We start from the raw sequence: 115,343 nt of genomic DNA on the forward strand, positions 1-115,343 counted from the left end.
ACCTAAAGCCTATACATATTCTATGACCATTTTATTGATATCACTAATTTTATCAATGATCATCGCCGTTTTAGTTACATTTATCTATATTTATCTGCCAAGGAAAGCTAAAAGGATTGTAATGAAAATTATTACAATCACCGAAATATTACCTGATATATTTATTATTATTTCTATTCAATACTTAATAATCTATATTTATAAACATACTGGTATAAAAATTTTTCAATTATATGGATTTAGTTCTAATATTTATGTCATTCCTATTTTTTGTTTAATGATTATACCGCTGTTTATGTTGATAAGATTACTAATTGCCATTACTGAAGAGGAATATGAAAAGATGTATGTTGAATTTGCAGTAGCGACAGGTGTCTCTAGAAGTCAAATTTTCTTTAAACACGTATTTAGAAATTTATGTTATTCTTTATTGCAATATTTGACAGTAATTTATTGGGTTATGCTGTCTAGCTTGATAATTATTGAATATTTATTTCAAATGAAAGGATTTACCCTTTTAATGTACCGTTTTATGTCTGAAGATGTACTTGCTATAGGCATCATTCTAATTTTAATCCCATATGGAATAATATTTTTATTAATAAAATCAACCGTTATAAAAACGGGAGTGTGATTTGTTATGTTGAATTTTATTAAAAAAAAGCCACTGCTAACACTTTTAGTTATATTAATAACGATATGTATCATTAGTTTATTTTATAGTGTAATAGTTAAGGAACATATTAAGGCTGATAGAATACATATAACAGAAAATGGTGATACTGAATTTGCTCCATTTCCTCCATCCATTCATCATCCGTTAGGAACTGATAGAGGCGGAAATGATTTAGTTTTAAGAGTACTCGATGGTGCAAAATATACTATTTTTTTTATTACCATAGTATCTCTTGCCAGAATCATAATTAGCATTACATGTGCTTATCTTTTAGTATTTCCACTTAAGAAGGTCAGCAATAAAATACAGCTTTTTTTAATGCCCTTTCAGTATATTCCGGCTTTTGTTTTAGTAATTATTCTTTCTCAAGACCTTATATTCTTGAAGGCTCAAATGGGCTATACCAAAATGATTATAATTCAGCTTTTGATCATAATTTTTGTGGGATTTCCTATATTAATAAATACTGTTTCAAATGAAATGAAAGAAATAGTAAAAAGTTCATACATAGAGGCCTCCATGCATTTAGGTGCTTCTAATTGGCGTATCTTAACGAAACATATAGTGCCAGTTATGAAAAATCGCTTAATTAGTTTATTTTTACAGCAAATTTCAGCTAATTTATTACTATTAATTCATTTGGGGGTATTTAAATATTTCATTGGGGGAATAAAGCCAGGGAATATTGCAGCAGATCCCGAAAGAGATGAAAAATACTTATCCCAATCCGGAGAATGGGCTGGTATGATTGGACAGAGCATAAACGATATATTAACTGCTCCATGGATATTATTTAGCCCGCTTTTACTATCAGTAATATTTTTAATAATAGTTAACTTACTGTCAAAACGGGAAGTTAAAATAGGCGAAAATTAGAAATTAAATATATTTAAGAAAGGCTGTTTTCGTAAACTTTGCTGCTTGAGCGATAAATAGACCTTTTAACATGAATGTATATGGAATAAACGGCACCCGCCCTTTGGGGAAGAATAACAAAAAAAGCCATCCTCATTTTGAGATGGCTTTTTTTGTTATTCGAATTTCATTGCGTCGCCGTCAAATGGTTCATCGGCAACTTTGATTGAATCTGTCGGGCACCCTTCAAATGCATCCATCATATCATCAAGGAGAACATCTGGAATCTCGACGATGCCTTCATTGTCATCTAGCGTAACAAATGCGATTCCTTCGTCATCATAATCATAAATGTCTGGCGCAGCAGCACCGCAAGCGCCGCATGCGATACATGTTTCTTTATCAACGATTGTATATTTTGCCATTAATATCCCTCCCGGTAGGTTCAGCGCTATCGCTCCCAAGAGGTTGGAAGCTCTAACTCTTTACTATTGTAAAACTGAAATACAAACTTTTCAATAAAAATCTCTGATACAGCGAGCTGTAAAGAGGGTTCCTGTATTTTTTTAGTGTGCGATATGAACGTAAACCCTTCAGCTGAACGCTTGCTGGGTCCAAGATATGGCGAAGATCTTATCTTCCATTTGAGCTGTTCGGTGCGGCGGCCGGTAATAAATTATCCACGGTATTCCTGCAATTTGATACAATGGAACTAACTTTACTATAGGGTTGTGATGGACATTGATTCGCCACTATTTAGAGGCTGTTATTTTATATAGTATTAAAATGTTTAAAGGTGAACGCTCTGTTCATGGAATTTATCATATGCTAAAAGGAAAAAAATCGTCACAGACCATTCAGGATGCACACTTCTTCCGCCTGTCTCCCTTGTTTGGGACCGTTCCTTCCCTTTCCAGGGAAGAATTGATGAAAACAGCGGCAGGCCTTGAGAATAATGGGCTTATTGATCCCGGAACAAGGGAAGATCATTTTATCATCAGCCGGCAGGGAGAGGAACTGCTCACAGAGTATCTGGACAAACAGCCATTGCCGGCGGCGCTTAATGGATTGAAATTCCATAGCGAAGCTTTTGCTTTTTGGGGACGGCTTTCATTGGTTATCCAATCCCTTTCGCATATTATTCGCTCTCAAAAATCCTTTTATCCGATTCAGCGGAATCTTGGCATACAAAGCTTTGTGAAACAGTTTCTGTCTGGCGCAGGAAAAAACCGCGTTCTTTTGTCAGAACATCTTTATTCGGAACTGGTCAGTCTTTTAGAAACAAGGGAAGCACTGGAACAGAAAATCTTTGTACTGAAATTGTCCGGAAGCCACCGCATCGGCTATACATATAATCAGATTGCTGCAGAGCTTGCAGATGATGAATGGCATATTAAGTTTGTGTTTCTTGGTACCATCCATTTTATGATGGAGCAAATATCTATGGGAAAGGGGGATTACCCTTTGCTTGCATCCTTGCTGAAAAATAAGGGGAACAGCAATAATGGTTCCTTGACACAATCGTCCAAAGCCACATTGGAACTTCTCGCAAAAGGCTATTCCCTGCAGGACATAGCGGGAATAAGGAAACTTAAGTCAAATACCATAGAAGACCATATTGTCGAAATCGCACTGGCAGACAAAGAATTTCCGATACATGACTATGTATCGGAGAAAGAAAAAATGCTCATTTTACGGGCGGCTGGCGAAAGTAAAACTAAACAGTTAAAATCCATTAAAATGCTGGTAAAAAATGAAAGCATCAGCTTTTTTAAAATTCGTCTTGTGCTCGCTAAAGCAGGGGATAACTTATGAATCTACATGCAGCATTAAATAATTATTTTGGTTTTAAGGAATTCCGTCCCGGCCAGGAGGAAATCATTTCTTCTCTGCTGGATGGAGAAGATACGATTGGCATGCTGCCGACAGGGTCAGGTAAATCGTTATGCTACCAGCTTCCGGTATATCTGCTGAATAAGCCGGCAATTATTGTTTCGCCGCTTCTGTCTTTGATGCAGGATCAGGCGGAACAGCTTAAAGCAGGTGGGGAAAAGAGTGTTTTGACCCTGAATTCCTTTTTATCTCCTGCTGAAAAAAGAAAGGCAATTGCAAACCTGCACAATTTCCGTTTCATATTTATGTCACCGGAAATGCTCGTACTTGAACATGTCAAGGCAGCTTTGATGCGTCTCGAGATCGGATTGTTTGTCATTGATGAAGCTCACTGCATTTCTCAATGGGGCTATGATTTCAGGCCGGAATACCTCGAACTGGGCGTGATAAGAGAGACGTTATCCAATCCGCTTACGTTAGCACTTACAGCTACCGCAACAAGGGAAGTGAGGAGCGATATCAAAGATAAGCTGGGGCTTAGCTCGTGCCGCGAAGTCATCTCCTCCGTGGACCGTGCCAATATCTCACTTATTGTGGAAAAACATCATTCATTTGATGATAAATTAAACCGCTTAATCGAACTGGTCCAATCCTTACAGGGACCGGGCATTATATACTTTTCGAGTAAAAAGGCCGCGGAATCCTCAGCGCAAAAATTATTGGAAATGGGGATAAAAGGGGTCGGCTGCTATCATGGGGGAATGGAGCAGGAAAATCGGATTCTGATTCAGCAGCAATTTTTAAACGGCCAGCTGAATATCATCTGTTCAACATCCGCGTTTGGCATGGGTGTCAACAAGGAAAATGTCAGATTTGTCATCCATTTTCACACCCCTGCCAGCATGGAGTCATATGTCCAGGAAATCGGCAGGGCAGGACGGGACGGTTTAGAAAGCCTGGCTGTCCTCTTATATTCCGACGGTGATGAAGGCCTGCCTATTCGTCTTTTGGAGCAGCAATTTCCTCTTCCTGCCCAAATGGAGGCTGTTTTTTCCTATATAAAAAATAATGGCGGAAATCCTGATGTGATGCTGCAGGAAGAGGAAAGGCTGATGATGGCATACTCCCTGAATGAAACTCAGTGGGGTTTCATTAAACATTTTATCCAAAATAACCGATTGAGAAGTATAGGGGATATACAAAGAGATATGGAAGAGTATGCAGCGGACAGAACGCAATACAATATGAAAAAGTTTCATCGCTTTTTCGGATGGCTGCACAGTTCCTTGTGCAGGCGTACAGGAATTATGCAATATTTTGAAGAGGAGCCGGCAGGCAAGAAGGAAAAGGATTGCTGTGACCATTGCGGATTGAGGGCAGAGGACTTTTTTAAAAGCATGCCAGATCAAAGTATTTACGGGAACAGCTTTAACTTCAGCTGGAAAGAAGAATTAGCCCGCTTTTTGCTTCTGAAAGATGTTCACGATGAAAAATAAACAAGCGGAATTGATCAAACAGCTCTCGGATAAACAGCTTATCTATAACTTATTTATTACGCAGCTGATATTATTGGCGGCAGCCCTGCTTTTAGGTCTATTTTTATTCCCGGATATTGCCTCATTTACTGCCTTGTTCAGGATAAGAGACATCAATATTGCGGTGATTGGACTGCCGGCAGGGGCTGCTGTTGTGGCTTTTGATATAATCATGATGAAAACCATCCCTGCTTCCTGGCAGGATGATGGAGGCGTCAACGAAAGGATTTTTAAAAGCCTCAGCTATCCGCTGGTGCCTGCTGCTGCCCTGATTGTCGCTTTTTGCGAAGAAGTGCTGTTTCGCGGGGTAATCCAGACAAATATTGGGCTAGTTTGGACAAGCGTTATATTTGCGCTCGTTCATTACCGGTATTTATTTAAATGGTATCTGCTGGTGAACATTGCAGGCCTTAGCTTTTTTATCGGCTGGATTTATAGCATAACAGGAAATTTAATGGTAACCATCACTGCCCATTTTATTATTGATTTCATCCTGGGAATTATACTGAAAAATAAGCAGGGAAAAGCCTGAAGAAAGAGGATGTTTATGGACACGGAAAGAACTTCACAGCAAGATCAAGCCCATGAGCTGAGAACGAAAGCAGAGAGGCTGAAAACAAATCCGTCTCTGCCAAGCAGAAGTGAAATACATCGAAATAAAAAAAAGAAAACCAAATTGAAAATCAAATTTCCTTTGCTTAAGCTGCTGGCCTTATTTTTTATTCTTTTGCCGATTACCATTTACTTTTTGAATGCACATCTTAAAAGTCCCTTAAAGATACTTTCTCATTCTGAGCCATCCAATGTTGAGCATGTGGAAATTGTCGATGAACCTGTAAGCACGGCTGGGGAAATTGAGAAAGATGCATCAGCGGAAACGGAAAAGAAATCTGCTGCCCCTGTAAAAACGGAAACCCAAAGCTCGCCGCAGAGAACAGCTTCTCCGGCACTTGAGAGGAATGCAAAGACAGCTTCCGCAGCACCTGAGAAGAAAGCAGTGCCTGCTTTGCCGGCACCAAAGAAGAAAGCTGAAACATCCTCAGCTGCGCCCAAGAAAGCTGAAACAGCAAAGTCGCAGAAAAAGGCGGCTCCTGCATACAGCGGAAAAGCAAATAGTGCCCCGGCTGCTTCTGCCAGCCACTATAAAATCCTGCTGCACACCGTAAAACCGCAGGAAACCATGTACCATATTTCAATGACATATTACCATTCAAAGGACGGCATACCGCTTATAATGAAGTGGAATCACTTGTCTAGCTACGATTTAGCAGCGGGCCAGGTGCTGAAAATTCCGATTAAACAATAATAAAGAGTTGATATAATGGGGAGCTTCAAAGGGGCAGACAACGGCAGCGGGCAGCGATCGCTCGTGCATTAGTTGTGCAGCCTACTTTGCTTTTATTGGATGAACCATGGAGGAAAACTGGGATAAGTTTCAGTAGTAAGCGATGCAGGAATAGTAAGGTCATTGGTTCTATAAGCAAACTAAAGATGTTGCAAAGTTTCAAATGAGATGGAAGAGACTTAATCACATTCTCCTGAAAAATAGATCAGCACTTAGGAGTGCGTATGTCACTAAAATGAATAGATGAAATAAGGAATCGGCTAAATGGCCGGTTTTTTTTTTTGTCTTGATAGTCGAACCACGCAAAGCTGGGCTAATTAAATTTTCATTCGAGTATTTTGACTCAGCGAAATCGTAGACGACTGAAAATCTGACTCTCAAATTGATCGCGATAATCAAATAACGCATAAGTTCGTTCAGTAAATCTAGTCTTTTTATGCCTAGTAGCACTTAAGTGCGAAGTGCAGCCGTAATTAATTGTTTCGTTTCGGGCACGGAGATATGTTTTAAGATAGTAATATTCAGAAAATATTATATTTTTAAACGTCAACCGTTGACTGTCGACAAAAAATCTATTATCATACAATTAAGTAATTTGAAAGCGCTTCCCATTTATCCTTGAAAGGAGTGATTTATTGAAAACCGTAGTGAAGAGTGAGCCATTACATTCTCAGGTCTATCAATTAATAAAAAAGAAATTATTAGAAGGATACTTTCAACCTGGAGAAAGACTAATAGAAGTAAGGTTGGCAGAAGAATACAGAATCAGCAGGGCACCGGTACGGGAAGCATTGAGAATGTTAATCCAGGATGGATTAGTTATACAAAACGGCAATGCTCTGTATGTGTTTGAACCAACGTTACAGGATATGATTGATATTTATCAATGCAGGCAAAGGTTAGAATCGCTTGCAGCGAAGCTTGCTGCACTAAATATTACAGATAAACAGTTTGAGAGACTTAACGGAATACTTCTAGAAACAAATAGTGCCTGGTATAGAGGGGACATGGATCAGGTTGTGCAGCTGAATATATGTTTTCATGAAACTGTCCTTGAGGCTTCAGGGAACCGTCAATTAGTTTCCTTGACCAGCATGATTAGAGATAAAGTTACCTATCTGCGAAATTGCAGCTTTAAGGGAAACGTAAGGGATGAAAGCTTTTTAAAAGAACATGAACAGATTGTTAAAGCATTAGGGGAAAAAGATGATGTAAAAGCAGAAGTAACAATGCACGATCATATAGAAAATGATTTACAGGCACTCATATCATTATACAAAAACAGGGGGTAACAAAATGGGGATGCCTTTAAAAGCTGAATCAATTCCACAACCAGCCGTCTCGCAAAAAGGTGCTTATAACACGTTAATTGGTTCCTGGCTAGGCTGGCTTTTCGATGCTCTTGATGCAGGTATTTTTGGGTTTGTCATTCTCGCAATTTCTGTATCGTTCAAGGTGGAAATCAGTGCAGTTGTTTCAACGGTTGCATGGTTCCTTTTAGCAACTGGTATTGGCGGATACTTGTTGGGCAACATTTCTGACCGTATCGGCAGAAAGAAAACATTGGTGATTTCTGTCCTGGCTTACGGTATAGGCACGCTGCTTTGCGGTGTTGCGGAGAGTGTTGTTCAACTGAATATCTGCCGCTTTGTTGTCGGGGTTGCTGTAGGCGGGCTTTGGTCAGCTGCCGCTGCTCTTATTTCTGAAGTATGGGCTCCCCAAAAACGCGCGAAAGCCATTGCTTTAATGCAGACAGGCTGGGCGGGTGGCAACCTTTTAGCTGCTATCTTTGCGTGGTCTATCTTAAATCCTGCGGAACCTGAATCATGGAGAAACCTTTTTATGATCGCCAGTATTCCTGCTTTCGCAACAGTATTGTATATATTATTGTTTGTAAAAGAATCACCAGTTTGGCTTGCCAACCGTGATTACATAAAGAAGAATTCCAAAAAAGCCGGAATTGGGGCCATTTTCAAACGTGAACACATTAAAATTACAATTCTAGCATTGGCTGTTTCCATTCTTGGCATGATTGGTTACTGGATTATCTTTACTTTCGTTCCAACATACCTTCAAAAGGTACTTGGAATCCGTATCGACCAGGCTCCTGTATTCCTGATTTGGACAGGCGTTGGTGCCATGTTGGGATATATTGTATACGGTTACATGGCTGATAAAATTGGCCGGAGATTTTCTTTTATGGTCTTCTTTATTGGAATGACTATCATGGTCCCTGTTTTCACCTATGTTTCAAGCCATATGCCGCTTACTGATGGAAGGCTGCTGCTAAGTGGTCACAACGTAATGGTTCTGGGCATTATTTCTGCCCTTCTCGGTTTCTTTACCGGTTATTTCAGCGGTTTTGGCGCATGGTATTCAGAATTATTTCCAACAAGCATCCGTGCCACTGCTGCAGGCTTTTGCTTCAACTTTGGCCGTGTAGGTGCCATTGGAGGAATTATAGTTGTTCCCATGCTTCTTGCAGCAGGATTCACGTATCCGGTGGTTATCACTCTGGCTGCTGTTTCATACTTTATTGCTGCCTTCCTTGTTTTAGCTATCCCTGAAACAAAAGGTGTCGAACTGACAAGCGGCAACTAACTTTATTTACACTAGATTCAATACTTCTCTTCCCTTTTGAAAATAACGGAAGAGAAGTTTTATTCGTTTTTCATTACAACTATAGAATTCGGGAGATGATTGAGATGGGAAGAAAAGCACTCGAAGGGTTAAGGGTGTTGGAAATGGGCCAATTGATTGCGGGGCCGTTTGCTTCTCGTTTATTGGCAGAGTTTGGCGCAGAGGTTATTAAGGTTGAATCGCCAACTACAGGTGATCCAATACGCACATGGCGTGTAGTTGAGAATGGCACAAGTCTTTGGTGGTATGTGCAATCAAGAAATAAAAAATCAGTAACCATAGATCTTCGCCAGCAGGATGGACAAGACCTCATAAGGGGGCTAGTAAAAGAAATTGATATTTTAATAGAAAATTTCCGCCCGGGAACAATGGAAAAATGGGGCTTGTGCTATGAAGAATTAAAGAAAATCAATCCACGATTAATCATGATTCGGGTTTCGGGCTACGGACAGGATGGCCCTTATCGGGATAAACCGGGTTTTGGTTCAATTGGAGAGGCAATGGGCGGCCTTCGATATATCACCGGTTACCCGGATCGTCCGCCAACACGTGTCGGCATAAGTATTGGTGACTCACTATCTGCCTTATATTCCGTAATAGGTGCGTTAATGGCCGTTTATCACAGGGATGTAAATGGAACCGGTGAAGGGCAAGTAATTGACGTAGCACTTTACGAATCAGTATTTAGTCTGATGGAAAGCACACTTCCTGAGTATGACCGAGCAGGAGTCATTCGTGAAAGAACAGGCAGCACCTTGCCTGGCATTACTCCCTCCAACACATATGCTTGTGCAGACGGCAAGTATGTTGTCATTGGGGCAAACGGTGACGCCATTTTTAAAAGATTAATGAATGCAATAGGCCGGGAGGAGATTGCGGAGGATCCGCGCTTTGAAAATAATGCGAAACGTTCAGAACACGCCGAATACCTGGATGGATTGATTGGTGATTGGACAAAAAGTATGCCATTTATTGAGGTAATGGAGCATTTGGACAATGCAAAAGTTCCGGCGGGCTCCATTTATTCTGTGGAGGATATTGTAAATGATCCTCATTACCGGGCAAGGCAAATGATCCAGGAAGTTGCCGTGGAAGGGCTTGGAACGCTGAAGATGCCGGGTGTTGTACCAAAAATGAGTGCTACACCGGGCGGTATTGAATGGGCAGGGCCGAAGCTTGGGCAGCATACTGAAAATGTCCTAGAAGAGAACCTTGGCCTGACAAAAGAGCAAATACAAGGTTTGAAGGAAAATGGAATTATATAAGAAGGGGTTGTTTTGAATGGGAATGACCATGTCTGAAAAAATACTGGCAAAAGCCTCCGGGCAGCCCAGTGTAAAGGCAGGGGATATCATTTGGGCAAAGGTAGATATCGCACTTATGCATGATTTATTGGGACCCTGGCTCGTTGATGGCGGATTTAAACGCCTCGGCGGAAAACTCCATAATAAAGATAAGGTCGTTGTCGTTTCTGATCACTGTACACCGCCGGCTACAGTACAGCAGGCAGATATTTTAAAATTCACCCGTGACTGGGCGCGTGAGCAGGGCCTTTCTTTTTACTATGAATTTGAGGGGCCATGCCACCAGGTTATCGCCGAACACGGACATGTTCGTCCGGGAAGGCTGATTCTAGGAACGGATTCCCATACCTGTATGGCAGGAGGGCTTGGAGCTTTTGCAACCGGCATAGGCTCGACAGAAATGATTGGTGTCCTCCTTACCGGGGAAACGTGGTTAAAGGTTCCTGAAACAATAAAAATTGTATGGGATGGCGAGCTTCCGGAAGGCGTGTTTGCAAAGGATATGGTTTTAAAGACCATTAAAGACCTTGGTCATGCCGGCGCTACCTACCAGGCACTTGAATTTTCAGGTTCTGCCATTCAAAGCCTTTCTATAGATGAGCGCCTCGTACTGTCCAATATGGCAGTAGAAGCGGGAGCGAAAACAGGCTTGATTCAGCCGGATGAAAAAGTAATTGAATATTTAAGATCGAAGGGCGTAAACGATGATATCGAATTGTTTGCAAGCGATGAAGACGCGGAATACGTCCGTACCCTTTACTATAATGCTTCTGAACTGGAACCCCAGGTTGCCTGCCCGCATGAGGTTGACAATGTTCATCCGGTAAGTTCGGTAGAAGGTGCAAAGGTGGACCAGGTTTATCTTGGTTCCTGTACAAACGGAAGAATCAGTGACTTAAGGATTGCGGCGCAAATTTTAAAAGGAAATAAAATCGCCAAAGGTATTCGGTGCCTCGTTGTTCCGGCTTCCCAGCATATCTGGATGCAGGCAAATAAAGAGGGATTGCTGGAAATATTGACTGAAGCTGGCTGTATCGTAAACATGCCATCATGCGGGGCATGCGGAGGTTTTACGAGCGGTGTTATCGGAGCTGGTGAAGTCGTTATGTCGTCATCCAACCGGAATTTCAGAGGCAGAATGGGCAGCCCTAAAGGCGAAGTGTATCTTGGTTCACCGGCAACTGTCGCTGCAACAGCGCTTGAAGGAAAAATAACAGACCCTAGAAGGTATTTATTAGAGGGGGTAAGGTAATGTCTTTACAAATCCGCGGACGAGTTTGGAAATACGGGGACAATATTAATACAGATATCATATCACCGGGCCAATATATGAGCCTCCCTGTTGATAAACAGGCCGAGCATGCAATGGAAGCAATAGACCCAGCTTTTCATGAAAAAATCCAGCCGGGCGATATTCTAGTAGCCGGCAATAATTTTGGATCCGGCTCCAGCCGGGAAACAGCACAAATGGTGTTAAAGCATCATAAAATTGGTGCAATCGTTGCGAATTCCTTCGCCAGGATTTTCTACCGTAATTCCATCAATGTGGGACTTCCCGTGGTAGAAATGTCCGATACTTCTTTAATTGAAGAAGGCGATGAGATTGAAATTGACCTTTTGGCTGGAAAAGTCATCAATCATACAAAACAAGCCGAATACAAAGGCACCAAGCTGCCTGAGCATTTAATAGAAATGGTGAAGCTCGGTGGCCTTGAACCCTATTTAGCTAAGAAACTGGGAATTTCCTAATCTGGAGAAAAAGGAGGGTTCCTACATGAAACTTCCAGAAAAAGTAGAGATCATTGAAGTTGGGCCAAGGGATGGAATACAGAATGAAGCCAATTTTATTCCAACTGAAAAGAAAATTGAATTAATCAATGCTTTAAATAAGACAGGAATTAAAAGGATGGAAGCAACTTCTTTTGTGCATCCAAAATATGTACCTCAAATGAAGGATGCAAAGGAAGTACTGGAAGGAATCGAGCGTAATCTTTCTATCCAATATATGGCGCTGATTCCCAATGAAAAGGGATATGACCGTGCAGTTGAAAGTGGTATAAATGCTCTATCTCTTGTTGTAGGTGCAAGCGACAGTTTTAATCTGAAAAATGTAAAAATGACGAAAGATCAATCTGTCGAAAATTTAAGAGCTGTAATTAGAAAATCAAAAGAAAAGGATATTTTCATCCGATACAATATTGCCACCTCCTTTTGGTGCCCGTATAAGGGGGAGGTAAATCCGAACTTAGTATTAGAGATGGTGAAGCAGGCCGAGGAGCTTGGAGCGGATGAAATCGTGTTGTGTGATACTATTGGCAGAGCCAATCCTTACCAGGTTTCCGAATTATTTGAGAAAGCTTTATCTTTAAAAACAAATGCGGCTATTTCTGCCCATTTCCATGATACGTATGGGTTTGCACTGGCAAATGTGGCTGCTGCTCTAGAAGTGGGTATAACCCGTTTCGATGCTTCCATTGGGGGCTTGGGCGGATGTCCGTTTGCACCGGGTGCAGCAGGCAATGCAGCTACAGAGGATATTGTTTTTATGCTGCATGAAATGGGTGTTGATACAGGAATTGATCTTCAGCGGCTTCTGGCTTGCGTTGAAATCGTCAGGCCACTAACGAGCCGAAATTTAACCGGACATTTACACAAGGTACAGGAATGCCAAATTTAAATACATCTTTTAGGAGGAACAACAATGACTAAAAATTATCGAGTAGGATTAATTGTACCAAGTTCAAATACTACAATGGAAACTGAAATACCTGCAATGCTTAACTCAAGGCTACAGTTATTCCCTGAGGAAACGTTTACTTTCCATTCATCACGGATGCGGATGATGCACGTAAATCCTGAAGAGTTAAAAAAGATGGATGTGGAGAGCGACCGCTGTGCGGTAGAATTATCTGATGCGCGCTGTGACGTGCTTGCCTATGCATGCCTGATTGCCATTATGTGCCAGGGTCCCGGATACCACCAAATTTCAGAGGAAAGATTAGGAAAAGCAACAGCCGATAATGGGGCAGCCACTCCAATTGTCAGCAGTGCCGGCGCTCTTATTGAAGGAATTGAGACAATCGGTGCAAAAAAAGTTTCAATTATTACCCCTTATATGAAACCATTAACCAATATGGTGATTGAGTATCTCAATACGGCTGGAATTGAAGTGATTGATTCCATCAGCCTTGAAGTTGCAGATAATCTTGAAGTGGGAAGATTGGACCCAATGAACTTGATTCAACATGCCGAAAGGTTAAATGTTGAAGGCGCAGATGCGGTTGTACTTTCCGCGTGTGTACAGATGCCTTCTCTTCCTGCAATTCAAAAGGTTCAGGACAAGCTTGGGCTTCCAGTGCTATCTGCAGCAACTTCCACAGTATATAATATTCTTAAAGGCTTAAATTTAAAAGCAGAAGTTCCAAATGCGGGAGCGCTGCTATCCGGTAAATATTAAGATAAAATAAAAGGATGGCGGGATAATAGCCATCCTTTTTGCCATGATTTAATGAAATATGAATGTAAAATTATGCACCGTTGAGGAGAAATTTTATGAAAAAAATCTATAAAATAGCGGTAATAGCGGGAGACGGCATCGGTCCGGAAGTTTTAACAGAAGGTATTAAAGTGCTGGAAAAAGCAGCCGAACTGGATGGCAGTTTTGAATTTGAATTCTCGCATTTCCCATGGGGCTGTGAATATTATGCAAAGCATGGAAAAATGATGGACGATGACGGACTTGAACAGTTGAAAGCTTTTGATGCCATTTATCTTGGCGCTGTGGGCTACCCGGGGGTTCCGGATCATATCTCACTCTGGGATCTTTTGCTCAAAATCCGTAAAGGTTTCGACCAGTATGTAAATCTTCGTCCGATCCGATTGCTCGAGGGAGCGCCTTGCCCGCTTAAGGATGTAACCCTGGACCAGGTAGATATGCTGGTTATCCGCGAAAACAGCGAGGGTGAATATGCGGGTGCGGGGGATTGGCTCTATAAAGGCAAGCCGCATGAAGTAGTATTGCAGACCGGTATCTTCTCAAGGCATGGTGTCGAAAGGATTATCCGCTATGCATATGAAGAAGCACGCAAACAAGGAAAATCACTTACCAGTATCAGTAAAGGCAATGCGCTTAATTATTCTATGGTATTTTGGGATCAGGTTTTTGAGGAGGTTGGGAAGGAATATCCGGACGTAAAAACATATTCCTACCTGGTTGATGCTGCCGCGATGTTTTTTATAAAACAGCCATGGCGCTTTGAAATCGTAGTAACCTCCAATTTATTTGGTGATATCATTACCGATTTAGGAGCGGCCATTGCGGGAGGGCTGGGCCTGGCTGCAGGAGCCAATATTAATCCTGAGCGCCAATATCCTTCAATGTTTGAGCCAATCCATGGTTCAGCTCCGGATATTGCGGGAAAAGGAATAGCAAACCCTTTGGCATCAATCTGGTCTGCCAGCCAAATCCTGGATTTCTTTGGCCATGAGGGTTGGGGGAGAGAAGTTCTTCTGGCTATTGAAAAGGTGATGACAGAAGGGAAAGTATTGACACCTGATATGGGCGGTCAATCTTCTACTCAGGAAGTCGGGACTGCAGTAACGGAGACATTGTGGAGCCCTCAGGTATCAATATAAACGGATGCAAAAATCGGGGACATATTTTCTATCAAACGGCCACTGACCCCGACAAGTTTTTAAAAAAGGGCTGCTTTACCGTCTGGTAACAAATAGTTCAAGATACTTAGTAATTTAAGAGATAGATTTTGAGAGCAAAGAGAAATCTTTGGTCTCTTTGTTGTTCACAGGAGCCTTTAAGACGAGAAAATAGAGGAAATTCCAGATGTTGCATCATTTCATTCAACATATTAATAGAGAAACTAGATATCGCGAAAAGGTAATGATAAACCACGACCGCGATATAACTAATATGGTTCTTGAATTTGAAGACAGGCCGATAATTTCGTCTAACCGTATTGGCAGCAACTTACTAACCACTTTATCACTCCTTATTCATACCTTGCCTTTAATGTTATTTCGCAGTGAAATCAAAAATCCCTTTTAATAAACAACAAAGTCAACGAAAACAGTCGAAAAATCATCCTGTAAGCAGGCCTGCCAGCACTGTGCCTTTCTTTTGTGAATATATTTGGTACAAGCGCATATAGTTTTCCTGAGAGATTGTTATAAGGAGGCAGACCGTCATGGAATCTGCGATTATAATGCTTGATGAAAATACAGATCAGGCAACAAGGCAAATGCTTCAGAAAGTAATCGAGAAAAAAAGAAAATACGAACGCTTAAAAAACAAGCATATTTTCAGCATTTGGACCTCTATGATTATGGCTGTCCTATTGTTTGGGTATGTGTATTATTATATTGTTGTACCATATTCTTCTTCTTTTTTTACTATGTTTTCAATGTTTGTTGACCGCTTTTCACACTTTGTATTTTTATCAGCTTCAATAGGCATGTATGGGTATATGCTTATGGTAAAAAAGAAAATGGATAAAGCTGAAAAAGAATATCATGGCTTGCGCTGTGAAATTATTGATAAAAGCAAGGATCTCTGGAAAAAGGAACAGGAGTGGAAAAACCGCCATAAGGTATTTGAAATGATGAAAAGCAACTATGATATAAACCTATATCATGAAAGTAAATAAATACATGGATATTCTCTCTTTAATGAGGGGATTTTTTTTCATAGAGAGGATTTCGTGCAGTCTGAGGCGCAGGCAGCCATACAAAGCTTGCGCTGGCCGTCATTTATAGATAGTGTAGGAATATATAGGAATGTCAATAATCAATGTATCGAATAATGCTGTTTTGAAATCAGATCTTATTAGAGGGAAGGTTTGCTTTTGCAATGATTTTATTAATATGCCTTGCAGTTATTGCAGCTTTTTCTGCTGTGATGATAGTGATTATGTACAGAAATGCTTTTTTGGACCGTGTATTGTCGGAAGATCTTACATTCCCTCAATTTCCTGAATCCTTTGGGAAGGTTACGGTCTTTTTTATTTCTGATATACATAGAAGAAGGGTTACGGATAAGCTGATCAGGGAGGTCAAGGGAAAAGCCGACATGGTGATACTTGGGGGAGATATTAGAGAAGGCGGCGTTGCCTTAAAACAGGCAGAAGACAATATCATTAAGCTTAAAGAAGCGGGGCCACTCTATTTCGTATGGGGCAACAATGATTATGAAGGTGACTATCATTCACTTGATGCCATGCTTCTGGATCATGGAGTCAGGATTCTTGATAATACAGCGGTATCTTTTCAATCAGAACAGGGAGAGAAGATTTCGCTGATTGGCATTGATGATATCAGCGAAGAACGGGACCGGCTTGATTTAGCGCTTTCGGATGCCGAAAAAGGGACTTTCCGGATATTGGTCTCACATAATCCTATCGTGAAAAAACAAATTGAAGACGAACATAATATCAGCTTGGTATTATCCGGGCATACGCATGGGGGGCAGATCAGGGTATTCGGTTATGGCCCCTATGAAATCGGCAGCATTTACACTGAAGGAGATTGTGTATATCTAACAAGCAATGGGTACGGGACAAGTACGGTTCCTCTCAGGCTTGGGGCCAAACCGGAAACGCATATCATCACGATCCAAAAGGGTGAGAAGACCTCAGCAAGAAGAAATGAGCCGCAAATGTAGCGTGCAGCATATTGGAATTTTACATCGCTTATATAATGTTCTATACTTTTTTCAATAGAACGTTCTGGATGGAGGACATATGAAGGATGCAGGAAGGAAAATACAATATTAAAGCAGTTTCTAAAATGCTTGACATCATGCCGGGTACCTTGCGTGCCTGGGAACGGAGATACAAAGTAATTGCTCCTGTAAGGAATGAATCAGGACATCGTCTATATACAGATCAGCATGTGAAAACTCTGAAATGGCTGATTGCCAAAGTAAATCAGGGATTTACCATTTCCCAGGCTATTGCTCTTTTGGACAGGGATGACACCAAAGAGGAAAGTGATGATCATCCCGACGAGGGCCCTCAGGAAAAGAACCTGGGAGACGAGCTTCTTCAGGCTCTTTTAAGTTTTGATGAAACAAAGGCACATGGCATTATCAACCAGGCTTTTGGTATGTATACAATTGAACAGGCTGTCGTGAACATTTTAGGCTCGCTTCTGGTCCAGATAGGGGATATGTGGGAAAAAGGGGAAATTACATCCGCCCACGAGCATTTCGCATCATCTGTATTAAGAAGCAGGATCAGCTTTATCATGCACACCCTGCCGGTCAACAGCATGCTGCCTAAAGTGGTTACAGTCTGTGCTCCGGGAGAATGGCATGAATTTGGCTTGCTTATTTTTTCATTGTTTTTAAAAAGAAAAGGATATCAAACGGTCTACTTAGGGCCTAGCATTGCAGAAAAAGATCTTTTTGTTGTCCTTGATATCATCAAACCTAAAGGGCTGTTTTTTTCCTGCACCATGATAGATTGCCTAAACCCGGCACTCGAGCTGATCGGCGGACTGAAAAAGCAGTTTCCTGATCTTGCTGTGGGAATTGGCGGTGCGGCTGTTGATGCCTCTTCACCTGCTGTTTTAAAAAAGTACAAAGATTGTCTTGTCGGAAATTCCCGCACTGAATGGGAAAACTGGCTGGATGCGTCTATTCAAACCTCTTAGGATGTATGCACCCCGGGTAGCCGCCTTCATATGATATATGAAGATGGTATCCAGGGGGCATTTTTTTATGAAGCTTGAGCGATTGACCAACAATAAAATAAAAATATTTTTAACCTTAGATGATCTTATCGACAGAGGCATAACGAAAGAAGATATAAAAGGGAATTCGCTGAAGGTCCACAAGCTTTTTCAGGATATGGTAGAAGAAGCATGTGATGAATTAAGTTTTAAAATGACAGGATCCATTGCGATTGAGATCTTCACCCTCCAGGCTCAGGGGCTGGTTATTATCGTCACAAAGGACGAAGAAGAGCTTTTGTCAGAAGAAGATGAGTTTTTGGACCTTCAGGTTAAGGTAGGGGAGCATCCTCACATTTTATACAGATTCGAAGATTTTGAGGATGTCATACAATTGTCGCATTCACTTAAGTTCAATGGAATAGCCAAAAGCTCGCTGTTTAGCCTTGAAGGCCATTACTATATGTGGATAGAAGATGTCGGAGAAGGTTTATTCAATTTGGCCATCTCCCTGGCAGCTGAATATGGCTCAGTTTCTACGCTGACACTTTATAGGCTCCAGGAGTATGGGACTTGCATTATTTCAGGTAATGCAATTTCCGTTATGACGGAGTATTTTAAAAAATGACTCTTTGAGTACCGCTGCTGAATTTAGGACAAATGCAGATTTGCTGTTGAGAATTTGTCTTCCGCTACCCGGAATAATTCTTGCGATATTCTAAAAGAACGGGCAAGGGTTACTGTGTATTATTTAATGGCTGTATGCAAGCCCTATAGGCGGTTAAATCAAGCCTTATTCAAAAGGAAACTCCATTTACTCTGGAGTTCCTTTTATTTATTCTAGGATATTTTTACAATCAGGCTGTTTAAAGCGTAAGGTGCAGGACTTCATCAGGTAAGGGGTGATAAGTGAGGATCACCGCCCAGGACGAGGAAAATTGCTGCCTTGTTCATGGTAATGTGTTCAAAAAAATCTTATGCACTGTTAAGATCCATTGCTATTTTTGGCGTGTGGCAGGCTGATCAGGTGGAATCAAATGTATAAATTATATTACTATAATTTTAGAGCTGGATTTGTACTCTTTTTTCTTTTAATTATGATTGAAAACGCCGGTAGTTGGCAGCGTTTACAAAATCAAATGAAAAAATTGGACAATTGCTTTTTTTATCCTTTGCAGAAGGTTGGTTAAGGTGTATACTATGTCATGGAAGGTGAGCCAAAGCCTGAAAATAGCCTATTAAACGAGACTTTAGGAGGTAAGCAGATGGTAGCCGAAAAAGGTACTGACCATACTAACGAAGAAGAAAAACATGATGTGCTGAAGTCTACTCAGACTGTAATACATAAAGCATTGGAGAAGCTCGGATATCCCGAGGAAGTGTATGAGCTTTTGAAAGAACCTTTACGTTTGCTCACCGTTAAAATTCCGGTAAGAATGGATGATGGATCTGTAAAGATCTTTACAGGTTACCGTGCACAGCATAATGATGCAGTGGGTCCTACAAAGGGAGGAATCCGGTTCCATCCGGATGTAACGGAACGTGAAGTAAAAGCGCTTTCTATCTGGATGAGCTTGAAATGCGGCATTGCTGATCTTCCTTATGGCGGCGGAAAAGGCGGCATCGTATGCGATCCGCGCAATATGTCCTTCCGCGAGCTTGAAAAGCTGAGCCGCGGCTATGTGCGGGCAATCAGCCAAATAGTCGGGCCGACTAAAGATATTCCAGCCCCTGATGTTTTTACCAACTCCCAGATCATGGCATGGATGATGGATGAATACAGCAGGATTGATGAATTTAACTCACCTGGCTTCATTACCGGAAAGCCTCTTGTGCTTGGCGGTTCACATGGCCGTGAGTCCGCTACAGCCAAAGGGGTGACAATTGTCATTAATGAAGCTGCGAAAAAGTGCGGCATAGATATTAAGGGCGCCCGTGTAGTTGTACAGGGATTCGGCAATGCAGGAAGCTTCCTTGCCAAATTCATGCACGATGCAGGCGCGAAGGTAGTCGGCATTTCTGATGCTTACGGCGCCTTATACGATCCTAATGGCCTTGATATTGATTATCTATTAGATCGCCGTGACAGCTTTGGTACGGTTACGAAGCTATTTAAAAATACCATTTCCAACAAGGAATTGCTGGAATTGGATTGTGAGATCCTGGTGCCTGCGGCCATTGAAAATCAGATCACTGAAGAAAATGCCCACAATATACAGGCCAAAATCGTTGTCGAGGCTGCAAACGGCCCTACAACCATAGAAGCCACCCAAATCCTGACTGAGCGGGGAGTTCTGCTTGTGCCGGATGTGCTTGCTTCTTCAGGCGGTGTTATCGTTTCTTACTTTGAATGGGTCCAGAATAATCAAGGCTACTACTGGTCAGAAGAAGAAGTGGAAGAAAGACTGGAAAAAATACTTCTGAAATCGTTTAATAATATTTATGAAACAGCCCAGACCCGGCGTGTGGATATGAGGCTTGCAGCTTACATGGTCGGCGCAAGAAAAATGGCAGAAGCATCCCGTTTCCGCGGGTGGATTTGATAAAATAAGCCTTCTGCATTGAAACTGATTAAAAAATCTCCTATCATTATCTTGATGGGGGATTTTTTTTACGTTTAAAAAGATCTCTGGATGAGCAGGAAGAGCAATTGAAATATAGTTTTTCTGCAATAAAAACCGGCTATAAAATCCGGCTGGAGGAGTATAGAACATGAACATAGAAGATGTAATTATAATTGGCGGCGGGCCCTGCGGACTTGCAGCGGCAATCGCTCTTGAAGATGCCGGGATAAAGGCACTTGTCATAGAGAAAGGCAATATTGTCAATGCCATATATAACTATCCGACACATCAGACTTTTTTTAGCTCAAGCGAAAAACTTGAAATTGGAGATATCGCTTTCATTACAGAAAACCGCAAGCCTGTAAGAAACCAGGCCCTGGCTTATTACAGGGAGGTTGTAAAAAGAAAAAATCTCCGCATCCATTCTTTTGAACATGCACAAAACATTAAAAAACAAAATAACGGAACTTTCCTTGTGCAAACCTCGAAGCAGCAGTACCAGGCAAATAAAATTGTTGTGGCAACAGGCTACTACGATAACCCTAATTATATGTGCATCCCCGGTGAGGATTTACCGAAGGTCCATCATTACTTCAAAGAAGGGCACCCGTTTTTTAATCAAGATGTATTGGTGATTGGCGGAAAAAATTCAAGCATCGATGCTGCCTTGGAATTGGTTAAAGCAGGTGCACGGGTAACGGTTGTATACAGGGGATTGGAATATTCCCCAAGCATCAAGCCGTGGATACTGCCGGAATTCGAAGCGCTCGTCCGAAACGGAACAATTAACATGGAATTTGGGTCGGCAGTAGATGAAATCACCGAAAATACAGTGAGTTATCATACTGGCCACGTTAAAAAAACACTAAAGAATGACGCCGTTTTTGCAATGACAGGCTATCATCCTGATCATTCTTTTTTAATGAGCATGGGAATCGGCATTGATGAAGAAACAGGCAAGCCAGTCCATAACCCTGAAACGATGGAAACGGATGCGGAAGGCATATATATTGCAGGAGTTATAGCTGCAGGAAACAATGCCAATGAAATTTTCATCGAAAATGGACGCTTTCATGGCGGGCTCATTGCGAAAGATATTTCAATGAAATCTGAACGACTATAATGAAAAAGGCTCATCCTGCATATGCATAGGATGAGCCTTTTCTTTCTGTCAGCTATAAGGAAAAAATGTCACTGATCGCATCCTGGGAGCTTTCAGAATGGAGGGCAATCAGCAATTTTATCCGCGCTTTTTGGCCGTTAAGTCCATTAGAGAAGATTACACCCATTTCTTTCAGGTGTTTTCCGCCTCCCTGGTAGCCGTAGATATCCTGTGCAATGCCATTAAAGCATCTGGAAACAGCGACAATGGGGATATCTGATTCGATAAGGGACTTTATGCCTTCGATTGTTCCAGGCGGCATATTGCCCTGTCCAAGGGCTTCTATCACAAGACCGTCTATCTTCATTTCTTTCAGTGCATAAAAAAGGAGCGAATCCATGCCGGAATGGGCCTTGACCAATGCAACCCGCTTATGGATTGAATCAATGGGATAATGCTCCTTGCCGGTAGGCTGGTGGTGGAAAGAAACACCCCGCTTTGTAACGATTCCGATTGGGCCGAATTGCGGGCTTTGAAACGTTGAAATATTGCTTGTGTGAGTTTTTGTCACGTTTTTCGCGGAATGAATTTCATCATTCAATACCACAAGCACACCCTTGCTTGCAGCCTCTTCACAGATAGCTACTTTTATGGATGAGATAAAATTATACAATCCATCAGACCCTATTTCGTTGCTTGAGCGCATAGCGCCTGTCACAACAACGGGGATGCTGGCATTTAATGTCAGATCAAGAAAATAAGCGGTCTCTTCAAGTGTGTCCGTGCCATGTGTAATGACAATGCCATCTATGTGTTGCGTGCTTAGAGCATGATCGATTCTCATTTTTATGTTCAGCATTTCTTTTGCCGTGATATGAGGTGATGGCAGATTAAAAGGTTCATCAATAATTAAATGGGCCATTTCCGATAAAGCCCCGGAATGCAATTTCATCGGGTTTTCTTCAGAGGGATTTACCGCTCCTGTTCTAGCATCCTCCGTCATGGAAATGGTTCCGCCTGTATGTATCACTAAAATGTTTTTTTTCAACGCAGTTACCTCCGTTTTTTGTAGATCTCTGAAGGGATGAACCCTTTCGTTTTCTTTTTCCTTAATACATGATACGATTAAATAAAAAGAATGAAAAGAGGTCAGCCTATGCTGGTCATATTATCAGCGGGCATTGCACCTGGTTTGGCTCTGCTCAGCTACTTTTACTTAAAGGACCATTATGATACCGAACCATTGTCTGTTGTGATAAAGGCTTTTATATTTGGCGCTTGTATAGTGTTCCCGATTATGTTTCTTCAATATGTCCTGCAGGCGGAGAATATTGCCGGCACTGATTTTGGACATGCCTTTTTGTCTGCTTCTCTTTTGGAAGAAACCTTTAAATGGCTCATACTAATTTATGCGATCTACCCGCTTGTTGCTTTTGACGAACCGTATGATGGTATTGTTTACGGTGCATCTGTCTCCTTGGGTTTTGCTACGATGGAAAATATTCTGTATTTAGTAGGAAACGGTGTGGAACACGCATTTACAAGGGCCATATTGCCAGTTTCCAGCCATGCTCTTTTTGGCGTGATCATGGGCTATTATATCGGCAAAGGGAAATTTGCCAAATCGAAAAAGAGGGCATACGTACTGCTTGCACTGGCTATTCCGTTTTTATTGCACGGCATCTACGATTATATACTTTTGGCCCAAAAATCCTGGGGATATTGGATTCTTCCATTTATGGCATTCCTGTGGTGGCTCGGCCTGAAAAAAGTCAAGATGGCAAGACTTCTTTCAGATTTCCATGCAAGCGGATCACTATAAAAAAGACAAACTTACAGGGGTTTGTCTTTTTTTTTGCTCTTTTCTTAAAGGTTGTTGTTTATTTAATTCTTATGTGAGGCGTTCCCATTGTCAAATCAACCACCTTGTTTAATAGCAACAAAGTTTACGAAAACAGCTTTGTTATACAGAGAATAAAATCTTTCATTAAGAGGAAAATAGGTTTACATCCATAGAAAAGAGGGAGTGTATTTGATGAAAGGGGTTTCGTCAATATGGAGGGTCTTGTTCCTGTCCTGCTGTATAGTTTGCATGCTTGCAGCACATCAAACAAAGACAAGTGCCTTTTCCGGCCAGGTCATTCAAAAAGGTGCGGTTGGTGATGATGTTATAGAGCTCCAGGCGCGCCTTCAGAATATCGGTTATTTTAAAGGGAAGATTGATGGTGTATACGGGTGGGGCACATATTGGGCGCTCAGGAATTTCCAGAAGGATTTCGGTTTGCCGATTGACGGGCTTGCTGGTACAACCACAAAAAATAAGCTGGCAAAGGCCTCGAATTTTAATCGTGCGTTTGTCCATGGGCAGATAGCAAAAGGAAATGATTTTACTTACTATGGCGGAGTAGATATCAATAAACAAATTAAGTCTAATAAAGGCGCTGCCAAGCCTGCAAATCCGCCAGCGGAAAATAGTCCGGCAAAAACAAGTACGGCTTCGGCTGCAAATTTGCCTGCAGGATATTCGCAAAATGATATAAAGCTTCTAGCCAATGCAGTATACGGTGAATCCAGGGGTGAACCGTACATCGGGCAGGTTGCAGTAGCAGCAGTTATTTTAAACAGAGTGGAAAGCGCGTCGTTCCCTAACTCCATTTCAGGGGTCATATTTGAACCTGGGGCATTTACAGCCGTCTCGGACGGGCAAATTTGGCTTACACCAAATGACCGTGCAAGGGAAGCTGTAATAGATGCCATAAACGGCTGGGACCCTACAGGGAATGCACAATACTATTTTAATCCAGAAACAGCAACGAGCAAATGGATATGGTCCAGGCCCCAAATTAAAAAAATCGGAAAGCATATTTTCTGCAAATAACAAAGCTTTCCCGGCAAGTATCTTAATTACAGCTAAGCAATGAGGTGAAAGTGATGATCAAAAATATAGGGATTGCGGTCCTCGCTGCAGCATTGATCGTGGTGTCTGTGTGGGGATATAAGGAACATAAAGAAAAAACCGCTGTTTTAATACATGCAGAAAATACATACCAGCGGGCATTCCATGATTTGGCCTATCAGGTAGATACCCTGCATGATAAAATCGGAAACACACTTGCGATGAATTCCAGAAAGTCTTTAAGCCCGGCGCTTACCGATGTATGGAGGCTCACTTCAGAGGCGCAAAATGATGTTGGGCAGCTGCCCCTTTCTTTGATGGCATTTAATAAAACTGAAGAATTCCTTTCTAAAATAGGAGATTTCACCTATCGGACCTCTGTGAGGGACCTTGAAAAAGAGCCTCTTAATGACAAGGAATACGCAAATCTTAAAACACTATATACGCAGGCTGGGGAAATACAGGATGAATTGAGAAAAACACAATATCTGGTTCTGAAAAATCATTTGAAATGGATGGATGTTGAAACTGCGCTGGCTTCAGGAGAGGCAAAGTCCGATAATACCATTCTTGACGGCTTAAAAATTGTCGAAAAAAAAGTATCAGGCTATAGCGAGTCTGACACACAAAACCCTACCAATGTCAGCATGGAAAAGCAAAACGAAAATTACAGCAACTTAAAGGGGAAGGAAATAACAAAAAAAGAGGCTGTTTCGGAGGCAAGGAAATATGCGAATTTCTCAAAGTCTGCAAAAGTTTCAGCAGAAAGTAACGGAAAGGGCGCAAACTACGGGTTTTACAGCATCACCCTGACGGATCCCGCAACAAAAGATGAAGCGAATATGGATATTGCCAAAAAAGGCGGTTATCCAATCTGGATGATTAATACCCGAAAGGTAAATGAGGAAAAATTGGGTCTAAATCAGGCGGAGATGAAGGCTAAACAATTTTTAAAGAGTCATCAATTTAATTCGCTGGATTTATATGAAAGCTCACAATACGACCATATAGGTTTATTTAATTTTGTCGGATCGGTCGGAGGGGTAAGGATATACCCTGATTCCGTTAAGGTAAAAATAGCACTTGATGACGGAAGTGTCATCGGATTCTCGGCAGAAGAATTTCTAAAATCCAATAAAATGAGAAAAATTGGAACTGCAAAGCTATCCCTTGAGCAGGCCAGGACGAAAATCAATCCTAAGGTGAAGGTTATGGAAGAGCGGAAAGCATTGATCATTAACGATGTTGACCAAGAAGTGCTCTGCTATGAATTTCTTGGCACAATTGGTGAAGATACATACAGGATTTTCATCAATGGCAACACAGGGCAGGAAGAAAAAGTGGAAAAATTAAAGAATGCAGAACGCATGTATGACAAATTTTTATAGCTTGCAAAGCTGATTGCCCCGAAATATACTGAATCATTAAATTTCATGGAAAGGAAAGGTACAAATGTACTTTTCCTTTTTTTCATTTCATGCAATAATTGACAAGTGAATGATATTTTGGATAATTATATCAATTTGAAGGTACAAAAGTAATGGGAAATTACATCTAGGAAGTGTGTGGAAAGATGATTACTATTGGCGATATTTTAATTTTAGAACCTAAATTTTCACCTCAGCGCGAGAAATATAAATGCATGATTGTAGAAATGAATGAAGACAGCTTATACATTGATTATCCGGTCAATACCCAGACAGGAAAGGTCGTATTTCTGACAGACGGATCTCAAATGAAAATGACCTTTACATCCCCTGATGGAACTGCCTATCTTTTTGACTCGGAAGTGCTTGGCAGGGTGAAGGGAAATATACCGGCTATTCAAATGTCCCGTCCAGATGAAAGCACCTTTATTAAAATTCAGCGCAGGCAGTTTGTAAGGGTCGAAACACCCATAGATGCAGCTATCCATCCCTTGAATCAGGAATTTCAGCCTTTTCGCGCCATTACAGAGGATATCAGTGCAGGAGGAGCTGCATTAAGGTTTGCAGAATGGCAGCATATTGAGCCTTCTTCCATGATTCTCCTGTGGCTCGTGCTGCCTCTGAAGTCCGGAGAAATTCAGTATCTGCATATGAATAGCAAGGTCATCAGGATGAGTGAAAGCAGCAGCGGTTTTCAGCTTTTGTCGGTGCAGTTTGCCGATCCCTCTGAAGCTGACACGCAAACCCTCCTGCGCTTCATTTTCGAAAAGCAGCTTGAGTTTAAGAAAAAAGGAATCATGGGTTAAGATAGCTGTAAATATTTTTGCTGAACTGTATAAAATCATCCTTTTTCTCCATACTGTGGATACAGTGATGCAAAGGGTGGATAATAATATGAAAACAGTAGAAAGACTTATGGTGAAACTAATACTGATCCAGCTTATTTTCCTGATACTCACACAGATCTGGTTTAATCAGGCCGCACCCAGGGAGTTGAATAAACTGGTCCGTTATGAGGGTGTAAACAGCAATAATTATTCGAAAGTCATAGAAACCTTTCGTGGGTTGGATGATTAAAGCGGGTATGCCGCTTTTTTTTTGTTATAAAATGAATTGCTATTCAGTTTATCTCTGAAGGATATTTGGGGTAAGTGCAGAAAATGGGCCTTTTTCCCTGTAACACTTCTAAGTAACGGGATTGGCATTGCAATCAGATTGCATCCTTCCAGAAAAAGTGAAGCCTGCAAAAGAACACTTTTTTCATAGAAAACAGGTGTTTTGTGATAAAATAAAAAGAGAAATAAAACGATCAGCAAGATTGGGTATTACAGGAGGAATTATGGAAAAGAAGATATCGATTGCAATTGACGGGCCTGCTGCTGCAGGAAAAAGCACGGTGGCTAAAATTGTTGCAGAAAAATACAGCTACATATACGTGGATACAGGAGCTATGTATCGCGCCTTGACATATAAATCCCTGCAGGAAGGCATTGATCTGTCGGATGAAAATGGCCTATCTTCCCTTTTGATGGAAACAGAAATTGAGCTAATGCCAAGTGAGTTAGGGCAGCTTGTTTACCTCGATGGAAAAAACGTTACATCCGAAATCAGAAATCCTGAGGTGACAGCTTCTGTTTCAGAAGCTTCAAAGCACCGTTCTGTCCGTGAAGAAATGGTAAAAAGACAGCAGAAAATAGGCGAGCGCGGCGGAGTTGTCATGGATGGAAGGGATATTGGAACATTCGTGCTTCCGAATGCAGAAGTTAAGGTATTCCTGATAGCATCAGTTGAGGAACGTGCAGAAAGAAGGCATTTGGAGAATCAGCAAAAAGGTTTTTCTTCTGACATAGAGAAATTAAAGGAAGAAATCGCATTAAGGGACAAGCTTGATTCAGAAAGGGAAGTTGCCCCTTTGCGGAAAGCAGAAGATGCAATCGAAATAGATACAACATCATTGTCCATACAGCAGGTGGCTGAGAAAATAATGTCATTGATCGAAGAAAGGACAAGATAGGTTTGAATCTTTATAAATTCGGTAAAAACGTTGTTAAAGCATCTTTAACACCCATCTACAGAGTCAGGATCATCGGCAAAGAAAATATACCAAAAGAAGGAGGGGTCTTAATCTGTTCAAACCATATCGACAACCTGGATCCCCCTGTAGTCGGAATGACGGCAACCAGAGATATCCACTTTATGGCTAAAGAGGAGCTGTTCCGACTTCCGCTTTTAAAGGAAATTTTGCCGAGGGTCAATGCTTTTCCTGTCAAAAGAGGGATGAGCGACAGGGAAGCCCTTCGAAAGGGTCTGTCGCTTCTTAAGGAAGGAAGGGTTCTTGGACTGTTTCCCGAAGGAACCAGAAGCAAAAACGGCGAGCTTGGTGAAGGGCTTGCCGGTGCCGGTTTTTTTGCATTGCGTTCAAAGGCAGCAATCGTTCCATGCGCCATCATTGGCCCCTACAAGCTTTTTGGCAGGCTGAAGGTTGTTTATGGAAAACCAATTGATTTCAATAAATATCGCGAACAAAAAACGTCTGCGGATGAAGCCACTGTCATTATTATGGAAGAAATCCGAAAGCTGATTGCTGAGCATAAATAAGTCTTCTTGCTTGACAATTTGGCGATTTTATTGGAATTTATTAATTAGGGGAATTATTCCGAATTATGAATTTATATGAAGCTTTATGTATTTCACTCTTATAAAGGCTGGCTTTTCCCTGCTGAAGCTTTCAGTCCAGAGCATATAGCCTAATCAAGAGAAATTCTGCAGAGCAGTCATGGGTTAAGGAGGAGTTCGTAATGACAGAAGACATGAACCAAGTGGAAGTAAACAGCTATGAGGTTGGGGATAAGGTAAAAGCAAGGGTATCTAAAGTTGAAGAAAAGCAAGTGATTGTTGATGTCGAAAACAGCAAGACAGACGGCATCATCCCGATCAGCGAGCTTTCAAGCCTTCATATCGAGAAAGCAAGTGATGCAGTTTCTGAAGGCGATGAGCTTGAGCTTGAAGTAATAAAAGTCGAAGACGAAGCTATTATTCTATCAAAACGCAAAATCGAGGCGATTAAAGCCTGGGATGAGCTTGAAAGAAAGTTCGAAACCCAGGAGGTATTCGAAGCTGAAGTCAAGGATGTCGTTAAAGGCGGGCTGGTGGTCGATCTTGGAGTGAGGGGTTTCGTGCCTGCTTCTTTGGTTGAAGACTATTTCGTAGAAGACTTCTCTGATTACAAAGATAAAACCCTCGCCTTTAAAATTGTCGAGCTGGAGAAAGACAAAAACCGGCTGATCCTTTCTCACCGTGCGGTCGTTCAGGATGAAAAGGAAAAGAAAAAATCCAGGGTCCTCGACTCCATCCAATCTGGGGATGTTCTTGAAGGGACTGTACAAAGGCTTACGGATTTTGGCGCATTCATTGATATCGGCGGAGTGGACGGACTCGTTCACATCTCCCAGCTTTCCCATAAACATGTGGATAAAGCCTCTGACGTCGTAACAGAAGGCGATAAGGTCCAAGTCAAGGTGCTTTCCGTAGACAGAGATAATGAAAGAATCTCGCTGTCCATTAAGGATACTCTGCCAGGGCCTTGGCAGGGAATTTCTGAAAAAGCCCCAAGAGGAGCTGTTCTGGAAGGCACGGTTAAACGAATAGTCACTTTCGGAGCTTTTGTTGAAATTCTGCCGGGAGTAGAAGGACTTGTTCATATCTCGCAAATTTCCCATAAGCATATCGGCACTCCTCAGGAGGTGCTGAGAGAGGGACAAGGCGTGAAGGTTAAAGTCCTGGATGTCAATGAAGATGAGCAGCGTTTGTCACTTAGCATCAAGGATCTTGAAGAACAGCCATCCTCGTATAATTCTGACTATGAACTTCCGGAAGAATCAAAAGGTTTCCAGCTGGGTGAAATGATTGGCGACCAGCTGAAGAAGTTAAAATAAAGTCAATTTTCCCTCGCGGACTGGCCTATAAACGTCATATGCTGACTGCCAGACAAGCCGGAGAACCTTATAAAAGCCGCCTGTGCTAAAAGCGCTTTTTTGCGCTTCTTGCCCACAGGCGGCTTTTTTTGCGGCTCTGCACTTAATCCAGTAACAGATTAGTGTTCATTTCTTTTTCTTGCTTCTTCCGGGCTTTCCATTTTCGTTGCTCCTGGAAGGCTCAGTGATTGATCACGGTCGGATTCTACACGCTTGCTCTCCCTTAACTTTTTCTCCTGGCGGTCTTTTCCCATATTTGCACACCCCCTTCTACTGTAAGATGACTAAAAAATGGCTGTATTATGTATTAGGTTCATCAGAGGTTTAATCCTGAATTAAAGCAGACATAATGTTTCCTATAGGAGGCGTGTGTATGGAGGGTTTGCTTTTTTATTGGATGGCATGGATGTCTTGGGTAGTTGTCATGTTTTTTATACCAAAAAAGATAAAATTCCGTTTCGTTTTGCTGTTTCACATACTGTCAGTAATATCCTTGGCAGGTTATCAGCTGGACGTGCAGAGATACAGCATAAATACGGCAGCCATTTATCTTTTCGCGGTTATATGCGCATCCATTCGAAATAAACCGCTGAGAAATCAGATTAATTTTATATGTACATGTGTCATTCTGGCACTTGCTTATTCAAGTTTAGAGATGTATGCCCTATTAGACCCGGTATGGGTTATATTCAGTAAAACAGCCATACTGGCCATTTTAATCAATTATACGGCTATCCTTTTAATTAAAGACTGGAAAATGAGGATTTTGTCCATTATTCTGGGGCTGGTGCTTGGAGACTGTTTATTTGCCGCTGTCCTCTATCACATTGGCATGCCTTATCCTGCAGCTTCTTTTGAGTGGCTGGATAAAGCAGCGGTTATCATGGGAGCGGGCTTAAGCTGGGTACTGATGGAGGCTGTCATCGGGCTTCTTCAAAGCTATATGAAATATGGTCAAAGGGAGAAACAGGGCTAAATGAATGATCCCTTTTAAGTTTGTGTACTGATCTTGGGGGGGCAAGCTGTTTTCATACAATCATTGTTGATTAGCTGAAAATTTGATACTATATGATAGTTAGCGGAACTGAGGAATGAAAAACCATGCTGCTGCAAAGCCATGGGGCATGACGGCCAGGGCTGATGGAATCCTTTCCAATTAAGCCATTTTTGCAGGTTCGCATGCCAGGATGCAAAATTTTGCGATCTTCTAACATCTTTTGCGGGACAGGACTGAAATCAAGAAGCGGTCTTGTTTAAGACTGCGTGTGACATAAACGTCGTACACCCGCAATGAAAGATGGAAATCAACAATGCAGACTTTACACTAAAATAATGAATGCATTCATGAATTTCATGATAACAGATACAGCTTATGAGAGGGTGAAAAGCAATGCCAAAACCGGTAGTTGCAATCGTCGGACGTCCAAACGTTGGAAAATCGACCATTTTTAATAGAATTGTGGGCGAGAGGGTTTCCATTGTTGAAGATGTGCCAGGCGTAACAAGAGACAGGATTTACAGTTCAGGAGAATGGCTGAACCATGATTTTAACATTATTGATACGGGCGGAATTGATATCGGTGATGAACCGTTTCTTGAGCAGATTCGCCAGCAGGCGGAAATTGCCATTGATGAAGCGGATGTTATCATTTTTATGACTAATGGCCGTGAAGGCGTAACAGGCGCCGATGAAGAAGTAGCGAAAATCCTTTATAAATCGAAGAAGCCTGTAGTGCTGGCTGTCAATAAAGTGGACAATCCTGAAATGAGAGAACAGATTTATGATTTCTATTCTCTGGGATTCGGCGAGCCATTCCCGATTTCGGGATCACATGGATTGGGTCTTGGAGATTTGCTTGATGAAGCTTCAAAGCATTTTCCGCAATTTAATGGCCAGGATTACGATGAGGATGTTATCAAGTTCAGTTTAATCGGAAGGCCTAATGTCGGGAAATCCTCACTCGTTAATGCGCTTCTTGGCGAAGACCGCGTTATTGTCAGTGAAATCGAAGGAACCACTAGAGATGCGATTGATTCCCCTTATACATATAATGGCAGGGAATATGTCATTATCGATACGGCTGGAATGAGGAAAAAAGGAAAGGTTTACGAAAGTACAGAGAAGTATAGTGTACTTAGAGCCTTGCGGGCAATTGAACGCTCAGACGTTGTGCTTGTTGTCCTGAATGCAGAAGAAGGCATCAGGGAACAAGACAAAAAGATTGCCGGCTATGCACATGAGGCAGGGCGCGGTGTCATTATCGTCGTAAATAAATGGGATGCCATTGAAAAAGACGAAAAGACGATGAAGGAATTTGAAGAAAATATCCGTGCGCATTTTCTGTTTTTGGATTATGCTCCAATCGTTTATTTATCTGCTAAAACAAGGAAACGGACACATACATTGCTGCCGATCATAGATAAAGTCAGCGAGAGCCATGCCCTGCGCGTGCAGACGAACGTTCTGAACGAAGTCGTGATGGACGCTGTTGCCATGAACCCGACTCCGACGCATAATGGAAGCCGTTTGAAGATTTACTACACCACACAGGTAGCGATAAAGCCTCCAACCTTTATCGTGTTTGTAAATGATCCTGAGCTTCTGCATTTTTCATATGAAAGATTTCTTGAGAACCGGATTCGTGATGCCTTTGAATTCGAAGGTACACCAATCAGGATCTTTGGCCGGCAAAGAAAATAAAAAGGACGGTGCTAATAATGGCAGAAACAAAACAAACAGTGGCCGTCATTGGTGCTGGAAGCTGGGGAACTGCACTTGCCATGGTGCTTGCCGACAACCAGCATGAAGTGAGGCTGTGGGCCCATAATGAGGATCAGATTTCGGAAATCAATGAACATCATACAAACCATAAATACTTGCCTGATATCACATTGCCTGAAGGAATTAGAGGGTATCATTCCCTCTCACAGGCTTTGGATGGGGTAACTGTTGCGGTTTTGGCTGTTCCGACAAAAGCGATACGTGAAGTGCTTGCAAAAGCGTCAGCAGAAGCATCACAGCCTCTTATCATCGTTCATGTCAGCAAGGGAATCGAGCCGGATACACTTCTTCGCATTTCAGAAATGATCGAAGAAGCCGTTCCGGGTGAATTACTGGAAGAAATTGTGGTGCTATCCGGTCCAAGCCATGCGGAGGAAGTAAGCCTCCGCCATCCTACAACAGTAACCGTATCTGCACGTAATATGAAAACGGCTGAAAAGATACAGGATCTGTTCATCAACCAGAATTTCCGGGTTTATACGAATCCAGATATCATTGGTGTAGAGATAGGCGGCGCCCTGAAGAATATCATTGCACTTGCTGCTGGAATCACAGATGGACTTGGATATGGCGATAATGCCAAGGCAGCGCTGATCACCCGCGGCCTGGCGGAAATTTCGCGTCTGGGAACGGCAATGGGGGCAAATCCCCTTACCTTCTCTGGCTTGACAGGAATCGGGGATCTGATTGTGACCTGTACAAGCGTCCATTCTAGGAACTGGAGAGCGGGAAATATGCTTGGCAAAGGTAAAAACCTTGATGAAGTGCTTGAAAGTATGGGCATGGTTGTCGAAGGAGTAAGAACCACAAAGGCTGCCTATCAGCTGGCTGAAAAATATCAGGTGGACATGCCGATTACAAAGGCATTATACAATGTGCTGTTTAATGGACAGGATGTTAAGGATTCTGTTGATGCCTTGATGAATCGCATGAAAACAGGCGAAATGGAAGACTTGTTTAATATATTGGATGAAAGAAAGAATGATTGACCGTTAAGGCCTTATCAGGGAAAGGAAAGGAAATTTGCATGAATTGGGCATTTAGTGATGCAAATTTCCTTTTTCCTGCATACAATGCAACGAAAGTAAGCTGGTATTGCAGCCTGGCAAGGGTAATTTAGTCGATGACAGAAGATGTTATTCATGATATCTTCTGTTTTTTTTGCTCTTCACGCAACGTCATCTTGTTATTTTATTCTATATAAGGAAATGAATATGTTATAATATGACCTGGATAGAGGAGTGATATTTATGACACCAGCGCTTCAGAAAATGTGGATTTCATTTGCAGCCATGTTTTTTATGGGAATATCAATTATAGCCATATACATAAGCCGTAATAAATTAAGGGGATTCCTTAAGCTGATTACTGCTGTTTTTGCATACATACTTATGATCTTAGCCGGCCTGATAATATTTATCATCGTTTTCAGCGGGCCGACCGATTAGGCGGGGCGAAACTATGAAAAACTTAAAAATGATTTCTATTTCACTATGTATTTTACTGTTGCTTGCCGGATGTGCGTATCCACATGAAAAGATGTCAAAAAATCTCGTACCATATCGTGAACAAATTCAGTCCGTTCAAACGGCTGTGAACCAGTTTCAAAAGGATGAAGACGGAATCCTCCCGATAAAAACGAAGCCGGGAGATACCCCGATTTATCAAAAATATATTATCGATTTTACAAGGATTTCCCCTAAGTACATGGCAGAGCCTCCTGGCAACTCTTTTGAATCAGGCGGGGTATTTCAATATGTGCTCGTTGATCCCGAGCATCATCCGACAGTAAAATTATTTGATGTCCGGCTGGCCGATGCTATCCAGAGCCTATCAATGCGTCTGAACAGCTACAGGCAGGACCATGGGTACCCTCCATTTAAAGAAAGGCTGTCTGCTGATGTTTTCACCCTGGATTATAAAAAGCTTGGATTAAAGGAAGCCCCAGCTGTCATGAGCCCTTACTCTAAAAAAGAGCTGCCGCTGGTCATCAATTCCGATGGTGACATTTTTGCGGACTATACACCAGATCTGTACGATTTTCTTCAAAAATACAAAAAAACCTTTAAAAAAGGAGAGGATATCAGAAGGATCCTTGTGGAACATTCTGATTTCGTGCCAGCCTATTCATTGCCGTATACAATTGACCCAAAAACAAATAAGCCGATATTCCTTACAAAATAGTCATAACCCTTCTTCTGCAAAATATATTGTAGTAGAAGGGTTATTTTTTATCTTCTTCTAAAATTTCCATAATGGCCAGCAGCACTGCTGGGAATTCGTTATGGAGACTATTTATTGATTTATTTAAATAATAGCTGCCCTTATATAAAAACATTCGCGCAAAAACAGCCAGATAGGGCGCCTGTTTATGCAGTACCTGCTACCCTGGCTTATTTCAGAAGCAATTTTGGCAATTAAATTTTGTATGGAGGAATGCACATAACTCTGAAAACAGAAGAATAAATTTTTAGGACAACATCATATGCTTGTAATGTCCGAATGAAATAAGCTGATTGATTGATCCCAAGACTTTAAATGCGGGAGGGGTTCCCTTGGAAAAGGTAGATATTTTTAAAGATATAGCGGAACGTACAGGCGGTGATATTTATTTAGGTGTAGTCGGTGCAGTAAGGACCGGTAAATCTACATTCATTAAAAAGTTCATGGAGCTGGTTGTCATCCCTAACATTGGCACAGAAGCTGACAGGGCACGCGCCCAGGATGAACTGCCGCAAAGTGCTGCAGGCAAGACGATCATGACAACCGAACCTAAGTTTGTTCCTAACCAGGCAGCCTCTATCCATGTTTCTGAGGGGCTTGATGTAAACATCAGGCTCGTCGACTGTGTTGGATATACAGTGCCTGGAGCGAAGGGCTATGAAGATGAAAATGGCCCCCGGATGATTCATACGCCATGGTATGAAGAGCCCATTCCCTTTCATGAAGCAGCTGAAATAGGTACAAGAAAAGTAATTCAAGATCATTCCACATTAGGTGTCCTGATTACAACAGACGGAACGATCGGTGAAATACCGCGTAAGGATTATCTCCAGGCTGAAGAACGTGTTGTCGAAGAATTGAAGGAGGTTGGGAAGCCTTTTATCATGATTGTAAACTCTGTTCAGCCGCACCATCCTGATACTGTTGCTCTGAAGGAAAATCTTCAGGATAAATACGATATTCCAGTCCTTGCGATGAGCGTGGAGGGAATGAGGGAAACGGATGTATACAGTGTGCTCAGGGAAGCACTGTATGAATTCCCTGTACTTGAGGTGAATGTTAATCTTCCAAGCTGGGTAATGGTGCTGAGGGAGAATCACTGGCTTCGTGAAAGCTACCAGGAAGCTGTTAAAGAAACAGTGAAAGATATTAAACGGTTAAGGGATGTGGACCGTGTTGTGGGCCACTTCAACGATTTTGAATTTATTGATCATGCAAGCCTTGCGGGAATTGAAATGGGGCAGGGTGTCGCGGAAATTGATTTATACGCGCCTGACGAATTGTATGATGATATTTTAAAAGAAATAGTCGGCGTTGAAATAAGGGGGAAAGATCATCTTTTGTCACTTATGCAGGATTTTGCTTATGCTAAAGCAGAATACGATCAGGTGGCAGATGCTCTAAAAATGGTGAAGCAGACAGGGTACGGGGTTGCAGCTCCTTCATTGAATGATATGAGCCTCGATGAACCGGAAATTATCCGGCAGGGCTCCCGTTTTGGAGTCAGGCTGAAGGCTGTCGCGCCGTCCATTCATATGATTAAGGTAGATGTTGAATCAGAGTTTGCACCGATTATCGGTACAGAAAAACAAAGTGAAGAGCTTGTCAGATACTTAATGCAGGACTTTGAAGATAACCCATTGTCTATCTGGAATTCCGATATTTTCGGCAGGAGCCTGAGCTCTATCGTGAGAGAAGGAATCCAGGCTAAGCTATCTCTAATGCCTGAAAATGCACGGTATAAATTGAAGGAAACACTTGAAAGAATCATCAACGAAGGTTCGGGCGGCCTGATAGCCATCATTTTATAGAACAGGCATGAGATCAATTCCATTGTGGATTGATCTTTTTTTGGATATAGGCTCTTTTTTTAAAGATTGTTGTTTTTTAATGCGTTCTGTGAAGCGATCCTGTTGTTAAACCGGGTTGATTGGAGTGTAAGCTGCGAGACTACTGTGGGATTAGCCAGAAGGTGAGACCCTGCAAGCATTGCTTGTGAGGCTCACCGCCCGACCACGGAAAGCGGGCATCCTGGAGCGGAAATCAGCGATACTGTCCCGTAAGCAGAAAAGTCTTACGTAAACTGCTCATAAAAAAAACACAAATGAAGTGGTAAACCCCTTGTTATATCTGTGTTTTAAACAATTTACAGTGTTTACACGACCTTATTTAGGGAAAGAATCAGGTGTGCAGAAGGAAAAAATTTTAATATATGCAAATTCTTATGAAAAGATTCCCATTATTTTTTGAATTTCCTTGCTAAGAGAATAACATTTATGATAATCTACATACAGAAAACGCGTAAAGACGCCATTTTAACCTGACTAATGCATGTTCCCGGTCCTTTTCCGGGTATGCCAATGCTAAACTGCCATCGTTTTTTTGTTAATGGACAGGGTTAGTGTTGCAGCTAAAAGTAACAAATCACTATTATACAGTGTTTGTAATAATGATTTTTTATAAAGTTCTTTGGGAGGAGGTGAATGGCATGAACAAAACAGAATTAATTAACGCAGTTGCAGAAGCAGGAGAGCTTTCTAAGAAAGACGCTACGAAAGCTGTTGATGCTGTTTTTGATACAATCTTAGACGCTTTGAAAAGTGGAGATAAAGTTCAATTAATTGGTTTTGGCAACTTTGAAGTCCGTGAGCGTGCGGCTCGTAAAGGGCGCAACCCTCAAACTGGCGATGAAATCGAAATCGCTGCAAGCAAAGTGCCGGCATTTAAACCAGGTAAAGCACTTAAAGACGCTGTTAAGTAATTACATACTGACTGTTAGCGTTAAAGGAGGACCACGTGAAACAAAGCGTGGTCCTTTTTGCTTCTTATTTTTAAAGTGTGATAAGATACATTACAGCTGGGTTATTTGCTAAAATAGATCATATGCCAAATTTTTCGGTAAATCGGAAATCCTATTTCTGCCCCGAGAGCCAGAAGGGCAATCATGGATACGATTGTGATATACATAATGAATAATTGATTTTAGGAGGATGAACCATGGCAAATGTAAACCATGAAAAAATAGAAGAAGCAATACGGATGATACTGGAAGCTGTCGGAGAAGATCCTGAGCGCGAAGGATTGCTGGATACACCGAAGCGGGTTGCAAGGATGTATGAAGAGATTTTTTCCGGCCTGAACCAGGATCCAAAGGAGTACTTTCAAACAATATTCGGCGAGGACCATGAAGAGCTGGTGCTCGTGAAGGATATCCCGTTTTATTCTGTTTGTGAACATCATCTTGTGCCTTTTTACGGTAATGCCCATGTTGCTTATATTCCTAAAAACGGCCGTGTTACTGGGTTAAGCAAGCTGGCGAGAGCAGTAGAGGCTGTGTCGAAAAGACCGCAGCTGCAGGAAAGAATCACTTCTACTGTAGCAGACTCCATAATGGAACAGCTGGAGCCGCATGGTGTAATGGTGGTTGTGGAAGCGGAGCACATGTGCATGACAATGCGCGGAGTCAAGAAACCTGGTGCAAAAACCGTTACTTCTGCAGTAAGGGGAGTATTTGCTGAAGACCATCGCACCAGATCTGAAGTGCTGTCATTCATCAAAAATTAACCGGTAATCCAAGTGAAAGGCGGCGGGTAATAGTGGAAGAGAAAATCATGAATGATTTTGTAGTAATAAAAGCGATAGAAGACAGCGTCAACGTCATTGGGCTTACACGGGGTACGGATACAAAATTTCATCACTCTGAAAAGCTGGACTCCGGGGAAGTGATGATTGCCCAATTCACTGAGCATACGTCTGCGATTAAAATAAGAGGACATGCTAAAATTTATACTCCGTATGGAGAAATTGAAAGCGAGTCAAAAAAGAGTTCTTCTGACAAATAAGGATGACCGGATATTATTCTATTTTTGAAAAATATCCTGGCGCCTATCACATGGGAACTTGCTATATTGCCGTAATGCATACCGTTCAGTTGCTTTATTGCAAAAATAATGTGTTCAAAGTACCAACCTAATATTTTTATGTTATAATGATGTGGGTTTTTTAAACGGCAAGAACACTAAACTGAACAATAATCAAAATTATCTTACGGGGATGCAAGGTGATCTCAATTGTTAAATATAAACAATCTTTTAACAAAATTAAAAGGAATGATTGAATCAAAGGCAAATCATCCATATCTGGCCGAGTTCCTGGATAAGCCTATAATCGATGAAGATAAACTGCTGCTCTTATGGGGCCTATTCAATGAATTGGATATGCCTGAAGAAGACAAAAACAGCAGCATCTTATCTGCCATGCTGATGCAGGTCGCTCTTGATACGCATGAGAACGTCACGAATTCTGTGGAAAGCGGCGAAAGCGGTAAAGTGCTCAGAACCCGGCAGCTGACTGTCCTGGCTGGTGACTTTTATAGCGGTTTATATTATCAGATCCTGGCAGATGTAGAAAACCTGCCTTTAATCCGCATATTGGCCAGTGCGACAAAGGATATGAACGAGCATAAAATCTCCTTATATCAAAAGACGATAGATGAAACTTCCGGCCTGCTGCATAGCCTGGGCGTAATTGAATCCTCTTTGATATATAAAACAGCCGATCTTTATAAATTGCCTCATTGGATGGAATTATCACGAAGCCTGCTATTATTGAACCGGCTTCAATCGGAAAAAGACAGGTTTTTAACTGGCGGTAAGTCACTTGCCATGGAAATTCTTGCGAAGATTTCCTTTTCCAATAAAGACAAATACAGCGAATTGTCAAAAGAACAAAGAAACTTCCTGCTGAATAAAATGGACCACTGCATCATATATGCACAAAAGTCAGCCAAACAGGCGGCGGACAAGCTTTCTCCAGCTAGCCTGCTAAAAAAGAGAGTAAGTGCAATCCTTGAACAGACAGCCGTTGCAGCAAGTTCATTCGTGGAAGAGGGGTAAGCGATTTGGAATCAAAAGAAGAAAGAGTCCATCATGTATTTGAGAAAATATATGGAAATTATGATGCGATGAATTCTGTCATCAGCTTTAAACAGCATATAAAATGGCGGAAAGCCACGATGCAGGTAATGGATGTTAAACCTGGATCGAAAGCTCTGGATGTCTGCTGCGGAACAGCTGATTGGACCATTGCGCTTGCTGAAAAAACAGGTCCGAAAGGCAAGGTCACGGGTCTTGACTTCAGCAAAAACATGCTGAAAATCGGCGAACAAAAGGTGAAGGACCTTAAATCGGACAACATTACTCTTATACATGGCAATGCAATGGAACTGCCGTTTGAGGATAATAGTTTCGATTATGTGACAATTGGCTTCGGGCTTAGAAACGTTCCCGATTACATGACAGTGCTTGAGGAAATGTACCGTGTCCTTAAACCCGGCGGAATGGCTGTATGCCTTGAAACCTCCCAGCCGACAATGGCCGGTTTCAAACAAATGTATTATTTCTATTTCCGTTTCATTATGCCGCTTTTTGGGAAATTATTTGCTAAAAGTTTCAGCGAATATTCATGGCTTCAGGAGTCTGCCCGTGATTTTCCCGGCATGAAAGAATTGGAAGCAATGTTTAAAAAAGCAGGCTTTGCCAATGTAAGTTATAAAGCCCATACCGGAGGAGTAGCTGCCTCGCATTTTGGATATAAAACTGATAAATAGTAGCAAAAGCATTTGCAAAGCTGGGTGGAGTTTATGAAATTTAAAATGTTGTATTCTTTCTTGAATACGGATCTGCAATTAATTGAAAAAGAACTAGAGGCTGCCATACAGGCTGAATCTCCTGTTTTAACAGAAGCGTCTTTGCATTTGCTGCAATCAGGCGGAAAAAGGATTCGCCCAGTTTTTGTATTGCTGGCTGCACAGTTTGGGAACTATGATATTCATGTTGTAAAACATGTTGCTGTATCGCTTGAACTCATTCATACTGCATCACTTGTGCATGATGATGTTGTGGATGATTCCGATTTGCGCAGAGGAACTGCTACCATTAAATCGAAATGGGATAACCGAGTCGCTATGTATACAGGCGACTACATATTTGCCCGCTCGCTTGAAATGATGACGCAGATATCTGACCCCCTTGCTCATCAAATCCTTTCTCATACCATGGTGGAGCTGTGTGTCGGAGAAATCGAGCAGATCCAGCATAAATTTTACTTTGAACAAAATCTGCGGACTTATCTGAGAAGAATCCGCCGCAAGACAGCTCTTCTGATTGCTTCAAGCTGCCAGCTTGGGGCCTTGGCTGCGGGGGCAGATGAAGAAATACATAAAAAATTATTCCGTTTCGGGTATTATGTCGGCATGTCCTATCAAATCACAGATGATATTCTTGACTTTACATCATCAGAGAAAGATCTCGGAAAGCCTGCAGGAAGTGACCTGATCCAGGGGAACATCACTCTGCCTGTTTTGATAGCCATGAAATCACATGGTTTAAAGCCTTTGATAGAAACAGTCCATGAAGGAATGGATGCTGATAAAATGCCTGAAATCATCGATGCCATTAAGAAATCGGGAGCCATTGATGAAGCATCAAAAATAAGCAGTTCCTATCTGGATAAAGCTTTTAGGGAGTTAGACGGATTACCCTCCATCAGGGCAAAAAGAGCACTATCCGAAATTGCCAAAAATATTGGCAAAAGAAAGTTTTAGGGGTATATATTGCGTATTCCAGCAAACCATGATAATATTTCAACGACTGCCTGAAAAAGGCAAATCACTTAATACATAGTGGGAGTGGACAATTATGGAAAAGACGTTTTTAATGGTCAAGCCTGATGGCGTACAACGTAACTTAATCGGTGAAATCGTATCAAGATTTGAGAAAAAAGGTTTCCACCTTGCAGGAGCAAAGCTTATGCGCATTTCTCAGGAGCTTGCAGAAAAGCATTATGGTGAACATAAAGAACGTCCATTCTTCGGTGAACTAGTTAATTTCATCACTTCCGGCCCTGTATTCGCGATGGTATGGGAAGGTGAAAATGTCATTAGCACTGCTCGCCAAATGATGGGCGCTACAAATCCTAAGGATTCAGCTCCTGCCACAATCCGCGGCGATTTCGCAGTAACTGTAGGCAAGAATATTATTCACGGATCTGATTCTGCTGAAAGCGCTGTTCGCGAAATTGGCCTTTTCTTTAAAGAAGAAGAACTAGTAGAATATTCAAAGCTGATTAACGAGTGGGTATACTGAAAATAGGTTTATCAAGGCCAGAACTTTTAAAGTTCTGGCCTTATTTTTTTTAAGACTCTTTTCTTGAATATTCCTGTTTTTTAATATGTTCTGTGAAGTGATCCCGTTGTTAAACCGGGCTGATTGGAGTGCAAGGTGCGAGAGTGCGGGATTAGCGGGAAGGTAAGACCCCGCAAGCATTGCTTGTAAGGCTCACCGCCCGCCCCGCGGAAAGCGAGCATCCTGGAGCGGAAATTAACCCTTGTTCCATAGCAGCAAAGTTTCGAACAGCCCTTTAAAATGAACAAAAATCTCCAGAAACATAAATTATGCGCCATTTGATCCGATATACCTATTTAGATGGAAAAATTAACAGGGAGTCGTTGGAGTATGCCACGGGATTATGAACAATTTATCATCAGCATTAAAAATCTGACCGGAATTGATTTGTCACTTTATAAAGAAGCACAAATGAAACGCCGGTTAACATCATTTTATGAAAAAAAAGGCTTCAAATCCTTTGGGGAATATTTTCGCGATATTCAAGGAAATCCTGCCCTTCTTCACGAATTCCTGGACAGGATTACTATCAACGTTTCTGAGTTCTACCGCAATGCAAAACGCTGGGAAGTGCTTGAGAAAAAAATCTTGCCCCGTTTGATCGGATCTTCAAAAAAACTGAAAATCTGGAGCGCTGCTTGTTCAACAGGGGAAGAGCCTTATACAATTGCCATGGTGCTTTCCCGCTGGCTCCCGCTTTCACAGATAGAGATATTTGCCACAGATCTTGATGAGAATGTATTGGCCAGGGCCAAAACAGGTGTTTATCCTGAGCGGTCATTAAATGAAGTGCCGCCTGAAATGAAGAACAAACATTTTTCAAAAGAAGGAGAATATTATCTGGTATCAGATGAGATAAAAAAAACCGTCACTTTCCAGAAACACAATCTGCTTGCAGACAGGTTTCAATCTCAGTATGATTTGATTGTATGCAGGAACGTCCTGATTTATTTTACGGAAGAAGCCAAAAACTCTTTATACAAAAAATTCAGTGAATCATTAAAAAGCGGAGGAGTTTTCTTTGTAGGAAGCACGGAGCAGATTTTCAACCCCTCACAATTTGAATTTGAAACTGAAGATACTTTTTTCTATAAAAAGATTTAGATTACTGTCTTTCAGAGATGGAAAAGTTTTTTTCGGCATTTTAATGATTTATAATGAGGTTGTGTATCCTATTTGTGGATACTCAGCCTTTTTTTTATAGGGCTCTTTTCTTAAAGATTGTTGTTTTTAATTGTTCTGTGAAGCGAACCTGTTGTTAAACCCTACTTGATTGGAGTGTAAGGTGTGACAGTGTGGGATTAGCGGGAAGGTGAGATCCCCCGCAAGCTTTGCTTGTTAGGCTCACCGCCCCCCCGGAAAGCGAGCATCCTGGAGCGGAGCAACCCCTTGTTCAGGTAGCAGCAAAGTTTACGAAAACAGCCTTTTATAGACAGCTGCTGCATGGCGCCCAAAATTAGAATAGAGCATGAATAGGTTATTTTTAGATGACCGGAAGAATTTTTTAATGTATCGCAGGCCGTTTCATGATAAAATGTGTTATATTAGTACATACACGCTTTACAGCACAAAAGGAGTGAAGGAAATTGAGATATTTAACAGCTGGAGAATCACATGGTCCGCAGCTTACTGCGATAATCGAAGGTTTGCCTGCAGGCATGCCGATTACAGAAGGAGATATTACAGAAGAACTGGTCAGGAGGCAAAAAGGACATGGCCGCGGACGCAGGATGCAAATTGAAAAAGACCAGGCCTTCATTGCCTCAGGCATACGGCATGGTTATACACTGGGCTCGCCGGTTGCCTTGGTTGTAGAGAACAAAGATTGGAAACACTGGACCAAAATTATGGGCAGTGAACCTATCAGTGAAGAAGAAGCAGAAGAAGTTAAACGAAAAATAACCAGGCCCCGTCCAGGGCATGCGGATTTAAACGGCGGAATTAAATACGGACACAGAGATCTGCGCAATGTACTTGAACGATCTTCAGCACGTGAAACAACGGTAAGGGTTGCTGCAGGAGCAGTGGCGAAAAAGATGTTATCTTTGCTTGGTATTGAAATAGCTTCACAGGTTCTTGAAATTGGCGGCATTAAGGCGGAATCACTTCCATACAGCTCTCTGAAAGAACTGAAGGAAGCAACGGAAGCATCGCCTGTCCGCTGCTTTGATAAAAGTGCAGAACAGAATATGATGGATGCGATTGATGATGCCAAGAAAAATGGCGATTCCATTGGAGGAATTGTGGAAGTGATTGTGGAGGGAATGCCAGCTGGAGTCGGCAGTTATGTGCATTATGACCGCAAGCTCGATGCCAGGCTTGCAGCTGCAATCATGAGTATTAATGCTTTCAAAGGCACAGAAATTGGCATCGGGTTTGAAGCTGCCCATCGCTTTGGCAGTGAGGTGCATGATGAAATTGCGTGGGATCCAGAAAGAGGCTATTACAGGACTAGCAATCGCCTTGGTGGTTTTGAAGGCGGTATGACTACAGGCATGCCTATTGTCGTGCGCGGTGTAATGAAGCCGATCCCCACTTTATATAAGCCTTTAAAAAGCGTGGATATTGATTCCAAGGAAACATTCCAGGCAAGTGTTGAGAGAAGTGACAGCTGTGCTGTTCCTGCAGCAGCTGTTGTGGCTGAAGCAGTGGTGGCCTGGGAGCTTGCGGCAGCAATTGCCGAACAATTCCCCTCTGATCAATTCGGCCAGCTTGCAAGCTATCTGAAGGCATACAGAGAAGAAATTAAGGGGTTTTAATACATGGACAGGATCGATATCAAAACTTCGTCAAAAAATTATCCTGTTTTTATCGGTGAAGGTGTTATTGCAAACCTGCCGGCATTTATTGAAGAACATGCGGCTTGGGCTAATAAGATTTTAATCATCACTGACGAAAAAGTGGCCGGGCTTCATTTGGATAAGGTAAAAAGCACCCTGTCCAGTACAGGGAAAGACGTGCTGTCGATACTTGTACCGGAAGGGGAGTTTGCCAAAACGTTTGAAGTCTTTCTTGAGTGCCATACATTCGCACTGGCAAATAATCTGAACAGAAAATCTCTCATCCTTGCTTTAGGCGGAGGTGCTGTTGGAGATTTGGCAGGGTTTGTGGCTTCAACCTTTATGAGGGGCATTCCATTCATACAGCTTCCCACGACATTGCTTGCACATGATAGTGCAGTTGGAGGGAAGACTGCCATCAACCATCCAGAGGGGAAAAATATGATAGGGACTTTTTATCAGCCTGAAGCTGTATTTTATGACCTTGATTTTTTAACCACACTCCCTCTAGGGGAGGTTAGGTCAGGTTTTGCAGAAGTGATCAAGCATGCATTGATAGCGGATGGCAATTTTTATCACTGGCTGAAAGAGAATATCACGGATTTACGGTCCATAAGCAGCGGGCAATATCAGACTGTCATTAAAAAAGGAATAAATATCAAAGCGTCAATTGTTGGCCTTGATGAAAAGGAAACAGGGGTCCGGGCATATTTGAACTTTGGGCATACACTTGGCCATGGGGTTGAAAAGCTGATGGGGTATGGAAACTTCACACACGGTGAATCAGTTTTGATCGGTATGGTTTTTGCCCTGTACCTCAGCAAAAAATATAAAAACCTGCAATTTGATGAATTGGAATTCCTGAGCTGGGTGAAGAAGCTTGGCTATCAGACTGAAGTACCGAAGCAGCTTGGTAAAAAGCCTCTTGTGGAGTTAATGAAAAAAGATAAAAAAACCGTTTCGGAAAATCTGACATTTGTTCTTTTAAACGAAATAGGTTCACCGCTGCTCGCTGATATGCCGGCCTCACTTATTTTGGCTGATTTAGATTCCATGTACACCGGCAAGTAAACAAGGGAGGGCGAGAAATGATTAGAGGAGTCAGAGGGGCAACAACAGTAAATAGAGACACAGAAAAAGACGTGATCGATGCATCAGAGAAATTACTGTCTGAAATGATTTCAGCAAATGGAATTGAACCAGACTTGGTAGCTTCTGTTTTCATTTCTGTCACAGAAGACATTTCATCCGCTTTTCCGGCAAAGGCTCTGCGGCAGGTAAAAGGATGGAAATACGTTCCTGTCATGTGCATGACAGAGATTCCTGTGGCGGGATCCCTGCCTGGCTGTATAAGGATGATGGTGCACTGGAATACAGAAAAAAGTCAGCAGGATATTTTGCATGTTTATCAGGAGAAAGCTGTGGCCTTGCGTCCGGACTTAAAGGAAGCATGATGTAATACATCTAAACGTCTGACTGCAAAAAAATGAAATTTCCCGCTTGCTGTGGGAGGTAAAAGGGTGGCCTGCCAAGAACTGTTTTTATAGATACAAGCTAAACAGGCAGCATACTGTGATATAATTTAATTATCTTTATCGCTTTAATGTGATGAAAAAAAGGAGTGGTCATGATGAAATGGAAAGAAGCCGTTCTTACCTTAAAGCCTTATCAGCCTGGTAAATCAATTGAGGAAGTTAAGAGGCAATATAGCCTTGACAAGATTACAAAGCTTGCATCAAATGAAAACCCTTTTGGAAGTTCCGGCAAAGTTAAGCAATATTTAGCTGAGTTCAATGAATCACTTGCGCTTTATCCAGACGGCTATGCCACACTGTTAAGAACAGCTGTTGCCCGGCATGCAGGGGTGAAGGAAACAGAATTGATTTTCGGGAATGGATCAGATGAGATCATTCAGATGATTTCACGCAGCCTGCTTGCACCTGGTCTGAACACAGTCATGGCTGCGCCGACATTTCCCCAGTACCGCCATAATGCCGTCCTTGAGGGGGCAGAAATCAGGGAAATTCCGCTGATCGGCGGGGCGCATGATTTAGAAAAAATGCTGTTATCCATTGATGAAAATACAGCAGTCCTATGGCTATGTTCACCAAACAATCCTACTGGCATTTACATAAACGAGACTGATCTGCGGAATGTTCTGGATGCTGTTCCAAGCGATGTGCTCGTTGTTTTGGATGAAGCATATTTTGAGTATGCAGTTGCTGATGACATTCCTGATCCGTCAAATTGGATCAATGAATATCAAAATATCATCGTGCTGCGGACTTTCTCCAAGATTTACGGCTTGGCAAGCCTAAGAGTAGGATATGGAATGGCGAATGAAGATATCATTAAAAAACTGGAGCCTGCAAGAGAACCTTTCAACGTCAATACCCTTGGCCAAAGGGCCGCTATGATTGCAGTGGAAGATCAGGAATTCGTTGAAACATGCAAGCGGGTGAACCGTGAAGGACTCGGACAGTACTATGCTTTCTGCGCAGAACAAAATCTTTTCTATTACCCTTCACAGGGGAATTTCATATTAATAGATTTTAATAGAGATGCTGATGAAGTATTCCAGTTTTTGCTCGAGCGCGGATTTATCACGCGTTCCGGAAAAAATCTTGGCTTCCCTACAAGTCTCCGCATTACAATCGGATCGCATGAGCAAAATGAAGAAATCATCCAAGTGATGAGAGAGTATGTAAAAACTGCAAACGAAAAAGATGCCGCTGACACAGTGTTATGAGTTAATGCCCTGCAGGTTAATCGTTAAGATCATATAGCCGGACTTAAACAATTGGCCTGCATTTTATGAATGGCAGTTTTCCTGCATTTTTTGCTTAAGCTGACACTGACCGGCAACATTAAAAAAAAGCGGGGGGAAAACATGGCCAAAAAAGTATTTGTCATCGGATTGGGTCTAATAGGCGGATCACTGGCAAAAAACATTAAAATGGGACATCCCGATGCTGAAATCACGGGATATGATATCAGTGAAAAGAATATCAAACTTTCGAAGCTGCTTGGAATTATAGATGAATCAGCCGATTCCCTGCAGGAAGGATCCCTTGAGGCAGATCTGATCATCATTGCCGTTCCCGTAACAGCGGCAGAAAAAGTCCTGGATGCACTGTCCAGTCTTCCTCTAAAGCCGGGGGTGCTGGTTACAGACGCAGCAAGCACCAAAAGCACCATTGTGAAAAGAGCTGAAAAACTTTCCGCAAACGGAATCACCTTCATAGGCGGCCATCCTATGGCAGGTTCGCATAAAAGCGGTGCTGGTGCTGCGAAAGATAACCTCTTTGAAAATGCCTTCTATCTTCTTACTCCCGGAATGGGGATTGAGGATAGGCATGTGGAAAAATTAAAGGGGTGGCTCATTGGCACTCGGGCCAATTTTCTTGTTGTTTCCCCTGAGACACATGATTTGCTGACAGGCGTCATCAGCCATTTTCCTCATATTGTAGCCGCTGGCCTTGTTCAACAGGCGGAAGGCTACAGCAAAGAAAATAATCTGGTTGCAAGGCTCGCTGCAGGAGGGTTCAGGGATATAACAAGGGTTGCTTCTAGCAGTCCTGACATGTGGCGCGATATCCTCTTGCATAACAAAGATGTCCTGCTTGCACTTATGGAAGATTGGCTTGACATGATGAACGAAGTTAAAGGATTTATGGAAGCAGAAGACAGCACGGAAATACACCGGTTTTTTAAAAATGCTAAATCATTTCGGGATGAATTGCCTCAAAGTGCAAAGGGAGCCATTCCTGCATTTTACGATTTATATATAAATATCCCGGACTTTGCAGGTGTCATTTCAGAAATAACCGGCTATTTGGCAAATGAAGAAATCAGCATAACAAACATCAGGATTCTCGAGACTAGAGAAGAAATCTACGGAGTGCTGGTCATCAGCTTCCAGACAGATGATGACAGGGAGAAAGCAGCAGCTTGCATAGGCAGGTTAACCGACTATGAAACAATCCTGGCTTAATATACAAATAGGGGGATGTCAGTGAATACGAGAAAGCTTCAAACTAAAATCTCCTCATTGCGGGGATCTATTAAAGTACCGGGTGATAAATCTATATCACATCGGTCCATCATGTTTGGGTCAATTGCTGAAGGCAAGACCACTGTTGAAAATTTCTTGCCGGGTGCAGATTGCCTGAGCACGATTTCATGCTTTAAGGCACTTGGCGTCCAAATTTCCGCTGATGGGGATTCTGTTTCTATTATCGGGAAAGGGCTGGAAGGGTTAATAGAGCCTACTGAGCAGCTTGATGTGGGCAATTCTGGAACAACGATTCGTCTCATGATGGGAATTTTAGCTGGAATTGACTTTCATGTCTCTATACAAGGTGACTCTTCTATTGCAAAAAGGCCAATGAACCGCGTCGTTCAGCCATTGCGCCAAATGGGTGCCAAAATTGACGGCAGGAAAGATGGGAACTTCACTCCATTATCACTTAGGGGGGGACAGCTTCGCGGAATCCATTATGAACTGCCTGTTGCAAGTGCACAGGTCAAATCATCCATCCTTCTCGCTGGACTGCAGGCCGAAGGGGAAACAGTGATTATTGAACCGGAGAAAACACGGGATCATACGGAAAGAATGATTGCGCTTTTCGGAGGGGAAATTGAAAAAGACGGCCATAAAATTACGATTAAAGGCGGCCAGAAATTAAAAGGTACACATATTTCTGTTCCCGGTGACATATCATCTGCTGCCTTTTTTATGGCCGCAGCGGCCATAACGGAAAATAGTGAAGTGGTCCTTGAAAATGTAGGCCTGAATCCTACCAGAACCGGCATCATTGATGTATTGAAGGAAATGGGAGCTGATATGACTATTGATCAAGCAGAAGAATCAGGTGAGCCATACGGCACAATAACCGTCAGATCTTCTCAATTGAGGGGGATAACCATAGGCGGCAGCCTGATTCCAAGATTGATTGATGAAATACCGATCATAGCCCTGCTTGCTGCACACGCAAGCGGAACGACGATCATTAAAGATGCCGCTGAATTAAAGGTAAAAGAAACAAACCGGATTGACACAGTTGCAGGAGAGTTATCCAAATTGGGAGCTGATATTCTGGCTGCTGATGACGGGTTAATTATCAAAGGCGGAAAACCCCTTGCCGGAAATACTGTTTCGAGCCACGGAGACCACCGCATAGGTATGATGCTGGCAATAGCAGGGCTCATTACAGAAGGAGAAATGAATCTTACTGACTCTGAGGCAATAGAAGTTTCCTATCCGCAGTTTTTCGATCATTTAAATACACTCATTCCATCGTAGCACCAGGTTTTTGCCTGGTGTTTTTTATCATTTTTTCAGATTTCTCCAGAAAAACGGCTTTTCTGGCATCAATCAGGCTTTGCTTGTCAGGGACTCAAGAACATCAGCGCCCCTTTTCCGTGAAAAAGGAAGAGAGGCGCTGGATTATTGGCCATAGATTGAAAGGAAAATCGTATTGTACTGAAGAAGCCATGAATTACGAATTGTGAAAATACAGGCAGGCAAGGAGTGTGAATGGAAATGCCGAACGTAATTATGATAAACTTATAAGCGCAGCATTAATAATGCGATAAGTCAGGCAGCGGAAATATTGCAGCTGAAGTAAAAAGTGCTAAGCACTAAGTGATGCCAGTCACGGCTTCCTGCTGCGATTTTTTAACTTCGCCGAAGACTGCAGGTGCAGACTGACTATCACAGGAAGGAAAATTTCATGAATATAGTGGATAAAGCCATTCAACATTTGAAAAAAGGTGAATTAAAAGATGCCTTTGTTCATATAAATCGAATTAAAACCTCTGAATCAGCTGAGGATATGCTGGTTTTATCAGATGAAATGCTTCAGCTGGGTTTTATTGAGGAAGCAAAAGATATATTTGAGCACTTGCTCAAGCTGCACCCTAATGAAGGGGAGCTTATTGTCTCCCTTGCTGAAATTCTTATTGATTTGGACCAGGAAGATGAAGCCATGCTGCTGCTTGAGAAAGTTAGTCCTGATGATGACCTTTATCCAAGTGCACTGCTGCTGGAAGCTGATTTATTCCAGCTTCAGGGAATGGACGAAGTCAGCGAAAGAAAATTGCTGAAAGCAAAGGAACTGCTGCCGGACGAAGTCCTCATTGATTTTGCATTGGGAGAGCTTTATTACCAGCAGGGAAGAGACCAGGATGCCGTGTCAAGCTACATAAAGGTGCTGGAGCAGCAGGAAGAGATAGGCGGCACTAATGTGAATCAAAGAGTTGCAGAGGCACTAAGCACCTCCGGGAAGTTTGAAGAAGCTCTTCCGTACTTTGAAAAGGCCCTGAAGGACAAACTGGAGATCAACACTTTATTTGAATATGCCTTTACAGCCTACCAGGCGGGCATGTATCAAACGGCGGCAGCAAAGTTCACTGAATTGAAGGAACTGGATAAAGAGTATCATTCACTTTATCTGCACCTTGCAAAAACATACGAACATCTTGAAGACCTGGATTCTGCACTTGAAACTGTAAAGGAAGGAATCCGGGAAGATGAATTTAATAAGGAGCTTTATTTTTTTGGCGGAAAAATCGCCCTGAAAAAAGGAGTTTCAGAAGATGCAGAGAAATTATTCAGAGAGGCGATTGCCATTGATCCAGGATACCTTGAAGCGGTGCTGACTCTTATCAAATTGCTGATGCATGAAGAAAGATATGATGAAGTGCTTGAATGCATCGGAAGTGTAAGGGAATATGGAGAAGACGATCCCCAGTTTGAATGGATGGCTGCAGTAAGCTATCAGAAAAATGAGCAATATCAAGAGGCATTAAAGAGCTATCATAAAGCATATAATTCATTTAACAGCAATGAAGATTTTCTAGAAGATTACGGATTCTTTTTAATTGAAGAAGGAGACCGCCATACCTCCAGAGAAATATTTACTAAGCTTGCGAAAATGAATCCTGCAAACGATGATTATGCAATGATGCTAGAACGGCTTGCAGAAGAACCTGATTCAATGTAGGTTAGCCAGGGTGGGAAAATCTAATACAGAGGAGGGAACTCATGGTGGCTGCCCCTGTATCTGTGAACGAAAAGAAAGATTTTATTCGGTGGTTTTTAAATCATTATCAGCTGAAAAGAAGGGAATGCGTCTGGATATTAAATTACCTGATGAGCCATGACCAGCTGATGAAAAAAGTTCATTTTGTGGAGCATGCACAGTATTGCCCGCGGGGCCTGATCATGTCAACCCACTGTGTTGATGAAGCTCCTTTCAGATTTTATAAGTCAAATATCATGACAACGGATGCTGAAAAGTCATTTCATGACATTCGCCTTAACCGGGAAGAAGATATATTTATCCAGCTGAATTTTAAATCTGCTTATTCTTCCTATCAATATGCTTCAGTGCTTGAGAATAATCCGTTTATGCCGAGAAGCACGGCAGGCAATGATAAGGATAAGATTCTTGCAGAGCAATTCCTGGAAAATACCATTCTGACTTTCCAGAAAGACAGGATATTAAAGGAAATTGATGTTGCGCTTGACAACAACGACGAAAAAATGTTTAAAACACTGACTGAAAAGCTTCTCAAGCTGCAAAAAGTCTGACAAGCACCCGGCATGGAAATAGCTTAGGGTTTAAAGTCTATGCTAGACAGGAAAATCACTAAAAAGTCTTAATACCTTTATAATAGCAATAGGCTGACTGGAACGAAGGGTGCGAGACTCCTGCGGGCTCACCGCCCGCCCCGCGGAAAGCGGAGCATCATCCCGCAGTGGAAATCAGCCGGCCATTTTAAGAAAGACTACCCTTGCCAGATCCCTTGTTTTTATAAGGGATCTGGTTTTTTTGTCCTGTAATAGAGATCACTATTCGAAATGAAGGCGAGAAGACGGTAGAAAGCAGGTATGCCAAATTAATGAAATAATGATAAAATATTGTATGACATCTAAAAAGAATGGAGAAGTGAATGAAATGAAATGGATACCTGCTGATATTGAAATGTATAACGGGGCCAAGGATTTTGTGGATACGGTCCTGATTCCGCTGGCTCCCATTTCACTTGACAGCCAAATGAAGCAATCTTCTTCCATGTATGAATTCCTTGCCATATTATCCGCTGAAATTGAAAGGCAATTTAAAGGCAGGATTCTTCTAATGCCTTCGCTGACCTATTTAATGGGGGAGGAAAGAAATTATAGCTATGCTAACTCATGGGCTGCAAAATTACGCGAGAATAATTTCAAGCATGTCTTTTTTCTTTCATGTGACAGTGAATGGAAAAGATGTGAAAGCGAGCTTGAAGGGGGCCTCATCTGGATTCCGTCCCTTCCTCTTGAGCATCTTGAACTTGCGCAGGCGCGTTCTCTTGTCAGTGAACAAGTGCGCCAGGTAATGGAAATATTCACCTTAAATTGGGAAAAAGCCATTTAGTTCGAATTTTGTGAAATTTGGCTCTGTAAGCGCTTAAATTATACTGAGAAATATTGACCTTGCCGAATTATTGATATATCATTGTAATGTCCTAGTTTAATAGTGTTCTTATTTCATTGGTCCTTTGGACTCAGTTAAGTGATAAAGGGGGGAAAAAGCATGAGTAAACATAATGTTTCACGACGTCAATTCCTTAATTACACACTCACTGGCGTTGGCGGGTTTATGGCAGCGAGCGCGTTGATGCCAATGGTGCGGTTTGCAGTAGATCCTGTTCTTAAAACGAGCGCTGGCGGCAATTTTGTCGCTACCAAAGAAAAGGTCAGCGATTTAACCGATGAACCTAAACGTGTTGACTTCTCTTTCAAGGAAGTTGACGGCTGGTATGAATCTGAGGTTACAAACACTGCGTGGGTATATAAGGGAAAAGACGGTAAAATCGTGGCCTTATCACCTATTTGCAAGCATTTGGGCTGCACGGTCGGATGGAACACAGACAAAGGCAACCCAAATCAGTTTTTCTGCCCTTGCCACTATGGCAGGTACACAAAAGCAGGAGTGAACGTACCGGGTACTCCACCGGCGAAACCGCTTGATATGTATGAAACCAAAGAAAAAGACGGAATTCTTTATTTAGGTCCAAAGAAGCCGCAATAAAGGGGGCGTAATCATTGTTAAACAAGATTTATGACTGGGTAGACGAACGTTTAGACATTACGCCATTATGGCGGGATATTGCTGACCACGAGGTTCCTGAACATGTAAACCCTGCACATCATTTTTCTGCATTTGTTTATTGTTTTGGCGGGCTGACGTTTTTCATAACAGCCATACAAATTCTTTCCGGCATGTTTTTAACCATGTATTATGTTCCGGATATTAAAAATGCATGGCAGTCTGTTTACTACCTGCAAAATGAAGTCGCTTTCGGGCAAATTGTCCGGGGCATGCACCACTGGGGAGCAAGCTTGGTTATTGTTATGATGTTTTTACATACTCTCCGCGTATTTTTCCAGGGCGCATACAAAAAACCGCGCGAGCTGAACTGGATGGTCGGTGTACTGATTTTCTTCGTAATGCTGGCTTTGGGCCTGACAGGCTATTTGCTTCCTTGGGATATGAAAGCGCTATTTGCTACAAAGGTTAGTCTGACAATTGCAGAATCAGTTCCGCTTATCGGACCAGCCATCAAAACATTAATAGCCGGTGACCCGACAATTGTCGGTGCCCAGACGCTGACACGCTTTTTTGCCATCCATGTATTCTTCCTTCCTGCAGCGCTGCTGGCATTAATGGCTGGCCACTTCCTGATGATCCGTAAACAAGGGATTTCCGGACCATTGTAAAATTTCTGATTTTTTAGTATTAATAACCTTTTCATAAAGGAGGGGGATTGTTCAATGCATAGAGGAAAAGGTATGAAATTTGTAGGCGATTCGCGTGTTCCTGCAGATCGTAAACCGAATATTCCAAAAGATTATTCGGAATACCCTGGCAAGACGGAAGCATTTTGGCCGAATTTCCTTCTAAAGGAATGGATGGTCGGGGCTGTTTTCCTTGTAGGCTATTTATGCGTAACCATTGCTGAGCCATCTCCGCTGGAACGGATTGCCGATCCGACAGATACTGGATATGTGCCGCTTCCTGACTGGTATTTCCTGTTTCTGTATCAGCTATTAAAATATTCTTATGCTTCAGGGCCTTATAATCTGATCGGGCTGATTATTCCGGGCATTGCATTTGGGGCATTGCTTTTGGCTCCATTCCTTGACCGCGGACCTGAAAGGCGTCCTGCTCGCAGGCCGCTGGCAACAGGTTTCATGCTTTTGGCCGTTGCTTCAATTGCGTTTCTAACCTGGCAGTCTGCGGCACATCATGACTGGAAAGCTGCTAAAAAGCAGGGTGCGATTGTAAAAGCCAGCGCAATTGATAAAAACAGTGAAGGATATAAACTGTTTCAATCGAACGGATGCATCAGCTGCCATGGAGCTGAGCTGACAGGCGGAGGCGCAGCACCAGCACTGATGGACAATGGACTTAAACCGGAAGAAATCGCCAAAATAGCGAAAAACGGCCGGGGAGCCATGCCAAAGGGAATGTTTAAAGGAACAGATGCCCAGCTAAAAGTACTTGCTGACTTTGTTTCTAAAGCAAAAAGCAAGTAAGACTAAAATTGACAGGTCGGGAACCGGTCCTTCTGTTAATAGCAGATTTTTCGGTTTCCTTACGACCTGCAGACAAAACCCCGTACCCGATCCATATATGGATCGGGTACGGGGTTTTTATGTGCTGCATTGTGCAAGGCTGCTTAAAGCGTAAGGTGAGAAACTGCTGCTAAAATTAGCGTGAGGCTCCGCAGGCACAGCTGAGGAAATGATTTCGGTATGTACCGCCGTTTTTTTGCTATTTTACCAGAAAGAGGATGAAGATTCATAAAAACCATACTTTTAATCTTCAAAAAGCGGAGGGAGCTATGAAATCATCTGCAAAAAGGATAAAATAATATATTGAAAGTAATGACTTAGCAGGAAGAGGTAGGAAAATGAATATGCTATACGGATTTTTTGCCAACAAACACACATTAAGACTGCTTCTGGCTGTAAATGTTCTTGGTACAATATATGGATATTACTGGTATGGCTATCAGTTGAAGGAGACACCGGCAATTTTCCTCCCATTTGTACCGGACAGCCCTACGGCAACCCTTTTCTTTGTCTTTGTCCTTGTAGGATTTATCTTGAAAAGAAATTGGGGACTCATGGAAGCGCTGGCCCTTCTCACTTTATTCAAATATGGGATATGGGCAGTGGTCATGAATCTGCTTACGCTTGCCACTACAGGCCATCTTCCATGGGAAGGGTATATGCTGATTTGTTCACATGGGGCAATGGCGATTCAGGGCATTTTGTACTCCCCGTTTTACAGAATTAAAGCCTGGCATCTTGCAGTAGCAGCTGTATGGACTGTTCATAACGATATCATTGATTATGTATTCGATATGATGCCCAGGTACAGTGATTTATGGATGTATATGAACGAAATCGGATATTTTACATTCTGGCTTAGTATACTCTCTATTTTTGCAGGATATTATTTTGGTTATAGAGAAAAACGTTTTACACTGAAGATCCAATAATTTTGGATACAAAGGGTCATACTCCCTATCCTGTTCTCATATTGTGTATAGAGAAATGAGGAGGGACAAGGGGTATGATAAAAAAAATTCTGTTGCTGGCTGCCGCATTCCTTACAATAACCATTTCCAGTGTTCACGCCAATTCCTCTTCTGTTTTAGGACAATTGGATGATATATCGGATGATTCCCTGCAGCTGGCGAAGGTTGGAAAATACAGCGATTCTGAAAAAATGCTTCTTTTTTTCTCTGATATGTTCATAAAAGGCAAAAAGCAGATATTCAACATGGACGAGTTAAGAGTCATTACAGCGGCCCATGATGAAGCGCTTACTGCGATCAGGGATAAACAGGCAAGCGCCAGTAAAAAGGTGGATGCAGTCACTAAATTCCGTCTTGTGATAGACGCTGTAAAATCCAACAGGCAGCCTCTGTGGACTTCTATGGAGGATCCTATGATGACTGCCTTCAGCCAGACAAAGGATGCTGTTAAAGAAAAGGATTCTAAACAGGTTCATAATCAAATTAGCATCCTGCTGAATCAATATAGCGTCATACATCCGAGTTTAAAGGTAGATCTTTCAAAGGACACCCTAGAGAAGCTGGATGCAAGGGTGAATTTTATAAAGCAGTATGAGCCTGGCCTTTTGTCAGAAGAATCTGGCCAAAAGGAATTGGATGGGCTGCAGCAGGATTTAAAATCCATTTTTGATGATATGTCCAAGGATGAAGCGGATCCTTCATTATGGTGGGTAATCATTACAACTGGAAGCATCATTATTTTGACTTTATCTTATGTAGGCTGGAGAAAATACAAAGGTGGAGGGGGAACCGAAAGTCCGAGGAAAGAACGCAATGATTGACAGGGAAGTAATCCCCTCCTAAAATAAGACTTATTACAGCGAGAACAGGAGGCTAACATGTATTTTATTTATCTTGCGATCATTATTTTGATCCCTCTTTTTGCGCAATCAAGAGTAAAAAGCGCGTATAGAAAATATTCACAGGTTCCTTCCTCGTCAAGAATGACAGGCGCCCAAACTGCCCGGACTATACTGGACCAGAATGGTCTTTATCATGTTACTGTTGAAGAAACGGCCGGAGTGCTGAGCGATCACTATGACCCCGGTGCAAAGGCAGTGCGGCTGTCTTCAGATAATTACCATGGCTACTCGCTTGCAGGTTCCGCCATTGCGGCCCATGAATGCGGCCATGCCATCCAGGACCAGAAGAGGTATGCATTCCTTAGGTTCCGGCATGCTTTAGTACCGGTGGCCAATCTGGGTTCGAATGTATCCTGGATCCTGATTCTTATAGGAATATTTGCCCACCTATCAGGACTCCTGCTGCTTGGAATCGTATTTATGGCAGCGGCCGTGCTGTTTCAGATCATTACACTTCCTGTTGAATTTAATGCCTCGTCCCGCGCCATGGATCAAGTCGTCTCACTTGGCATTATCAGGAATGATGAAGAGCGGGAAACGAAAAAGGTACTGAATGCTGCGGCTCTCACTTATGTTGCAGCAGCTACTGTCGCAGTCGCTGAATTAGCAAGATTAATCCTTGTTTATACAGGGATTTCAAGAAATGACGATTAAATCAAAAAAATCCCCCTGATTTATTCAGGGGGATTTTTTTTGAAATGTACTAGAGCTACCTTTGTATCGGATTTTTATTTTCATCAAGGGTGAATCCTTCTCCTAAAACATCATGCACTTCGCTGACCGAAACAAAGGCATGGGGATCAACAGAAGTAATGGCATTCTTCAGCCTCATTAATTCATTTTTTCCGACCACGCAATACAGTACATCACGGTCAGTTTTGGAAAAAGATCCATACCCGCGCAGAACTGTCACTCCCCGGTCCATTTCTTTCATGATCTTATCAGCGATTTCTGTGTTTTTATCGCTGATAATCATAGCGCCCCTTGCTGAATATGCGCCTTCCTGCATGAAATCCACGACTCTTGCGCCAATGAAAACAGCGACAAGGGTATACATTGCCTGGCGATAATCCAAGTAGATGATAATGGAGAGGGTGATGACAACTGCGTCAAACATAAACATGGTCCTGCCCATGCTGCGCCCCCAGAATTTATGGGCCAGCGTAGCGATGATATCGACGCCTCCCGTAGTACCGCCGAACCGGAAGATAATTCCCAGTCCAATACCTACAAAAACACCAGCAAATAAGGCAGCCAGCATTAAATCATGTCCAAGAGCAATTTTCAGCTGATATTTCTCAAAAACCCATAGCCATATCGATAACCCTACTGTCCCTACAATTGTATAAAGAAAGGAGGTCTTCCCAAGATATTTCCATCCGATGAAAAAGAGGGGAACATTCAGGAGTAAGTTAGAATAAGAAGGATTTAAACCAAATACCTGATAGATGATTAAGGTAATCCCGGTAAACCCGCCTTCTGCAAGATGGTTTTGCATATTAAAGTGTACGAGCCCAAATCCGAAAATGGCTGAACCAAAGAGGATAAACAAAATATTTTTAATGCGCATTCCGAATATCATGCGGAAAATACCTCCAATGTAAATAAATGAAAATGCCAAAAATCTCAATGTTCATTATTATATAGGAATAATCAAGTAACAGCAATATTCAGCTTGACAGCGAAAATCTTGTCATTATCGCAACTTTTAGCTAACATGAAGAAAGAATAGAAGAATCAGCAAATCTTTGCGGATAAATGGCAAGTGCATTGACTACATATGAGCAGGTGAATGATTTGGAAGAAAAGAAAACAATTCAAATGATGCAAAAAGAAGTCGACAGGTACATCAGTCAATTTAAAGAAGGGTACTTCAGCCCTCTGGCCATGCTTGCAAGGATGTCTGAAGAATTGGGGGAACTTGCAAGGGAAGTGAATCACTATTACGGGGAAAAGCCGAAAAAAGCGTCAGAGGCGGCAAATACAGTAGAAGAAGAACTGGGTGATATGCTGTTCGTGCTGATCTGTTTTGCAAACTCCCTTAATATTGACCTGCAGACTGCACATGATGCAGTTATGCATAAATTTTCGACGCGCGACAGCAACAGATGGACTAAAATTGAAGGCAGCGGGATAGAGGAAGGGGAAAAAGAAAATGGAGACAATTAAAGTAATAGTGGCAGGGCCTAGGGGAAGAATGGGAAGGGAAGCAGTAAAGCTGATCCATGAAACCGCCCATTTTGAATTAGCAGCCGTGTTAGACAGAAAGCAAGATTACAGCAACATAAAACATATGGAGGGTTTCCAAGACATGGATGCACCGGTATACACGGATGCAGAAGCATGTTTTTCTTCTGTTAAAGCAGATGTTCTTGTTGATCTGACAACACCTGAAACAGGCATGTTCCATACGGAAGCAGCCCTAAGGCATGGAATCCGCCCGGTAGTGGGCACAACCGGTTTTTCCGGAGAAGATTTGGAAAAACTGGATGAATTAACCAAAGACACAGGTCTTGGCTGCATCATCGCACCTAACTTTGCAACAGGAGCGGTTTTGATGATGAAATTTTCACAAATGGCTGCCAAGTATTTTCCTGATATTGAAATCATTGAAATGCATCATGACCAAAAGCTTGATGCCCCGTCTGGGACAGCTGTTAAAACAGCAGACTTAATTTCTAAAGTAAGGGAAACTAAAACCCAGGGCCACCAAAATGAAAAAGAAACCATACAAGGTGCCCGCGGAGCAGATGTGGATGGGATGCATATCCACAGTGTCAGATTGCCGGGGCTGGTTGCGCACCAGCAGGTCATGTTTGGAGCTGATGGGCAAATGCTGACAATCCGCCACGATTCCTTCAACCGGGCATCATTCATGTCAGGTGTTAGACTTGCAGTTGAAACGATTATGAAACTTGATGTTTTGGTATACGGCCTCGAAAACATCATGGAGTAGGAGGGGAAAAGGATGAATATTGCATTAATTGCCCACGATGAGAAGAAGGAAGATTTAATGAGGTTTGTTACTGCCTATAAAGCAGTGTTTGCAAAGCATCATCTATATGCCACAGGAACTACCGGCCAGAAAATTATTGATGAGGTCTCTCTTCCAGTTACAAGGTTTAACTCAGGCCCTTTGGGCGGGGACCAGGAAATCGGGGCAATGGTTGCCAGAAATGAAATGGATTTAATTATTTTTTTCCGTGATCCGCTGACTGCCCAGCCCCATGAGCCTGATGTAACGGCTCTTATGCGCCTGTCTGATGTTTACAATGTGCCGCTTGCAACCAATATGGGAACGGCCGAAGTGCTGATTCAAGGTTTGAGAAGCGGTTATATGGAATGGAGAAAAAAAGATAATGAATAATGTAGATATAATTGCCTTTGGCGCTCATGCCGATGATGCAGAAATTGGCATGGGCGGCACTTTGGCAAAATACGCAAAACAAGGCAAAAAAATAATGATTTGTGATTTGACAAAAGCAGAAATGTCCTCCAACGGAACAGTCGATCTGCGGGCGGAAGAATCAGAAAAAGCTGCCCGGATTCTTGGTGTTTCAAGAATGGCACTGGATCTGCCCGACAGGGGGCTGTATATGAAAGAAGAATACATAAAGAAAATCACTGCGGTTATAAGAAAGTATAAACCCCAAATTATCTTTGCCCCTTATTTCGAAGACCGCCACCCGGATCATGGAAACTGCGCGAAGCTGGTGGAGGAAGCCGCTTTTTCTGCTGGCGTCAGACGGTATATGGAAGAAACGGGATTACCTGCGCATAAGATAGATGCCATGTACCTTTATATGATTAATGGGTTTCATAAGCCGCATTTTGTTGTGGATGTGACTAATGAAATGGATGCAAAGCTTGAGAGCCTGCGTGCCTATCAAAGCCAATTCCAAAAAAGCGGGGATGGCGTGGACACACCTCTTGTGAATGGCTATATAGAAACTGTTGAAGCAAGAGAGCGGCTGTTTGGAAAAGAAGCAGGGGTTAAGTTTGCAGAGGGCTTTATTTCGAAGAAACCTTTGCTGCTTTCAGCCGATTTATTTAAGTAAGGATGAAGCAGCCTCATCCGTTTAATAGAACTACAGAAGTATCAGGGGAAAATGCCCCAAAAACAAAGCAGATGTAAGGGGAATTTCACTTTATATTTAAGCAATAGGAGAATATTATGAAACTAAAAATAGGAATTACTTGCTATCCCACAGTGGGAGGCTCAGGAGTCGTGGCAACTGAGCTAGGCAAGCTTTTGGCCGAAAAAGGGCATGAAATTCACTTTATTTCCTCAAGCCTGCCTTTTAGGCTAAATAAAATGTATCACAATGTGTATTACCACCAGGTAGAAGTGAATTCATATTCTGTTTTCCAATACCCGCCGTACGATTTGGCGCTGGCCAGCAAGATGGCTGAAGTCATCAACAGGGAAAAACTTGATATCCTTCATGTCCATTATGCAATCCCTCATGCTGTATGTGCCATATTGGCAAAGCAGATGGCAGGACATCCGGTGAAAATCGTTACAACGCTTCATGGAACAGATATCACGGTCCTTGGGTATGATCCGTCTTTGACTGAACTGATCAAATTTGGCATTGAAAAATCGGATGCTGTTACTGCTGTTTCCGATGCGCTTGTCACCCAAACATCAGAAGTCATTGCTCCTGATAAGGATATCAGGACGGTTTACAATTTTATTGATGAACGAGTATATCAAAAAAAAGAATCTCAATCTCTTAAGCAGGAATACGGAATAGACAGCAGCGAAAAAGTCATCATCCATGTGTCCAATTTCAGGGCTGTTAAAAGGGTGCAGGATGTTGTCAGAGCCTTTTACTCTATTAGCGAAAAGGTCCCTTCTAAATTGCTTCTGGTAGGAGACGGTCCAGAAATTACAGTCGTGTGCAATCTTGTCGAGGAGCTGGGTATAGAAGATAAAGTACTTTTCCTCGGAAAACAGGATAAGCTGGAAGAATTGTATTCCATGAGTGATTTGATTCTGCTTCTATCGCAAAAGGAAAGCTTCGGTTTGGTCCTTATCGAAGCGATGGCCTGCGGTGTCCCTGGAATTGGAACGGATATTGGAGGGATACCTGAAGTAATTGAGGACGGGGAAACTGGCTTTATCTGCAAGCTTGGAGACGTTCAGGATGTGGCGTCTAAGGCAATTACCCTGCTTTCTGATGAAGACATGCATCAGCGTTTTTCCGAAGCTTCAAAAAAGCTAGTTAAAACCAAATTCCGCTCTGATATCATTACGGCTCAATATGAATCCATATACCGCGAGCTGCTGCCTGAGGCTATACAAAAACAGGAGAACGGGAGAAATGAATGAAATATTTTTATCTGCCGTGCCGATTCTTGAAAAAATAGAAAAAGCCGGTTTCCAAGCTTATTTTGTTGGAGGATCGGTCCGCGATGAAATAGCAGGCAGGGAAATTAACGATGTGGATATTGCCACCTCTGCGACCCCTAATGAAATAAAGTCCATTTTCCCTGTCACAGCAGATATTGGTATAGAACATGGGACACTCTTAGTCATCCACGATCATGCACAATATGAAGTGACTACATTTCGGACGGAAAGCGGATATACAGACTTCAGAAGACCCGATAAAGTCGATTTTGTCAGATCGCTGCTGGAAGATCTGAAAAGGCGTGACTTTACGATGAATGCCATTGCCATGGATAAAATGGGCGTTTTGCAAGATCCTTTTGAGGGCAGAAAAGCCATCGAAGACAAAATAATCGTTACAGTGGGCGATCCTAAGGAACGATTCCATGAAGATGCATTAAGGATGCTGCGGGCAATCCGGTTTGCGGGCACCTTAGGCTTTAAGCTTGAGGAGCAAACCTTTCAATCGCTGAAAAAGCATGCACCTCTTCTTAGGAACATTGCCACAGAGAGGATTTTTTCAGAATTTGAAAAGCTGCTAAAAGGCAGCTTCAGCAAAAATGCAATTGAACTCCTGGTGAAAAGTGAAATGTTTCAATATCTTCCTGGCCTTGAGCCGTTCAGGACAGGATTAAAGAAATACTGCCAATTCGAGCTGCCATGCCTGCCATCCTTGGAGGAAAAATGGTCACTGCTGCTTTTTACAAGCGGGATAACAGCAGCAGAGCCATTTTTGCGCAATTGGAAGATGCCCGTTAAACAAATTCGTGAAATACAAAAAATTCTTTCCCTGATAAATCAGGAAGATGAAATCAGCACTTTTCAATTATTTCAGGCGGGTCTGGATATTAGCATAAAAGCGGGCAGAGTAAGAGCGGTTATGAAAAGTCAGGATGTACAAATTTCTGAGACGATGACTATAAAGAAATTCTCAAGTCTTCCGGTCAAAAAACCATCTGATTTAGCCATTACAGGCAACGATCTTCTCAAGTGGAGAAATCAAAAGCCAGGTCCATGGATGAAAGAATATCTGGATTCCATCCTATTGGCCGTGCTGGAAAAACAGACGGAAAATAACCGGGAAGCAATTAAGGAGTGGCTTTCTTCATGCAATCTGATTTAAGAGGGAAATTAATTGAAGCATTTACCAAAGCAGATGGCGAATTCATCTCCGGCCAGGAAATCGCAGAACATATGGGCTGCTCGCGCACTGCCGTCTGGAAGCACATTGAAAGCTTGAGAGGCGAGGGTTACGTGCTTGAGGCTGTCAGAAAAAAGGGCTATAAAATTGTCAGCACCCCTGAAAAGGTAACCGCTGATGAAATCCAGCTTGGCATGAAAACAAGCCGCTTTGGCAAGGTTATCCATTATGAAGAAACAGTGGATTCCACACAGAAGATTGCTCACCGCCTGTCAAATGAGGGAGCGGCAGAAGGAACTTTGATTGTTGCAGAAGAGCAAACAGGAGGAAAGGGAAGGCTTCTTAGAAGCTGGCATTCCCCTAAATATTCGGGTGTATGGATGAGCCTGATTCTGCGTCCAAACATACCTTTCCATGAAGCTCCCCAGCTAACGCTTCTTGCAGCGGTTGCCGTTGTCCAGGCGATCGAGGAAATGACAGAACTTAAACCGGAAATTAAATGGCCAAATGATGTACTCATAAACAAAAAGAAAGTGACTGGGATCCTGACAGAGCTGCAGGCTGAGGCCGACCGCATTCACTCGGTCATAATCGGGATTGGCATCAATGTCAATCAGAAGCTTGAAGACTTCCCGGAGGAGCTGCATGCGAAAGCTTCATCTCTCTCCATGGAAGAGGGGAAAAATATCTCGAGGGCCGGATTGATACAGCAGGTTTTGCTTAAACTGGAAAAGCTTTATGATTTATATTTAACAAAAGGCTTTGCTCCTGTGAAAATTATGTGGGAAAGCTATGCCATCAGCCTTGGCAAGGAAATCACTGCAACCACCTTGAATGAAACCATCAAGGGAAAGGCGCTTGGCATCACAGATGAGGGAGTGCTCCTTGTCAGGAGCCAAGACGGAGAAATCCGCCGCATTTATTCGGCAGATGTGGAAATCACCTGATATTTTTTCCTATTCTTCCAGGTAAAATTTTTTAAGATGGTTAAGATAATGATAATAATAGAAATTTTTGTTTGATATTGTTATAATGCATGTGGGCAGTATCAAATTAGAGCTGCACCCAAAAATGCTCGGCCAAACAAAAAAAATTTCTGCCTTGATCCATTGAAATGGACGGGGACGGAGGGATGAAAAGACTAATAGCAATAAAGAGGTATACTGAACAAATGAACTGCCGCACCCTGCAGGAAAGCGATGCTTTTTTTACAGGGTACAGCAGCAGAGCAGTATGCCTCTTTTTTTGGTTTAAAACACAGAACAGATTGTTGCTGATGTTTTCATCTCCTCTATGAAAAAGGAGGATAAAGGATGAAGCTTTCTGGAGACTTTTTGAAAATGAAGAACAATGGCGAAAAAATTGCGATGATTACAGCATATGATTTTCCTGCTGCCAAGCTTGCCGAAAAAGCGGAAGTGGACATGATCTTAGTGGGAGACTCACTTGGTATGGTGGTGCTTGGCTATGATTCAACGATTCCAGTCACAGTGGATGATATGATTCACCACACAAAGGCTGTCAAACGGGGAGCACCGGACACTTTTATCGTTACAGACATGCCTTTTATGAGCTACCATATATCGATGGAAGATACCCTCAAAAATGCTGCCAGAATCTTTCAGGAAGGGCAAGCCAATGCCTTAAAGCTTGAGGGAGCTGGAGATGTACTCCCTAAAATTAAAGCTTTGACAGAGGCTGGCATTCCGGTAGTTGCCCATCTGGGCTTAACGCCGCAATCGGTTGGAGTACTTGGAGGGTATAAAGTCCAGGGGAAAAATGCCGAAGCTGCGAAAAAGCTTATTGAAGATGCAAGGAAGTGTGAAGAGGCTGGAGCTATTGGGGTTGTGCTTGAGTGTGTGCCATATCAAGTGGCAGAGCTTGTGACAAATGAGCTCTCCATCCCGACAATCGGAATCGGGGCAGGAAGCGGGACAGACGGACAGGTTCTCGTATTTCATGATGTTGTAAACTTTGGAGTAGACAGAGTTCCAAAGTTCGTGAAGAGATATGGAGATGCCAATCAGCTTGTTGCCAAAGCGATTGAAGATTATGTGGCAGAAGTAAAAACGAAGGAATTTCCATCTATCGACCATTCATTTACTATGAAGGAAGACGAAATTTCATCCTTATACGGAGGGAAAGCATAAGCATGAAGATAATAACAACTGTGAAAGAAATGCAAAAGTACGTCCGTGAGGAAAAGTCTTCAGGTAAAACTGTTGGCTTTGTACCCACTATGGGTTTCTTGCATAATGGACATCGGTCTCTTATTGAAAATGCCAGAAGAGATAATGAAATTGTAGTGCTCAGCATTTTTGTCAACCCGCTGCAGTTCGGCCCGAATGAAGATCTTGAGACATATCCCCGTGATATCGACCGGGATGAAATAACGGCAAGGGAAGCTGGCGCTGATTATCTATTTTATCCTGCTGTAGAAGAGATGTATGGTTCAGACGTTTCGGTTACAGCAATTGTCAAGGAACGCACAGACGTGCTTTGCGGCAGACAAAGGCCAGGCCATTTTGACGGTGTCGCCACCGTACTGACAAAGCTGTTCAATATCGTAAGCCCCGACAGAGCGTATTTTGGAATGAAAGACGCCCAGCAGGTTGCAGTCGTGAGCAGCCTGATACAGGACTTTAATTTTGATATTGAGCTGGTTCCTGTCCCAACTGTACGCGAGGAAGACGGACTTGCAAAAAGCTCCCGCAATGTGTTTCTCTCTGATGAAGAGCGGAGTCAGGCGAGCCAATTATATAAAAGCCTGCAGCTTGCACAAAAAGCGGCTGAAGCAGGTGAAAGGGATCCTGCTGTACTTTCTGCAATGATCAGAAAACATATTGAAAGCAATACCAGCGGAATCATTGATTATGCAGAGGTTTATTCCTATCCAGCTTTAAAACCGCTTGATAAACTGTCCGGCAAGGTTTTGATTGCCATTGCAGTCAAGTTTGCACGTGCAAGGCTAATTGATAATATTACACTTACCATTTAAATAAACCGCACCTGAGGAGGATTTAGCATGTATCGCACAATGATGAACGGAAAGATCCATCGTGCCCGTGTAACAGAGGCTAACTTGAATTATGTAGGAAGCATTACAATTGACCAAGATATTTTGGATGCTGTAGACATCCTGCCAAACGAAAAGGTCGCCATCGTTAATAACAACAATGGAGCCAGACTTGAAACGTACGTGATTGCAGGTGAAAGAGGGAGCGGCGTAATCTGTTTGAATGGAGCAGCTGCAAGGCTTGTCCAGCCAGATGATATCGTGATTATCATCTCATATGTACAGGTGCCTGAAGAGAAAATCAGCAGCCATTCACCTAAAATTGCTATTATGAATGATAAAAATGAAATCGCTGAAATGATTTCACATGAACCGGAAGCAACCATGATTTTTTAAAAACCTGGGTCTGTTTTCTTCCTGCCAAATCTGCACTGTCTTCGATACAGCTATGCAGCTTCGGCAGGGAAAAACAGGCTTTTTCTTTTTGGTTAGGCTTTAAGCCTCTAGGGTGCTTCCGCTTTTTATTAATCCAGCTGCAGCGCCTAGCCTCTCGAGGTCATAAGCCACATCAGAATTGAAGGCAAAGAGCACCTTCTATTCTAATGCGTCTTATGCTGGTCGAGGCTGAACAAGGCGCTTCCGCTTTTTATGTAATCCAGCTGCAGCGCCTAGCCCGCTGTGCAAAAGACGTTTTGTCCTCAGAAGGCAAAGAACGCCTTCCAAGGACAAAACCCTATTTGCTTGGGCCCCCAGGATGGGGGTCACAAAGACGTTGCCGCAGGACGCGGCGTTCGTAGTCTTTGTTCCTATGAACAGGCGCTTCCGCTTTTTAATTAATCCAGCTGCAGCGCCTAGCCTCTCGAGGTCATAAGCCACATCAGAATTGAAGGCAAAGAGCGCCTTCTATTCTGATGCGTCTTATGCTGGTCGAGGCTGAACAAGGCGCTTCCGCTTTTTATGTAATCCAGCTGCAGCGCCTAGCCTTTCGAGGTCATAAGCCACATCAGAATTGAAGGCAAAGAGCGCCTTCTATTCTGATGCGTCTTATGCTGGTCAAGGCTGAACAAGGCGCTTCCGCTTTTTAGTTTGAAATTCTTTCATTTTATTTATTTTGTCTGGTATGGTATAAAAAGTGAGAGAGTACGAACAATTTTGGTATGAAGTGAATTTTGAGGTGTACATAATAATGACGCAGCGATATGCAGTTATAGATTTAGAAACTACAGGCAATTCGCCCAAAAAGGGAGATCGGATTATTCAGTTTGCGGCTGTTATCATTGAAGATGACCATATCGTTGATGAATATTCGACATATATCCGCCCGGAACAGAGCATTTCCCTGTTCATTGAAGAGCTGACTGGAATCGACAACGATATGGTGGAGGATGCTCCGGTATTTGAAGAAGTTGCCGGGAAGATTTTCAGTATTCTTGAAGACTCTGTGTTTGTAGCACATAATGTGTTATTTGATTTGTCTTTTCTTAAGGAAGAAATGGTGCGTTCGGGATATGAACCTTTTTACGGATCAGCCATTGACACCGTGGAGCTGGCGAAAATCCTGAAACCTACTTCAGATGGATATAAACTTAATCAGCTTGCAAAGGAAGAAAATCTTGAGCATGAAAGGCCGCATAGAGCTGACAGTGACGCTTATGTGACAGCTCTTTTGCTGCTGGAGTTCAAGAAAAAGCTGAAATCATTGCCAGTCATGACATTAAAACAGCTGTATAAACATTCATTCTCACTAAAAAGCGAGATTTCAGAAATGATAGATGAATGCCTGTCCTTTAAGCTCGCACAGCCTGAAAAGCATAATCCCGATCTTGAAACCTTTAGGGGATTGGCATTCCGAAAAATAGATGGTGAAAGCCATGCTGAAAGTGAAATACCGGATTATCCAATGAATGAAGAAGAAAAAATGAAACTGATTGCCCGTGCTTTTCCACTTTTTGAAAAAAGAAATGGGCAGCTGAATATGATGGATAATATTTATCAGTCTTTTCAATCCTCCCGGCATTGCATCATAGAAGCTGGAACAGGTATTGGAAAGTCTCTTGGCTATTTGCTTCCTGCGGCATTCTTTGCCAAGAGCCGCCGCAAAAATATCATCGTCTCCACCTACACTCTTCAGCTGCAGGAGCAGCTTCTGCATAAGGAGCTGCCGCAGCTGAAGAAAATCCTGCCTTTTCCCATTCATGCGGTTTTATTGAAAGGAAGGGGAAATTACTTGTCTCTGGCTAAATTTGAGAGGTCACTGAGGCAAAAGGATGATAACTATGAAACAGCGCTGACCAAAATGCAGATTTTAGTGTGGCTTACAGAAACTGAAACCGGCGACCGTGACGAGCTCCATTTAACCAGCGGCGGGCAGCTTTTTTGGGAAAGGCTGCAAAGCGATGAATTTACCTATCAGGGACTTCAGCTTCCCTGGCAAAAAAGGGACTTTTACACAAGAGCAAGGGCGATTGCAGAGAAAGCGGATATTATTATTACCAATCATTCGTTTTTAATGGCAGACCTTATCTCAAAAAACAGCGGTGTTGCCGGCGACGGTTATCTGATTCTGGACGAAGCGCATCATTTTGAAAAAGCTGCTTCCCGGCACCTCGGCAGGAGACTGGATTACATTACTGTTAAAACGATGCTCAATAGGCTCGGAACGTATGAACAAAAACAGCTTTTTTACAAAATAGAAAAAATGGCCAGCAAACGGAGAAAAACTGACATGCCGCTTATAAAAACCTTCAATGCGCACATCAGTGACTTTTTTTATGAATTTGAACAGCTTTTTTATTTTCTTGCCAGACAGGCAGAAAAACTGACGAAAAATGGAAGTCCTGACAGGCTGCCCATTGATTCCAATGAGAATTGGAAGCAGGCATCCTTCCTGACAGAACGCCTGATCCAACATTTGAATTCCGTCATGTTCGAGCTGGAAAATCGTATTAATCTTGTGAAAAACAGCGAAAATCCTGCAGGCAAGAACAGCCTGTTTTATTTGAATGACGCGGAGGTCCTTTTAAAAGGAATCGAGGACATCAAGCAAACGCTGCATGAATTTTTTATAAAAAGAAATGAAGACTCCATTTATTGGCTGGATTATACCAAAGCCGGTCCTCATCAGGGGATATCGCTTTCCTCGCAGCCTATCTCTGGGAGCAAGATCCTTTGGGATGACTATTTTTCACGGCAGCAAAGCGTCATCATGACATCTGCCACATTATCAGTCAAACAGTCATTTGCATTCTTTAAGGCGCAGCTCGGCATTGAGGATAAACCGATCCTTGCGCTGTCCTATCCTTCTCCGTTCAATTATAAGGAAAAAGTCAAAATCCTTGTGCCGTCTGCGATGCCAGATGTAGCATCATGCTCTAAGGATGAATTTGCCGAAGCAGCGGCACATTCAATTATTCACGCTGCTAAAGCGGCAAAGGGCAGGATGATGGTCTTATTTACTTCGCATGATATGCTAAGGAATGTTTATCAAAAGGTAAAAGACTCAGGAAGTCTTCAGGAATTCACTTTATTTGCCCAAGGTATCAGCGGCGGGAGCAAGATGAAGCTTATCAGGAACTTCCAAACCTTTGACAAAGCGCTCCTATTTGGGACAACAAGCCTTTGGGAAGGTGTGGATATACCCGGAGAAAGCCTGTCCTGCCTGGCTATCGTCAGGCTGCCTTTTTCGCCTCCTGATGAGCCTGTTACTGCAGCAAGGTGTTCGCTCTTGGAAAAAAGAGGAATCAATGCCTTTTCCGCCTATTCGCTTCCACAGGCCATACTGAGATTCCGGCAGGGGTTTGGCAGGCTGATCAGGACAAGCACAGACCGCGGCATTTTGCTGATTCTTGATAAAAGGGTCTTGACCTCCCGATATGGCAGGGAATTTCAGCAGTCACTTCCCCCTGCACAATGGCTGGAAGTCACCCAGGAAGAAATGATTGGGACAATAGAAAATTGGATTTGAAAACCTATGATATAAAATCGGTTTTTTAAAGAAATTTATTATCGAAATACAGCCTATCCTGATATAATGTGTTAATAAGGAAGGCAGCATTGCCTGCCCCCACAGCAATCAGCAAGCGGAAAACTGGGAGGAATTAATATGGAAAGCAAAATAGAAGTCTTATCTACATTAACGATTCAAAATTCACCGGACTTGTATAAAATTGTCGATTCACTGAACCGGACGTTAAAGGAAAAAGATTTAATGTTCGGACTTGCACTCGATGCTGAAAATCAAGAAAAAGCGATATTTACGATTTATCGTACATAGAAAGAGTGGCTGAAATTGAAAAAAGCAATGATACTGGCGGTCATATTAATCCTTTGTATTGCGGGTTTTACAGCAGGGGCTTACATTAAGGCGATGGGCCCAAAAAAAGAAGCCGAAACAGAAGCCTTTAAAAAAGCCCAAAAAGAAGGCGGATTTGTAACGATGGATGACTACTATCTATATCATGGGAATGACTCATATTCAGTTGTAGTCGGCAAGACAAAAAACGGCAAAAAGAAAGTAATCTGGCTTCCGGACAATAAAAAGGAGAAGCCAGTGATAGAAGACAGCAAATCAGGGAAAACCCGGGGAGAAATACTGGCCATTGTCAAGAAGCAGCTGAATCCTCAACAAATCATTTCAGTTAAGCTTGGAATGGAAAATAATGTACCTCTATGGGAGGTCACTTATTTAGATGGATCAAGCCGTTATAATTATGATTATTATGACTTCAAGACAGGTGAATGGCTGAAATATTACCGAAGCATATAAAATTGGGGGATAAATCCATGAAATTAGCGAATCGTGTAAAGGCACTGGCACCATCTACTACCTTGGCCATTACGGCTAAAGCCAAAGAGCTTAAATCTCAGGGGCTTGACATCATCGGACTCGGTGCAGGAGAACCGGATTTTAATACTCCGGAACATATCATCAAAGCTGCAGCCCGATCCATGGAAGAAGGCCATACAAAATATACTCCTTCTGCAGGGCTTCCGAAACTTAAACAGGCCATCATCAGCAAACTGAAAAAAGACCAGGGGCTTGAATATACAAGTTCTGAAATCATTGTCGGTTCCGGGGCTAAGCATGTTCTGTATACATTATTTCAGGCTATCCTTAATGAAGGCGATGAGGTTATCGTTCCCATCCCTTACTGGGTAAGCTATCCAGAGCAGATTAAGCTTGCTGGGGGAACCCCTGTATATGTGGAGGGACATGAGGATAACTCCTTTAAAATCACAAAAGAACAGCTTGAAGCCGCCATAACCGGAAAAACAAAAGCTATCATTATTAATTCACCAAGCAATCCGACTGGCATGATTTATACAGAGGAAGAGCTTAGGGAATTAGGTGAAGTCTGCCTTTTGCATGATATCATGATCGTTTCGGACGAAATTTATGAAAAGCTTGTTTATGATGGCAATGGCCATGTTTCCATTGCACAGGTATCACCGGAATTGAAAAAGCAAACCATCATCATCAATGGGGTCTCCAAGTCCCATTCAATGACAGGCTGGAGGATAGGGTATGCGGCAGGTGATGAGGAACTAATCAAGGCTATGACAAACCTGGCAAGCCATAGTACCTCTAACCCTACTACAACTGCCCAATATGGAGCCATCGCAGCGTATGAAGGCTCTCAGGATGCCGTCGAAGAGATGCGAAAGGCCTTTGAAAGCCGCCTTAATGCCATTTACGTCAAATTAACTTCCATTCCCGGATTTTATTGCTTAAAGCCGCAGGGAGCGTTTTACCTATTTCCGAACGTGAAGGAAGCCGCAAAGCGCACCGGTTTTGAAAATGTGGATGACTTTGCCCGGGGGCTGCTCGAAGAAGCTCTTGTAGCTGTTATACCTGGCTCTGGATTCGGTGCCCCGGATTATATCAGGCTATCGTATGCGACCTCCCTTGAAGCCCTTGAGAAAGCAGTTGAAAGGATCCATTCCTTTGTTGAATCTAAAATGATGAATGCTTGAGTAAAACAACAGCTTGTGCAGGCCAAACCCGTTTTGGGGGCAGCAGCCTGCACAGGCATTTTTATAGGCAAAATGCCCAGGATGGGGATATATTCAAATAATATTTGCCTGTACTATTTGTGAAATGTATAATGAAGTAGGTTAATTCCTTATCGGAAAGCAATTTGGAGGGAAATTGAACGTGAAAATTACTATAAAAGAAGCAAGCAAATATGTAGATCAGCAGGTAACAATTGGATGCTGGCTGGCCAATAAACGTTCGAGCGGGAAGATAGCATTTCTTCAGCTGCGTGACGGTTCTGGCTTCATTCAAGGAGTCGTAGTGAAAGAGGAAGTCGGGGAAGAAATTTTTGCAAAAGCAAAATCACTGACCCAGGAAACGTCCCTTTATGTTACAGGAACTGTTCAAAAAGACGAGCGCTCGCCATTCGGGTTTGAGCTGCAGGTAAATGATGTAGAAGTGATTCATGAGGCTGTCGATTATCCGATCACTCCTAAAGCCCATGGACCGGAATTTTTGCTGGATAACCGCCATTTATGGCTTCGTTCAAAACGCCAGCATGCTGTGATGAAGATCAGAAATGAAATTATCCGTGCTACATATGAGTTCTTCAATAACGAGGGATTCGTCAAGGTGGATCCGCCAATTCTTACAGGAAGTGCACCAGAAGGAACCACAGAGCTGTTTGCAACTAAATACTTCGAAGAAGATGCTTTCCTCTCACAGAGCGGACAGCTTTATATGGAAGCCACTGCTATGGCCCTTGGTAAAGTATTCTCCTTCGGCCCGACTTTCCGGGCAGAAAAATCCAAGACCCGCCGCCATTTAATCGAGTTTTGGATGATTGAACCAGAAATGGCTTTTTATGAATTTGAAGATAATCTTAAGGTTCAGGAAGAATATGTAGCTTACATCATTCAGTCTGTTCTGCAAAATTGCCAGCTGGAACTGAATACGCTTGGACGCGATGTTTCTAAGCTTGAAAAAATCAAAGCGCCGTTTCCGCGCATTACCTATGATGATGCTTTAAAGTTTCTTCATGAAAAAGGCTTTGAGGATATTCAGTGGGGAGATGATTTTGGTTCGCCGCATGAAACAGCCATCGCTGAAAGTTTTGACAGCCCTGTTTTCATTACCCATTATCCAACATCACTCAAGCCGTTTTATATGCAGCCTGACCCTAACCGGCCTGAAGTTGTGCTGTGTGCAGATATGATAGCTCCAGAAGGGTACGGGGAGATCATTGGAGGATCTGAGCGGATTCATGATTATGATTTGCTCGAACAGCGCATTGAAGAGCATAAATTAAGCAAGGATGCCTATAAATGGTATACAGAGCTTAGGAAGTTTGGCTCTGTGCCTCACTCCGGCTTTGGTTTAGGCCTTGAACGTACAGTTGCCTGGCTCAGCGGCGTTGAACATGTTCGTGAAACGATTCCATTCCCAAGGCTTTTAAACAGACTATATCCATAAACAGTAAGCGGTATTTGCCTCTTGGCAGATGCCGCTTTTTCCTTTCCTTGAATGTTTTTGGAGGGCTTAAAATTCCGGCAATGTAAAAAGTTTCCCATCCTTGATGGATACTCCAAACAGAGTTATTCATGTTATACTTATGAAGAGGTGTCTTAAATGATAATGGAAAAGTTATACGCTTGGTTTAAAGAAGGAACGGTTACATTTCCTTCATTTCTTTTTTCTCATTATAAAACCATGGGGCTAAATGAACAGGATGTTATGCTGCTAATGCAGCTTCAAAACTTTATAGAGAGCGGAAACGGCTTTCCTACTCCATCACAGCTTTCAGAAAGGATGACATTTCAGGAATCGGAATGTCTTTTCTTAATTCAGCGGCTGATGCAGAGGGGCTTCATAAAGATTGAAGAAGAAAATACTCAATCAGTCGGACATGAAAGCTATTCGTTAGAGCCATTTTACGAAAAAATGCTGGAGTGCTTCCTGATGACGATTAAACAAAAGGAGACGGGGCAGGAGCAGGAAAAAAGCGACAACCTATATACGGTGTTCGAGCAGGAATTCGGCCGTCCTCTGTCTCCATTTGAATGTGAAACGCTTGCTATGTGGATGGAGGATGAACATCATCCTGATATTATTAAAGCGGCTCTCAGGGAGTCAGTCATTTCCGGTAAACTCAACTTTCGGTACATAGACCGGATATTGTTTGAATGGAAGAAAAATGGTGTGAAGACACTGGATCAGGCCAAGTCACAGGGGCAGAAATTCAGGTCCTACCAAAAAAAGGACAAAAAAACAGAGCCATATGCTGCTGACAAAGATGTCCCTTTTTATAATTGGCTTGAACAGTGAAGGTATATTGATATTTTGATTTAAAGGAGTCTTTTATGCTGAACAAAGCTCAAATCCGTATTTGCCTTGACGCGATGGGGGAGATGTTTCCTGATGCACATTGCGAGCTTAATCATTCCAATCCGTTTGAATTAGTGATAGCTGTTGCCCTGTCGGCGCAATGTACAGATGTTCTTGTCAATAAGGTGACTAAAGATCTTTTTATGAAATATAAAACCCCAGAGGACTACTTGAATGTACCTGTGGAGGAGCTTGAAAATGACATACGTTCCATCGGACTTTACAGAAACAAAGCCAAGAATATTCAAAAGCTTTCTAGAATGCTCATTGAGCAGTACAACCGGGTGGTTCCAAGTGACAGGGATGAGCTGACTAATTTGCCGGGTGTGGGAAGGAAAACGGCAAATGTAGTGGTGTCGGTAGCATATAACGTCCCTGCCATTGCCGTTGATACACATGTTGAGAGAGTCAGTAAAAGACTTGGGATCTGCAGGTGGAAAGACAGTGTCCTGGAGGTTGAAAAAACCTTGATGAACAAAGTGCCAAAAGAAGAGTGGTCACTGACACATCACCGGATGATATTTTTCGGAAGGTACCATTGCAAAGCACAGTCTCCAAAATGTGAGACATGCCCTTTGCTTGACCTGTGCCGAGAGGGGAAGAAGAGGATGAAAGGGAAGGCCGATATATGAACGGCAAACAGCTTCTTTCTGTTCCGGAAGCTCTCTTTCATCCGCTGTATGATCATGATACAAAGAGTATAGAGGTGCAGGATTTTCAGATTTGGAGGTTTCCTGATGAAGCAGTTCCGTTTCCCTATGAAATTCTTTACGGAAACGGGGTAGAGGGATATCAGCCTTGGAGCTCGCCTGAGATTCCGATAAAAGATATGCTGAAAGAGTGGAAGAAATCAGAACAAAGCATCAGGTTACTATTTGCAGGCCGTTATGCCAAAGAAGCACTTGAACCAATGAAGCAGGCAATGTCCTGGCTGCTGAGCTCTCTATTTTGGCTGAATGGAATCCCTGTTAATCTTAAGGACTTGCAGAGGGAGGCCGGGGGATTTGCGGTGAAACCGGTAAATGCTTTAGAAAGGCTTCAATTCATCCTCAGCAGCCCTTCACACTTTTCTTCATTTATTCAGCTCAGTGAATTGATGCAGGAGCTGGAAAAGCAATTTTATAAAACTATGGCCCTTAGAAATATACGAAGCTGAACGGAGAAAAAGCACGGCAGACATGTAATTGTCTGCCGTGCTTTTTTAGAAATGAGCTGCTGGAGCACGTTTTAAATAGGAGAATTAAAGAAAAAGCATCGGCATGTTTTAAATGCCGATGCTTTTTCTTTTAGTTCATGAAGTCTCTTAGTTTCCTGCAGCAGCATCTGGCTGGCTGTCAGGTCCTTTTCCAGGTTTAGGTGGTTTAGGTTTAGTTTCTCCTGGTTTAGGTTTAGTTTCTCCAGGGTTAGGTTTAGTATCTCCAGGATTAGGTTTGGTATCTCCGGGTGGAGTCGTCCCGCCAGAACCGTCTCCGGATCCTTTGTCATTTCCAGATCCGCCTCCGGTTCCATTATCAGAACCATTGCCCGTTCCAGATCCATCGCCGGTCCCGTTATCAGAACCTGTGCCGGCTCCGGAACCATCACCGGTTCCACTGCCATTTCCAGTACCGCCGCCGGTTCCATTATCAGAACCATTGCCGGTTCCGGTTCCGTCACCCGTACCGCCGGTTCCATTGTCAGTGCCGGTTCCGTTTCCAGTGCCATTATTGTCTCCGCCCTGGTTATTATCTCCTCCAGGAGGAGTGGTGCCATTATCTGTCCCAGGATCCGTTTGGGCGGCATCCGGGATTGTAACAGAGGTTGAAGCAGGATCGCTTCTTTGACCGTCCGCAATGGCTGTTACAGTAAACGTATATTTGCTTCCAGGTGTCGGGTTAGGTATTTTCAATCCTTTGTCACTGGATTGTGATAATACCTGATCTGATCCGCCGTCTATAGATACCTTCACTTCAAAATCAGCGTTTTTGTCAGAATTATAGCCCCAATTCAGGCTAATTTCATTCGCTGTCTGGTCAAATGATGCACTTAAACCAGAAGGAGCAGAAATTTTGTCATACTGCTTGGTAACTTGTGTAGGCTGATGGCCTTTTACGAAATACTCATAGCTGATTTTATCGCTAGGTGTATAATCGCTAGCCAGCATTGGCGGATTTGTTCCTTTAACAACAGGAACCTTTACCACGCTGTTTGGCTGTTTGAAATCTTTTGTTTCCTTATTTTGTGAAACATGTTCCATCAGATTCTTAAAGATTTTCTTTGGAATCGTCTGTGATTGCTTTCCTACATAATCCTTTGTTTTGCTCGATGCGTCAGTATCGTAGCCTTCCCATACGGCAATCGTATAGTTGGTCGAATACCCGGCCATCCAGCTGTCAGGGACACCATCGGATGGAATATTATACTTTTGGCGGTCACTGGCTTCAAAGTTGGTTGAACCTGTTTTGCCTGCGACATCCATTCCAGGCACATTGGCGAGAACCCCAGTACCGTAGCTTTCTTTTAAGACGCTTTTCAGCATGTCTGAGATGATGAACGCAGTAGAATCCTTCATCACAGGTTTTGATGTGATTTTATTTTTAATTGTCGTATGATCCCTCAGTACAATTTTTGTTACAGTATGCGGTTTATTATAAATGCCGCCGTTTCCGAATGCGCTGTATGCACCTGCCAGCTGCATGGAAGAGATACCTTTATTCAATCCGCCGATAGCGTATGATTCATAAATTTCAGGAAGCTGTATTCCAAGCCCTGCTGCAAAGCTTTGCGCTTTTTTCAAGCCAACCTGCTGGATTGTTTTAACCGCAGGGATGTTTAATGAACGTGCCAGCGCTTCGCGGATGGTCATTGTGCCATGATACGTGCCTGAAGCATTTTTCAATGGAGTGCCATTAGAAAAATGGTAAGGCTCATCCGTTATTTGCTGATAGGTGGACCAGTTTAAATATTCCACAGCAGGCCCGTAATCCAGGATTGGCTTAATGGTGGATCCTGGCTGGCGCTGGGCATCTGTCGCGTAATTAAATCCGCGTGCCACTTTGGTGTTTCTTCCTCCGCCGATTGCCTGGATTTCTCCGGTTTTCGTGTCAAGGAGGGTGACACCTGCCTGCAGTTTTTCATTTGGAAATTGGATGATTTCATTGGTATTCAGCATTTTATATAAATACTTTTGGGCATCGCGGTCGAGTGACGTATGGATTTCCAGACCGTCTGTAGCGACATTATAATCTCCCATTTTTTCTACTTCTTTAATTACCTGATCGATGTAAGCATCATACGGTTTTGTGTTTTTTGATGTTTCACTCCTCTTCTTAAGTCCTTTTGCAACAGGAATAGCCTGTGCTTTCACCATTTGATCCTTGGTGATATAGCCATGCTTATTCATCAGGTACAGTACGACATTGCGCCGCTTCTCTGCACGATCTGGATGTTCATAAGGATTGAATCTGTTCGGGCTTTGCGGAAGTCCAACAAGAAGGGCGATTTCATTAAGCTTCAAATGCTTCAGATCTTTTCCGTAATAGGTTTTAGAAGCAGTTTCAATTCCGTATGCTTTTGCGGAATAATAGATTTTATTCACATACATTTCAAAAATTTCATGCTTGGTATATTTTTGCTCGAGCTGGAAGGATAGCCACATTTCCTGGACCTTCCTTTTGATGGTCTTATCTGCCGTCAGATAAGAACGTTTCACTACCTGCTGTGTCAGGGTACTCGCACCCTGTGAACCGAAGCCGTTGGTAAAGTTGGCGATGACCGCTTTGCCAAGGCGCAGAAAGTCAATGCCGTGATGCTTGTAAAAGCGTGCATCCTCTGTAGCCAAAACCGCATCCTCAACTTGCTTCGGTATCTGGTCGTAGGTTACATAGTCGCGTTTTTCAACCCCGACTTCTTTAATTAACTTATTGTCTTTGTCATAAATTTTGGACGAAATTGGATCTCTTAAAAGCTTTTCATCGAGCTTAGGAGCACCGCTGACGAAATAGGCGAATGTTGCACCGCCAGCTATCATTCCAATTATCCCCAGTGTGATAAGGATGAGAAAAATCCGTTTGAAAAGGCCTCCGGATTTTTTTTTGCCTTTTTTCTGCGACTGGGCCTGTTTACGGCGCTCTTGTCTCGAATTATATTGTTCAGCCATTACAGCTACCTGCCTTTCTTAGTACAACAAATCTAAATTTTTCCGTTAAGGAAAGAATCTATTACTTTAATATAGTCAATTCTCGGCTGAAAGCCAAGCGGAATCTTTATTGAGCTATTTTGTACCTCTTCTCTGGATATAGACTTTCTGCCTCCTGATTCCATGCGTTCCCAGAAAGTAACGAGCTGCGGTGCATCCATCATATAGATTTCATCGCTTGTGGAAAACCTGATTATGACAAAAGCAATGCCTCCTTGGTCTGTGACGCTTTTCATATGCCTGATTTGATGTTCGTGGAAATTTTTAAGCGGAAAGGAAGTGCGGCTTTGTGTTTCCTTAGCTTCAAAATCAATATATCTCCCTTTATACACACCGTTATAGTCTGTAGTTGATGCCTGTTTGAAATAGGCCTCTTTGATGACGGCTGCGCTTCTTTTAGGATAATGAACATCTACAATCTGTACAGGTGTGGGTTTTTTATGGACAACAGCTATTCCATTAGCGAGATAGAATTCATTTGTGTCATTTAAATCATCCTCCAATGTCATTCCCCTGTTGCTGTAATTCGCCTTCTTCATTGGGTTGACCGCTTTTTTATCTGGTCCTGGAGTGAACCTTCGCCCATTTGGATAATGAAATGCCATGAATGCCCCTCCTTTTTTCACTGTTCTATGATAGCAAAAAAATAGGGAGGATAGTGAATAATTCTACCCGCAACTTAAAAAGATAAGTATGAGAAATATTTGGAAAGCGGGTTTACTGCCTGCAATGTGCGTTTGTGAGGTGTTATACAATGAATGGCCGCAGCCTTCCCCCCGATCTCTTGGATGATGAAATGAAGATCCTTTATAGAATAAAAGAGAGAACAGAAAAAGGGAATAGTGATAATATCTCAAGGACCAAAGCCTATAGTGCATTTTTTTCCGTTCATCCTGAAATAAAATGGGCCTTTTTGGCTTCTATGGTTTCTAGAAATGCTGGATGGAATATGTGTGATCTTCAGGGATACTGGATGCCCAGAATACTGTCGCCAGAGTACAGGCATTCTTTATTTATGACCTACGAAGAAGCGAACTGGCTCATTTTCCGGGACGCATTTCCTCAATTGCTTCTTTATCATTATTCGACGAAACTCAGGGTGCCTTTGTTTCATTTAAGTAGATATTTTTGCATTTCAGGATTCATGGAAGAAGAATGGTTCCGATACTGGAGGGACAGAGACGGCACGCGTCTCATGTATTCCCAAATTATAAACGAACAAAACTTGATAGAAGAGCCTGTTATAAAAAATAAGAATTTTAAGATTCCGGTTTTTCGTTCGCTGTTGTTCAATATCCAGGATCATTTCCATTACAGCACCGTTCTTTTTCCTACTGTAAACGGAGAATTGTACGGAGCATCAGTTTCTAACTTCCGGAGGACTGATGCAAGAATTGAACTGGGAAAAAGGCTTGCAACTATTTTATTTTCAAAAGATTTATTCCAGGAATTTTATCTGTTTTCCCTGAAAACGGAACCGACTGGATCAAGATATGATTATGAACGTTTTTTCCCTTATTACAAGCTGAGGGAGACCCCTTTTTTAAGATTAGCCTATCCGCCTGTCAGCCACAAAAATAGAAGCTTCGGCCAATGGGACCAAAAAAGGAAAATAAAAAAAAGCTGGTTTTCTCCTCCTTCTTTAACAGAGGAGGTTCTATTAACCAGCTGGTACAAAGAAAAGCAAAAACAGCTTCAGGCCGCAATGGCTTTTGGCAATTATCTGCTTTAAGAAAAGCGGCCCGAAACTATAGTGAGACGCTGCTTAGGTTGAAGGACGGTCTGGCCCGTTCAGCTTTTTATCACCATAGCCTTTTTGGCTATTTTTTTCTGGCTGGTTCTTTTTCATTTCTTCTTGCTTGCTGTTTGTATTATTCATTTTACACACCTCCTATAAGGTAGTTTAAGTAAATCTGTCGACGTCCATTCTTCAGGTTTGTCGAAACAGCGAAAAATTTATGCGGATGTTACTTTCTTTGCCGATTGAATACTAGTTTTGTCACCTTGGAAGGGCTGAGGAGACCTGGCAAGAATAATACATGTAAAGACTAAGGGAGGCATGGGCATGAACAATAAAGCGTCCGCTGAAGAAATTTTGTGTCTGATCGCTGCCATTTCAGATAGCCTGGATGAGCTTGAGCAAAGCATTGACGAAACAATTAATACAGAACGCTGCAGGCTCTGGAGCAATCAGTATAAGATGGTTCATTCAGCTCAGCAGCAATTAGAAAGAATAGAGGAAAAATGGAATACTAAAGAAGATATCATCAGCCAGTCTTATTTGATGAAGAAGGAAAAATCAGGCAATCACCCATTGCTTGCTAATCCCAAATTAGGATTTTAAAACCACAGCCGCTGATGGAAATGAAAACCACTCCAAGGATACGAAGTTTTCCTTCATCCTAAAAAAATCATTGCACCTTTAAAACGGATTCAGCTATTGATATCCTTCCAGGGTGTTTTTTTTTGCGCGAAAAGTTTATACTTTAATAAAAAAAGGCTCTTTTCTTAAAGATTGCTGTTTTTTAAAATGTTCTGTGAAGCGATCCCGTTGTTAAACCAGGTTGATTGGAGTGTAGGGTGCGATAGAGTGGGATTAGCGGGAAGGAGAGACCCCGCAGGCAAAGCCGAGGAGCTCATTCATCGCCCCACGGAAAGCGAGCATCCTGGAGCGGAAATCAACCCCTTGTTCCAAAGCAGCAAAGTTTACGAAAACAGCCTAAAAACAGAGGAGCAAGTATGCAGAATAAAAGAGAAATCCAGGAATTGACACAGCAGTTAATAGGCTTTTGCCAGGCCGCTGACAAAATTTATGACTCTGTCCGGGAAGAAGGGGCAGAGAAAGATTTTTACGGGGAGGTTAAGCCCTTTGCTGATAAAGTACATCAGGCGGCAAAAGAATGGGTTATACAAATGAAGGAATGGATGAAATCAGAGGCCTTTACACATCTTTATCCCCAGCAGATTGAACAAACCGCAGACAATCTATCAGATATTGCTGTACAGGCATTTTTTCCGAAAACCAGCTATAAAAGATTTAAAAGCCATGTCCAATCAGTCTCGTTCATCCTTAATAACACATTATCCGAAATAAACACAAAGCTTTCCGGTTCTTGACCGGATTTTTTTGTTGCTCACCATTCCTCCTCTAATGTCATATAGTATATCAGCTAATGCCATAAGAAGGAGGATGGATCCATGAATATGATGGATCAAAGAAACAGCAGTGCATATATGCCCCATCCCGGCCACTGGAATGAACCGCAGCAGCAAGGTATGCCTTATTACCAGCCAGGTCATCATCAATATTATAGCCCTTATCAGCATATGCCGGGGCCGTATGGCATAGGAGAGCAATACGGAAGCTATCACCCCTTTATGCAGCAGGCCCAGCCGGCGATGCCTGTAAATGGCCATGCAGCCCCATATCAGCAGAACAATTTCCCGATGCATCATGCAGGACAGTCCTTCAGCCCATTTACAAATCCCCTGCAGCAGGGAGCAAAAAAAGCTCCATCAAGCCTTCAGCAGGCTTTCAATCCCAATCCTTATCCAAAACAGCCGCTTATGCAAAAACCGCAATCCTCTGGGATAGGTTCGGTGCTGAATCAGTTTAAAACACAGGATGGCTCCATTGATATTAATAAAATGATGAATACTGCCGGTCAGATGATGAGCACTATGAACCAGGTATCATCCATGGTTAAAGGAGTCGGCAGCATTTTTAAAGTTTAAATAACCAGCCAGCAGCATCCTGGGATTGATGGGCCGTCATCAGCGGGAAATACAGGCCGATAATTAATAAAGTGAAAGGGAAAGCAGAGTGAAATCCTGCTTTCCCTTTTTCTTTATCAATCTCTCAAAGATACTCCAGATTTTACACTTAATCGTTAATGCTGATGCGATTTCCCTTTATTTTTGGAACATTTATGATGAGAATTCCATCTCTATGGTTTGCACTTATTTTGGTTTCATCGAGGGGAAGAGGTAAATTTACGGTTTTAGACATTCTGTTAAAGCTTTGTCTTTTACGGAATAATCCCTGTGTTTCATTATGCTCTGTCAGGCTTTGCTGGTTTTTTACGGAAATCACGACTGCCTGTGAAAGTATTTCTATATCAATATCCTGTCTCCTAACCCCGGGAAGTGTGGCAGAAATTTTATATTCGGTATCTGTTTCCGCTACTTCTACTGGAAAAGAACGATCCGAGGCGAAAAATTCATCCATGGACTGTAAAAGTCCTTTAATTGGCCTTTCTGTAAAAAGCCGATCCATTGAATTCACAAAGCCTGTAACCATTTCCCTGTGCAGAGGCTCCTTAGGTTCTTTTTTTTCAGAAGATGACAAAACAAACGCCCCTTTCTAAAAATTTCTCTACAATAGCCTATGCACTGGTGCCGAAAAAGTGAATCAGTTCTTTAATTTTCTACATTTATCATGGCGATTTTGTGCGGCTGCCAGCTGCAGCGGTGCTGCCGGTCCAGCAGCCGCAAAAAAGGCGCTTCCATTTCATTGAGTTAGGCTCTTTGCTTAAAGCTTGTTGGGTTTTAATGAATTCTATGAGGCGAAGACATTGTTAAACACAGGGTAACTGGAGCGTAAGGTGCAATCTCTTGCTTAGATTAGCAGGAAGATGAGACTTTGCAGGTGCAGCTGGGGATGCTCACTGCCCTCCCTCAGAAAGCGAGCATGCTGCAGCGGAAATCAGCATAGCAGCAAAGTTTACGAAAACAGGGTTAAGTTAAAACAAACAGCTAGGCAGCCAAACAAATATTCGGTACACTATTTATAGAGGTGGCTCCAATATGATAAAAAAGAAATCACTTTCAGAGTTAATTGAAGAACTAAGACATAATGAAAATATTATAAATTGGCATGAAATCGAGCCGCAGGAAGCGAAAAGCCGGCCGATGCCAGAAAGGATAGACAGCAGAATCAAGAAGGCCCTGCAAAAGAGGGGAATCAGCGAATTATACAGCCACCAGCATACTGCATATGAAACATTGCAAAAGGGCGAAAATATTGTAGCTGTAACTCCAACGGCATCAGGAAAAACGCTTTGCTATAATCTTCCTGTCCTGCAGTCCATTGCGGACAATGATGCAAATAGGGCCCTATATATATTCCCGACTAAAGCACTGGCACAGGATCAGAAAAGCGAGCTGAATGAGATTATTGATGAAATGGGAATAGACATAAAAAGCTATACCTATGACGGCGACACTTCACCTGCTATCAGGCAGGCTGTCAGGAAGGCAGGACATATTGTCATTACTAATCCTGATATGCTTCATTCTGCTATCCTCCCGCATCACACAAAATGGGTAAGTCTTTTTGAAAACCTGAAGTACATTGTGATAGACGAGCTCCATACGTACCGTGGAGTTTTTGGCAGCCATGTGGCAAATGTGATACGCAGGCTGAAAAGAATATGCAGCTTTTATGGCAGCAGCCCCATTTTCATTTGCACATCCGCTACAATAGCAAACCCGAAGGAACTGGCCGAACAGCTGACAGGAAATCCTATGAGGCTGATAGATGATAATGGTGCTCCAAGAGGAAGAAAGCATTTCGTGTTTTATAATCCGCCTGTGGTCAATAAGCCTTTAAATATTCGGAGAAGTGCTACGGCAGAAGTTAACAATCTGGCAAAAACCTTTTTGAAAAATAAAATACAGACGATTGTTTTCGCCAGAAGCAGGGTGCGCGTCGAAATTATTTTAAGCCATATACAGGAGCTGGTTAAGGACCAGCTCGGCTCAAAATCCATTAGAGGATACCGCGGAGGCTATCTTCCGAAGCAGCGGCGAGAAATTGAACGTGGTTTAAGGGATGGAGAAATCCTTGGCGTCGTCAGCACAAATGCACTGGAATTAGGAGTCGACATCGGTCAGCTCCAGGTTTGTGTTATGACAGGGTATCCCGGGAGCGTCGCCAGCACATGGCAGCAGGCTGGCCGTGCAGGAAGGCGCCACGGTGAAGCTCTTATTTTGATGGTCGCGGGCTCATCGCCGATTGACCAGTATATTGTGCAAAATCCGGAATACTTTTTTGACCGGTCGCCAGAATCAGCAAGAATCAATCCGGAAAACCTGATTATTTTAGTAGATCATCTAAAATGCGCCGCATATGAACTTCCTTTTAAAGAAGGCGAGGAATTTGGGCCATTGGATGTAGCGGACATTCTGGAATACCTTGTTGAAGAGAGAGTTCTTCACCATAATGGCGAAGCCTTTTACTGGGCTAACCAGTCTTTCCCTGCATCAAATATCAGTCTGCGTTCAGCATCACAGGAAAATGTTGTTATCATAGACCGGTCGGTAACGAATGATGTAAAAATCATTGGTGAAATGGACCGCTTCAGTGCCATGACATTATTGCACGATGAAGCCATATATCTGCACGAGGGCATCCAATACCAGGTAGAAAAGCTGGACTGGGATTATAAAAAAGCCTATGTAACAGAAGTGGACGTAGAATACTATACAGATGCTAATCTTGCGGTTCAGCTAAAGGTCCTGGAAATTGACAAAACGGTTCAAAGGGAAAAAACGGCAGTCCATTATGGTGATGTAACGGTAAATGCCATGCCGACTATTTTTAAAAAAATCAAGCTTACCACCTTCGAGAATATTGGATCTGGCCCAATTTCCCTGCCGGAAGAGGAACTGCATACGAGCGCAGCATGGCTTGAGCTTGAGGAAATTGATCCTGGATTAGGCGAAAAAACAATGGAACAGCTCCTGCTGGGAATTTCAAATGTTCTCAGGCACGTTGTACCCATCCATGTCATGTGCGACCGGAATGATATTCATGTTGTCTCGCAGATTAAAGCTTCCCACAGCCAATTGCCGACCATTTTTTTGTATGATCACTATCCTGGAGGCATTGGACTTGCAGAAGACGTTTACAAGCGTTTTGACGAAATAAAAGCTGCTGCTAAGAATTTAATTGTAAATTGCCCATGTAATGACGGGTGTCCGTCATGCATCGGAACGGAAATTGAAGGGATCGCTGCAAAGAAAAAGAGCATTCAGCTTCTGGATGCTTTCTAGTGAGAGTACAGCCTTCCCGCTTAAGAGGTGATAAGCATGAACCTTAAAAATAAATTGAATATGATGAAGAGCCACTTGAACCTGGAGCAAAATCAAAATCAGGAAGTGCATAGCGAAAAAAGGATTCAGACGCAATTGCTCCCGGAAAATACAGATATTCCATTTATGGAAAAATGGAAGAATAACAGCACAGAGCTTTACACATTGGACGGAAATTACTGCTTTATCCGTGAAGTCAGGTATCCGCTAACCCATAAACATGGCAACTGGACCTTCATCGAACTGGAAAGCGTAATAAAAGAATGGAATTCCAGTGTTTTGGAACATCCGCTTTCAACAAAGGGTTTAAGTATGGAGGATTTGTTTTTCTTTGATACAGAAACAACAGGCCTTGGGGGAGGTGCCGGCAATACCATTTTCCTTCTGGGATATGCCTATATCAGGGACAACGAAGTGATTGTGCGCCAGCATATACTGCCTGAGCCCGGAAGCGAAATACCTCTGTATAACAGCTTCCTTGAAAACATCAATTATGAAACCCTTGTTACGTATAATGGCAAAGCTTTTGACTGGCCGCAGTTGAAAACCAGGCACACGCTGATCAGGGAGCACGTTCCAAAGCTTCCCGAATTTGGACATTTCGATTTGTACCATGCTTCCAGAAGGCTTTGGAAAAATAAACTGGAAAGAGTCAAGCTATCTGCAGTAGAAACAGAAATCCTTGGATTTGAGCGGGAAAACGACATACCAGGATACCTGGCTCCCATGATTTATTTTGATTTTGTTGAAAGAAAAGACCCTGATATCTTATTCGGGATTATGAAGCATAATGAACTGGACGTGCTTTCTCTTATTACGCTTTATATTCATTTGTCCCGCCAGATCCTGCAATTGGACGGGTATGGCGAGGAATCTCTTGAAATTGCCCGCTGGCTCGATCATCTTGGTGAAAAGAAAGACGCTCTCCAAACGTATCAGCAGGTGATTGAAAAAGGAAGCAATGAGGAACGGATTACAGCCCAGCATGCGATTGCCTATCAGGAAAAAAGAAAGAAAAGCTATGACTCGGCTTTTGAAAAGTGGTCTGAGGTTGCCATAAAGGGAAAAACGCGGCAAAAAATAGAAGCTGCCATTGAATGCTCGAAGCTTCTGGAACATCAGTTCAAAAATCCTGCCGAAGCAATAGGCTTTGCTGAATTGGCGCTGAAAGCTTTGAAGGAAGCAGCTGATATCAAAATGGAAGCTGTCCACCGTGCCAAAATTGAAAAAAGGCTGGACAGGCTGAATAAAAAACGTCAGCTATCTTCCTGAATTGCATGTCATAATCTCCATCTTTTTTATTTCAAAAGCGGATGCTGCCCCAAAGCTGATCCGCTCTTTTTTTATGTTCCCCGCCTATGAAAAATTTTCCTGAAATTTCGCCTGATATTTTTATTGAAGGCGCTTAATAATATGTGTAAAATGGAAAATTGTATGGTATATAAAATACTAAAATATAAGGACGGAAAAACATGTACAAAGCTATTTTGGTTTTATTTTTTGTTGTAATCTGCCTGACAGCAATCGTCTTTTCATCGATGAAAGACAGCTTTTATTCCTTTTTATAAATTATTAGGTTTTTGACCAGTTCAGATGTACCCCTTTTCTCATAGTCTGTTATTGTAAACGAATTAAGATGAAAGGGGAAAAAATATATGAGTTTTTTCAATCGAAATAGCGGCGCTAATAAACCGTTCAAGGGTGCACCGTACGGTCCAGGCCCAATGGGACCTCAAGCAGTAAGCCCGGCCGAATATGGCCCAGGCCCAATGATGCCCGGCCCGATGCCTGGAGGTATGGGACCGCAGGCAGTAAGCCCGGCAGCATATGGCCCAGGCCCAGGCCCAATGGGACCTCAAGCGGTGAGCCCGGCGAATATTGGACCAACTAATGTACAGCCGCCAATAGTCTCACCGACACAGAACTTTGTAAACACAAATGTTTATAAAACAATTGTGCCGCACATTCATCCAAGCCACACTACAACGGTTAACAAGCATGTTTTCCAGCATCAGCACTATTTCCCGCATACGGCTTCAGTAGTAAACGAATGCTATAACCAGCAAATGATCTGCGGCAATCCGTGCCCGCCGCCGCGTCCATTTGGCTGCTAATGCTGCAAGGGCTTAAATGCCCTTGTTTCTTTTGATAGGGGGAATTCCCGTGAAGGTATTATACATAACAGGCTATAAGCCGTTTGAATATGGAATTTTTAAAAATGATCATGAAGGTGTAAAATATATAAAGAAAGCAATTATGAATCGATTGCTTCCCCTCGCAGATGAAGGCCTGGAATGGGTGATTATTTCCGGAACACTCGGAACGGAGCTGTGGGCAGCAGAAGTTGTCTTTGAACTGAAGATGGAGTATGAAAATCTAAAACTGGGTGTTATTACACCTTTTTTAAAGCAAGAAGATAAGTGGAATGAAAAGAACCAGGAATATTACGGACAAATTTTATCGAAAGCTGATTTTGTTGACAGCATATACAGGACAGAATATGAAGGTCCGCAGCAGCTCAAGGCGAAAAATCTGTTTATGGTAAGAAAAAGCGAAGGCATGCTGATTATTTATGATGAAGAAAGAGACGGTTCCCCTAAGTACGCCTTTCAGGAAGCAAGGAAGCATCAGGATGCCAGCGGCTATGAAATTATCCAGCTCACGTTTGACGATCTGCAGCAGGCGGCAGAGGAATTAAACTGGAATGAGTGATTTTCTGCGAACATTTGGGAAGAATTAGAGAAGTATCGTTGACAAATCATAAGAGATTTGAAAAAATAATAAAAAGTCGATGTATGGCGAAAGTATTGAGGTGATTCTAATGCTGTCTGATAAGATAAAGCTGACTGCAAAGGATATATTGGAGAAAGATTTTAAAACAGCAATGAGGGGTTATAAGCCTGAAGATGTGGATCAATTCCTGGACATGATCATAAAAGACTATGAAATGTTCTATCAGGAAATTGAAGATTTAAAACAGGAAAATGCCAAACTGAAAAAACAGGCGGATGATGTTTCAAGGAGGCAGCCTCCGCCACAGACATCTCCAAGTGCTGCTCCGGGGACAACCAATTTCGATATCCTTAAACGGTTATCCAACCTGGAAAAACATGTATTTGGAAGCAAGCTTTACGAATAATTCTTTTTTTTGAGGATTTATTTTTTATTTACCATTGATGTTCGCATTTTTAATTGCTATAATGATTTCTGTTATGTGAAACGTTCGGGTAATTGCTGCAGCATTCAATGCTGTAGAGGAAAGTCCATGCTCGCACAGGCTGAGATGCCTGTAGTGTTCGTGCCTGGTGAAAAAATAAGCCAGGGCAGCAGGCAACTGCTGACGGCCGGGAAAATGCCTAAGTTCCTTGGAATATGGCATGAATACCTATAAAAGTGCCACAGTGACGTAGCCTTTCCAGAAATGGAAAGGGTGGAACGAGGTAAACCCCACGAGCGAGAAACCCAAATTATGGTAGGGGCGCTTTCTTTCTTGGAAATGAACGAGGAGAAGGACAGAAGCGCATGTTTCTGTAGATAGATGATTACCGCCGAAGTACGAGACGAAGGTCGCTTGCAGTACTGAGGAACAAAACATGGCTTACAGAACGTTTTCATATCAAAACAATGAATAATAACTCTCCTTGGTGCAAGGAGGGTTTTTGTTTTGCTGTCTGCTGCATATGGGAAATATAAAAGAAGTGCGATACATAGTAGCTCGCTTGAAACAGCATGGTTAAGACTCAAAAAAGGATATACTATGATATATGACAATATAGACTGGAAAATGGATAGGAATATTTATTGAAGAAAGAAGGTGCTGAAATGAAACAATACGATATTATCGCGACTTCAGCAATGGGCCTGGAATCAGTTGTGGCAAAAGAAGTCCGGGATCTTGGCTATGATTGCCAGGTGGAAAACGGGAAAATCATGTACAAGGGTGATGCTAAGACGATCGCACGCTCAAACATGTGGCTGCGAAGTGCAGACCGCGTCAAAATTAAGGTTGGAGAGTTTAAAGCCACATCTTTTGATGAATTATTTGAGAAAACAAAGGCATTAAGATGGGAAGACTTTCTGACTGCTGATGCCGAATTCCCGGTCAGCGGAAAATCGGTCAAATCGGCGCTGTACAGTGTTCCGGACTGCCAGGCAATCGTGAAAAAGGCCATTGTCGAAAGAATGAAGAAGCAATATAATCATGTTTCATGGTTTGAAGAAAATGGCCCATTATATAAAATTGAAGTTAGCATACATAAAGATATTGCGGTCATCACACTCGACACAAGCGGAGCTGGATTGCATAAACGAGGCTACAGGTCAGGACAGGGGGAGGCCCCTCTTAAAGAAACCCTTGCTGCTGCATTAATCATGCTGACCAACTGGAACCCTGATAAGCCTTTCATAGATCCATTCTGCGGTTCAGGAACGATCCCTATAGAAGCGGCCATGATCGGGCAAAATATCGCACCAGGCTTCAACAGGGAGTTTGTCTCTGAAGAGTGGCCGATTTTTGGGGCTGAGGTATGGGAAGAAGTAAGGCAGGAGGCGGAAGATCTTGCAAAGTATGATCAGCACCTTGATATTTCCGGATATGATATTGACCATAAAATGGTAGAAATAGCCAAGGCGAACAGCTTTGAAGCAGGATTTTCCGATTTGATTTCTTTCAAACAAATGCAGGTAAGAGACCTTACAACGAAAAAGGAATTTGGCGTAATTGTCGGAAATCCTCCATATGGTGAAAGGATCGGGGAACAGAGGGCTGTTGAACAAATGTACAAAGAAATGGGACAGGCTCTTTCTAAGCTTGATACTTGGTCCATTTATATGATTACTTCGCATCCTGATTTCGAAAAGTTTTATGGTAAGCAGGCAACAAAAAAACGCAAGCTTTTCAATGGATTCATCCGGACAGACTATTATCAGTATTGGGGAAAGCGCCCTTCTAGAAAATCCGCGTTTGATAAGGCTTAAGGATACAAAAAGTAGCCGGCTATTGGCAATATTTTGTTGACCACACTCTTTAATAGGGGTGTGGTTTTTTGTTGCTTAAATTGCTATAGAGCACTATGTGATAAAAAAAGAAATTCAGGAATCTATCAGAATACACTTAAGATATTTATTCAAGTAACTTAAGGATGTTTAAATTACTGTCTGCACTGGGCGGTCCGGGATGTGCAGAAAAATGGATGGGACATAATTCTCCCAGAATTTAAACAGATATCGGATATATTCAGTATATGGGGGAGGGAGTACCGGGAGTGTAGAGGCAAAAAAATGCAAGCTTTCCGGACAGATTATTATCAGTCTTGGGGAAAGCGCTCTTCTCTAGTATAATTTTTGCAAATTGAAGGGAAAACAGGAGAAAAGAACCAGGATATTCCTTTATGAAGGATCAAAAAAAGACATTCTCTCTTATCGGGAGGACAATGGTCCTTCTTTAAAAAAAGCTGTAAGTTACTATCACCTGAAAATCATGTTCGCGTTGCTTTTTTGTATGTGATTTTCCGCATAGGTGAAGGGCCGCGAACTTGCTTATCTTTTCCTTTTCTGTTATTCTTAAAAAGAATTATTTTTGTTCGGTATTAGGAAAACAAGTTATTATAACTTTCTTACCTTAATATCATTTAGAGCAAGGATAGTAATACAATGTGTGGCTAACACACTAGGAGGCAACAACAATGGAACAAGGTAAAGTAAAATGGTTTAACGCAGAAAAAGGTTTTGGTTTCATCGAACGCGAAGGCGGAGACGATGTATTCGTACATTTCTCAGCTATCCAAGGTGAAGGCTTCAAATCTCTTGACGAAGGTCAAGACGTTACATTTGATGTTGAGCAAGGCCAACGCGGACCTCAAGCATCTAACGTACGTAAAGCTTAATTAATAGTATTCCAAAACAGGCCCTTTCCAGGGTCTGTTTTTTTGGCTGCCAGTAAAACCAGGCTGCGTTCCATTTGTGCCTTCATCCGCTTCCCTCAGATTACTGCCGTATAAAATGGCGCATTCGTGCATATCATATATGTATGACTGGTTTTTAAGGGAGAGTGGGCGGACCATGTATAATATGGATAATATCAATAGTTTTGAAATGATTTCTAAGGCTTTGTCATCTTCGTATGAAAACATCAAGGTAGATCAAAAAAACTCTTTGGGTTTGACAAAGCTAATGGAAGCTGAAAAAAATATGTTTCTGGCTTTAACTTTTCATCTTCAAAATGATGGAAAAATAGAAGATTAGCTTAAAATTTTTGTTTAAGCTCGGTCCTGCTGCGGAAATCAAATGGACAGAGCCTCAAAATATGGGCTATTGGCTGCGCAGGCATATTGCTTCTGCATGCTGGTAGGCTTTTTTCTTTTGGGCAGAAATGTTGTGCCAAAAATCAATGATGGTGCCCGCAGTCCAGCAGGGGATGTTTCTAAATAGTTGACGGTGACACAAAAATAAAGGATAATTTACTTTTGTTTATATTTATCCGTACATTATTGGACAATGTTCCGATTGAAATAGAAGGGGAGAACGCAATGCTGCAAACACTGCCTTTTCAGGTAACAAAAGAAGATTCATTTTATGACAAGCTTTCAGAGTGGATCGGAGACGTATTTTACGATATTCTCCCTGAAAAAGGGTTTGAACTACGTGATGAACAGGTTTTTATGGCATTTCAGCTTGAAAAAGCTTTTAAAGAAAAAGGTGTCATATTCTCAGAAGCAGGAGTTGGCACAGGAAAAACGCTTGCCTATTTGCTTTATGCCATTTGTTATGCGCGCTACACCAATAAGCCTGCCATTATTTCCTGTGCAGATGAAACGCTGATTGAGCAATTGGTCAAAGAAGAAGGAGACATCCAAAAGCTGAAGGAAGCATTGAATCTTGAAGTGGATGTGCGGCTTGCCAAATACCATGATCAATATCTATGTCTTAAAAAGCTTGATCACGCTGTTACACATGAAGACTCCGAAGCAATTGACCAATTATATGATGAGCTGCCCAAATTCGTTCTAAATGGTTCTTCAATGGCTTCTTATACTCCTTATGGCGACCGTAAGCAGTATCCTTACATGAGTGATGAAGATTGGGAAAAAGTCGGCTGGGACCAGCTTCAGAATTGCTTTACGTGCGATAAACGCCATCGGTGCGGACAGACATTGTCGAGAGATCATTACCGCAAATCCGCTGATTTGATTATTTGTTCACATGACTTCTTTATGGAGCATGTCTGGACTAAGGAAAAACGCAAGCGTGAAGGACAGCTGCCGCTTCTTCCGGAACACAGCTGTGTGGTTTTTGATGAAGGTCATTTGCTGGAATTCTCAGCACAAAAAGCCTTGACCTATAAAATAGGGGAATCTACACTATCTACAGTTCTTCAATCGCTGATAGCTAATGAAGTACGTGAAGAGACGTTGTATGTAATAGAAGACCTGATTGACCTTAATGAAGAATTCTTTATCCTGCTTGAGTCGGCAGCCATTCATGTACCTGGCTCCAATCGTTATGAGCTTCCTGAATCACAAGCGATCACAGAATTTGCAGGAAGGCTGCATAAAAAGGTAGAAGAACTGGAAGAAAGCCTGGTCTTTGAAGCTGAATTATATACGATTAATGAATATGATTTAAAAGTGACAGAAGAATACCTGGAGCAGCTTGGCTATTCACTTTCTCTTTTCTTGAATAATAGACAGGCTGTAACATGGTTTGAAGATCATGACAGTACAAAAACGCTTGTTATTATGCCTAGGCTTGTACAGGAAATCCTGGCAGAAGAAGTTTTCTCAAAAAGCATGCCGTATATCTTTTCATCAGCAACACTTTCGGATAATAAATCATTTGATTATATTGCCGACAGTCTTGGCATAAAACAATATTCAAGTTTTTCTGTTGAATCTCCTTTTGATTACGATGACGTCATGAAAATTTCCATTTCTTCCCCGGATGCCGGGGACAATATGGCCAAAATGGAATATACCCTTGACAGCATTGAGGCAGCAGGAGGGAGGACGCTTGTTTTATTCAAATCAAAGGAAGATCTTCAATGGTTTAAAGAGCATAGTGAAGAAGGCGCCTATCCTTTTTATTTCGAGGGTGACTCGGAAATCAGCGAGCTTGTGAAAAGGTTCCAGGAAAACGAAGCATCTGTACTATTTTCTTACCATCTTTGGGAAGGTCTTGATATCCCGGGGGATTCACTGAAGAATGTTGTGATATATTCACTTCCTTTCCCTCCGCATGATCCTGTTTTCCAGGCAAAACGAAAAGCTGCCGGAAATCCTTTTGGAGAAGTGGACATGCCTTACATGCTGCTGCGACTAAGACAGGGTATAGGAAGATTAATCAGGACTTCGGATGATTCAGGAACCGTCCATATTTTAACTGAAAACACTCTGCCGGAAAGTGTACTTAACCAAGTCAAAGCTGTTTTGCCGATTTCGCTTTAACACCGGGATTTCCCGGTGTTTTTTTAGTTTGCTGGCACCTTCAATTTTTCTCTAATCTACTTTCCAAGATAAAGTCCGTTTTGAACCGTCATAAACTTTAAATACATTTTGCTAAATTGAAGTGAACACTTTACTGGTTGTCAAAGATTAGTATATAGTTCTCTTTTAAAGTGTCATTTACAGAAATATCCTTCGTGGTTTATTATGGAAATCAATGATATGTAGGGCGTGTCCTGAATTGAAGAGCATTATTCAATCATTAGTTATTTCCTTTGTAATTCATTTAGTCTATATATTTGGAACTATGGCAGTTGGTTATATAAAAACAATGAATTATAAGCCTGTTATGGAGAAAAAATGGGGAAATATAGAAACACTACAAAGTGAAGTGGCTTTCGGGGTGTTAGGTTCACCACTGTTTTTTGTATTTACCTTTATAGGGGTTGCATTATTTTGTGGATTAATAATCATTTCCTATGGGAAGATTGTTGGTTTAAAATAAATCAAATATATACAAGAAACAAGGTTGGGAAGCCTCAATTATTAGGGCTTCCCGTAATTCTGTTGATTTTCAACATCAATGATTTAACAAAGCCAAAAGACATTCAAAATTGCGTAGTGTCCTTTATTACCATAAAATTATCAATTATTATTCTTTATCAAGGCATTGACTATATCTTCTAATGCCATCCCTCTTGACCCTTTTACTAAAATAACATCATTTGGTTCTAAGACATCCCTAACCTGAGTAATTAAAGATTGTTTATCTAAAAATGTTTTAACCTTTTTTGAACCATGATTTCTTTGAGTTTCCTCTGCTATATATTTCGCCAATTTACCTAAAGTAAACAAAAAATCAATTTTACTCTGTGCAACTTGATATCCAATTTCTTTATGATATTCAACTTCATTTTGCCCAAGCTCCAACATATCGCCCAAGACCAATATTTTTCGGTTATATCCTGTAAGCTCATTAAAGGTTTCAATTGCTGCTTGTACGGAAGTAGGACTAGCATTCCAAGCATCATTTATAATTGTAAATCCTTCATCTGATTTGATTTCTTCCATTCTCATACCAGTTAACGAAAGTTTCTTTAGTCCAATTTTAATTTGTTTGTCACTCATCCCTAATTCCTTGGCAACTGAAATCGCGGCTAAAGCATTATTAATATTGTGCTTTCCTATCAAATTTATTGAGTAAACGTGGTTATCATCAGTATTGATTGTAAATTCAATATTTCGAGCATTGGATTTAACATTTGTTTGATAAATATCATTTTTATTTGTTATTCCAAAAGTAGTAATCCTTATTTCTTTGTTTTCGATATCTTTTAGAGTATCTATCAAGAGTTCTTCATCTCCATAGATAGAGAGAAGCCCATTCTGTCTAATACCAGCTATTATTTCTAGTTTGGCATTGGCTATTGCTTTTCTAGAACCTAACGTAGCAATATGGGAAGTACCTATCATAGTGATAACCCCAATATCAGGCTGAGCAATCTTTGATAATGTCTCTATTTCACCTCTGTTGCTCATCCCCAATTCTAAAACTACTATTTCATCATTTTCCGAAACTGATAATAACGATAAAGGTAACCCGTATTCACTATTTAAGTTTCCTTTGGTTTTATAAACTTTAAATTTTGTAGAGAGGATAGAGTGTATCATATCTTTTGTAGTTGTTTTTCCGTTGCTACCTGTAACACCAATTACTTTTGCCGTAAGTTGTTCTCTATAACTCCTGGCTAAGTTCTGCAAAGCATTCTTGGTATCTTCTACAAAAATAACTGGAATTTTTTTTGGTGGGTTTGGGCGACTCTTTTCCCATAAACAAGCAGAAGCTCCTTTTTCTATCGCATCATCAATAAAAGTATGACCATCCTTTATCCGTACTATTGGAACATATAAATTACCTTTAGTACAGGTCCTAGAGTCAATAGATACACCATTAATGAATGTATTATTGAAACTTGCTCCTAAACCATTACCCGATACCATTATCTGTATTTCATCTAATGCTTTTTTTATCAATATATCACCCCCGTTTCTTTTTCCAATAAAATTATCAGCTTAAAAAAATCACTTGGTTAAATATGACATTCAAAGTTTATTCATATGTTAAATCGCTTGCTTCTTATTCTGCAAGCTAACCCGTATTCAAAGAGGTTTCATAAAGAAAGCATACAGTTGGATTTAATTTCAGAGTCATTTAACATAGCTTTTGTTTTATATGGAGATAATTTATTAATCAATTTCACATGTTACCAATTATTAAAAACGATTCATTTTTTCGGACTTTGGTTTTGTCAAAAGTTCCCGTTAAGGTATGACTCCAGATTTGGAAGTCGTAGATTCGAACTCATTAACCAGGACGAGAATACAGCCACACCCTCGGTTTGATTGGGAGGGGATGAGTGAGTCATGATCTTACCGTAAAGCTTTTAAAAGAAGTCATAGAAAAATGGCGAATAGTCTGGAAGTATATCCTGAAAATCTTGTACGGCCTGCTGAGATCCCGAAACAAGGCCAGCATCAAAAAGCTCAACAGGAGTTTTATAGCCCAGCAAAATGGCTGTAAGCTCATTGATGGAGAGGGATATTCCCTCCATATCTCCACTTTGGGTTTCTATATGGTCTTTTTTTATAACAAAAGATTTTTGATTGCCCTCAAGAATGGGATCCTTTATATGAAGAGCGATTTCTTTTTGTCCGCTGCTCCACTGAAAAGGATATTGCTTTAAAAATGATTCTGCATGAATAATCCTTGCCATGAAATAAGGAGTCAGTTTTGCAGGAACCCTCGGTTCAGGAAGGATATGAAAAAGAGGTTCCCTTTCATGAGCTGTAATGGAGACCTCATCAACCATTGAGTCATGCTGGCAAATAAAATTCCATAACCCAACCCGTGCTTCTGGGGTTAAGGCGACAAATTCAGACACATTCATTTTATGTTCACCAATGCGGTACAAAAGATACCCAAGAGGTTCATTGTGATTATCATAAAAAACAGCGGCATGCTGCGTATCATATACAGAACGAAGCCACCAGGATGTAGTGCGGACCAGCATGCCAGGGTGCTGCTTTGCGTATTGATTGTAAATGTGCTCTATTTCCTGAGGGTGGCTATCTTTTGTAAACCGTTTAATTTCTCCTGCCGATTGCTTCTTCCGCACAAGGTCACCTTTGGATAAAGTGATTTTGAGCCGGTTTGAGAAAAGCTCCCAGCCATATTTTCTGTAAAAAGGAACAGAAAAGGGATGCAGCATGGAGAGGGCATATCCCTCGCTTTGCATTTTCTCTAAAATAAAGCGGAGAAGCTCATTGACATATCCCTGCCTTCTATATTCAGGGTATGTGGCCACACCTGCCAGGCCGCCCATTTTCAATGTTCTGTCCCCTAAAAATACTTCAAGAGGCAAAAAATGAAATTTTGCCGCAAGCCGGTCATTTTCGTTTATTCCATATACCAAATGATGTTTTTTCATTGTTTCAATTTGCCCGGCAATCTGATCTTTATTTACCGTATATTGAAAGGCATATTCTGAAAGCTGTATGGCCTCCATAAATTGATTTTCCTCTAAGCGTACGATTTTCATTTTTTCCCCCTTGATTGATTAAAGTTGCTCAACCCATTCAGGATAAGCTTGTTTCGTCTTCGTTCTCTTCCTCCAATTCGGCACAGGAGAAGCAAATCAGATTCTTATTAAACAATATGCCATCCAAAAAACCGTTTCTGCAAAATATCTTTTCTCCGCACCGGGTGCACAAACCAATAAACTCAATCATCGAAAGGCCCCTCTCTTATCTGATTTTTCTGAACAAAAACATAAATGGCAATTATTGTTCTATTATATGTTAAAATACAGGTTGAAAGCAAAAGGGGGAATAACAATGTCACTGGCAATAGAACATACGAAAAAAGAGTTTTTGGCATACATAAAGAAAATTTCTGCTTATAATGAAGCACTTGCCCTTATTTATTGGGACCTTCGTACAGGAGCACCTAAAAAAGGGGTGGAACAGCGTTCTGAGGTTATCGGCATGCTATCTTCTGAAGTATTCGGCATGACGACAAGCAAGGAGATGGCTCATTTTATCGCAAACCTTTCTTCTGAAGAGGCGAAGGGGCAGCTATCGGATATTGTCAATAAAATGGTTGAAGAATGCAAAAAGGATTATGAAAAAAACAAAAAAATTCCATCAGATGAATATAGGGAATTTGTTATCCTTCAATCAAAATCAGCCAGTGTTTGGGAAGAAGCAAGGGAAACCTCGGACTTTGCGATGTTCCAGCCGTATCTTGAAAAAATTGTTCAATATACACGCAGATTTGTTCAATACTGGGGATACGAAGGAAATCCTTATAATACTTTATTAGATATATATGAACCAGGAATGACTGTAGAAGTACTCGATAAAGTATTTGGAGAGCTTCGGGACCGGATTGTTCCGCTGGTCAGGAAAATCTCAGAAAGCGAAAATCAGCCGGAAACCGAATTCCTGTATAAGCATTTTCCTAAAGAAAAACAGGAAAAATTCAGCCTTGATATCCTAAAACAGCTTGGGTATGACTTTGAAGCCGGCCGTCTTGATGAAACCGTACATCCTTTTGCAACCGGCTTAAATACAGGTGATGTCCGTGTTACAACACGCTATGATGAAAATGACTTCAGGGGTGCCATATTTGGAACGATCCATGAGTGCGGGCATGCGATTTACGAACAGAATATTTCTGAGGAATTAACCGGGACACTGCTTGATTCGGGGACATCCATGGGCATTCATGAATCACAGTCCCTTTTCTTTGAAAACTTTATTGGACGGAACCTGCACTTCTGGAAAAAACAGTACCCCTTGCTTAAACAGTATGCAGGGGAACAATTCGATGCAATAGATCTTGATGTTTTCTATCGCGGGATAAATGAGTCAAAGCCTTCTTTCATCCGTATTGAAGCAGATGAACTGACATATCCTCTGCACATCATGATCCGATATGAAATTGAAAAAGCCTTATTCAATGGCGACCTGGAAGTAAAGGACCTGCCTGGTGTCTGGAATGAAAAATATAAAGAATACCTTGGAATTACACCAGAAAATGATGCCATGGGTGTCCTTCAGGATGTTCATTGGTCTGACGGAAGCTTTGGATATTTTCCGTCGTATGCACTGGGGTATATGTATGCAGCACAATTTAAACATGCAATGATGAAGGACATTCCAGATTTTGATGAGCTATTGGAACAAGGCAGCATTGCCCCAATAAAAGAATGGCTGAATGAAAAAGTACATCAATTTGGAAAAACAAAAAAACCTCTGGAAATTTTGCATTCTGTGACAGGAGAAGGACTGAATGTCCAATATCTGATTGATTATTTAGAGGAAAAGTACGGACAAGTTTACAAGCTGAATTAAGAGAGTGAAAAAGTGCAGAATTGAGTTCTGCACTTTTTTTGCATCCTAAAACGCTAGATGACAGGGTAATATTGCTCATATTTTGGATTGGTGAAGAAAGGCGGCCTCTTGCCGATTTTGGGTATTGTCCATGAATGGGCATTATCATTATATAAGATTATTTCTTTTTCTGATCATTGATTAATCAATAATAATTTCACCTCTCGGCTGAAATAGTGCTGCATACTGTTTCCTCCCCGGAAAGTAATTTTCCCCATTCATATTATTCTGCTCCTGAAGATAGGAGCCTGTTTGGTAACGTTTATCGAACTGCCCACAAAATCCTGTGAATCGCAAAAGATAAGAAACCGCTGGAAATCCGCGTTAGCTCTTGATAAAAATTAAATATAGTAAAGGCCGTCAGACACGCAAAACTCTCATTCTGCATATCGTATCCCAAATTGGGCGTTAACCTGGAGGGATAGGATGTCTAGAGAAAATAATAAGGAAAATCAGGGTTACCCCCTGTATCCTAATTACGGGAAAATAACCAGATATGAAGATGTTGCGCTTACAGTACCGGAGCAGAGGCAGATGAGGCAGCCTGGAACTGAGGGTCTTATGGTGCCTAGGCCGATTATTGAAAATCCTAATTACGTTTCAGCCGGTAAACTGAAGGGAAGGGCTGCCCTGATTACGGGCGGCGACAGTGGAATTGGAGCCGCTGCAGCCATTGCCTTTGCAAAGGAGGGCTGTGATGTAGCCATTTCATATTTGGATGAACAGAAAGATGCGGACCGGACGAAAAACAGGATCGAAGAGCTGGGTCAGAGGTGCTTGCTGCTGCCAGGGGACTTAAGAGAAAAAAAGCAATGCATCGGTATTGCGGAGAAAACCATGGAAGCATTCGGCAGGCTTGATGTCCTATGCAACCATGCGGGAATCCAGTTTCAGCAATTAAGCTTAACTGACATAACTGACGAGCAATTTGACGAAACATTCAAAGTAAATATTTATTCTCATTTTTATACAACAAGGGCAGCCCTGCCTTATATGAAGGCAGGAAGTTCCATCATAAATACTGCTTCAGTTGTCGCCTATTATGGCCATGAACAATTGATAGATTACACTGCGACTAAAGCAGCCATTGTCGGTTTTACCCGGTCATTGGCCAATAATTTAGTCAAAAAAGGCATCAGGGTAAATGCAGTTGCACCCGGCCGTATTTGGACGCCGCTGATTCCTTCCAGTTTTTCGGCAGACCAAGTCCCGCTTTCGGGAAATCCGATGGACCGCCAAGGCCAGCCGTTTGAACTTGCGCCTACCTATGTGTATCTGGCCAGTGATGATTCGAGATTCGTTACAGGCCAGACTCTCCATGTGAATGGAGGGCAAGTGACATCCTCTTAACCGGCAGTTTGAATTAGCTTGCCGCGGGCAAGAGTGATGAGTCAGCGTTTTTTATGGATGAATAAGAGGGTGTAAGCTATACATGTTCACTACAATGTCAGCTGACAGGCAATAGTAGGCCTCTGTATAATAACAGTTATCAGGCAGGGTAAATTATAGAAATTTCCGTGCCGGATAAGCCACATGGAAAGAATTTTCATCAAAAGTTCTTTTCAAAGCGAATATTTGCTGATATAATCAACTACATTGTTAATCTATACGTATAGTTTCACTCATATAATAGCAGGGATATGGCCTGCGAGTTTCTACCGGATTACCGTAAATAATCCGACTATGGGTGGGTAATATCTCTGCAGCTAAAGCAGCCCTGATGGGGCATGCTGTTTTTAGAGCTCAAGAAGTATTGCGCCACTCACGCAGTGGTGCAAGTGCTTCTTGAGCTTTTTTGCTATTTGAGAAACAGAATTCATCATGGGAGGTTTTTTGCATGGAAGCATTAAGAAAGAAAATCGAAAATGAAGGACAGGCACTTTCTGAGAATATACTGAAGGTTGATTCTTTTTTAAATCATCAAATGGATCCTGTGCTGATGAAGGAAATTGGACAGGAATTTGCCAGCAGGTTTCATGGACATGAGATCACAAAGGTGCTGACAATCGAATCTTCTGGAATTGGCCCTGGACTTATGGCCGCTTTGGAGCTTGGCGTCCCTATGATCTTTGCCAGGAAAAGAAAGTCCCTTACATTGACGGATGATCTGATTACAGCCAGTGTGCATTCTTATACCAAAAATGAAACCAATGATATTACCGTATCTTCAAAGTATATAAAGAGAAATGACAAGGTGCTCATCATTGATGACTTCCTGGCAAACGGACAAGCCGCGCTTGGTTTGATCGAGGTTTGTGAGAAAGCTGGCGCGATCGTTGCCGGTATTGGAATTGTAATTGAAAAATCCTTTCAAGATGGCGGCAAGCATCTTAGAGAAGGAGGCTATCAAGTAGAATCACTGGCAAGGATCGCCCAATTAAATGTTGGGGAAATTTTATTTGAATCAGAAAAGGAGATGCATAAAGCATGATGAATCAAAAAATGAAAATCGCATCCCTTGGTCTTCAGCATGTTTTAGCGATGTATGCAGGAGCCGTAATCGTTCCCTTGATAGTAGGTGCAGCGCTAAAGCTTACGCCTGAGCAGCTCACATATCTTGTGTCAGTTGATATTATGATGTGCGGGGCAGCCACACTTCTTCAAGTCATAAAAAACCGGTTCTTTGGAATAGGCCTGCCAGTTGTTCTCGGCTGTACATTTACTGCGGTGGGGCCGATCATTGCTATAGGAGGACAGTATGGAATTAGTTCCGTCTATGGAGCCATCCTTGTTTCAGGAGCGTTTGTTTTTATAATAAGCAAATTTTTTGGAAAGCTTGCCAGATTCTTTCCGCCGGTCGTCACAGGTTCAGTCGTGACAATCATCGGCATCACCTTGATTCCTGTTGCGATGAATAATGCGGCTGGCGGACAGGGTGCTCCTGATTTTGGTGCACTTGATAATATTACCCTTGCTTTTTGCACTTTGCTTTTTATCATTATTCTCTACAAATTCTTCACAGGATTCATTCGGTCGATTTCCATTTTGCTTGGTCTTGCAGCAGGTACTATTGCAGCCTTCTTTATGGGGAAAGTGGACTTCTCAGCTATAGGACAAGCATCTATCCTGCACTATCCTAAGCCATTTTACTTTGGAATGCCCACTTTTGATGCAACAGCTATTCTGACAATGATTTTAGTTGCGCTGGTTAGCCTAGTGGAATCCACAGGCGTATATTATGCAGTAGGCGATATATGCGGGAGTCAGGTCAAACAAGAAGATTTGGCAAAAGGATACCGGGCAGAAGGCCTAGCGATCATGCTTGGGGGATTGTTCAACGCATTTCCTTATACGGCATATTCCCAAAATGTCGGATTGCTTCAGCTATCCGGTGTCCGAAGCAAAAATGTGATTTATACAATGGGAACAATGCTGATACTTATTGGCTTTGTACCGAAAATCGGAGCTCTGACCACCATCATCCCATCAGCAGTCCTGGGCGGTGCAATGATTGCCATGTTCGGAATGGTTGTAGCTTCTGGTATTAAAATGCTAAGTAAAATTGAATTTGCTTCACAGGAAAATCTATTGATTGTTGCATGTGCCATTGCTATGGGAATGGGTGTGACAGCTGTACCTGATTTATTCGCTAAGCTTCCAGAGAGCCTTAAAATCCTCACTGGCAACGGAATTGTTGCAGGAAGCCTGACTGCAATCTTCCTGAATATCATATTCAATATCGTTCCATCAAGGGTGAAATTGAAACAAATACAATTTGCAGAGCGCAAGGCTTCTTAATATCAGCTCTATTTTAAAAAGATTCCCGTCTAACTAGATTAGGCAGGGATTTTTTTATGCACAGTTTTCGGAAATCAGTAAAAAATTTACACAAAGTGGCAACGTCTATTAAAGTGCTGAATATAATAAAAGAATATCTAAGAAATGAGAGTGAAGAAAATGGAGAAAAAATACTGCAGGCACTGCAAAACGCTTTTGAACGATGAACAGTATTGCCATGTATGCGGCAAAGCAGATTTCCAGAAAATCATCATAGAAGTTCAAAATGGCTCCTCTTCTGCTAAGGAGATAGAATAGATAGGATAAAATCGGTGATTTCGTGTTAAATATGTCTTCTGGGTAATGTTTTGTGTACGTTATGGGGCTGTAAATGGTTAAATAGAGTATACACATTATTCCATAGGGAGGTTATTTAACATGCATGTTCCTTCATTTCGTTTAGATGGCAAAACGGCAGTTATTACAGGGGCCGGGAGAGGAATAGGAAAAGCCCTTGCAGCAGGATTTGCTCAGGCAGGTGCAGATGTAGCAATATTATCAAGAACGGAAGAAGACCTGTTAGATACAGCCGAATTAATCAGGCAAGCTGGAAGGAAGGCGATACCTGTTGTAACAGATGTCACAGACCGCGGACAGGTACAGCATGCCTTTGAAATAATATTGGAGTCAGTACCGAAGATAGATATACTTGTCAACAATGCAGGAATGAATATTCGTTCTAAAGCATTTGATGTAACAGATGATGAATGGCAGACGATCATGGACACAAACTTAAAATCTGCGTTCATGATGTCACAGGAAGCAGGCAAAATCATGAAACAGCAGGAAACCGGAGGAAGCATTCTCTCTATTGCTTCAGTAGGAGGCCATGTGGCATTGCGTACAGGCGTGGTTTATGCCGCAACTAAAGCAGCACTCATTCAAATGACAAAGGTGCTTGCCATGGAATGGGGAAGCGACCATATCCGTGTCAACAGCATAGGGCCATGGTATTTTAAAACACCCCTTACTGAAAAGCTGTTAAGCGATAAGCAGTATGTAGAGGAAATTCTAGCTGTAACACCATTAAAAAGGATTGGAGAGCTGCCGGAATTAATCGGGCCTGCCGTGTTTTTCTCCAGTGATGCAGCGAGCTATATTACGGGGCAGACATTATTTGTAGACGGCGGTATGACCATTCATGGTTTTTAACATATTATCTTTTAATAGAGACATAAAACAGAAGCTGCGCTGCTGCAGCTTCTGTTTTTATAGACTCTTAACGTTAGTATGATTAATGAGTTCTATAAGGCGATCTAATATTAAAACGGGTTGATTGGAGCATGAGGTGCAAGGCTCCTGGAGCGGATATCAGCCACATTGTGAACGGATTAAAGAGTGTCAGGCCAGCTTGCCGCGGATGCTTCAGGCTGTTTCTTCTGTTTCTATAATCAGCACAATGTCAAGGCTTCCTGTATGTTCAATACTGACAGGGAGAACAATTGCCTTTTCAAATCCATACATTTTTGTTGTCCCGATAAGGACTGTCGGAGGAGTAATATCCATTTCCATGCTGCTTGCTGCTGTATGTGTTGCTAAATTGCCCGCAATCATGTTGCCCAGCTCTGCGGAAAAGGATTCAAGCATTTCACCCTGAAGGGGCATGCCGAACATCAGCTCAGCTATTTTACTCATGATTTCCTCATTGGCTTCAATAATAAGTCTGCCTCGTACATCACCCGTCATTCCTATTAAAACACTTAAAGAAGCTTGTTCGAGCGGCTGTCTCAATAAAAAGGGATCTCCAAAAGAAATCCCTGCAGGAATCACCGATTTTACTGCTGAAATTGTCCCATTCAATACGCTTGCTGCATGTGCTGTAACTGCCATCGAAATTCCCCCATTTATATATATAAATAATAATAGCAAAAAATAGGGAGTTTGGTCCCGGAAAACCAAAATATTTTGGAAGAAAAATAAAAATATGGATTATGCCTTTAGGCTTTGGGCTGAAAGTCTTGTTCTTTCGTAACTTCAGAATACTTGGGAATGGCTCTTTTCTTAAGGAATGTTGCTTAGTATATAAAAGGTGAAAAATTATCTATAAAACCCAGGTGTAAATCCCCCCTCATAATCAAACGGGGAAGGTTTTTTAACAAAATAAAATAGATTTGAAAGGAAATAACTCCTCAGAAGTCGTATATACAATATTAAAAAAGGAGGGGTTAATTTGTACCAATATTACAATGGCTTAGTTATAAGAGAAGGTACCGAGGGAGTTCCTGCTGAATATGTTGAAGCTCTATTTGAAGATGCAGGTTGGGTAAGGAATACACCATCTTGGCAAAAAGAAAAGTTTTCACTTATTTTTAAAAACTCAACGTGGGCATTTACTGTTTGGGATAATAACAAGATGATTGGCATGGTTAGAGTAATATCAGATCAAATAATGGCCGCTAATATTATGGATTTGGTTGTCCATTCAGAATATCGCCGAAAAGGCATTGGCAAAAAACTAGTGAAACTCTGTGTTCAAAAACTTCCCCACGGTGACTGGTTTGCACATACATCAGCTAACAATTTCAGTTTCTATGACAAATGCGGTTTTGAAGTTAAGGACCTAACTCAAAATGGTACTTGTGCTTATTACGGATATATACAAGCAAGGAAAGAAGGACATAGGTAAATGTTTTCAGCATTAAATTACTATATTTTTCACACTAAAAATGAATGTTAAATTCTTTTTCATTCTAGTAACTTAGTGGAGATCTCTTCAGTGAGATATATGTCCATTACAATCAAGAGCAGCCATGACACAGATCTGATCGTTTGATATTCCCCTGTTGGTAGCAACACCTCCACGTTTTCGCGAATTTCTTTAAGCATTTTTGCGAAAACGGCACGTTCTTCTGGAAAAAGAGCTCTTTTATACCGTTAGATAGGGATATTTGTTCTTTATCTGATAAATCACTGAAACCTTGATAAACGTGCCTCCACACCTTCTAAACGCCTCCCAAATAGCATTATATCCTCTCATTTTATTTTGACCACTTTAGCTACAAACTTTACGAAAGGCTCTTTTCTTAAAGATTGTTGTTACTTAAATAGTTCTCGAGGCAATTCCATTGAAATAGCAGGTTGATTGGGGCATCCTGTAGCGGAAATCAACCCCTTGTTTCATAGCAACAAAGTTTACGAAAACAGCCTTACGAAAAGAGCCTTGCTTAAAGATTATTATTTTTAATGAGTTCTATAAGGCGATGCCGATGTTTAATAGGGTTGAATGGAGCTGGCATCCTGCAGCGGAAATCAGCCGCCTTGTTTTATTGCAGCGAACTTAACGAAAATAGCCTTGGAAGGAAATGTTTGAAGATGCACGAAAACGGCCATTATAATGGAAGCTTTAAAATAATGCATAAAGGTGTGGAATTATGCCATATATTCTCTCAAGCGCACACAGTAATCTTCCAAACAGCATTGCACAGGATACCGTCATTGACTTTTCACGCAGCATCTTTGGATCAGCATTTAAAGATATTGAGAGATTGCTGAAGGCATTCAAAAATGGAGAAATAGAAAACCGTTATTTTGCATGTGATTTAGATTGGTTCAATAGTGATCATACCTTTCAGGAAAAGAACGAGAAATATATTGAACTTGCTGCAGAATACGGAGCACAGGCTATTCAAAAGTGCCTGAACAATCCATTGTTTTTACGTGATGGGATTAATATAGAAGAAATTGATGCCTTTTTCTTTATATCCAGCACTGGCATTTCAACACCATCTGTAGATGCTATCATCATGAATATGCTTCCTTTTTCTCCTCACACAAAAAGAATCCCCATCTGGGGACTAGGCTGTGCTGGAGGAGCATCCGGCCTATCCAGGGCCTATGAATACTGCAAAGCTTTTCCTGAAGCAAAGGCATTGGTGCTGACAGTAGAGCTCTGCTCCCTGACTTTTCAAAAAAATGACGTTTCCAAAAGCAATTTGATCGGGACCTCTCTATTTGCAGATGGAACTGCATGTGCTTTGGTTTGCGGAGACGAATCAGGCGGGAGAGAGGTTTCCCTGCTTCAAGCGATCCCTGAGATCCTTGGCACACAATCGACTTTAATGCCGCAATCCTTGGATGTGATGGGCTGGGAAATGAAAAATGAGGGTCTTCACGTCGTTTTTTCAAGGGATATTCCTTCTATTATCCAAAACTGGCTAAAGCCTAATGTCGAAGAATTTTTATCCGGATCAAAAACAGAATTGCAGGATATCAGCCATTTTATTGCCCATCCGGGCGGTAAAAAAGTTATTTCAGCCTATAAAGAGTCATTGGATTTTACAGAAGAAATGACTGAAACCTCAATGGATATTTTAAAGAAGTTTGGAAATATGTCTTCCGCCACGATTCTTTACGTATTAGAAAGATTTATGGAAAAGCAGATTCCAAAAGGAGAGAATGGATTGGCAGCAGCACTTGGCCCTGGTTTTTCATCTGAACTTCTGCTTATGAGGTGGCAATGATGGTTTTTCTTATTTTTATCATTGTTGTCGGAGTGCAGAGGCTTGCGGAATTATTTATTGCCAAGCGCAATGAGCAATGGATGAAAAGCCGCGGAGGAGTTGAATTTGGTGCTTCCCACTATCCCTGGATGGTTGCCATGCACATAGGTTTTTTTGCAGCTCTTATATTGGAAAACGTTTTTTTACATAGAGGGGTATCGGAAGTGTGGCCATTATGGCTCGGCCTATTTTTCGCAGCCCAGGCAGGAAGGATTTGGGCTCTGTCTTCCCTCGGGAAATTCTGGAACACTAAAATCATTGTGCTTCCGAATGCCAGGGTAGTTGCCAGAGGGCCGTACAAATGGATCAAACACCCTAATTATGTGATTGTAGCGGCGGAAATCATCGTGATTTCTCTCTTGTTCAATGCCTATTTTACAGCCATTTTATTTACCGTACTGAATTATTTTATGATGAGGGTGCGGATTCCGCTGGAGGAAAACGCATTAAAGTCTTTAACAGAATATGAAGCTGTATTCAAAAGCCCCAATAGATAAAATCGATTCAGGGCGCTGCCCGCTGCGGGTAAAGAAGGATGAAACCGGAGAGAAAACAATTACCCTGAAACTTCTTGAAATTGATTTACTCCCGTGTTACACTTTAAATGAAGATGAAAATTATTCTCATTTAAACGTACAGTGTATCTTAAAAGGGATGGTGATTATGAATGATCTGGTTTTTCCTTCTATTGACTGTCATTACATATAGCATGGTTATGAAATATGTGCTCAAAAATATTCGGCATCAGGATAATATAATTGAACAAAACAGCAATGAAAATGAACAGTTTGCTGCAGCTGCAGCCAGGTGATAGCGCCTGGCTGTTTTTTTTGTTATGCAGGCAGGCTGCAAGATCAATCTTGCGTGACTGCATTTGTAAGCGTTAAACAAACGTTTTAAGCAACATGCAATTATAATATAGGAAAGATGTGTAAAATCGTTTACAATGTTAGTAAAAATAAAGATATTCAATTAAGGGGAATAGGTCATGACCGAAATATCGACGAAGATTAATGCTCCATTGCCGGTTTTGTCTGCACTATATGAAATGTTTGAAGAGGCAGGCGACTTTTCACAGGCTGAAAAAATGAAGCAGCTTTTGATTAAGATGTATAGTGGGGAATTTACGATTGCCTTTTGCGGCCACTTTTCTGCCGGAAAATCAACGATGATAAATTATCTCCTGAAGGATCAGATACTGCCTTCCAGCCCTATACCTACAAGTGCCAATACAGTTAAAGTCCAAAAAGGGGAGGCTTTTGCGCTTGTCCGCTTTAAAAATGAAGAGCCGGTCCTTTTTCCCGCTCCATATGACATTAAAACAATAAAAAATTATGCGAAAAATGGAGACAGCATCGAATCCATTACGATCAGTTCCCCAAGGTTCCCTCTTCCGGAAACCTGTGCCTTTATGGATACTCCGGGAATTGATTCTACCGATGATGCACATAGGGTTTCAACAGAATCTGCCCTGCATCTTGCTGATATGGTTTTTTATGTGATGGATTATAATCATGTCCAATCAGAAGTGAATTTCCTGTTCACCAAAGAATTAATTGATGGCGGAAAGCCTGTTTATCTGATCGTCAACCAAATCGATAAGCATGATGAAAAAGAGTTAAGCTTCAGCAGCTTTAAAAGCTCTGTTATCGAGGCATTTGCAAATTGGAATGTATATCCTGATGGTATTTTCTTTACTTCAGTCAGAGATATGGAAAACCCGGAAAATGAAATCGGGAAGATGCAGACTTTCTTATTTAAACAGGCCAAGAAAAACTCTAAAGGAGCACCTGCTAATATGCAGGCTGCCAAAAGGCTGATTGCACATCACCAAACATGGCTTAAAGAAAAGCTCGAGGCTGAACAGTCAGAAAGCCTTGCAAAGCTCGATGAACTGGATGAAGGAGCAAAGGAAAATCTCCTAAACCGCCTTACGGGTCTTTACAGAGAAATGGAAGAATTACACACTGAAAAGGAACAGCTGGAGAAATCCTTTTCAGACAGCCTGGATACCCTGCTGAATAATGCATATATCATGCCGTCCGGGACGAGGGAGCTTGCAGAGAAATACCTGGAATCATCCATGCCTGACTTCAAAATGGGCCTTTTGTTTTCTAAGAAAAAAACGGAGGCGGAAAGAGAACTTAGGCTTCAGCGTTTTCTTTCCGATTTAAAAGAGAAAACAAAAACCCAGCTGGAATGGCACTTGAAAGAGCTTGCCTCCAAAACACTAAGGGAAAATCATATTCATAATGGGGAACTTGAAGAGGCCGCCCAAAAAATCCATATTGATGTTACGGAGGATATGCTTGCTTCCTTGACCAAATCACAGGTACATATTACCGGGGAATATGTGCTGAATTATACAAGCGGGGTGGCAGCTGCCATAAAAAAAGAAGCTAAATACGGTGCAGATCAATTTATGGAGAAGCTGCTGGAGGTTACTGAAGAAAGGACTGCCGGAAGGACCAGGGAAATTGAAGCTGAACTGGAAAATCACAAAGATTTTGAGAAAGCCATCCAAAGTTCTTCAAGTATCAGCGCAAAGTTAGCAGAGCAGGAAGATGTGCTGACAGGCATACTTGATGGCAGAACAAAACCGGTTAATTCCGGCAGCCCGGAGCTTCTCGTGGAGGAATGGCTGAGGAAAGAGAAAGAGTCTATTAAAGTGAATAATGAGGGGAGCAGTGAAATAAAGCAGAACGTGATAACAGCGCCGCCGGCTGAGAACAAGAGGAGTGAACTCCAGCACCCGGTGCATCCAGCAGCGGGCATGAGCGGCAAGGAAAAACTGGAAAGCATGTCAAAGAAACTGAAAGCTGCAGCACAGTCCATCCAATCCTTAAAGGGCTTTCAATCGCTATATAGGGAGTTAACTGAAAAAGCCTCACGTATGGAGGCCCAAACGTTTACAGTGGCGCTTTTCGGGGCTTTCAGTGCAGGCAAGTCATCATTTGCCAATGCCTTGATGGGTGAAAGCATTTTGCCTGTATCTCCTAATCCGACAACTGCAGCCATCAGCAAAATCATGGCTTCTGATCATGAGCATAAGCATGGCACAGCCTCTGTCCGGCTTAAAACTCCTGTTATGCTTTTGGAGGATGTGAAGCTGGCATTAGCTGTTTTTAACCATTTTCCGAAAACACTCGAGGAAGCCTATCATTCTTCTAAAGAAATTGTGAGAGGTGCCGATCAGGCGGAAACGGGGAAAACGCAGCTGTCTTTCCTAAAGGCTTTTTGCGAAGGCTATCAGGAAAACAGGGAAGTGCTGGGACAGATTCTTTCAGTAGATCTTGCAGGTTTCAGGGAGTTTGCTGCAAGGGAGGAAAAGTCCTGCCTTGTTGACATGATAGAGCTTTACTATGACTGCGGGCTGACGAAGCAGGGAATCGTCCTTGTTGATACTCCCGGAGCTGATTCTATCAATGCCAGGCACACAGGAGCCGCTTTCGAATATATTAAAAATTCTGATGCGATATTATTTATCACCTATTATAATCATCCATTTTCCAAGGCTGACAGGGAATTTCTTATACAGCTGGGCCGCGTGAAAGAATCGTTTGCCATGGATAAGATGTTTTTTCTTGTTAATGCCGCAGATCTTGCTGCAGAAAAGGAAGAGCTGGAGGATGTTCTGGAATATGTACGCGGCGAGCTGAACGGATTTGGCATACGGTTTCCGAAGCTTATGCCTGTTTCAAGCAAAGGCGCCTTGAAAGAAAAACTGGGAAAAGAACCATTTTCTCATACATTTCTTCCAGACAGCGGGATCAAACATTTTCAGGCGCTATTTAATGATTTTATCGAAAATGAGCTGTCAGGACTCGCCATCGAATCAGCGAAAAATGCCTTGAAAAGGGCTGTTCTTCTTCTTCAGGAAGTAGTAAAAGCCTCGAAGCAGGACCACAATGCTAAAAAAGCTGCCGCCGATGCACTTGCTGGCCAATGGAAAGCAATAGACCGCTTATTCTTGGCCAGTCAGGGAGTGACAGAGACTGAAAAGCTGAGAAAGGAAATTGAAGAGCTTGTATATTACAGCAGGCAGCGCGTTTTCTTAAGATTCAGCAGTTTCTTCAAGGAGTCCTTTAATCCTGCTGTCATTAAAGATGATGGCCAGGATCATAAGCTGGTTTTAAAAAATGCCTTAAAGGGGCTGCTTAAAGATCTGGGATTTGATCTCGCCCAGGAAATGCGTGCAACGGCATTGCGGACTGAAAATTACATGGTGAAGCTGGTGAAAGAAAGGCAAATGTCACTGGAGCAGCAGCTTGAGAAAATACGTCCCGGTTTGCAGCTTCAGGCATATGAGCCGGCTAAACAGGCAACAGCTGAATTCTTGCCTGCCTTTTTGGATCTGGATGTGCAGCATTTTAAAAAAGAGCTTTCCCTCTTTAAAAATACAAAGTCCTTTTTTGAAAAAAATGAAAAAGTGAAGATGAATGACGCGCTCATGAAGGCATTGGATGCACCTTCTGAGGCATATGCAAAAGAACAATCTGAACGGATTTTCACTGAGTTTTCAAGGACTCTGAATACTGAACTTGAAGCACTATATATGGAGTGCCAAAAAGAACTAAAGGAAATATTTACGGGCTTGCTTGCTGCTTTGGAAGAAAAAGTAGATATCACTCAATACGAATCTAAGATTGAAAATCTTCAGAGTATGCTTTCTTAATGACTGTAAAAAAAATCAAGGAACGCAGAAAAGACAGTTATTAGATTTTAGCATTAAATAACGATGAATCTTTACTTTTTGATGGCTGCTGATACTGCAGCCATTTTTTTTGCAGCCTTAATGATAGATAAGGCTAAAAGAAGCTATTGAGTAAGACCCTATCCATAGATAGAAACAGCTTACAAAGTCACTTACGTTTTTAATGAAGGCTGTGTTCGCAAGCTTTGTTGCTATGGAACAAGGGGCTGATTTCCGCTTCAGGATGCTCGCTTCCCGCGCGGCAGGCGGTGAGCCTCCCCATCTGCGCTTGCGGGGTCTCACCTTCCCGTTAATCCCGCTTTAGTCCCGCACCTTACACTCTAATCAACCATGTTCAATAACGGGAACGCTTCAGAGAACATATTAAAAAACCACTATCTATAAGAAAAGAGCCCTTATTGTTTAATCCGTTTTTCTTATATTGTGATCAACATTGATCATTTCTTTGCATTTTGGGCACCTTATTCTATTACCTTTTAGTACATCCACCTTTTCAGGTGAAGGAAACCAAGTTTTGCATTCTGAACACTGAATCTCTAAAGTAGTTGAATTGGTCATGTTTTCACCCCTTTTTGTAAATTATTTAGCCATAAATAACCAGGGATAAACCAGCTTTTATAAGTATATAGAACCTCTGGCTTCGGTCTCGCCGGAATCTTTCAAGAGTTAATAAACCACAATCTTTAAGAAATGCGCCTAAAATAAAGGCAATCTCCTATGAAACAAAATGCCTGATAAAAAAGATCCATTGTGAAGAAGGAGAAACTGCTGATGATAGCCTTGTTTCATCAGGTGAATTTCCCAGTACGGCAATAACAGCAGGAAATGATCATGCTGATGTGGAAAGTTTCTAGGTACAAGAATATTTAGGAGGAGATCAAGCTGGGATATGTAATCAAAATAGCAGATGCGATTAAATTAATGGAGCAAAAACAAGCAAGATTTGCCGACTGCCGGTTTAAACTTGGCGACCCTGTATTTGGAATAGGGGAGTATAACAAAGATCATATACCGGGAGCTGTATACTTCGACCTTGAGCGGGATTTGTCTGGAGGAGTGAAGAAACATGGAGGAAGGCATCCCCTTCCAGATCCAATGGCAGTCAAGGATAAGCTTGAAGAGTACGGAATAAGCAATAGCACCCCTATCATTGCCTATGATTCTGGAGATGGCCAGTATGCAGCCCGTTTCGTTCATATCCTTTTATATTTAGGGCATAAGGAAGTATATCTGTTAAACGGAGGCTACCGGGAATGGAGAGCAAAAGGTCAGCCTGCAGAAACAGCCATCCCTGTTTACGGAAAATCTGTCTATAGTATTCATTTGAACCATGAAATTGCTGCAAGCTATGAAGAGGTAAAAGAGATAGCAGGGAAGGCAAGAGAGGATGTTATATTGCTTGATTCCCGTGAAGAAAGGCGTTTTTTAGGAAAAGAAGAGCCGATTGATACAAAAGCTGGAAGGATACCAGGAGCATTGAACGAAGTCTGGACACACTCCCTTGAAGACGGGAAATACCTTGATCCCGATAAACAGAAAGACAGGTTCCGGAGCTATGATCCCAATAAGCAAATTATTGTGTACTGCGGATCTGGTGTTACGGCTGCAGCCAATTTTATCGCTTTAAAGGAAGCAGGTTTTAAAAATGTGAAGATATATACCGGCAGCTACAGCGATTGGATATCTTATGAAGATAATCCAGTTGAATGCGGCAGCGAATAAGCGGATTGGCACTTAGTACTGCTTAAATACATACATGAATTATGGTATAATCATGATATAGTATTTAATTTTAGAGGTGATTTTTTTGGATACAAACAGCGTGAAACAGATGCCATCCTTTTTGCTGGTAGACGGGATGGCTCTTTTATTTAGAGCATTTTATGCCACTGCAGCTACAGGACAGTTTATGATTAATTCAAAGGGCATGCCGACTAATGCGGTTCAGGGTTTTTTAAAGCATATGCTTACAGCA

General features: G+C 42.0%; 113 protein-coding genes, 1 other RNA gene, 1 pseudogene and 1 riboswitch (1 of these 116 running past the window's edge). Of the genes and pseudogenes, 104 read left to right on the top strand and 11 right to left on the bottom strand.

The window, feature by feature from the left end:
- A partial coding sequence (locus BIV59_RS08980; protein ID WP_071351142.1) for an ABC transporter permease subunit occupies nt 1–634 on the top strand: 634 nt, incomplete at its 5' end.
- A 6-nt stretch (nt 635–640) separates the two neighbouring features.
- Entirely contained in the window at nt 641–1,552 is a 912-nt protein-coding gene (locus BIV59_RS08985; protein WP_071351143.1) for an ABC transporter permease subunit, read from the top strand.
- 155 nt (nt 1,553–1,707) lie between these two features.
- Here BIV59_RS08985 and BIV59_RS08990 read toward each other — a convergent pair whose 3' ends face one another.
- On the bottom strand, nt 1,708–1,956 hold the full coding sequence (locus BIV59_RS08990) for a ferredoxin (RefSeq protein WP_071351144.1): 249 nt from the start codon (nt 1,954–1,956) through the stop codon (nt 1,708–1,710).
- A gap of 316 nt (nt 1,957–2,272) precedes the next feature.
- On the opposite strand from BIV59_RS08990, the gene BIV59_RS08995 reads away from it, so the two are divergent.
- From BIV59_RS08995 to BIV59_RS09080, 19 genes and pseudogenes are all read left to right on the top strand, one after another.
- Nucleotides 2,273–3,346, top strand: coding sequence for a YpbB family protein (locus BIV59_RS08995; RefSeq protein ID WP_071351145.1), 1,074 nt, complete (start codon nt 2,273–2,275; stop codon nt 3,344–3,346).
- Nucleotides 3,343–4,860 (top strand): RecQ family ATP-dependent DNA helicase, encoded by a 1,518-nt coding sequence (locus tag BIV59_RS09000; RefSeq protein ID WP_071351146.1) that lies wholly within the window; start codon nt 3,343–3,345, stop codon nt 4,858–4,860. The genes BIV59_RS08995 and BIV59_RS09000 overlap by 4 nt, the downstream gene beginning before the upstream one ends.
- On the top strand, nt 4,850–5,431 hold the full coding sequence (locus BIV59_RS09005) for a CPBP family intramembrane glutamic endopeptidase (RefSeq protein WP_071351147.1): 582 nt from the start codon (nt 4,850–4,852) through the stop codon (nt 5,429–5,431). Before BIV59_RS09000 ends, BIV59_RS09005 begins: the two co-directional genes overlap by 11 nt.
- A gap of 15 nt (nt 5,432–5,446) precedes the next feature.
- Nucleotides 5,447–6,205, top strand: a complete 759-nt coding sequence (locus tag BIV59_RS09010) for a LysM peptidoglycan-binding domain-containing protein (RefSeq protein WP_071351148.1) — start codon at nt 5,447–5,449, stop codon at nt 6,203–6,205.
- 32 nt (nt 6,206–6,237) lie between these two features.
- Nucleotides 6,238–6,312 (top strand): annotated as a pseudogene (locus tag BIV59_RS23920) (ATP-binding cassette domain-containing protein); the annotation flags it as partial.
- 567 nt (nt 6,313–6,879) lie between these two features.
- The gene (locus tag BIV59_RS09015; protein WP_071351149.1) at nt 6,880–7,536 is read left to right on the top strand and encodes a GntR family transcriptional regulator; all 657 of its coding nucleotides are present in this window, start codon (nt 6,880–6,882) and stop codon (nt 7,534–7,536) included.
- A 4-nt stretch (nt 7,537–7,540) separates the two neighbouring features.
- Nucleotides 7,541–8,845 (top strand): MFS transporter, encoded by a 1,305-nt coding sequence (locus BIV59_RS09020; RefSeq protein WP_205684385.1) that lies wholly within the window; start codon nt 7,541–7,543, stop codon nt 8,843–8,845.
- Between the two features lie 104 nt (nt 8,846–8,949).
- Nucleotides 8,950–10,149: a CaiB/BaiF CoA transferase family protein gene (locus tag BIV59_RS09025; protein ID WP_205684386.1), complete on the top strand. Its 1,200-nt coding sequence runs from the start codon at nt 8,950–8,952 to the stop codon at nt 10,147–10,149.
- A gap of 16 nt (nt 10,150–10,165) precedes the next feature.
- Entirely contained in the window at nt 10,166–11,440 is a 1,275-nt protein-coding gene (locus tag BIV59_RS09030; protein WP_071351151.1) for a 3-isopropylmalate dehydratase large subunit, read from the top strand.
- On the top strand, nt 11,440–11,937 hold the full coding sequence (locus BIV59_RS09035; protein WP_071351152.1) for a LeuD/DmdB family oxidoreductase small subunit: 498 nt from the start codon (nt 11,440–11,442) through the stop codon (nt 11,935–11,937). The genes BIV59_RS09030 and BIV59_RS09035 overlap by 1 nt, the downstream gene beginning before the upstream one ends.
- Nucleotides 11,938–11,962: 25 nt before the next feature.
- Nucleotides 11,963–12,865 carry a hydroxymethylglutaryl-CoA lyase gene (locus BIV59_RS09040; protein ID WP_071351153.1) on the top strand — a complete coding sequence of 301 codons (903 nt, stop codon included), beginning with the start codon at nt 11,963–11,965 and terminating at the stop codon, nt 12,863–12,865.
- Between the two features lie 24 nt (nt 12,866–12,889).
- Nucleotides 12,890–13,645: a maleate cis-trans isomerase family protein gene (locus BIV59_RS09045; protein WP_071351154.1), complete on the top strand. Its 756-nt coding sequence runs from the start codon at nt 12,890–12,892 to the stop codon at nt 13,643–13,645.
- A gap of 95 nt (nt 13,646–13,740) precedes the next feature.
- Nucleotides 13,741–14,823, top strand: a complete 1,083-nt coding sequence (locus BIV59_RS09050) for a tartrate dehydrogenase (protein WP_071351155.1) — start codon at nt 13,741–13,743, stop codon at nt 14,821–14,823.
- Nucleotides 14,824–15,389: 566 nt separating this feature from the next.
- Nucleotides 15,390–15,848 carry a YpbF family protein gene (locus BIV59_RS09055; protein WP_071351156.1) on the top strand — a complete coding sequence of 153 codons (459 nt, stop codon included), beginning with the start codon at nt 15,390–15,392 and terminating at the stop codon, nt 15,846–15,848.
- Nucleotides 15,849–16,051: 203 nt separating this feature from the next.
- A complete protein-coding gene (locus tag BIV59_RS09060; protein ID WP_071351157.1) occupies nt 16,052–16,861 on the top strand; it encodes a metallophosphoesterase in 810 nt (269 codons plus the stop codon).
- An 86-nt stretch (nt 16,862–16,947) separates the two neighbouring features.
- Complete coding sequence (locus BIV59_RS09065; RefSeq protein ID WP_071351158.1) at nt 16,948–17,853, top strand: MerR family transcriptional regulator; 906 nt, start codon at nt 16,948–16,950, stop codon at nt 17,851–17,853.
- 67 nt (nt 17,854–17,920) lie between these two features.
- Nucleotides 17,921–18,499 carry an adaptor protein MecA gene (locus tag BIV59_RS09070; protein WP_071351159.1) on the top strand — a complete coding sequence of 193 codons (579 nt, stop codon included), beginning with the start codon at nt 17,921–17,923 and terminating at the stop codon, nt 18,497–18,499.
- A gap of 637 nt (nt 18,500–19,136) precedes the next feature.
- Nucleotides 19,137–20,414: a Glu/Leu/Phe/Val family dehydrogenase gene (locus BIV59_RS09075; protein WP_071351160.1), complete on the top strand. Its 1,278-nt coding sequence runs from the start codon at nt 19,137–19,139 to the stop codon at nt 20,412–20,414.
- A gap of 169 nt (nt 20,415–20,583) precedes the next feature.
- Nucleotides 20,584–21,558, top strand: coding sequence for a YpdA family putative bacillithiol disulfide reductase (locus tag BIV59_RS09080; protein ID WP_071351161.1), 975 nt, complete (start codon nt 20,584–20,586; stop codon nt 21,556–21,558).
- A 52-nt stretch (nt 21,559–21,610) separates the two neighbouring features.
- Here the strand turns inward: BIV59_RS09080 and BIV59_RS09085 are convergent, their stop codons facing one another.
- Complete coding sequence (locus BIV59_RS09085; protein ID WP_083392105.1) at nt 21,611–22,585, bottom strand: asparaginase; 975 nt, start codon at nt 22,583–22,585, stop codon at nt 21,611–21,613.
- Between the two features lie 108 nt (nt 22,586–22,693).
- Between BIV59_RS09085 and prsW the strand changes: the two genes are divergently transcribed.
- From prsW to rpsA, 8 genes are all read left to right on the top strand, one after another.
- A complete protein-coding gene (gene prsW / locus BIV59_RS09090) occupies nt 22,694–23,359 on the top strand; it encodes a glutamic-type intramembrane protease PrsW (RefSeq protein WP_071351162.1) in 666 nt (221 codons plus the stop codon).
- A 270-nt stretch (nt 23,360–23,629) separates the two neighbouring features.
- Nucleotides 23,630–24,415 (top strand): spore cortex-lytic enzyme, encoded by a 786-nt coding sequence (gene sleB, locus BIV59_RS09095; protein ID WP_240501878.1) that lies wholly within the window; start codon nt 23,630–23,632, stop codon nt 24,413–24,415.
- A 53-nt stretch (nt 24,416–24,468) separates the two neighbouring features.
- Entirely contained in the window at nt 24,469–25,821 is a 1,353-nt protein-coding gene (gene ypeB, locus BIV59_RS09100) for a germination protein YpeB (RefSeq protein ID WP_071351164.1), read from the top strand.
- Nucleotides 25,822–26,006: 185 nt separating this feature from the next.
- Entirely contained in the window at nt 26,007–26,666 is a 660-nt protein-coding gene (locus tag BIV59_RS09105) for a flagellar brake protein (protein WP_071351165.1), read from the top strand.
- An 88-nt stretch (nt 26,667–26,754) separates the two neighbouring features.
- Nucleotides 26,755–26,937: a DUF5359 family protein gene (locus tag BIV59_RS23200; protein ID WP_071351244.1), complete on the top strand. Its 183-nt coding sequence runs from the start codon at nt 26,755–26,757 to the stop codon at nt 26,935–26,937.
- A 262-nt stretch (nt 26,938–27,199) separates the two neighbouring features.
- Entirely contained in the window at nt 27,200–27,874 is a 675-nt protein-coding gene (gene cmk, locus BIV59_RS09115) for a (d)CMP kinase (protein WP_071351245.1), read from the top strand.
- 2 nt (nt 27,875–27,876) lie between these two features.
- Entirely contained in the window at nt 27,877–28,458 is a 582-nt protein-coding gene (locus tag BIV59_RS09120) for a lysophospholipid acyltransferase family protein (RefSeq protein ID WP_071351166.1), read from the top strand.
- A gap of 200 nt (nt 28,459–28,658) precedes the next feature.
- Entirely contained in the window at nt 28,659–29,795 is a 1,137-nt protein-coding gene (gene rpsA, locus BIV59_RS09125; RefSeq protein ID WP_071351167.1) for a 30S ribosomal protein S1, read from the top strand.
- Nucleotides 29,796–29,953: 158 nt separating this feature from the next.
- On the opposite strand, the gene BIV59_RS09130 is transcribed toward rpsA, so the two are convergent.
- Nucleotides 29,954–30,088, bottom strand: coding sequence for a YpzI family protein (locus BIV59_RS09130; RefSeq protein WP_071351168.1), 135 nt, complete (start codon nt 30,086–30,088; stop codon nt 29,954–29,956).
- A gap of 119 nt (nt 30,089–30,207) precedes the next feature.
- On the opposite strand from BIV59_RS09130, the gene BIV59_RS09135 reads away from it, so the two are divergent.
- From BIV59_RS09135 to BIV59_RS09275, 29 genes are all read left to right on the top strand, one after another.
- The gene (locus tag BIV59_RS09135; RefSeq protein ID WP_071351169.1) at nt 30,208–30,810 is read left to right on the top strand and encodes a YphA family membrane protein; all 603 of its coding nucleotides are present in this window, start codon (nt 30,208–30,210) and stop codon (nt 30,808–30,810) included.
- 414 nt (nt 30,811–31,224) lie between these two features.
- Nucleotides 31,225–32,535 (top strand): ribosome biogenesis GTPase Der, encoded by a 1,311-nt coding sequence (der, locus tag BIV59_RS09140; RefSeq protein ID WP_071351170.1) that lies wholly within the window; start codon nt 31,225–31,227, stop codon nt 32,533–32,535.
- Nucleotides 32,536–32,552: 17 nt separating this feature from the next.
- Entirely contained in the window at nt 32,553–33,605 is a 1,053-nt protein-coding gene (locus BIV59_RS09145; protein ID WP_071351171.1) for an NAD(P)H-dependent glycerol-3-phosphate dehydrogenase, read from the top strand.
- A gap of 261 nt (nt 33,606–33,866) precedes the next feature.
- On the top strand, nt 33,867–34,064 hold the full coding sequence (locus BIV59_RS09150; RefSeq protein ID WP_071351172.1) for a DUF2768 domain-containing protein: 198 nt from the start codon (nt 33,867–33,869) through the stop codon (nt 34,062–34,064).
- Between the two features lie 13 nt (nt 34,065–34,077).
- The gene (locus BIV59_RS09155; RefSeq protein WP_071351173.1) at nt 34,078–34,800 is read left to right on the top strand and encodes a hypothetical protein; all 723 of its coding nucleotides are present in this window, start codon (nt 34,078–34,080) and stop codon (nt 34,798–34,800) included.
- 371 nt (nt 34,801–35,171) lie between these two features.
- Complete coding sequence (gene spoIVA / locus BIV59_RS09160) at nt 35,172–36,650, top strand: stage IV sporulation protein A (RefSeq protein ID WP_071351174.1); 1,479 nt, start codon at nt 35,172–35,174, stop codon at nt 36,648–36,650.
- Nucleotides 36,651–37,327: 677 nt separating this feature from the next.
- Nucleotides 37,328–37,600: an HU family DNA-binding protein gene (locus tag BIV59_RS09165; protein ID WP_071351175.1), complete on the top strand. Its 273-nt coding sequence runs from the start codon at nt 37,328–37,330 to the stop codon at nt 37,598–37,600.
- Nucleotides 37,601–37,836: 236 nt separating this feature from the next.
- Nucleotides 37,837–38,403 carry a GTP cyclohydrolase I FolE gene (gene folE / locus BIV59_RS09170; RefSeq protein WP_071351176.1) on the top strand — a complete coding sequence of 189 codons (567 nt, stop codon included), beginning with the start codon at nt 37,837–37,839 and terminating at the stop codon, nt 38,401–38,403.
- A gap of 47 nt (nt 38,404–38,450) precedes the next feature.
- Nucleotides 38,451–38,681 carry a trp RNA-binding attenuation protein MtrB gene (mtrB, locus tag BIV59_RS09175; RefSeq protein ID WP_083392109.1) on the top strand — a complete coding sequence of 77 codons (231 nt, stop codon included), beginning with the start codon at nt 38,451–38,453 and terminating at the stop codon, nt 38,679–38,681.
- 228 nt (nt 38,682–38,909) lie between these two features.
- Nucleotides 38,910–39,734, top strand: a complete 825-nt coding sequence (locus tag BIV59_RS09180) for a heptaprenyl diphosphate synthase component 1 (RefSeq protein WP_071351178.1) — start codon at nt 38,910–38,912, stop codon at nt 39,732–39,734.
- A gap of 5 nt (nt 39,735–39,739) precedes the next feature.
- On the top strand, nt 39,740–40,447 hold the full coding sequence (locus BIV59_RS09185; RefSeq protein WP_071351179.1) for a demethylmenaquinone methyltransferase: 708 nt from the start codon (nt 39,740–39,742) through the stop codon (nt 40,445–40,447).
- Between the two features lie 33 nt (nt 40,448–40,480).
- The gene (gene hepT / locus BIV59_RS09190; protein WP_071351180.1) at nt 40,481–41,443 is read left to right on the top strand and encodes a heptaprenyl diphosphate synthase component II; all 963 of its coding nucleotides are present in this window, start codon (nt 40,481–40,483) and stop codon (nt 41,441–41,443) included.
- Nucleotides 41,444–41,537: 94 nt separating this feature from the next.
- Nucleotides 41,538–41,984 carry a nucleoside-diphosphate kinase gene (ndk, locus tag BIV59_RS09195; RefSeq protein WP_071351181.1) on the top strand — a complete coding sequence of 149 codons (447 nt, stop codon included), beginning with the start codon at nt 41,538–41,540 and terminating at the stop codon, nt 41,982–41,984.
- Nucleotides 41,985–42,353: 369 nt separating this feature from the next.
- On the top strand, nt 42,354–43,127 hold the full coding sequence (locus tag BIV59_RS09200) for a CheR family methyltransferase (protein WP_071351182.1): 774 nt from the start codon (nt 42,354–42,356) through the stop codon (nt 43,125–43,127).
- Nucleotides 43,128–43,609: 482 nt separating this feature from the next.
- Nucleotides 43,610–44,782, top strand: a complete 1,173-nt coding sequence (gene aroC, locus BIV59_RS09205; RefSeq protein WP_071351183.1) for a chorismate synthase — start codon at nt 43,610–43,612, stop codon at nt 44,780–44,782.
- Nucleotides 44,783–44,785: 3 nt separating this feature from the next.
- Nucleotides 44,786–45,874 carry a 3-dehydroquinate synthase gene (aroB, locus tag BIV59_RS09210; protein WP_071351184.1) on the top strand — a complete coding sequence of 363 codons (1,089 nt, stop codon included), beginning with the start codon at nt 44,786–44,788 and terminating at the stop codon, nt 45,872–45,874.
- A 17-nt stretch (nt 45,875–45,891) separates the two neighbouring features.
- Nucleotides 45,892–46,257, top strand: a complete 366-nt coding sequence (gene aroH / locus BIV59_RS09215) for a chorismate mutase (RefSeq protein WP_071351185.1) — start codon at nt 45,892–45,894, stop codon at nt 46,255–46,257.
- 176 nt (nt 46,258–46,433) lie between these two features.
- Nucleotides 46,434–47,552 (top strand): histidinol-phosphate transaminase, encoded by a 1,119-nt coding sequence (gene hisC / locus BIV59_RS09220; protein WP_071351186.1) that lies wholly within the window; start codon nt 46,434–46,436, stop codon nt 47,550–47,552.
- A 141-nt stretch (nt 47,553–47,693) separates the two neighbouring features.
- Nucleotides 47,694–48,797, top strand: coding sequence for a prephenate dehydrogenase (locus BIV59_RS09225; RefSeq protein ID WP_071351246.1), 1,104 nt, complete (start codon nt 47,694–47,696; stop codon nt 48,795–48,797).
- Between the two features lie 21 nt (nt 48,798–48,818).
- The gene (gene aroA, locus BIV59_RS09230) at nt 48,819–50,108 is read left to right on the top strand and encodes a 3-phosphoshikimate 1-carboxyvinyltransferase (RefSeq protein WP_240501873.1); all 1,290 of its coding nucleotides are present in this window, start codon (nt 48,819–48,821) and stop codon (nt 50,106–50,108) included.
- A 430-nt stretch (nt 50,109–50,538) separates the two neighbouring features.
- Nucleotides 50,539–51,810 (top strand): tetratricopeptide repeat protein, encoded by a 1,272-nt coding sequence (locus tag BIV59_RS09235; protein WP_071351188.1) that lies wholly within the window; start codon nt 50,539–50,541, stop codon nt 51,808–51,810.
- 44 nt (nt 51,811–51,854) lie between these two features.
- On the top strand, nt 51,855–52,400 hold the full coding sequence (locus BIV59_RS09240) for a ReoY family proteolytic degradation factor (RefSeq protein ID WP_083392110.1): 546 nt from the start codon (nt 51,855–51,857) through the stop codon (nt 52,398–52,400).
- Between the two features lie 334 nt (nt 52,401–52,734).
- Nucleotides 52,735–53,226 (top strand): YpiF family protein, encoded by a 492-nt coding sequence (locus tag BIV59_RS09245; RefSeq protein WP_170846117.1) that lies wholly within the window; start codon nt 52,735–52,737, stop codon nt 53,224–53,226.
- A gap of 159 nt (nt 53,227–53,385) precedes the next feature.
- Nucleotides 53,386–53,883, top strand: coding sequence for a ubiquinol-cytochrome c reductase iron-sulfur subunit (locus tag BIV59_RS09250; protein ID WP_071351191.1), 498 nt, complete (start codon nt 53,386–53,388; stop codon nt 53,881–53,883).
- A 14-nt stretch (nt 53,884–53,897) separates the two neighbouring features.
- Nucleotides 53,898–54,572 carry a menaquinol-cytochrome c reductase cytochrome b subunit gene (gene qcrB / locus BIV59_RS09255; protein ID WP_071351192.1) on the top strand — a complete coding sequence of 225 codons (675 nt, stop codon included), beginning with the start codon at nt 53,898–53,900 and terminating at the stop codon, nt 54,570–54,572.
- Between the two features lie 54 nt (nt 54,573–54,626).
- Nucleotides 54,627–55,391 carry a menaquinol-cytochrome c reductase cytochrome b/c subunit gene (locus BIV59_RS09260; RefSeq protein WP_071351193.1) on the top strand — a complete coding sequence of 255 codons (765 nt, stop codon included), beginning with the start codon at nt 54,627–54,629 and terminating at the stop codon, nt 55,389–55,391.
- A gap of 377 nt (nt 55,392–55,768) precedes the next feature.
- A complete protein-coding gene (gene lhaT / locus BIV59_RS09265; RefSeq protein ID WP_071351194.1) occupies nt 55,769–56,362 on the top strand; it encodes a lipoprotein heptaprenylglyceryl N-acetyltransferase LhaT in 594 nt (197 codons plus the stop codon).
- Nucleotides 56,363–56,436: 74 nt separating this feature from the next.
- Nucleotides 56,437–57,222 (top strand): sporulation protein YpjB, encoded by a 786-nt coding sequence (gene ypjB / locus BIV59_RS09270; RefSeq protein WP_071351195.1) that lies wholly within the window; start codon nt 56,437–56,439, stop codon nt 57,220–57,222.
- A 57-nt stretch (nt 57,223–57,279) separates the two neighbouring features.
- The gene (locus tag BIV59_RS09275; RefSeq protein ID WP_071351196.1) at nt 57,280–57,957 is read left to right on the top strand and encodes a zinc metallopeptidase; all 678 of its coding nucleotides are present in this window, start codon (nt 57,280–57,282) and stop codon (nt 57,955–57,957) included.
- Between the two features lie 55 nt (nt 57,958–58,012).
- Here BIV59_RS09275 and BIV59_RS09280 read toward each other — a convergent pair whose 3' ends face one another.
- A complete protein-coding gene (locus tag BIV59_RS09280) occupies nt 58,013–58,885 on the bottom strand; it encodes a YitT family protein (RefSeq protein WP_071351197.1) in 873 nt (290 codons plus the stop codon).
- A 176-nt stretch (nt 58,886–59,061) separates the two neighbouring features.
- Here BIV59_RS09280 and BIV59_RS09285 point away from each other — a divergent pair, with 176 nt between their 5' ends.
- The 18 genes from BIV59_RS09285 to BIV59_RS09375 all read left to right on the top strand — a co-directional run bounded on the left by BIV59_RS09285 (nt 59,062) and on the right by BIV59_RS09375 (nt 76,370).
- On the top strand, nt 59,062–59,472 hold the full coding sequence (locus BIV59_RS09285) for a nucleotide pyrophosphohydrolase (protein ID WP_071351198.1): 411 nt from the start codon (nt 59,062–59,064) through the stop codon (nt 59,470–59,472).
- Nucleotides 59,459–60,259 (top strand): 4-hydroxy-tetrahydrodipicolinate reductase, encoded by an 801-nt coding sequence (gene dapB, locus BIV59_RS09290; protein ID WP_071351199.1) that lies wholly within the window; start codon nt 59,459–59,461, stop codon nt 60,257–60,259. Before BIV59_RS09285 ends, dapB begins: the two co-directional genes overlap by 14 nt.
- A gap of 12 nt (nt 60,260–60,271) precedes the next feature.
- Complete coding sequence (locus BIV59_RS09295) at nt 60,272–60,670, top strand: methylglyoxal synthase (RefSeq protein ID WP_071351200.1); 399 nt, start codon at nt 60,272–60,274, stop codon at nt 60,668–60,670.
- A complete protein-coding gene (bshB1, locus tag BIV59_RS09300) occupies nt 60,663–61,361 on the top strand; it encodes a bacillithiol biosynthesis deacetylase BshB1 (RefSeq protein WP_071351201.1) in 699 nt (232 codons plus the stop codon). The genes BIV59_RS09295 and bshB1 overlap by 8 nt, the downstream gene beginning before the upstream one ends.
- Nucleotides 61,362–61,477: 116 nt before the next feature.
- Complete coding sequence (gene bshA, locus BIV59_RS09305) at nt 61,478–62,638, top strand: N-acetyl-alpha-D-glucosaminyl L-malate synthase BshA (RefSeq protein ID WP_071351202.1); 1,161 nt, start codon at nt 61,478–61,480, stop codon at nt 62,636–62,638.
- Nucleotides 62,631–63,821 carry a CCA tRNA nucleotidyltransferase gene (locus tag BIV59_RS09310; RefSeq protein ID WP_071351203.1) on the top strand — a complete coding sequence of 397 codons (1,191 nt, stop codon included), beginning with the start codon at nt 62,631–62,633 and terminating at the stop codon, nt 63,819–63,821. Before bshA ends, BIV59_RS09310 begins: the two co-directional genes overlap by 8 nt.
- Nucleotides 63,806–64,786 (top strand): biotin--[acetyl-CoA-carboxylase] ligase, encoded by a 981-nt coding sequence (locus tag BIV59_RS09315; RefSeq protein ID WP_071351204.1) that lies wholly within the window; start codon nt 63,806–63,808, stop codon nt 64,784–64,786. Before BIV59_RS09310 ends, BIV59_RS09315 begins: the two co-directional genes overlap by 16 nt.
- 366 nt (nt 64,787–65,152) lie before the next feature.
- On the top strand, nt 65,153–65,989 hold the full coding sequence (gene panB / locus BIV59_RS09320) for a 3-methyl-2-oxobutanoate hydroxymethyltransferase (protein WP_071351205.1): 837 nt from the start codon (nt 65,153–65,155) through the stop codon (nt 65,987–65,989).
- 2 nt (nt 65,990–65,991) lie between these two features.
- The gene (panC, locus tag BIV59_RS09325) at nt 65,992–66,837 is read left to right on the top strand and encodes a pantoate--beta-alanine ligase (RefSeq protein WP_071351206.1); all 846 of its coding nucleotides are present in this window, start codon (nt 65,992–65,994) and stop codon (nt 66,835–66,837) included.
- A 27-nt stretch (nt 66,838–66,864) separates the two neighbouring features.
- Nucleotides 66,865–67,251: an aspartate 1-decarboxylase gene (panD, locus tag BIV59_RS09330; protein WP_071351207.1), complete on the top strand. Its 387-nt coding sequence runs from the start codon at nt 66,865–66,867 to the stop codon at nt 67,249–67,251.
- Between the two features lie 790 nt (nt 67,252–68,041).
- On the top strand, nt 68,042–70,819 hold the full coding sequence (dinG, locus tag BIV59_RS09340; protein ID WP_071351209.1) for an ATP-dependent DNA helicase DinG: 2,778 nt from the start codon (nt 68,042–68,044) through the stop codon (nt 70,817–70,819).
- Nucleotides 70,820–70,957: 138 nt separating this feature from the next.
- Nucleotides 70,958–71,128 carry a YpmA family protein gene (locus tag BIV59_RS09345; RefSeq protein ID WP_071351210.1) on the top strand — a complete coding sequence of 57 codons (171 nt, stop codon included), beginning with the start codon at nt 70,958–70,960 and terminating at the stop codon, nt 71,126–71,128.
- Nucleotides 71,129–71,143: 15 nt separating this feature from the next.
- Entirely contained in the window at nt 71,144–71,620 is a 477-nt protein-coding gene (locus BIV59_RS09350) for a cell wall elongation regulator TseB-like domain-containing protein (protein ID WP_071351211.1), read from the top strand.
- 17 nt (nt 71,621–71,637) lie between these two features.
- Nucleotides 71,638–72,828 carry a pyridoxal phosphate-dependent aminotransferase gene (locus BIV59_RS09355; RefSeq protein WP_071351212.1) on the top strand — a complete coding sequence of 397 codons (1,191 nt, stop codon included), beginning with the start codon at nt 71,638–71,640 and terminating at the stop codon, nt 72,826–72,828.
- A 181-nt stretch (nt 72,829–73,009) separates the two neighbouring features.
- Nucleotides 73,010–74,302: an asparagine--tRNA ligase gene (gene asnS / locus BIV59_RS09360; protein ID WP_071351213.1), complete on the top strand. Its 1,293-nt coding sequence runs from the start codon at nt 73,010–73,012 to the stop codon at nt 74,300–74,302.
- Nucleotides 74,303–74,458: 156 nt separating this feature from the next.
- Nucleotides 74,459–75,154, top strand: coding sequence for a DnaD domain-containing protein (locus tag BIV59_RS09365; protein ID WP_071351214.1), 696 nt, complete (start codon nt 74,459–74,461; stop codon nt 75,152–75,154).
- A gap of 35 nt (nt 75,155–75,189) precedes the next feature.
- The gene (gene nth / locus BIV59_RS09370) at nt 75,190–75,846 is read left to right on the top strand and encodes an endonuclease III (RefSeq protein ID WP_071351215.1); all 657 of its coding nucleotides are present in this window, start codon (nt 75,190–75,192) and stop codon (nt 75,844–75,846) included.
- Nucleotides 75,843–76,370, top strand: a complete 528-nt coding sequence (locus BIV59_RS09375; protein ID WP_071351216.1) for a YpoC family protein — start codon at nt 75,843–75,845, stop codon at nt 76,368–76,370. The genes nth and BIV59_RS09375 overlap by 4 nt, the downstream gene beginning before the upstream one ends.
- 147 nt (nt 76,371–76,517) lie before the next feature.
- Here the strand turns inward: BIV59_RS09375 and BIV59_RS09380 are convergent, their stop codons facing one another.
- Both BIV59_RS09380 and recU read right to left on the bottom strand, forming a co-directional pair.
- Entirely contained in the window at nt 76,518–79,352 is a 2,835-nt protein-coding gene (locus tag BIV59_RS09380; protein WP_071351217.1) for a penicillin-binding protein 1A, read from the bottom strand.
- 32 nt (nt 79,353–79,384) lie between these two features.
- Nucleotides 79,385–79,996: a Holliday junction resolvase RecU gene (gene recU, locus BIV59_RS09385; RefSeq protein ID WP_071351218.1), complete on the bottom strand. Its 612-nt coding sequence runs from the start codon at nt 79,994–79,996 to the stop codon at nt 79,385–79,387.
- A 149-nt stretch (nt 79,997–80,145) separates the two neighbouring features.
- Between recU and BIV59_RS09390 the strand changes: the two genes are divergently transcribed.
- The 4 genes from BIV59_RS09390 (at nt 80,146) to BIV59_RS09410 (ending at nt 83,126) form a co-directional block, all read left to right on the top strand.
- Entirely contained in the window at nt 80,146–81,123 is a 978-nt protein-coding gene (locus BIV59_RS09390) for a DUF2515 family protein (protein ID WP_071351219.1), read from the top strand.
- A gap of 333 nt (nt 81,124–81,456) precedes the next feature.
- The gene (locus BIV59_RS09395; protein WP_071351220.1) at nt 81,457–81,735 is read left to right on the top strand and encodes a hypothetical protein; all 279 of its coding nucleotides are present in this window, start codon (nt 81,457–81,459) and stop codon (nt 81,733–81,735) included.
- A gap of 395 nt (nt 81,736–82,130) precedes the next feature.
- A complete protein-coding gene (locus tag BIV59_RS09405; protein ID WP_071351222.1) occupies nt 82,131–82,508 on the top strand; it encodes a YppE family protein in 378 nt (125 codons plus the stop codon).
- A gap of 81 nt (nt 82,509–82,589) precedes the next feature.
- Nucleotides 82,590–83,126: a YppG family protein gene (locus BIV59_RS09410; RefSeq protein WP_240501874.1), complete on the top strand. Its 537-nt coding sequence runs from the start codon at nt 82,590–82,592 to the stop codon at nt 83,124–83,126.
- A 148-nt stretch (nt 83,127–83,274) separates the two neighbouring features.
- On the opposite strand, the gene BIV59_RS09415 is transcribed toward BIV59_RS09410, so the two are convergent.
- Entirely contained in the window at nt 83,275–83,739 is a 465-nt protein-coding gene (locus BIV59_RS09415; protein WP_083392108.1) for an Hsp20/alpha crystallin family protein, read from the bottom strand.
- A 461-nt stretch (nt 83,740–84,200) separates the two neighbouring features.
- Here BIV59_RS09415 and BIV59_RS09420 point away from each other — a divergent pair, with 461 nt between their 5' ends.
- The 11 genes from BIV59_RS09420 (at nt 84,201) to BIV59_RS09470 (ending at nt 95,429) form a co-directional block, all read left to right on the top strand.
- Nucleotides 84,201–86,447 (top strand): DEAD/DEAH box helicase, encoded by a 2,247-nt coding sequence (locus BIV59_RS09420; protein WP_071351249.1) that lies wholly within the window; start codon nt 84,201–84,203, stop codon nt 86,445–86,447.
- Nucleotides 86,448–86,483: 36 nt separating this feature from the next.
- Entirely contained in the window at nt 86,484–87,758 is a 1,275-nt protein-coding gene (locus BIV59_RS09425; protein WP_071351223.1) for a ribonuclease H-like domain-containing protein, read from the top strand.
- A 383-nt stretch (nt 87,759–88,141) separates the two neighbouring features.
- Nucleotides 88,142–88,600, top strand: coding sequence for a CotD family spore coat protein (locus BIV59_RS24390; RefSeq protein ID WP_481747423.1), 459 nt, complete (start codon nt 88,142–88,144; stop codon nt 88,598–88,600).
- A 49-nt stretch (nt 88,601–88,649) separates the two neighbouring features.
- Nucleotides 88,650–89,198 carry an SLOG family protein gene (locus tag BIV59_RS09435; protein ID WP_071351224.1) on the top strand — a complete coding sequence of 183 codons (549 nt, stop codon included), beginning with the start codon at nt 88,650–88,652 and terminating at the stop codon, nt 89,196–89,198.
- Nucleotides 89,199–89,307: 109 nt separating this feature from the next.
- Nucleotides 89,308–89,625, top strand: a complete 318-nt coding sequence (gene gpsB, locus BIV59_RS09440; RefSeq protein WP_071351251.1) for a cell division regulator GpsB — start codon at nt 89,308–89,310, stop codon at nt 89,623–89,625.
- An 80-nt stretch (nt 89,626–89,705) separates the two neighbouring features.
- Nucleotides 89,706–90,092, top strand: an RNA gene (gene rnpB, locus BIV59_RS09445) — RNase P RNA component class B.
- Nucleotides 90,093–90,308: 216 nt separating this feature from the next.
- Complete coding sequence (locus tag BIV59_RS09450; protein ID WP_071351252.1) at nt 90,309–91,463, top strand: THUMP domain-containing class I SAM-dependent RNA methyltransferase; 1,155 nt, start codon at nt 90,309–90,311, stop codon at nt 91,461–91,463.
- Between the two features lie 707 nt (nt 91,464–92,170).
- Nucleotides 92,171–92,371 (top strand): cold-shock protein, encoded by a 201-nt coding sequence (locus tag BIV59_RS09455; protein ID WP_071351225.1) that lies wholly within the window; start codon nt 92,171–92,173, stop codon nt 92,369–92,371.
- 184 nt (nt 92,372–92,555) lie between these two features.
- Nucleotides 92,556–92,729 carry a hypothetical protein gene (locus BIV59_RS23585; RefSeq protein ID WP_170846118.1) on the top strand — a complete coding sequence of 58 codons (174 nt, stop codon included), beginning with the start codon at nt 92,556–92,558 and terminating at the stop codon, nt 92,727–92,729.
- A 284-nt stretch (nt 92,730–93,013) separates the two neighbouring features.
- A complete protein-coding gene (locus tag BIV59_RS09465; protein ID WP_071351227.1) occupies nt 93,014–94,927 on the top strand; it encodes an ATP-dependent DNA helicase in 1,914 nt (637 codons plus the stop codon).
- 238 nt (nt 94,928–95,165) lie between these two features.
- The gene (locus tag BIV59_RS09470; protein ID WP_071351228.1) at nt 95,166–95,429 is read left to right on the top strand and encodes a hypothetical protein; all 264 of its coding nucleotides are present in this window, start codon (nt 95,166–95,168) and stop codon (nt 95,427–95,429) included.
- A 140-nt stretch (nt 95,430–95,569) separates the two neighbouring features.
- Here BIV59_RS09470 and BIV59_RS09475 read toward each other — a convergent pair whose 3' ends face one another.
- Nucleotides 95,570–96,958 carry a UDP-N-acetylmuramoyl-tripeptide--D-alanyl-D-alanine ligase gene (locus BIV59_RS09475; protein ID WP_071351229.1) on the bottom strand — a complete coding sequence of 463 codons (1,389 nt, stop codon included), beginning with the start codon at nt 96,956–96,958 and terminating at the stop codon, nt 95,570–95,572.
- 410 nt (nt 96,959–97,368) lie between these two features.
- Entirely contained in the window at nt 97,369–98,523 is a 1,155-nt protein-coding gene (locus tag BIV59_RS09480; RefSeq protein WP_071351230.1) for a GNAT family N-acetyltransferase, read from the bottom strand.
- 295 nt (nt 98,524–98,818) lie between these two features.
- Between BIV59_RS09480 and BIV59_RS09485 the strand changes: the two genes are divergently transcribed.
- The 6 genes from BIV59_RS09485 (at nt 98,819) to BIV59_RS09505 (ending at nt 105,307) form a co-directional block, all read left to right on the top strand.
- Nucleotides 98,819–100,339: a carboxypeptidase M32 gene (locus tag BIV59_RS09485; RefSeq protein ID WP_071351231.1), complete on the top strand. Its 1,521-nt coding sequence runs from the start codon at nt 98,819–98,821 to the stop codon at nt 100,337–100,339.
- 465 nt (nt 100,340–100,804) lie between these two features.
- Nucleotides 100,805–101,728 carry an SDR family oxidoreductase gene (locus BIV59_RS09490; RefSeq protein ID WP_071351232.1) on the top strand — a complete coding sequence of 308 codons (924 nt, stop codon included), beginning with the start codon at nt 100,805–100,807 and terminating at the stop codon, nt 101,726–101,728.
- A gap of 252 nt (nt 101,729–101,980) precedes the next feature.
- Nucleotides 101,981–102,082: riboswitch (purine riboswitch) on the top strand.
- A 133-nt stretch (nt 102,083–102,215) separates the two neighbouring features.
- Nucleotides 102,216–102,809, top strand: coding sequence for a xanthine phosphoribosyltransferase (locus BIV59_RS09495; protein ID WP_071351233.1), 594 nt, complete (start codon nt 102,216–102,218; stop codon nt 102,807–102,809).
- The gene (locus BIV59_RS09500; protein ID WP_240501875.1) at nt 102,806–104,116 is read left to right on the top strand and encodes a nucleobase:cation symporter-2 family protein; all 1,311 of its coding nucleotides are present in this window, start codon (nt 102,806–102,808) and stop codon (nt 104,114–104,116) included. Before BIV59_RS09495 ends, BIV59_RS09500 begins: the two co-directional genes overlap by 4 nt.
- 159 nt (nt 104,117–104,275) lie before the next feature.
- Nucleotides 104,276–104,413, top strand: a complete 138-nt coding sequence (locus BIV59_RS23590) for a hypothetical protein (RefSeq protein WP_170846119.1) — start codon at nt 104,276–104,278, stop codon at nt 104,411–104,413.
- A 120-nt stretch (nt 104,414–104,533) separates the two neighbouring features.
- Nucleotides 104,534–105,307: an SDR family NAD(P)-dependent oxidoreductase gene (locus BIV59_RS09505; RefSeq protein ID WP_071351234.1), complete on the top strand. Its 774-nt coding sequence runs from the start codon at nt 104,534–104,536 to the stop codon at nt 105,305–105,307.
- A 213-nt stretch (nt 105,308–105,520) separates the two neighbouring features.
- Here the strand turns inward: BIV59_RS09505 and BIV59_RS09510 are convergent, their stop codons facing one another.
- Entirely contained in the window at nt 105,521–105,985 is a 465-nt protein-coding gene (locus BIV59_RS09510; protein ID WP_071351235.1) for a chemotaxis protein CheX, read from the bottom strand.
- A gap of 340 nt (nt 105,986–106,325) precedes the next feature.
- Between BIV59_RS09510 and BIV59_RS09515 the strand changes: the two genes are divergently transcribed.
- The 5 genes from BIV59_RS09515 to BIV59_RS09535 all read left to right on the top strand — a co-directional run bounded on the left by BIV59_RS09515 (nt 106,326) and on the right by BIV59_RS09535 (nt 113,329).
- Nucleotides 106,326–106,781: a GNAT family N-acetyltransferase gene (locus BIV59_RS09515; RefSeq protein WP_071351236.1), complete on the top strand. Its 456-nt coding sequence runs from the start codon at nt 106,326–106,328 to the stop codon at nt 106,779–106,781.
- A gap of 745 nt (nt 106,782–107,526) precedes the next feature.
- Complete coding sequence (locus BIV59_RS09520) at nt 107,527–108,615, top strand: type III polyketide synthase (RefSeq protein WP_071351237.1); 1,089 nt, start codon at nt 107,527–107,529, stop codon at nt 108,613–108,615.
- Nucleotides 108,615–109,151 carry an isoprenylcysteine carboxyl methyltransferase family protein gene (locus BIV59_RS09525; RefSeq protein ID WP_071351238.1) on the top strand — a complete coding sequence of 179 codons (537 nt, stop codon included), beginning with the start codon at nt 108,615–108,617 and terminating at the stop codon, nt 109,149–109,151. Before BIV59_RS09520 ends, BIV59_RS09525 begins: the two co-directional genes overlap by 1 nt.
- Nucleotides 109,152–109,321: 170 nt before the next feature.
- A complete protein-coding gene (locus BIV59_RS23595; RefSeq protein ID WP_170846120.1) occupies nt 109,322–109,465 on the top strand; it encodes a hypothetical protein in 144 nt (47 codons plus the stop codon).
- A gap of 177 nt (nt 109,466–109,642) precedes the next feature.
- Nucleotides 109,643–113,329: a dynamin family protein gene (locus tag BIV59_RS09535; RefSeq protein ID WP_071351240.1), complete on the top strand. Its 3,687-nt coding sequence runs from the start codon at nt 109,643–109,645 to the stop codon at nt 113,327–113,329.
- Nucleotides 113,330–113,770: 441 nt separating this feature from the next.
- On the opposite strand, the gene BIV59_RS24395 is transcribed toward BIV59_RS09535, so the two are convergent.
- Nucleotides 113,771–113,926 carry an MJ0042-type zinc finger domain-containing protein gene (locus BIV59_RS24395; RefSeq protein WP_139194341.1) on the bottom strand — a complete coding sequence of 52 codons (156 nt, stop codon included), beginning with the start codon at nt 113,924–113,926 and terminating at the stop codon, nt 113,771–113,773.
- Nucleotides 113,927–114,268: 342 nt separating this feature from the next.
- Here BIV59_RS24395 and BIV59_RS09540 point away from each other — a divergent pair, with 342 nt between their 5' ends.
- Together BIV59_RS09540 and BIV59_RS09545 are read left to right on the top strand one after the other, a co-directional pair.
- Nucleotides 114,269–115,090 carry a sulfurtransferase gene (locus BIV59_RS09540; RefSeq protein WP_346417324.1) on the top strand — a complete coding sequence of 274 codons (822 nt, stop codon included), beginning with the start codon at nt 114,269–114,271 and terminating at the stop codon, nt 115,088–115,090.
- A gap of 109 nt (nt 115,091–115,199) precedes the next feature.
- Nucleotides 115,200–115,343: the 5' portion of a 5'-3' exonuclease gene (locus tag BIV59_RS09545; RefSeq protein WP_071351254.1), read on the top strand. Its footprint extends 714 nt past the window's final position; only the first 144 of its 858 coding nucleotides appear in the window; its start codon is at nt 115,200–115,202; its stop codon lies off the right edge, out of view.

Source organism: Bacillus sp. MUM 13 (assembly GCF_001866725.1).
Classification (GTDB): domain Bacteria; phylum Bacillota; class Bacilli; order Bacillales; family DSM-1321; genus Peribacillus.

Bases quoted from the DNA above. Each gene is read 5' to 3' on its own strand.
- BIV59_RS08985 (WP_071351143.1), top strand. From the start codon at position 641: ATGTTGAATTTTATTAAAAAAAAGCCACTGCTAACACTTTTAGTTATA.
- BIV59_RS08990 (WP_071351144.1), bottom strand. From the start codon at position 1,956: ATGGCAAAATATACAATCGTTGATAAAGAAACATGTATCGCATGCGGC.
- BIV59_RS09000 (WP_071351146.1), top strand. From the start codon at position 3,343: ATGAATCTACATGCAGCATTAAATAATTATTTTGGTTTTAAGGAATTC.
- BIV59_RS09005 (WP_071351147.1), top strand. From the start codon at position 4,850: ATGAAAAATAAACAAGCGGAATTGATCAAACAGCTCTCGGATAAACAG.
- BIV59_RS09010 (WP_071351148.1), top strand. From the start codon at position 5,447: ATGGACACGGAAAGAACTTCACAGCAAGATCAAGCCCATGAGCTGAGA.
- BIV59_RS09020 (WP_205684385.1), top strand. From the start codon at position 7,541: ATGGGGATGCCTTTAAAAGCTGAATCAATTCCACAACCAGCCGTCTCG.
- BIV59_RS09025 (WP_205684386.1), top strand. From the start codon at position 8,950: ATGGGAAGAAAAGCACTCGAAGGGTTAAGGGTGTTGGAAATGGGCCAA.
- BIV59_RS09030 (WP_071351151.1), top strand. From the start codon at position 10,166: ATGGGAATGACCATGTCTGAAAAAATACTGGCAAAAGCCTCCGGGCAG.
- BIV59_RS09035 (WP_071351152.1), top strand. From the start codon at position 11,440: ATGTCTTTACAAATCCGCGGACGAGTTTGGAAATACGGGGACAATATT.
- BIV59_RS09040 (WP_071351153.1), top strand. From the start codon at position 11,963: ATGAAACTTCCAGAAAAAGTAGAGATCATTGAAGTTGGGCCAAGGGAT.
- BIV59_RS09045 (WP_071351154.1), top strand. From the start codon at position 12,890: ATGACTAAAAATTATCGAGTAGGATTAATTGTACCAAGTTCAAATACT.
- BIV59_RS09050 (WP_071351155.1), top strand. From the start codon at position 13,741: ATGAAAAAAATCTATAAAATAGCGGTAATAGCGGGAGACGGCATCGGT.
- BIV59_RS09055 (WP_071351156.1), top strand. From the start codon at position 15,390: ATGGAATCTGCGATTATAATGCTTGATGAAAATACAGATCAGGCAACA.
- BIV59_RS09060 (WP_071351157.1), top strand. From the start codon at position 16,052: ATGATTTTATTAATATGCCTTGCAGTTATTGCAGCTTTTTCTGCTGTG.
- BIV59_RS09065 (WP_071351158.1), top strand. From the start codon at position 16,948: ATGCAGGAAGGAAAATACAATATTAAAGCAGTTTCTAAAATGCTTGAC.
- BIV59_RS09070 (WP_071351159.1), top strand. From the start codon at position 17,921: ATGAAGCTTGAGCGATTGACCAACAATAAAATAAAAATATTTTTAACC.
- BIV59_RS09075 (WP_071351160.1), top strand. From the start codon at position 19,137: ATGGTAGCCGAAAAAGGTACTGACCATACTAACGAAGAAGAAAAACAT.
- BIV59_RS09080 (WP_071351161.1), top strand. From the start codon at position 20,584: ATGAACATAGAAGATGTAATTATAATTGGCGGCGGGCCCTGCGGACTT.
- prsW (WP_071351162.1), top strand. From the start codon at position 22,694: ATGCTGGTCATATTATCAGCGGGCATTGCACCTGGTTTGGCTCTGCTC.
- sleB (WP_240501878.1), top strand. From the start codon at position 23,630: ATGCTTGCAGCACATCAAACAAAGACAAGTGCCTTTTCCGGCCAGGTC.
- ypeB (WP_071351164.1), top strand. From the start codon at position 24,469: ATGATCAAAAATATAGGGATTGCGGTCCTCGCTGCAGCATTGATCGTG.
- BIV59_RS09105 (WP_071351165.1), top strand. From the start codon at position 26,007: ATGATTACTATTGGCGATATTTTAATTTTAGAACCTAAATTTTCACCT.
- BIV59_RS23200 (WP_071351244.1), top strand. From the start codon at position 26,755: ATGAAAACAGTAGAAAGACTTATGGTGAAACTAATACTGATCCAGCTT.
- cmk (WP_071351245.1), top strand. From the start codon at position 27,200: ATGGAAAAGAAGATATCGATTGCAATTGACGGGCCTGCTGCTGCAGGA.
- rpsA (WP_071351167.1), top strand. From the start codon at position 28,659: ATGACAGAAGACATGAACCAAGTGGAAGTAAACAGCTATGAGGTTGGG.
- BIV59_RS09130 (WP_071351168.1), bottom strand. From the start codon at position 30,088: ATGGGAAAAGACCGCCAGGAGAAAAAGTTAAGGGAGAGCAAGCGTGTA.
- BIV59_RS09135 (WP_071351169.1), top strand. From the start codon at position 30,208: ATGGAGGGTTTGCTTTTTTATTGGATGGCATGGATGTCTTGGGTAGTT.
- der (WP_071351170.1), top strand. From the start codon at position 31,225: ATGCCAAAACCGGTAGTTGCAATCGTCGGACGTCCAAACGTTGGAAAA.
- BIV59_RS09145 (WP_071351171.1), top strand. From the start codon at position 32,553: ATGGCAGAAACAAAACAAACAGTGGCCGTCATTGGTGCTGGAAGCTGG.
- BIV59_RS09150 (WP_071351172.1), top strand. From the start codon at position 33,867: ATGACACCAGCGCTTCAGAAAATGTGGATTTCATTTGCAGCCATGTTT.
- BIV59_RS09155 (WP_071351173.1), top strand. From the start codon at position 34,078: ATGAAAAACTTAAAAATGATTTCTATTTCACTATGTATTTTACTGTTG.
- BIV59_RS09165 (WP_071351175.1), top strand. From the start codon at position 37,328: ATGAACAAAACAGAATTAATTAACGCAGTTGCAGAAGCAGGAGAGCTT.
- folE (WP_071351176.1), top strand. From the start codon at position 37,837: ATGGCAAATGTAAACCATGAAAAAATAGAAGAAGCAATACGGATGATA.
- mtrB (WP_083392109.1), top strand. From the start codon at position 38,451: ATGAATGATTTTGTAGTAATAAAAGCGATAGAAGACAGCGTCAACGTC.
- hepT (WP_071351180.1), top strand. From the start codon at position 40,481: ATGAAATTTAAAATGTTGTATTCTTTCTTGAATACGGATCTGCAATTA.
- ndk (WP_071351181.1), top strand. From the start codon at position 41,538: ATGGAAAAGACGTTTTTAATGGTCAAGCCTGATGGCGTACAACGTAAC.
- BIV59_RS09200 (WP_071351182.1), top strand. From the start codon at position 42,354: ATGCCACGGGATTATGAACAATTTATCATCAGCATTAAAAATCTGACC.
- aroB (WP_071351184.1), top strand. From the start codon at position 44,786: ATGGACAGGATCGATATCAAAACTTCGTCAAAAAATTATCCTGTTTTT.
- aroH (WP_071351185.1), top strand. From the start codon at position 45,892: ATGATTAGAGGAGTCAGAGGGGCAACAACAGTAAATAGAGACACAGAA.
- hisC (WP_071351186.1), top strand. From the start codon at position 46,434: ATGAAATGGAAAGAAGCCGTTCTTACCTTAAAGCCTTATCAGCCTGGT.
- BIV59_RS09225 (WP_071351246.1), top strand. From the start codon at position 47,694: ATGGCCAAAAAAGTATTTGTCATCGGATTGGGTCTAATAGGCGGATCA.
- BIV59_RS09235 (WP_071351188.1), top strand. From the start codon at position 50,539: ATGAATATAGTGGATAAAGCCATTCAACATTTGAAAAAAGGTGAATTA.
- BIV59_RS09245 (WP_170846117.1), top strand. From the start codon at position 52,735: ATGACATCTAAAAAGAATGGAGAAGTGAATGAAATGAAATGGATACCT.
- BIV59_RS09250 (WP_071351191.1), top strand. From the start codon at position 53,386: ATGAGTAAACATAATGTTTCACGACGTCAATTCCTTAATTACACACTC.
- BIV59_RS09260 (WP_071351193.1), top strand. From the start codon at position 54,627: ATGCATAGAGGAAAAGGTATGAAATTTGTAGGCGATTCGCGTGTTCCT.
- lhaT (WP_071351194.1), top strand. From the start codon at position 55,769: ATGAATATGCTATACGGATTTTTTGCCAACAAACACACATTAAGACTG.
- ypjB (WP_071351195.1), top strand. From the start codon at position 56,437: ATGATAAAAAAAATTCTGTTGCTGGCTGCCGCATTCCTTACAATAACC.
- BIV59_RS09275 (WP_071351196.1), top strand. From the start codon at position 57,280: ATGTATTTTATTTATCTTGCGATCATTATTTTGATCCCTCTTTTTGCG.
- BIV59_RS09280 (WP_071351197.1), bottom strand. From the start codon at position 58,885: ATGATATTCGGAATGCGCATTAAAAATATTTTGTTTATCCTCTTTGGT.
- BIV59_RS09285 (WP_071351198.1), top strand. From the start codon at position 59,062: ATGGCAAGTGCATTGACTACATATGAGCAGGTGAATGATTTGGAAGAA.
- dapB (WP_071351199.1), top strand. From the start codon at position 59,459: ATGGAGACAATTAAAGTAATAGTGGCAGGGCCTAGGGGAAGAATGGGA.
- BIV59_RS09295 (WP_071351200.1), top strand. From the start codon at position 60,272: ATGAATATTGCATTAATTGCCCACGATGAGAAGAAGGAAGATTTAATG.
- bshB1 (WP_071351201.1), top strand. From the start codon at position 60,663: ATGAATAATGTAGATATAATTGCCTTTGGCGCTCATGCCGATGATGCA.
- bshA (WP_071351202.1), top strand. From the start codon at position 61,478: ATGAAACTAAAAATAGGAATTACTTGCTATCCCACAGTGGGAGGCTCA.
- BIV59_RS09310 (WP_071351203.1), top strand. From the start codon at position 62,631: ATGAATGAAATATTTTTATCTGCCGTGCCGATTCTTGAAAAAATAGAA.
- BIV59_RS09315 (WP_071351204.1), top strand. From the start codon at position 63,806: ATGCAATCTGATTTAAGAGGGAAATTAATTGAAGCATTTACCAAAGCA.
- panB (WP_071351205.1), top strand. From the start codon at position 65,153: ATGAAGCTTTCTGGAGACTTTTTGAAAATGAAGAACAATGGCGAAAAA.
- panC (WP_071351206.1), top strand. From the start codon at position 65,992: ATGAAGATAATAACAACTGTGAAAGAAATGCAAAAGTACGTCCGTGAG.
- panD (WP_071351207.1), top strand. From the start codon at position 66,865: ATGTATCGCACAATGATGAACGGAAAGATCCATCGTGCCCGTGTAACA.
- dinG (WP_071351209.1), top strand. From the start codon at position 68,042: ATGACGCAGCGATATGCAGTTATAGATTTAGAAACTACAGGCAATTCG.
- BIV59_RS09345 (WP_071351210.1), top strand. From the start codon at position 70,958: ATGGAAAGCAAAATAGAAGTCTTATCTACATTAACGATTCAAAATTCA.
- BIV59_RS09355 (WP_071351212.1), top strand. From the start codon at position 71,638: ATGAAATTAGCGAATCGTGTAAAGGCACTGGCACCATCTACTACCTTG.
- BIV59_RS09365 (WP_071351214.1), top strand. From the start codon at position 74,459: ATGATAATGGAAAAGTTATACGCTTGGTTTAAAGAAGGAACGGTTACA.
- nth (WP_071351215.1), top strand. From the start codon at position 75,190: ATGCTGAACAAAGCTCAAATCCGTATTTGCCTTGACGCGATGGGGGAG.
- BIV59_RS09375 (WP_071351216.1), top strand. From the start codon at position 75,843: ATGAACGGCAAACAGCTTCTTTCTGTTCCGGAAGCTCTCTTTCATCCG.
- BIV59_RS09380 (WP_071351217.1), bottom strand. From the start codon at position 79,352: ATGGCTGAACAATATAATTCGAGACAAGAGCGCCGTAAACAGGCCCAG.
- recU (WP_071351218.1), bottom strand. From the start codon at position 79,996: ATGGCATTTCATTATCCAAATGGGCGAAGGTTCACTCCAGGACCAGAT.
- BIV59_RS09390 (WP_071351219.1), top strand. From the start codon at position 80,146: ATGAATGGCCGCAGCCTTCCCCCCGATCTCTTGGATGATGAAATGAAG.
- BIV59_RS09395 (WP_071351220.1), top strand. From the start codon at position 81,457: ATGAACAATAAAGCGTCCGCTGAAGAAATTTTGTGTCTGATCGCTGCC.
- BIV59_RS09405 (WP_071351222.1), top strand. From the start codon at position 82,131: ATGCAGAATAAAAGAGAAATCCAGGAATTGACACAGCAGTTAATAGGC.
- BIV59_RS09410 (WP_240501874.1), top strand. From the start codon at position 82,590: ATGAATATGATGGATCAAAGAAACAGCAGTGCATATATGCCCCATCCC.
- BIV59_RS09425 (WP_071351223.1), top strand. From the start codon at position 86,484: ATGAACCTTAAAAATAAATTGAATATGATGAAGAGCCACTTGAACCTG.
- BIV59_RS24390 (WP_481747423.1), top strand. From the start codon at position 88,142: ATGAGTTTTTTCAATCGAAATAGCGGCGCTAATAAACCGTTCAAGGGT.
- gpsB (WP_071351251.1), top strand. From the start codon at position 89,308: ATGCTGTCTGATAAGATAAAGCTGACTGCAAAGGATATATTGGAGAAA.
- BIV59_RS09450 (WP_071351252.1), top strand. From the start codon at position 90,309: ATGAAACAATACGATATTATCGCGACTTCAGCAATGGGCCTGGAATCA.
- BIV59_RS09455 (WP_071351225.1), top strand. From the start codon at position 92,171: ATGGAACAAGGTAAAGTAAAATGGTTTAACGCAGAAAAAGGTTTTGGT.
- BIV59_RS23585 (WP_170846118.1), top strand. From the start codon at position 92,556: ATGGATAATATCAATAGTTTTGAAATGATTTCTAAGGCTTTGTCATCT.
- BIV59_RS09465 (WP_071351227.1), top strand. From the start codon at position 93,014: ATGCTGCAAACACTGCCTTTTCAGGTAACAAAAGAAGATTCATTTTAT.
- BIV59_RS09480 (WP_071351230.1), bottom strand. From the start codon at position 98,523: ATGAAAATCGTACGCTTAGAGGAAAATCAATTTATGGAGGCCATACAG.
- BIV59_RS09485 (WP_071351231.1), top strand. From the start codon at position 98,819: ATGTCACTGGCAATAGAACATACGAAAAAAGAGTTTTTGGCATACATA.
- BIV59_RS09490 (WP_071351232.1), top strand. From the start codon at position 100,805: ATGTCTAGAGAAAATAATAAGGAAAATCAGGGTTACCCCCTGTATCCT.
- BIV59_RS09495 (WP_071351233.1), top strand. From the start codon at position 102,216: ATGGAAGCATTAAGAAAGAAAATCGAAAATGAAGGACAGGCACTTTCT.
- BIV59_RS09500 (WP_240501875.1), top strand. From the start codon at position 102,806: ATGATGAATCAAAAAATGAAAATCGCATCCCTTGGTCTTCAGCATGTT.
- BIV59_RS23590 (WP_170846119.1), top strand. From the start codon at position 104,276: ATGGAGAAAAAATACTGCAGGCACTGCAAAACGCTTTTGAACGATGAA.
- BIV59_RS09505 (WP_071351234.1), top strand. From the start codon at position 104,534: ATGCATGTTCCTTCATTTCGTTTAGATGGCAAAACGGCAGTTATTACA.
- BIV59_RS09510 (WP_071351235.1), bottom strand. From the start codon at position 105,985: ATGGCAGTTACAGCACATGCAGCAAGCGTATTGAATGGGACAATTTCA.
- BIV59_RS09520 (WP_071351237.1), top strand. From the start codon at position 107,527: ATGCCATATATTCTCTCAAGCGCACACAGTAATCTTCCAAACAGCATT.
- BIV59_RS09525 (WP_071351238.1), top strand. From the start codon at position 108,615: ATGGTTTTTCTTATTTTTATCATTGTTGTCGGAGTGCAGAGGCTTGCG.
- BIV59_RS23595 (WP_170846120.1), top strand. From the start codon at position 109,322: ATGATCTGGTTTTTCCTTCTATTGACTGTCATTACATATAGCATGGTT.
- BIV59_RS09535 (WP_071351240.1), top strand. From the start codon at position 109,643: ATGACCGAAATATCGACGAAGATTAATGCTCCATTGCCGGTTTTGTCT.
- BIV59_RS24395 (WP_139194341.1), bottom strand. From the start codon at position 113,926: ATGACCAATTCAACTACTTTAGAGATTCAGTGTTCAGAATGCAAAACT.